Consider the following 113,810-nt stretch of genomic DNA (forward strand, 5'->3'; position numbering starts at 1 on the left):
AATCTGGCCAATTCGCTGGCGCAGCATGCCAGCGACACCCTGTCCATTGCCGACGCAGTGCTGTCCGGGTTGGTGTCGCGGGTCGAACACGACCAGGGCTCCAGCGCGGCGCGTTCTGCGATGCATGAGTTTCTGGTGCGCGAAGCGCGCCGCTCCGATCGCCTGCATGGCATCTTCATCTATGCCGCGGACGGCAGTTGGGTGAGCTCGTCGCTGGACAGCACCCCCAGGACCCACAACAACGCCGACCGCGCTTATTTCAAATACCACCGCGACCATCGCGACGCCTTGTCGATGGTCGGCCCGCCCGTGCAAAGCCGCTCGGACGGCTCCTGGGTGCTGACGTTGAGCCGCCGTCTCAACGCCCCCGGCGGCGAGTTCGCCGGCGTGGTGCTGGTCACCCTGCAGCTGAAGTATTTCCAGAACTACTACAGCACCTTCGAAGTTGGCCCGCACGGCACCATCGGCATGACCAACGACGATGGCATCGTGATGGTGCGACGGCCAGACAAACAGGGCGTGATCGGCACCTCGATCGCGGGGACGTCGATCTACGTGACCATGCGCGCGCGCAAGCACGGCACCGCCACCTATCGCTCGCCGATCGACGGCGTGGAGCGCATCTCCAGCTTTGCACCGGCGCGCCCCTATCCGCTGACCGTGCTGACCGGCGTTTCGGTCGACGATGCGTTGGCGAACTGGCGGGAAGCCGCGCGCCAGCGCATCGTGGTGGCCGCGCTGGGCTGCACCCTGCTGCTGGGCGTGGGGATCTGGCTGGATTTGCAACTGCGCCGCATGCATCGCAACGAAGCCAAGCTGAGCACCGAAGCCTGGGTAGACGCATTGACCGGCATCGCCAACCGGCGCGCCTTCGACCACCGATTATCGCGTGCGTTGCAGGACGCGGTTCGCCTGGAGGCGCCATTGTCGGTGCTGATGATCGACGTCGACCACTTCAAGCTCTACAACGACACCTATGGCCACGTGAACGGCGATGCCTGCCTGCGTTTGATCGCAGGCGCCATTGCCGGCTGCTCGCGCCGCAGCGAAGACCTCGCCGCGCGCTACGGCGGCGAAGAGTTCGGCATGATCCTGCCGCATACCGATGCCGCCGGCGCGCTGCGCCTGGCCGACGCCGTGCGCAATGCGGTCGCCGAGCTCGGCCTGATGCACCTGTCCAGCCCCACCAGCGCGCACGTCACCGTCAGCATCGGCGCAGCCACCTTCGAGCCGGGGGAAGCGCCGCTGAGCCCCAACGCCATCGTGCACGATGCCGATTCGGCGCTGTATCGCGCCAAGCAGAAGGGACGCAATCGCACATCGGCCTAGGGCTGCCGGGGTGCCGACAACCTGCAGTAGAGGTCACGCAGCTGTCGTAAGGTGGATGTCGCGAGCCTGGAGCAACGCATGGACGGCGCACCCACTCCATGCGTTACGCACAAGCCTGCGATGGAGGGGCGCTGCACGTACGACCCGCGCCTCCGAGCACGCGTGACACCCGCGTGGCCCTTGCCGCCGTTCTGCCGAAACCGGCCAATGCCTGCGCGGACTTCCCATAACGCGGAAGGCCCGCGCAATGCGGGCCTTCCTGGATGACGCAACGACGAGCTGTCCTCAGAAGGGGATATCGTCGTCTGCGAAATCGTCCATCGGCGGTGCCGACTGCTGCTGGGCCGGCTGCTGACGGCGCGGCGCATAGTCCTGACCACCGCCACCGCCACCGCCGCCGTATCCACCACCCTGCCCACCGCCGCCGCCCTGCTGACGCGGCGCCGAGCGCTGCGGGCGATCGCCGCCCATCCCGCCACCGCCGCCTTCACCCCGGCCGCCGAGCATCTGCATCTCGTTGGCGACGATGTCGGTGCTGTACTTTTCCACGCCGTCCTGGCCGGTGTACTTGTCGTAGCGCAGTTCGCCTTCGACGTAGACCTGCGAACCCTTGCGCAGGTACTCGCCGGCGATTTCGCCCAGCTTTCCGAAGAACACCACGCGGTGCCACTCGGTGCGTTCCTGGTTATTGCCGTCGCGGTCCTTGCGCATGCTGGTGGTGGCCAGGCTCACGCGCGTGATTGCCATGCCGGCCTGGGTGTACTTGGTGTCGGGATCGTTGCCGAGGTTGCCGACGAGGATGACTTTGTTGATGCCGCGGGCCATAGGTGCTTCCGAGATGATGCGCTGGCGCCGGGAGCGCGCAACGATGAATGTCTGTGCGGCAATGTTACCGCACCTGCCGCTCGGCGGTCCTGGCAGGTTGCCGCGCGGCGCTGCCGGGCAAGTGCCTTGCCAAGGGTCGGAAATCCAGCCCGTACAGACCTTTGCGGGTAACGGCCCAGCTGCGCAGGGCGGCAAATGTGAAGACGCCGGATGTGCCCGGCGGGACGGATCCGGCCGGGGCACCTATAATCGACCCACATCACGAATGCCTGCGCATGACCATCGCCGAAGACCTCCCCACCGTGCTGGGCCTGCCCCAGATCCAGTCCCTCGCCGCGCCCGACATGGCCGCGGTCGACGCACTGATCCGCCGCCGTCTGGCCTCGGACGTCGTGCTGATCAACCAGATTGCCGATCACATCATCTCTGCCGGCGGCAAACGCCTGCGCCCGATGCTGGTGATGCTGGCCGGCCACGCCGCTGGCGGCTCCGGCCCGGAGCACCACCAACTGGCGGCAATCATCGAATTCATCCACACCTCGACCCTGCTGCACGACGACGTGGTGGACGAATCGGACCTGCGCCGCGGACGCAGCACTGCCAACGCGCTATGGGGCAACGCTCCCAGCGTGCTGGTGGGCGACTTCCTGTATTCGCGCAGCTTCCAGCTGATGGTCGAACTGGACCGCATGGAAGTCATGCAGATCCTGGCCGACACCACCAACCGCATCGCCGAGGGCGAAGTGCTGCAGCTGCTGCACGTGCATAACCCCGACACCGACGAAGCGGCCTACCTGCGCGTGATCGAGCGCAAGACCGCGGTGCTGTTCGCCGCCGGCACGCGTCTGGGTGCGCTTGCCTCCGGCGCCAGCGCGCAGGTGCAGCAGCAGTTGTACGACTACGGCATGCAGCTGGGCTTTGCCTTCCAGATCGCCGACGACGTGCTCGACTACGCCGCCGAGGCCGCGGACCTGGGCAAGAACCTGGGCGACGACCTGGCCGAAGGCAAGGCCACCCTGCCGCTGATCCACGCGATGGCGCACTCCGATGCCAACACCCGTGAGCGCCTGCGACAGATCGTCGAGCAAGGCGATGCGGCGGCGATGCCGGAAGTGCTGGCCGCCATCCATGCCACCGGCGGGTTGGACTACAGCCGTCAACGCGCGGCCGAATACGCCGCTGCCGCCGAACAGGCGCTGGAAACCCTGCCGCACAGCCCTGCCGTGGCGGCGTTGCGCGGCCTGGCGCGCTACGCGGTCGAGCGCACGCACTGATCCGGCGCGCAGCGCGCGCCGGCCGGGATTTGAGATTGGAGATCAGGGATTCGCAAAGGCGGCGTGATCGCGGTTTTGCGCGTCCCGACATCGGTTAGCCGAATGATTGATCAGCGCAACGCCCGAGCAAAAACCCGGGGGTTTGATTCGCTGAAGGACGGGACTTCGCTCTTGCGAATCCCCAATCCCAAATCACCAATCCCGGTTACTGCCCAAAGCGCTCGTCGAAGAAATCGCCGAGCATGCGATACGCCCGCTTGGCCGCACGCGGGTTGTACAGGCAGCCCGGCGGGCTGTTGGCGTCGGCCTCGGCAAAGCAATGCACCGCGCCGCTGAAATTGACGAATTGCCAATCCGCGCCGGCTGCATTCATTTCGGTTTCGAACGCGGCGATATCCGCCTTGCTCACGCTCTTGTCGTCGGCACCGTTGAGCACCAGCAGCGGCGTCTTGGCCGAGCCGGCGGCGGCCGGGCTGGGAGTCGCGATGCCACCATGCAGGCTCACCACGCCGGCCAGCTGCGCGCCTGAGCGCACCAGCTCCAGCACCGTGGTGCCGCCGAAGCAGAAGCCCACCGCACCGATGCGCGCTGCGTCCAGCGGCGCCTTGCCGGCCTGCGCCTTGAGCACCTCTACCGCTTTCAGCGCGCGTGCGCGCAACTCCGGCGGATCCTTCTTCAGGGCGCCGGCGAACTGCCCAGCCTCGCTGTCGTTGGCCGGGCGCTTGCCCTTGCCATACACGTCGGCCACCAGCACCACGTAATCGTCGCCGGCCAGCTGCTTGGCCTTGGTCACCGCCGATTCGTTGACACCGCGCCAGTTGGGCACCATGACCAGCCCCGGGCGCTTGGCATCGCCGGCATCGTCGTACACCAGCACGCCGCTATAGGTGTCCTTGCCGATCTTCCATTCCAGCGGCTTGGCCTGCATCGCCGCTGCTGCGGGGAAGGCCAGCGAAGCCAGAACACCGATCAACCCAATGCCACGCCATGTCCGTTGCTTGTACATGTGCTTGCTCCCAGGATGGTGCGGCGAGTGTAGGCGCTGCTGCCGTGCAGGAGAGGTCATCGTCGCCGCTGCCGGCCACGGTGGCGGCAGGCAGTCAGTCCGATCGCACCTGCGCGTTCGCATGCGCTGCGCATGCGTGCTTTCGAGGCGATCGCGCCATCGCGGCGGCGCTGGCGTTGGCGCGGCGACCAACAGGCAACGAACATCCATCTGGTGGCGGAGAACAGCTCGCAGGCACAGCGGTGTGCGAGCGGCACATACCATTGCCGAGCATCGGCCATGCCCACCAGCCGATGAGTGCAGCCGGTGCGTTAGCCGCCTTCAGTGCACACCCAGTCCGTCAATCGCGCTGATTGCCGCCGGGTCGAACCCTGCCAGCTGCGCGAAGTGGCGGCCGCGCGCAACATAGTCGCTGTAGGCGCCGAAGCTGGGCGCCCCGGGCGAGAGCAGCACCACACCGCCCTGCTGGCCCAGCGCAGCGCGCGCCAGTCCCATGGCGTGTTCGAGATCGTTGGCCGCATGCAGGCCGAAGTGCCCCGCCTCGGCCAGCGGCGCCAGCAATGCATGGATGCGTGGGCCGTTGGCGCCCATGGTCACGATTTCCAGCGGCGCCTGCCGCGCCATCTGCTGGGCGAAATCGTGCCAATCCAGCCCGCGATCATGGCCACCGACCAGTAGTGCCACGCGTCGCTGCGCAAAGCACGCCAGGGCAGCCAGCGATGCATGCGGCGTGGTGCTGATGGAATCGTTGACGTAGCTGATGCCGTCCACGCTGCCGAGCAACTGCAGGCGGTTGGGCAATGGACGAAAGCTCGCTGCCGCCGGCGCAAGTGCCGCCGCATCCAGGCCCAAGGCCTCTACCGCCGCCAGCACCGCGCACAGGTTGCGGCGGTTGTGCTCGCCCGGCAGCGGCACATCGGCGGTATCGAAAATGGCCTGTTCGCCGCGATAGACCACGTCGCCACGCAGATGCCAACCGGCGGAATGATTGAACCAACGCACCTGGCTATCCGGCAACTGCAGGCCGGCAAGCAGCGGGTCGGCAGCGTTGAGCAAGGCGATCCGCGGCCGGCCTTCGGTCACCAGCGACAGCTTGTCGCGCACATAGCGTGCCTCATCGCCGTGCCAGTCCAGATGCTCGGGAAACAGATTCAACACCAGTGCCAGTTCCGGGCGCGCGCCGCTGCGCCCGACATCACCGGTCTGGTAGCTGGACAACTCGATCGCCCAATACGCCGGCGGCGGCTGCGGTGCCAGCACTTCCAGCAAGGGCTGGCCGATATTGCCGACCAACGCGGTGCGATGCCCGGCCGTGCGCAGCAGGTGCGCCAGCAGCGCCGTGGTGGTGCTCTTGCCCTTGGTGCCGGTGACGCAGATGACACCGGGCACGCTGCCGTCCGCCTGCGCGTGTTCGGCAAACCACAGCGCGGTGCCGCCGATGAAGCACGTGCCCTGCGCGGCGGCGACCAATGCCTCGGCGCGATACGGGCTGATGCCGGGCGACTTCACGACGATCTCGAATCGCCCCAGCGCCTGCGCGCTGGCAGCGGTTTCCACCTGCAAGGCCGCATCTTCCAGCGCATCGATCTCGCGCGCCTCTTCGGCGTTGCAGAACACCGTCAGCGCTTGCGTCGGCAGGCGCGTCCGCAGCGCACGGTACGCCGCGCGTCCTTCACGCCCCCAGCCCCACAACGCAACGGTCTTGCCTTCAAGCTGCGAAATTCGCACGCACGCGCTCCCACAGCGCCGGCGGAATCCGGTGCTCGCCATCGATGGCCATGAGTGGCTCGACCTGCAGATCATTTGGGTCGAGCTGCGGCTGGATGTCGCGGATGAAGCGCTTCACCAACGCGTCCTCCTTCCACTCCGCGCGGCTGGCCAGCACCGCCATCGCCGCGCGCGATTCACGGCCTTCGCCCACGCATTCGAACGGCTTGTGGTCCTGGAATTCCAGCAACGCGTCGTAGCCGCCGGCCTGGCTCGCATCGTCGAGCAGATTGCGCCCGAAGATGTTGACCAGCCGTGTCTTGGGCATGAACGGCGCCAGCGCCAGGAACACGAAATGGCACTTCGGGCACACGCCGCACCAGCGATGCACGGGGCGCTCGCCCATGATGTGGAAGTTGCGGTTGCAGCTGGAAAAATGCGCGTCGTAGTGATCGGTCTTGGCGAACTGCCGCGCCACCGCCAACTCCGAGAGCGGCCGCAGCAACGAGTAATAGCGCAGATCGGCTGCCACGTGCCGCTGCACGTACTCGCCGAACGCCTGTTCGAAGGCCCAGCCCTTGGACCACTGGTGATTGACCTCGCCGGTGCCGGGAATCTGGCTGCCGTAACTGGCCGAGCGTTCGTTGGAGAACACCACCTGGTCAACACCAGTGAGCAGCGCTGCCAGCACCAGAATGGCCGAGTTCACCGCGGTCACCGGGATATGCCCGTTCCACGCGCCCTGGCGGTTGAGTTCGAACAATTCCGGTGCCAGCACGCGGCCGATGTTGAGTACCGGCAACCCGGTGCGCTCTGCGCAGGCGCGGATGAGTTGCGAACCGCCGATCCAGCTCACGGTCTGCGCCAGGCCGGCCTGGCGCAGCGCCTCGATGCTGACCAGCGAATCCTTACCGCCGCCGATCGCCACCAGCGCATGCTCGCGCAACCCCACTGCCGGCGCGGCGGCAGTGGCCTGCGCCGCCACCGGAAAGTGGATCTTGCCGTGCAGATCCAAGCCATTGCGGTAGGCAAATTCGCCCAGGCCGTGCAGATACACGCTTTCCACCAGCGCGGCCGTCTCGGCATCGATGCCGTAGCTGTCGATGGCGATGTTCGGCGGCACCGCGGCCTTGAAATAACTGACCCCTGCAATGAGATGCAGCAGCCGCAGCGCCTGTTGCACGGCAGTCGCCTGCGCGCCCTCCAGCACGAACGGAGCGCCCGGCACCGCAACGGTCTCGACCAGCTCCGGGCCTTGATCGAAGGCATACACCAGCGTCGCCACGCCGGTCTGCGCGTCGAGTGCGCAACGCACGAAACGGAAGGTGGACATCTGATGTTTGTCGAAAGCGCTCATGGACTACCTGCAGAAACACGTACACGACGCAGATAACGTCGGCACAGGACATATTCAATCATGGAAAACGGCACCGCCGCCCAAAGCAACGGCAGGCAACCGATCACGAACAACAGCAGCATCACATCCGAGCGAATCACCGTTGCGTCGCCGGTGATGGCCAACGCGACCAGCAGGTACAGCAGCAACGCCGGCAGATAGCCAAGCGCACTCAACACCACGGTGCGCAATGCCATGCCGCCGGCGCGCTGCGCGCGTGCCTGCCGGGCACGCCGACGTTGCCATAACGCTGCGCTCCACGCGCCGAGGCCGGCAGCGACCAACGCGGGGATTGCCCACTTCAAGCTGTCGGTCCACGGGGTCGGTTGCCCGGCGATATCGATGGCGGTGGAAAACACCATCGCCACGCCACCGGCCAACGTGCTGAGTACGACGAACTCAGCCAGTGGACGCATCGATCACCTCTTCGCGCGGCAATTCGCGCTGATTGTAGGTGCTGGCCATCGTGTAGCCGTAGGCACCGGCATCGGCGACCAGCACCACATCGCCCGGTGCAGTGGCCGCTGGCAGCCGGCGACGCTTGCCGAACACGTCCGACGATTCGCAGATCGGCCCGACGATATCGAACATGCCATCGGCCGGCGCGTCGAGTTGGCTGAGGTTTTCGATGTCGTGCCAGGCGTCGTACAACGCCGGGCGAATCAAGGTATTCATGCCCGCATCCAGGCCCACGCGGTGCACGCCGTCCTTCTCGATCACCTGGGTGACGCTGGCCAGCAAGACGCCGGCTTCGGCCACCAGATAGCGGCCCGGCTCGATCGCCAGGCGGTAGCCAGGATGCACCGCCTTGACCTCGGCCAGGCCCTTGGCCCACACCTCCAGATCGAACGGCTCGTCTTCGGCGCTGTACGGAATCGGCAGGCCGCCGCCGATGTCGATGGTCTCTACCGTGCCGATGCGACGCGCGAAGCCGGCCAACTCGTCGTACATCATCCGCCAGTGCTCGCCGGTCTCCACGCCACTGCCCAGATGCGCATGCACGCCGGTGATGGTGACCTCGAGCGTGCGCGCCACATCGACGAATTCATCAACGCGCGTGGACGACAGGCCGAACTTGGACGCCTTGCCGCCGGTGTTGACCTTCTCGTGATGGCCGTCGCCGTGCCCCAGGTCGATGCGCAGCCAGATCGTGCGGCCACGGAACACCTCGGGCCAGTTGCGCAGCGCTTCGACGTTGTCCACGGTCACCGTCACGCCCAGCGCGAAGGCCGCCTCGTATTCGGCCTTGGGCGCAAAGCTCGGCGTGAACAGCACGCGCCGCGGCGACAACTCCGGCAGCGCCTGGAAGACGCGGCGCAATTCGCCGTGCGAAACGCACTCCAGCCCGAAGCCAGCCTGTTCCAGCGCCATCAAGATGGCCGGATGCGCGTTGGCCTTGATCGCGTAATAGCGCTGATCCACCGCGGCAATCTGCGCCAGCGCATGCGCACGCGCACGCACCGTGGGCAGGTGGTACGCGTAACGCGGCGTCCCGGCCTTGGACAGCGACAGCAGATGCGCGCGCTCGGCATGCCACCACGGCGTGGGACGCGGACGTACCGAGCCGATGATCTGCCGCCAGCGCGGGCCGAACACCTCGCCCTCGCTGACCGGCATTGCACCGCTGTCGATCAGTTCGGCATGCAGGATCGGCAGCAAACCGTCGGCATCGGCTTCGTCGATGACGAAGGTCAGGTTCAAGTCGTTGGACGACTGCGAAATCATGTGCACGCGCTCCTGCCCGAACGTGGCCCACACGTCGGAGAGCTTGTGCAGCAGCGAACGCATGCCGCGCCCGACCAGGGTGATGGCCGCGCAAGGAACGATGATCTTGACCTTGCAGATCTGCGACAGATCGGCCGACAACGCCGCCAGCACGTCGGTGTTGACCAGGTTTTCCGAAGGATCCAGCGACACGGTGACGTTGGTCTCGGCCGAACCAATCAAGTCCACCGACAGGCCATGCTTCTTGAACAGCGTGAACACGTCGGCCAGGAAGCCGACCTGCTGCCACATGCCGATACCTTCCATCGACACCAGCACGATGCCGTTGCGGCGGCTGATCGCCTTGACGCCCAACACCGGCTCGGCATTGCCGTCGATGCTGGTGCCCGGCAGATCGGGGCGCTCGGTGTCCAGGATCGCCATCGGCACGCCGGAATCGCGGCACGGCTTGATCGAGCGCGGGTGCAGCACCTTGGCGCCGGTGGTGGCGATTTCCTGTGCTTCGTAATAGTCCAGCCGGGTCAGCAGCCGCGCATCCGGCACTTCCTTCGGGTTGGCGCTGAACATGCCGGGCACATCGGTCCAGATTTCCACACGGCTGGCGCCGAGCAGCGCACCGAAGTACGCCGCCGAGGTATCCGAACCGCCACGGCCCAGAATCGCGGTGCCGCCATCGGCATGACGCGAAATGAAGCCTTGCGTGATCAGCAAGCGTGTCGGTTGCGCGGCGAAACGCGTGCGCCAATCGGCATCGGACTGCCACTGGCACGACACCGACAGCCGCTTGGACCACTCGCTCTGATTCGGCTGCGGTGGCAGCGCCGACAGCCATTGGCGCGCATCCAGCCAGCCCATGTCCAGGCCGCTGGCATGCAGGTACGCCGCACCGATGGTGGACGACAGCAACTCGCCCTGCCCCAGCACCTCGGCCTGCCAGTCCAGCGTGCGCGTTGCAGCGCGCGCGTCGCCCAACAACGCATGCAGTGCGGCCAGTCGCTCGCCCAGCACCGCATCGGCGTCCAGTTCGAGCTCGGCCAGAAACTCACGATGGCGTTGGTCCAGTGCCGCCATGCGCTGTGCGCTATCGGCGGCGCCGTCGGCAATGGCGGTGAGCTCGTTGGTCACGCCCGACAATGCAGACACCACCACCAGCACGCGACCGCCGGTCTGGTTCGCCCGTTTGCCCGCCAGTTTTCCAATCGTGTCCCAGCGATGACGACGCGACACCGAAGTGCCGCCGAACTTGAGGACGATCCAACGATCGGTAGAGTGGGGAGCTGACATTGAGATAGGCGTTTAGGATGGGGGGGGGAAGATGCCCGGGATGCCGAGCGGAACCTCTGATTCTACTGCCAATGCCGCTGACATGACCCCGCGTGCGATCACAGCGTTCCGGTCGCCACGTCCACTGCCGTATCGGTTTGCACTGCAACCATCGCCGCGCCCCTCCTTCGATCGAGATGTCCCCACCATGAGCAAGCACCGCTATCTGCAACTGGATGTTTTCGCCGCCCGGGCCGGCAGCGGCAACCCGCTGGGCGTGGTCTTCAATGCAGAGACGTTGTCGTCTGCGCAGATGCAGCAGATCGCCGCGTGGCTGAATCTGTCCGAGACGGTCTTCTTCCTGCCGGTCAGCGTGCCCGATGCCGATTACCACATCCGCATCTTCACCCCACGTGCCGAGCTACCGTTTGCCGGCCACCCCAGCGTCGGTGCCGCGTGGGCGGCGGTGACCCACGGCGTGACCGCGTACAAGCCCGACGGCCGGCTGCGCCAGCAATGCGCGGCCGGCGTGCTGCCGGTGGACGTGTTCGACCGGCACGGCGCCTTGCTGGTGCGGCTGCGCGCCCCGCGCGCACGCGCCATCGACACGGGCGACACGTACGCCGAGGCGCTGCGTGGCGCCTGCACTGGCCTGCGCGTCAGCGCGCAGCCGGCCGCACTCTGGAACAACGGCCCGAACTGGTGGTTGCTGGAATTGGCCGACGCGCAGGCGATACGGCAGGCAGTCCCGGAGCTTGCCGCCATTGCGCGCCTGACCCAGGCCAGCGCCGCCGTTGGCCTGGCCATCTACGCGCCCGTGCACGATGGCGATGCCGACTTGGTCGTCCGCGCGTTCTGCCCGGGCGATGGCATTGCGGAAGACCCGGTCACCGGCAGCGCCAATGCCTGTATTGCCGCCCGCCTGCATGGCGAGGGCCGCCTGCCCGGAGCGCAGTCGCGCTACGTCGCCAGTCAGGGCCGCGAGGTTGGCCGCGACGGCCGCGTCCAGGTGGAGGTGGACGCGGAAGGCGAAGTCTGGATTGGCGGAGCGACGCTGCAGGTGATCGACGGCCGCATCGATTGGTAAGCTGCCGCGCCCTTACTGCGGATCGACGCCCATGACCACTCGCCTTTTCCTGCAACTGGATGTGTTCTCCGCCCGCCCCGGCAGCGGCAATCCGCTGGCGGTAGTGCTGGATGCGCAGGGTCTGGACGATGCGGCGATGCAGGCCATCGCACGCTGGACCAAACTGCCGGAGACCACCTTCGTCTTTCCCGCCGAAAGCGCGCACAGCAGCTACCGGCTGCGCATGTTTTCGCCGCAAAAGGAGGTGCCGTTTGCCGGCCATCCCAGTGTGGGCACTGCGCATGCCGTGCTCGAGGCCGGCCTGGCCGCACCACAGGATGGCGTCCTGGTACAGGACGGCATCGCCGGCCGGTTGCCGCTGCGTGTGGAGCAGCGCGGCGGCCACCGCAGCATCGCGATCCGCACGCCACGCGCACGCGTGGCCGAGCAGGTGGATGCCAACGATCCGCGCCTGCGCGATGCCTTGCAGGGCTGGCCGCTGGGGAGGCTGCCGCCTGCGCTGATGGACGGCGGCCGCACCTGGTGGGTGGTGGAACTGGCAAGCGAAGCCGCGCTGCGCGGCCTGCAGCCGGACTGGGACGCGATTGCCGGGTTGGCAGAATCCACCGGCAGCATGGGCGTGTTTGCGTATGCACGCGCCGGCGCACCGGGCACCTACGATCTGGCAGTACGAGCCTTCGTCGGCAATGGCCGGCGCTTCGAAGACGCGGCGTCCGGCGCGGCCAATGCGGTGCTGGCCGCATGGCTGGACAGCCGTGACGCATTGCCCGGTACCGACCGTCGCTACACCGTCAGCCAGGGCCGCGAAATCGGCTTCGATGCCCTGTTGGAACTGCATATCGATGCCGACGGCGACGTGTGGTCGGGTGGCCAGGTGCAGACGGTGATTCGCGGCACGCTGGACTGGGCTTAGGGCGGCAGCAGCGCTGCTGCGCTGGATTCAACGCAGCGGGTGGCCTGCAGGTGCTGCCAATTTCTGATCACCGCCGGTGCACCGCGCATCGGCGCTTGTGTGAAACAGCAAGGCGCCTCGCATCGATCAGCGCCCACGCCTGGTTGACGTGCCACTGCTGCCGGCAATCGCTCCGCCAAACGCAAGAACGCTGCGGTTGCCCGCAGCGTTCTGTTTAGCCCGATGCCGGAGCCACCAGCGGCACCGCATGCATCCGGCACTGATCAGTCGGGGCGCACGTCGACGCGCACACGGATTCGGTCGCCCGGGTTGTAATCGCTACGCGTGTGGTACATGCGGCCGGCGTATTCGTAGGTGACGTCGTAGCCATCCACGCGGTCGCGTTCACGGCGGTAGGACACCGGCTCGCAGACCCTCACGTTGCCCTGGTAGGTGCGGTGATTGGCCTCATAGATCGAACGGCCCGCCGCGACGCCCGCCATGGTGCCCACGGCGGTACCGACCAGACGACCATTGCCGCCGCCGACCTGGCTGCCGAGCACGGCACCCGCAATACCACCGATCACACTGGCCACGCCACGATTGGACACACCGGCTTGGGCATAGCCGCCGTCGCGGTAATACCCGTCGTTGCTCGTGTAATAACCGTCGGCGGGACGATCGTAGCAACGTTCGCTGGTGCGTTCGTTGTACGAGTCGGCAACGATGATCGGATCCACGCGCACGACGCGCGCATATTCGTAACGGCCATCCTCGTAGCCGCTGCGGCCGTAATCGCGGTAGCCGCTGTCATAGCGCTGCGCCGTGGCATTGCCCGCCACGGCCAGACCCATCACCAGAGCACCAAGCACGAGAGTTTTCATTGCGGCAGCTTCATAGGGAGGACACGCTGCCGATGCTCGTCCTGCGCCAGTGAAACCGCACTGAACCAAACCGGCCGTAAAAAGCCCTATTCAGGTTGCCGCCAGCTGCACGCGCCGGGCGCTTGCGCCGACGCGTCGTAGCGGTATTGGCGTTAGCTGGAAAACTCGGTTTCCAGACTGATCGGCACCGCGCTCAGTGCCTTGGAGACCGGGCAATTCTTCTTGGCGGTGTCGGCCAGCTCGCGGAACTTGGCCTCGTCGATGCCGGGCACCACGGCCTTGAGCTTGAGGCGAATCTGCGACAACTGCGGGCCGCCTTCCATCGACAGATCCACATCGGCGCGCGTGTCCAGCGAGGCCGGCGGAAAACCGGCTTCGGTCAACTGCGCAGACAATGCCATGGTGAAACAGCCGGCATGCGCGGCGGCGATGAGTTCTTCCGGATTGGTGCCCTTCTCGTCGCCGAAGCGGCTGCTGAAGGCATAACGGGTGTTGTCCATCAAGCCGCTCTGCGGCGTGCTGAGCTGGCCCTTGCCGGTCTTGAGGTCGCCTTCCCAGTGGGCGGTGGCGTGACGTGAAATACCCATTGCGATCTCCTGCGCTGAAAGGAGCGCTCACGATATGTGAGAGGGTGTTAGCTGGTGGTGCGGGGATTCGGGATTCGGGATTCGGGATTCGGGATTCGCAAGAGCAGACCGCCAGGCACCTCAGGCAGCAAGCGACTGTTTGTCTGCACGCATGATGTTGCGCATCGAACGCCACCGCGCGACCGACCACGGTGCACGTTCGGCGAGAAGCGGCTGCCTCTTCGCAATCGACGCCTCATGGATCAAAGGCCACCGCGCATTGGTTGCGCGGTGGGGGCGCCGCTCCTGGAGCGACTCACGATCCGGCGGCGCAGCCGCGCTTAGCCGAGCAGGGTTTCCAGCACGGCCATGCGTACGGCAACGCCATTGGCAACCTGCCGCAGCACGCAGGATTGCGCGCCGTCGGCCACTTCATCGGTGATTTCCACGCCGCGGTTGATCGGGCCCGGGTGCAGCACCGCGGCGTCGCGGCCAGCACGCGCCAGACGCTCGCGGGTCAGACCATATTCGGTGTGGTACTGCTCCAGCGAGGGCACCAGGCCTTCTTCCATGCGCTCGCGCTGCAGGCGCAGCATCATCAGCGCGTCGGCACCTTCGAGCATGGCATCGAAATCCTGGCCGACCACGCAGCCCTCCAGTATGCCGTCGTCCGGCAGCAGGCTGGCCGGGCCGCAGACGCGGATCTCACCAGCGCCTAGCGTGCGCAGGGCATGCAGGTCCGAGCGCGCAACACGCGAATGCTTGACGTCGCCGACGATGACGACCTTGAGCTTGGAAAAATCGGTGCCCTTGGCCTGGCGCAGGGTGAGCATGTCGAGCAGGCCTTGGGTGGGATGCGCACTACGCCCGTCGCCGGCATTGATCAACGCGGTGCCCTCGCCCGCGGCGGCCGCCAGCGCTTCCACCGCGCCGTCCTCGGGGTGACGCACCACGAAGCCGCGCACGCCCATCGCTTCGAGATTCTTCAAGGTGTCGCGCGCGGTTTCGCCCTTGCGGGTGGATGAGGTGGATGCATCGAAATTGAGCACGTCCGCGCCCAGCCGCTGCGCCGCCAGATGGAAGGAGCTGCGCGTGCGCGTGGAGGGTTCGAAGAACAGCGTGCACACCGCCGTGCCCGCCAGCACGCTGCGCTTGCCCACGCGCCCCACCGCCGCATCGCGGATCTGGCCGGCGCGGTCGAGCAATTGCAGCAGCGTGGTGCGCGGCAGTCCTTCCAGGGTGAGCAGGTGGCGCAGGCGTCCGTCCGAATCGAGTTGCATGGTGGTCATCGCAGGTCGGGAGTCAAGGAAGAGAGGTGGCTTGGTCGGGCGCGGCCAACCAGCGTTCGACGATCACTGCGGCGGCCATCGCATCGAGCGCTTCGGCGTCGCGGCGCCGCTTGCGCCCATCGGCGCGCTCGCGCGCGAAACGCTGCGCAGCCTCAACCGAACTGGAGCGCTCGTCGATCAGGACAACCGGCAGCGCATAGCGCTCGCGCAGCTGGCGGCCGAACGCGTGTGCGCGTTTTCGGGCGGGTTGGTCTTTGTCGTCCAGCGTGAGCGGGTCGCCAACCACCAGGCCGTCCGGTCGCCACTGCTTGTACACGCGGTCCAACGCGACCCAGTCCGGGCCGTTGGCATGCACATTGATGACGGCCACCGCGCGCGCGCCGGCACCGAGCGCGGTTCCGACCGCCACGCCGATCCGGCGCGACCCCACGTCGAAGCCCAGCACCGTGCCATCGGGGCGAATCGCGCCCGCCTCAGGCATGCCCGGAATAATCCGTGAGCCGGAACAGGTCTACGCCGATACGCCCGGCAGCGGTCTGCCAGCGATCTTCCAGCGCGGTCGCAAACAGCACGTTGGCATCCGAGGGCGCGGTGAGCCAGCTGTTTTCGCCCAGCTCGAATTCCAGCTGGCCGGCACCCCAACCCGCGCAGCCCAGCGCGACCAGCGCATTGCGCGGGCCGTTGCCGGCCGCCATCGCCTCAAGGATGTCGCGCGAGGTGGTCAGGAACACGCCCTGCCCCACTTCCAGGCTGGAATCCCATTCGCGCGCATCGTCATGGATCACAAAACCGCGCTCAGGGTGCACCGGCCCGCCGCTGAGCACGACCTGCTCGCGCAGCGGCTCATCGTCGGTGTCGATGCCCATCTGCGACAACACTTCGCCCAGGGTGTATTCGGAAGGCCGGTTGACCAGCACGCCCATGGCGCCGTTCTCGTCGTGCTGACAGATCAGCGCGACGCTGCGCGAGAAGGTGGGGTCGGACAGCGCCGGAAGCGCAATCAGCAATTGGTTGGCCAGAGGCGTGGGCAAAACAGACATGGCCGCATTCTAGCCGTTCGCTTCGCCGCGCGCAGAGCCGCTGCCATACTGGGCCTTGCCGGCGCCGGAAACGTGCGATGCCGCCGATGCGGCAGCCTTCGCGGCAGACCGCATGCGGCGCCTGACCGACACGTTCAGCTTGACCGCGATGCGTGCGAGTTGCAGCGCTGCAGCGGCGCAAACGGCCTCCCGGCCTCTGCGCTACTGCCGCTCGCCCGCCACGGCAGCGACCGGCGCGCGACTGGCAAGCCTCGCCCCACAACCACAGGCATCCACATGAGCGGTTACTGCAGCATCGCCCCAGGCCATCCGGTCCATGGCCACTACCACGATCACGAGTATGGCTTTCCGCAGCGCGACGAACGCGAGTTGTTCGAACGGCTGGTGCTGGAGATCAACCAGGCCGGACTGAGCTGGGAAACCATCCTGCGCAAGCGCGTCAATTTCCAGCGGGCTTACGACGGCTTCGACGTGGACGCTGTTGCGGCATATGGCGACCAGGACATCAGCAGGTTGATGGGCGATGCCGGCATCATCCGCAATCGCCTCAAGGTGCTGGCGGCCATCCACAATGCACAGGTCATCCAGGCGCTACGCGCCACGCACGGCAGCTTCGCGCAGTGGCTGGACGCCCACCACCCGCTCGACAAACCGGCCTGGGTCAAGCTGTTCAAGAAGACCTTCCGCTTCACCGGCGGCGAAATCACCGGCGAGTTCCTGATGAGCCTGGGCTACCTGCCCGGCGCACACCATGCCCGGTGCCCGGTGTTTGCGCAGATCCGGGCACTGGCGCCGCCCTGGCTGCAGGCGCAGACGCCGGCGAAAACGCGCACGGTCCAGCGCGGCTAGACACCTCTTGCACGGCGCACGCGAAATGCTCGGGGTCATGGCTATTCGCATCGGCATTTCCGGTTGGCGTTACGCACGCTGGCGCGGCACGTTCTATCCGGCTGGCCTGGCCCAGCGGCGTGAGCTCGAATACGCCGCGGGATGCTTTCCCAGCGTGGAAATCAATGGCTCCTTTTATTCGCTGCAGCGCCCGGACAGCTTCCAGCGCTGGCATGACGAAACGCCCGAGGACTTCGTCTTTTCGGTCAAGGGCCCGCGCTTCATCACCCACATGAAGCGCCTGCGCGATTGCGAGCAGGCGCTGGCCAACTTCTTCGCTTCGGGAATCTTGCGGCTGGGCGCCAAACTGGGCCCGGTCCTGTGGCAGCTACCGCCGACACTCCGGTTCGATGCCGAGCTGCTGGACGCATTTCTAGGCAGCCTGCCGCGCGACAGCGAGGCCGCGTTGGCGCGGGCGCGCAAGCGCGACACCGCGCTGATGCAGGGCCGCAGCGCCCTGGCAATCGATCGCAATCGGCCGATCCGTCACGCATTGGAAGTGCGTCACGACAGCTTCTGCGATCCAGCCTGCATGCGCCTGCTGCGGCGTCACAATGTCGCGGTGGTGGTCGCCGACACCGCAGGCAAATTCCCGTACCTGGAGGACGTCAGCGCCGATTTTGTCTATGTGCGTCTGCATGGCGATGCGCAGTTGTACGCCAGCGGCTACAGCGATACCGCACTGGATCGCTGGGCAGCACGCATCGCCGCGTGGGCCAGCGGAGCCGAACCGGACGATGCAGCCCGGGTCGGCGCACGCGCCCGCAAGCGCGCAATGCGCGATGTGTACTGTTATTTCGACAACGACATGAAGGTGCATGCACCGTTCGATGCGCGCGGGTTGATGCAACGGCTGCAGTTGCCTACCGATTGCCCGGCACGCGAAACCACCTAGAACTGCTGACAAACGACGGCGCTTGTCGCCAGGCGGGCCTGGCCGTTACACGTAAAGCGGCATGCATCGCTGGCACGCTGCGGTTCTGGCCGCGCCAGCCGCGCCCGCTGACCGTCTGCCCGCGACATCGTGCTAGCCGCTCCCGGACGCATGCGAGCGATCTTCGGCACGTATCACACGCCCATATAGCGGTGCGGGCGGTGATTGAACATCAGCACCAGACTCAGCATCAAGGCGCCGATGGCCGAATACAGCACCTTGTCCGGGGTCAGCACGAAGAAGGCGACCAGCATGAGCATCGCGTCGAAGCTCATTTGCACCTTGCCCGCGCTCCAGCCACGCTCGCGCTGCAGGTACACCGCCAGGATGCCGATGCCGCCCAGGCTGCCGCGGTGGCGAATGAAGAACAAGATTCCCAGGCCAGACAGCGCGCCGCCGGCGATTGCCGAAAATGCCGTGCTCATGTGCGCGTAGTCGGCCCAGCGCGGCAGCAGGTTGGTCAGCACGCCGCACGCGCCGACTGCCGCGAAGGTCTTCAGGGTGAATTCCCACCCCATCCGGCGCACGCTCAGCCAATAGAACGGCAGATTGACCAGCACGAACACCAGGCCGAAATTCCAGTGCAGCGCGTAGTGCAACAGGAAGGCCACGCCGGCCATGCCGCCGATCATCAGTCCGCCCTTGGCAAAGATGGCCAGACCGAGGGATGCAACCAGGGTCGCCAGCACCATGCCTTGCGCATCCTCAGCCACCGAATGATGGAAGGCGTGGTCGTCGGCGGCAGTCCCGGCCGAATCCGGCGGAGGAGTGAGCGGGCCGGCGGTGACCACGGCACCATCGTCGGGCAAGGGTTCTTGCTCCGGTCGCAGATCGGAATCGGGAAGGCTCACGGGCTTGGGCACTGCAGTGGGGTGCGATATTAGACACTATCGACCTACCCGGTTACATCTGAAACCGGGACGACGCCTCGCCAGCTCGCTGCGTGACAGGGGCGCCTCGGCCGGCCGTCGACCGCCGCCTCCTCCGCAGCACCCGGGCATGCCGGGACGGCGCGGCAACGGTATGGCCGGGCTTCTCGATCGTCGGCAGATGCGCGGACGATTCGAGCCGGGCCGTCTTCTTCTTTGGCGCGCTCAGGCGATTCCTCCACGCGGCGGCCCGGGCCGCGTCGTCGGTACGATCCTGGCGCAACGCTGGTCGCCACGCCCGGCACGAAATGGCAGCGGCACGCAGACGGGCTGGCGTCGCCGCGGCGCCAGCAGGTCAGTTCCGTGCACGCCCGGGCAGGTATCCGCGTTTGTTATCCGTCGACACTGGCACCCGTGCACGCGGGCACCGAAGCGTGCTGCACTCAGCGCACTTCGGAAATTTCCACACCGTCCAGGCCCTGCGACAAGGTCTTGGCATCGCCACCCTGCGAGAGCTTGATGCGCAGGCGTACTTCGTTCTGCGAGTCGGCGTAGCGCAGCGCATCTTCGTAACTGATTTCGCCGGCCTGGTAGAGCTCGAACAGGCTCTGGTCGAAGGTGCGCATGCCCAGGTTGGTGGACTCCTTCATGATCTCCTTGAGCTTGTGGATCTCGCCATCGCGGATGTAGTCCTGCACCAGCGGCGTGCCCAGCATGATTTCCATCGCCACGCGTCGGCCGCGGCCGTCCGGGGTCGGAATCAGCTGCTGCGCGACCACGCCCTTGAGGTTGAGCGACAGGTCCATCAATAGCTGGTTGCGCCGATCCTCTGGGAAGAAGTTGATGATGCGGTCCATCGCCTGGTTGGCGTTGTTGGCGTGCAGCGTGCACAGCACCAGGTGGCCGGTTTCGGCGAAGGCGATCGCATGGTCCATGCCTTCGCGGGTGCGCACCTCGCCGATCATGATCACGTCCGGCGCCTGGCGCAGGGTGTTCTTCAGCGCATTTTCCCAGCTGTCGGTGTCGATGCCGACCTCGCGCTGGGTGATGATGCAGCCCTCGTGCTTGTGCACGAATTCGATCGGGTCTTCGATGGTGATGATGTGCCCGGTGGAATTCTGGTTGCGGTAGCCGATCATCGCCGCCAGCGAAGTCGATTTACCGGTTCCGGTGGCGCCGACAAAGATGATGATGCCGCGCTTGGTCATCGACAGCGTCTTGATCACCGGCGGCAAGCTCAGCTCGTCCACGGTGGGGATGCGCGTTTCGATCCGGCGCAGCACCATGCCCACCTGATTACGCTGATAGAAGCAGCTCACACGGAAACGCCCGACCCCGGATACGCCGATGGCGAAATTGCACTCGTGGGTCTTTTCGAATTCCTCGCGCTGCGACGGCGTCATCACGTTCAACACCAGGTCGCGGCTCTGCTGCGCAGTCAGCGGGGTCTGGGTAATCGGGCTGATCTTGCCGTGCACCTTGATCGCCGGCGGCATGCCCGAGGTGATGAACAGGTCTGAGGCCTTCTGATGCGCCATCAGCTTGAGGAAGGAGGTGAAGTCGATGGTGCTCATGGCGTGCTCCTCTGGAGCAGGGATTCGGGAGTGGAGATTCGGGATTGGCAAGAGCGGGTCCGGCACGGGAAATCGCAGCTGCGAATCCCCAATCCCGAATCCCGAATCCCGGCTACTCGAATATCCGCTTGTCCTTGGCGTACTCGCGGGCCTGGTTGCGCGTGATCAGGCTGCGCTTGACCAGATCCTGCAGATGCTGATCCAGCGTCTGCATGCCGTATTGCTGGCCGGTCTGGATCGAGGAATACATCTGCGCCACCTTGTCCTCGCGGATCAGGTTGCGGATGGCCGGGGTGCCGACCATGATTTCCCACGCCGCCGTGCGGCCGCCGCCGACCTTCTTCAGCAGTGCCTGCGAAATCACTGCGCGCAGCGATTCGGACAGCATCGAGCGCACCATCGGCTTTTCGCCGGCCGGGAACACGTCGATGATGCGGTCGATGGTCTTGGCCGCCGAGCTGGTGTGCAAGGTGCCGAACACCAGGTGGCCGGTTTCCGCGGCGGTGAGCGCCAGGCGAATGGTTTCCAGGTCGCGCAATTCGCCGACCAGGATGATGTCCGGGTCTTCGCGCAGTGCCGAGCGCAGCGCCTCGTTGAAACCGTGGGTGTCGCGATGCACCTCGCGCTGGTTGATCAAGCACTTCTGCGAGGTGTGCACGAATTCGATCGGGTCCTCGACGGTGAGGATGTGCCCGTACTCATTCTTGTTGATGTAGTCGATCATGCCTGCCAGCGTGGTCGACTTGCCCGAGCCGGTCGGGCCGGTGACCAGGATCAGGCCCTGCGGCTGGTCGATCAGCTGGCGGAAGATCGGCGGGCAGCCCAGGTCTTCCAGCGTCAGCACTTCGGACGGAATGGTACGGAACACCGCGCCGGCGCCGCGGTTCTGGTTGAACGCATTGACGCGGAAACGCGCCAGCGATGGAATTTCGAACGAAAAGTCGACCTCGAGAAATTCCTCGTAATCGCGCCGCTGCTTGTCCGACATGATGTCGTACACCAGCGCGTGCACCTGCTTGTGGTCCAACGCCGGAATATTGATGCGACGGACATCGCCATCGACACGGATCATCGGCGGCAGCCCTGCAGACAGGTGCAGGTCCGATGCCTTGTTCTTGACAGAAAACGCCAATAGTTCAGCGATATCCATGCGCTGCTTTTCCCCTAGGCTGCGATTGGAAGGTACTCCCCGGCCGGCAGTATAGCGTTCTGGCTGCCGGCGGGAAGCAGCCCTGTCGCCGGTTCAGGTCGGCCGCAACGCGCCTGGCTGAAACCGTTGCCTTGCGCCCGGGTGCGGAACCGCCCAAGGCCGAACGGCTGCTGCTCGGTGGCTTCAAGGAATGCTGGCGAGCGCAGCGCTGGCCCGAGCGTAGCCGGTCGCGCTGCCGTCAGTGCGTATCGCGCCGGGCCTTGATCGGATCTGGGGAAGGTCTCCCACCTTGCTTCCAGACACTCCTCTAAATACACGCAGCGCCGGCGCGCCGATACAGGCGCCCGGCAGCCCCCAACTGGATGGAAGCGTCTGCGGCCGGCACTATAGCGTTCCCGCCCTTCTTCGGAATGCCACGTGCCGGCTTCGTCGCTGCAGCAGATTCTCGATGCCATCCACGCCGCGGCGGCCGCACACGCGCGTGCCGACGTGCGGCTGCTGGCGGTCTCCAAGACCAAGCCGGCCGACGCCGTCGCCGCCCTGGCCGCGCAGGGCCAGCGCGCCTTCGGCGAAAATTACGTGCAGGAAGCCGATGCCAAGATTGCCCAGTTGCGTGCGTTGGGTTTGGAATGGCATCTGATCGGCCACCTGCAATCCAACAAGGCCGAACTGGCGAGCCAGTGCTTCGATTGGGTGCAGACGGTGGACCGCGCCAAATTGATTCCGCTGCTGGCACGCCATCGCCCTGCCGACCGCGCGCCGTTGAATGTGTTGATCCAGGTCAACATCGACGACGAGGACAGCAAGCATGGATGCGCACCCGAAGCGATCGACAGCCTGGCCGAAGCGATCGCCCTGCAACCGCGTTTGCAGCTACGCGGACTGATGGCCATCCCTGCCCCGTTTCCGGATCAGGCACGACGCCAGGCCGCGTTCATGCGCATGCAGGCGCTGTTCGAGCAGCTGCAAGCCCGCCATCGGCAGGTGGACACCTTGTCGATGGGCATGAGCTCGGATTTCGCCGAAGCGATCGCGGCCGGCGCCACCATGGTGCGGGTGGGCACGGCGTTGTTCGGTGCGCGCGATCACGCGCCGGCCGCCTCTGCCTGATCGCCTCGCCTCCCACATCGATTCGTCTTATGAAGGTGCCGCAATGAACACACCTGCCTCGTCATCGCCCTCGTCTTCCGCTGCCACGTCCATCGCTTTCGTCGGCGGCGGCAACATGGCGCGCAGCCTGATTGCCGGGCTGATCCGGCAGGGCACGCCGGCTGCCAGCATCCGCGTGGCCGAGCCGGTGGCCGAGCTGCGCGACGCCTTGGCGCGCGACTTCGGCGTGCAGGTGGTCGAGGATGCGCGCGCCGCTGTCGATGCGGCCACGACCTGGGTCTTGGCGGTCAAGCCGCAGGTCTTGCCAATGGTGTGCGCGCAACTGGCAGATCTGGCGCAGGCACAACAACCGCTGCTGGTTTCCATCGCTGCCGGCATCACCGCCACGCAGCTGCAGCGCTGGTCGGGCGGCGATATCGCGGTGGTTCGTGCGATGCCCAACACACCCGCCCTGCTCGGCGCCGGTGTCACCGGGCTGTACGCCAACGCGCGCGTGTCGGCGGCGCAACGCCAACAGGCGACCCAACTGCTGGACAGCGCCGGCGTCACCGTCTGGATCGACAACGAAGTGCAGATGGATGCGGTGACCGCGGTCTCCGGCAGCGGACCGGCCTATGTGTTTCTCTTGGCAGAAGCGATGGAAGCTGCCGCGCAAGCGCAGGGCCTGCCCGCCGCAACCGCGCGTACCTTGGTGTTGCAAACGCTGCTCGGCGCCGCACGCATGCTCACCGAATCGGGCGAACCACCGGAGGTCCTGCGTCGCCGCGTGACCTCGCCCAACGGCACGACCCACGCCGCCATCGAGACGTTCCAGGCCGGCGGCTTTGAAGCCCTCACCGCCCAGGCCATTGCCGCAGCGACCGAACGCGGCCGCAGCTTGTCCGCGGCCAATGACTGATTGAAACGCGGCGGGTCTGCATGTCGCGTATCGCGCGGTGCCTTCGCGTGGCGCGCATGGCACGCCGAAAACGATTCGAACATCTGCGCAAACCGCCGCGCCAGCGCCTGATCACCGGAAGGTGGATGCAGGGCAATACAAGGCCGAAGGCTGCATAGCGCCCAATAACCGCTCCATTTGCCGCACATGGAACGTGCGTCCACGTTTGCAATCGATGGCAGCCATCTTGTCGGCGCGTGGCCCCGTTACATGCATCCCCCAAAAGGCTGGCCTTATCGGCTCGTTGCATCGTCGCCCCGGATGCGTGTTGCGGCGTTCGCTCGCGCAAACGATCTGCTGCTGTGCGTCAGACATGCAGCCAACGCGCGCATGGCACGGGCAAGCCGATGCGTTTTGTGCGCTTTTTCTGCCGCTGGTGAACGAATCCCCGTCGAAAGATGCTTTTTTCGTGCTGTTTCATCGTTTGCCTATTGGCGGCGCGCAGCAGTTGCCCTACATTTCGCGTTGCCGACTGGGTCGGCAGACCCAACACCACCAACGAATACGGAACACATCACTCATGGCAAAAACCGCCGCTAAGAAGGCTGCCCCCAAGAAGGCAGTGAAAAAGGTCGCCGCGACCAAGACCGCAAAGCCGGCCAAGGCCGCTGCTGCCAAGTCCGCTGCGCCCAAGCCGATCAAGGAAGCACTGAGCAAGACCGGCCTGGTCGCGCACATTGCCGAAAGCACCCAGTTGGCCCCGAAGGACGTCCGCGCCGTGCTGGCTTCGCTGGAAGCCACCGCACACGCCTCGCTGAGCAAGAAGGGCGTCGGCAGCTTCACCATCCCGGGCATGCTCAAGCTGACCACCGTGCACGTGCCGGCCAAGCCGAAGCGCAAGGGCATCAACCCGTTCACCAAGGAAGAGCAGATGTTCGCCGCCAAGCCTGCGACCACCAAGCTCAAGTCACGTCCACTGAAGAAGTTGAAGGACGCGGCGCTCTAATCGAGCACGCATCCTGTATCACGAAGACGGCCTGCGGGCCGTCTTTTTTTTGCGCTCGCTCCGCAGAGAGCAGCACATACCGCTCATCGGCACTGCCCTACCCTGCATGCTGGTTCGCCATCTGCAGGTGCCTGTGACCGGTCCGTCGAACACCCCGCCATCGTCGCCACGCCGAGTTGCCACCCGTAGCCCGGCACGTCGCCTGCGCAGCATTGTTGTCTCCATTGCGCTGTTGTGCGTGCTGGCGGTGGCCGCGCGCTGGGCCTGGCAGCTGCCGATCGCCCATCAGCTCCGTACCAGCTGGGAGCTGTCGCAAATGCCGCCGCCTGCGCAGTTGCATGTGCCGGTGGAAGGCGTGCGTGCGCGACAGATTGCCGACACCTTTGGTGCACCGCGTGGCCGCGACCGTACGCATGCGGGCGTGGATATCTTCGCGCCACGCGGTACACCGGTGGTGGCGGCAACGCGCGGCGTGGTCAGCGCCATCCGCGACCAGGGCCTGGGCGGAAAACAGGTCTGGCTGCTGGGTCCAGCGATGGAACGGCATTACTACGCGCATCTTGACGATTGGGCTGCCGGCCTCGCAGTAGGCGATGTGGTCGAGCCCGGCACCCTGCTCGGCAAGGTCGGCAGCACCGGCAATGCGCGCGGCACGCCGCCACACCTGCACTATGGTGTCTATGGACGCAACGGTGCGTACGATCCGCTGCCACTCCTGCGCAAACCTGCCGCTCGGCCAGCAAACTGAGCACGTTGGAACACTGCGTCATGGGCCACCCTATCGAGACGGTTGCGTCCTACGCCTATGGTGAGCACAGCCCAGAACGACGCGACCCATATGTCCCGCAAACGCTATCGCATCACGGTCACGCCGATCGAAAACGACGGCCGCCCTTGTGACGACCGCTGCACCATCGAATTCGAACAACGCTCGCGCGCCGACTGGATGCGGCTGCTCGAAGAACTGCACCTGCGCCGCGACCTGAGCAGCGACGAATGCGCGGCACTGACCGTAGGCTCGCAGTTGCTGGAAGACCTGGCGGCCCGCCCACGCGCCCAGCCCAGCGATGCGCTGGACGCATTGCGTCCCAAACTGCAGCTGCTGCTGGAACGCCTGCAGCGCGTACACCCCGCCACCGGCGCCTGAAGACGCATCGCCACACGTACCCGCTACACTGCGCACCTCGGGGATGGGACGCGCCATGCGCTGGATGGGAATGCTCGTTATCGCAGCCGCACTTTCCGGTTGCAGCTGTCATCGCACTGGCGATCCGCAGGCAAACGTCGCCTCGGCGACGCACGCTGCGAGCGCATCGCGCCCGCTCAATAACGCCGCTACCGGCACCGCGACCGCATCACCCGCCCCTGCGGCTGATCCCACCGATGCCATTGCGTTGGCCAACTACGCCCAAGCAAGCGCCACCGTTCAACGCTACCTCGGCGCGTTGCCGGGAGCGGCGCGCGCGCAGGCCGATGCCTTATGGGCCGGCGGTCGCCCTCCCCCGGTACCGGACGATGCGGCCTTGCGTGCCATCCCCAATATCCAGTCGATGCGCATCAACAACGATCCGCCCTTTGCACTGGATCAGGCGCAGCCGCCACAGCGTATCGAAGTACCGGTGCAATTGACGGTACGCACCACCACCGGCACGCAACGCCTGGTCGGGGCATACCGGCTGCAACCCCGGGCCGGCAGCGATGGCTGGGAAATCTATTCGGCCACGCTGCAGCCGGTGTTGCGCTAACCCGTGGTTCACCGGCGCCGACTAAGGTGATGTCACCTGTTGCCGGAGTCACCCGATGAAACTGCGTTCGCTTGCCGGTTCCATACTCGCCCTCGCCTTGGCAATGCCCATCACCAGCGCCTGGGCTGCGCCGCAGATCCAGGGAAAACAAATCAGCGTGCAGGCCAGCGACCTGCAGCACTATCTGGGTGGTCGCTTCCCGCAGACACATGACACGCTGGGCGGGCTGATCGCGATGACGGTCAGCAACCCGGCGCTATCGTTGCCGCCAGGCGATCGGCTCAAGATGGCCTTCGATCTTGCCGTGGCGACCGCAGGCGGCGCTCCTGCACCGGTCGGCAATGTGACCTTGACCAGCGCACTGCGCTACGACGTGGCCAAACAGGGCTTTTATCTGGATCAACCCAGCATCGACGACTTCCGCCCCGCCCATGCAGGCGCAAAGCTCGACCACAGCACGCGGCAGCTGCTCAATACCTGGCTGGCCGACTATGCGCGCAAGGAGCCGATCTATCGGATCGACCCGGCCATTGCATCCGTGATGGGTGCGGTGCAGGTGGAATCGGTCGGCATCCAGAACGGGCGGGTTGCGGTCAACTTCAACCAGAACATCGAGCAACTGGTGCCCGCGGCAGCGCTGTCCGGGAAGTAGGTCCGCGTGGTATTGGCGTGGATGGCGACAATCCACGCAAGGCTACACATCAAGGCCCGACGCATCTGCGCCGGGCCTTGGTGTTTCGAGCTGACACTGGCCAGTGAAGAACCTATGCAGCCAAGGCCTTGGCCACGGCTGCGGCGAATGCAGGAATGTCGTCCGGCTTGCGGCTGGTAATCAGTTGGCCGTCGACCACCACTTCGGCATCCTGCCAGCGCGCACCGGCATTGATCAGGTCCGTCTTGACCGATGGCCATGAAGTGACCTTGCGGTCGCGGACCAAGTCGCTTTCGAGCAGCAACCACGGCCCGTGACAGATCGCCGCCACCGGTTTTTGTGCGTTCGAAAACGCGCGAATGAACGCGATTGCCTGCTCATCGGTGCGCAGTGTGTCGGGATTGAGCACACCGCCAGGCAACACCAGTGCGTCGTAGGATTCCGCCGCTGCATGATCTAGCCGCCGATCGACCGTTACCGAATCGCCCCACTCTGTGTGATTCCAGCCGCGAATTTGCGTGCCATCGCCGGGCGCGATCACCTCGACCTTGGCACCCCAGCTCTCCAGCAGGCGCTTGGGTTCGGTCAGTTCGGATTGCTCGAAGCCATCGGTGGCCAGCACGGCGACGGTTTTGCCAGAGAGCGAATAAGACATGGGAGGCTCCTTGAAAAGAAGCCCAGACCCTAGGAATCACGCCGTTGCGCATCCGTGAACCGATGTGTGCGCGGCGTCAGTATGCGCCATATCGCTGCGTGCTCAGCGCTTGGGTTGCAGCATCGTTCCGGTGCAATTCTTCGAGCCGCACCGGCATTCCCAAATTTTCTTCAGGCGTGGCGTATGACGCTCGGCAAGGGTGATGCCGTAGTTATAGGTGAGCTCTTCGCCGGGTTTGATGTCGCGCTTGGCCTCGATGAAGATCTTGTCCTTGCGGCGGTCGTCGCCCTCGGCTTCTTCGATCACCGCCTCGCAATTGGGATCGCAGCTGTGGTTGATCCAGCGCGCGACATTGCCTTCGTAGTTGGCATCCAGCACGTAGTCGTCGCTGAGCGTGAACAAAAAGGTATGCCCGCTTTCCACGTCGCCGGTGTCGTCGGCATCCACTTCGGCATGCGTGCGCAGCCGCCCCTTGTATTGAATGATGCGCTCGCCCTTGCGGAGCGGGGCGAGGGCGAACATGCCATTGCCGTGGATACGAGACTTGCGGGCGGCAACTTTGCGCGACATGTAAGGGTCCAGTGATGGGGCCGCTCATTGTGACTGCAGCGCGCCACTGCGCCAAGCACAAGCGCAGCGTGCGCCGCAACGGGCCACACTTGCCGGCGGCTGAACCGCGCCGTTGGCCCTGCCCTGCCGGAAAGAGTACAATTTCGGTCCGCTTTCGGATTCTGCCTTCCCCATGTTGCGCGTCACCAAACTCACCGATTACGCCACCGTGGTGCTGACCGTCCTGGCGGCACGCTGCGATCAGGTGCTCAGCGCAAGCGAATTGGCCGAACAGGCCGGTCTGGAAGCACCGACTGTCAGCAAGATTCTCAAGCCGTTGTCGCAGGCAGGCCTGGTCGAAGGCTTGCGCGGCGTGCACGGCGGCTACCGGCTTGCGCGCGCCGCCAGCGACATCACCCTGGTGGAGATCGTCGAAGCGATGGAAGGTCCGTTGGCGATCACCGAATGCAGCCAGGACCACAGCCAGTGCGGTATCGCGCAGCGCTGCGGCGTGCGGTCGAACTGGCGCCTGATCAACGACGTGGTCGGCGATGCCTTGCGTCGCGTCACGCTCGCGCAGATGTTGCAGCCCCTCTCTCTCCCTGGCGACAGCCGTCGGCGTTCGATCGCCGCACGCGTCGCGACCACCTGACCTGTAGGCAGCCCAATGGCCACCGAACTTGCTCCTCCGCAGAATGCGCAGATCCTCGAACGGCTGGGTCGACGTTACGACGCCGGCTTCATCACCGAAATCGAATCGGACTCATTGCCGCCCGGCCTGGACGAAGACGTCATCCGTGCGTTGTCGGCCAAGAAAGACGAGCCGCAATGGATGACCGACTGGCGTCTTGAGGCCTATCGCCATTGGCTGAAGATGCCGATGCCGGAGTGGGCGAAACTGCAGATCTCGCCGATCGATTTCCAGGCATTGAGCTATTACTCCGCACCCAAGGGCCCGAAGTACGCCTCGCTGGACGAGGTGCCCAAGGAATTGCTGGACACCTACGACAAGCTGGGCGTGCCGCTGCACGAGCGCGCCAAGCTGGCCGGCGTCGCAGTCGATGCGGTGTTCGATTCGGTCTCGGTCGGCACCACCTTCCGCAAGGAGCTGGCCGAAAAAGGCGTGATCTTCTGTTCGATGTCCGAGGCCATCAAGGAACACCCGGAGATCGTCAGGCAGTATCTGGGCAGCGTGGTGCCGGTGGGCGATAACTACTTCGCCGCGCTCAACTCGGCCGTGTTCTCCGACGGCAGTTTCGTGTTCATCCCTGCGGGTGTGCGTTGCCCGATGGAATTGAGCACCTACTTCCGCATCAATGCCGGCCATACCGGCCAGTTCGAGCGCACCTTGATCGTGTGCGAAGACAAGGCCTACGTCTCGTATCTGGAAGGCTGCACGGCGCCCATGCGCGACGAGAACCAGCTGCATGCGGCGGTCGTCGAGCTGGTGACGCTGGAAGATGCAGAAATCAAGTATTCCACCGTGCAGAACTGGTACCCGGGCGACGAGGAGGGCCGCGGCGGCATCTACAACTTCGTCACCAAGCGCGCCGAATGCCGTGGCGCGCGCAGCAAGGTGACCTGGACCCAGGTCGAAACGGGCTCGGCGATCACCTGGAAGTATCCGTCGTGCGTGCTGATCGGCGACGATTCGGTGGGCGAATTCCACTCGGTCGCGCTGACCCACCACCGTCAGCAGGCCGACACCGGCACCAAGATGATCCACATCGGCAAGCGCACCAAAAGCAAGATCGTCAGCAAGGGCATCAGTGCCGGGCGCGGCCAAAATACCTATCGCGGCCAGGTCAAGGTGGACCGCAATGCCGATGGCGCACGCAACTACACGCAGTGCGATTCGCTGTTGATCGGCAAGCAGTGCGGCGCCCACACCTTTCCCTATATCGAGGTGAAGAACCCGGGTGCCACCGTCGAACACGAGGCCACCACCTCCAAGATCAGCGACGACCAACTCTTCTATTGCCGCGCGCGTGGCATCAGCCAGGAAGATGCGGTGTCGTTGATCGTCGACGGCTTCTGCAAGCAGGTCTTCCGCGAGCTGCCGATGGAGTTCGCAGTGGAAGCCAAGAAGCTGCTGGAAGTCTCGTTGGAAGGCAGCGTCGGCTGACACATCTTCCTTCTCCCCTCGGGAGAAGATGGCGCGCAGCGCCGGATGAGGGTACGAGCGAAGCCAGGTGCACTCAAACAGCACGATGCTTCGCACCAACCCTCACCCCAACCCCTCTCCCGGCGGGAGAGGGGCTCAATCACTGGATACGACTATGCTCAACATTCAAAACCTCCACGCCAGCATCGCCGGCAAAGACATCCTCAAAGGCCTGTCGCTGGACATCCAGCCCGGCCAGGTGCACGCCATCATGGGTCCCAATGGCGCGGGTAAATCCACGCTGGGCAATGTGCTGGCCGGTCGCGATGGCTATGAGGTCGGCGCAGGCAGCGTGCAGTTCGACGGCAAGGATCTTCTCGACCTTCCACCGGAAGAACGCGCCGCCGCCGGCCTGTTCCTGGCCTTCCAGTACCCGGTGGAAATTCCCGGCGTCAACAACACCTATTTCCTGCGCGCCGCGCTCAATGCGCAGCGCAAGGCGCGCGGCGAAGACGAGCTGGATTCGATGCAGTTCCTCAAGCTGGTGCGGCAGAAGCTGGCCGTGCTGCATCTGAAGGACGAGCTGCTGCATCGCGGTGTCAATGAAGGGTTCTCCGGCGGCGAAAAGAAGCGCAACGAGATCTTCCAGCTGGCAGTGCTCGAGCCCAAGCTCGCCATCCTGGACGAGACCGATTCGGGCCTGGATATCGATGCGCTCAAGAGCGTGGCCGACGGCGTCAACGCGCTGCGTTCGCCCGAGCGTTCGTTCCTGGTCATCACCCACTATCAGCGCCTGCTCGACTACATCAAGCCGGACGTGGTGCATGTGCTGGCCGAGGGCCGCATCGTGCAGAGCGGTGGCCCGGAACTGGCGCTGGAGCTGGAAAAGCACGGCTACCACTTCCTGAAGGACCGCGTCGTGCCTGAGGTTGCCGCCTGATGAGCGCCCTGCTCGATTCCCTGGCGCGCGGTTTCTGCGGCAGTGGCGCACGCCGCGCCGAGCTCGATGCCGCCCTGCAGACCGGCCTGCCCGGCCCGCGTGCCGAGGCCTGGAAATACACCTCGTTGCGGCAGCTGGAACGGCGCAGCTTTCAGCCTGCCCCGCTGGTGCCCACGCTGGTGGATGCCGCCGCGCTGGACGACATTCCGTCGCCACGCCTGGTCTTCGTCAATGGCCGCCCATCCGAGGCGCTCAGCGATCTGTCCACGTTGCCGGAAGGCGTGCAGTTGGACACCCTGTCTGCATCGTTGGCTGCAAGCGACGAGGCGCAGCAGTTGCTGGGCCGCCGCTTCGACGGCAGCGATGAGGTCTTTGCGCGCCTGAATGCCGCGCTTGCCGACGAAGGCTTGCTGGTGCGCGTGCAGGCCGGCGCGCAGATCGCGCTGCCGCTGCATCTGGTGTTCGTCGGCGTGGCCGGCGAGCAGGATCTGTCGTGGCATCACCGCCATCTGATCGCATTGCGTGCCGGCGCCGCATTGCAGGTGGTCGAGCATCATCTGCACGTGGGCGATGCCGCGCATCTGGCCAACAGCGTGATGCATGTGCATCTGGCCCAGGGTGCAGCACTGTCGCACGCGCGCGTGCAAGCCGGCAGCGCACATGCGACGTCGCTGCTGCGCACCGAGGCGGTGCTGGCACGCGACGCCCGCTACCAGCGTGTGGACCTGGAGTTGGGTGCCGGGCTGTCGCGGCACGAGCTCAACGTGCGGCTGGAAGGCAACAACGCCCAGCTCACCGCCAATGGCGTGCTGCTCGGCAACGGCCGCCGGCATGTGGACACGCGCCTGGGCATTGAGCACATCGCGCGCGACACCGCCTGCGAGCTGGTGTGGCGCGGTGTGGGCGCGGACCGCAGCCGCGTGGTATTCCATGGGGGCATCCGCATCCGCGCAGGTGCCGACGGCACCGATGCACGGTTGTCCAACAAGAATCTGCTGCTGTCGTCCAACGCCGAAATCGACACCCAGCCGGTGCTGGTGATCGATGCCGACGAGGTACAGGCCGCGCATGGTGCCACGGTGGGCCAGCTCGACGACAACGCCTTGTTCTACTTGCGCTCGCGCGGCTTGCCGCAGGAAGAGGCGCAGCGCCTGCTGAGCGCCGCGTTCTGTCATGAGCCCTTGCGCGTGCTGCCAGCCGCCCTGAGTGCCGTGCTGGCACTGCAATTGGACCGTGCATTGAATTCGGCAGGCGTGGCATGAACATGCCGGCCATTCCGCCCAGCGCAGCGCCCGATTGGGACCGTGTGCGCCTGGATTTCCCGCTGCTGATGCGGCAGGTGCATGGCAAGCCGCTGATCTATTTCGACAACGCCAACACCGGCCAGAAGCCGCTGCAGGTGATTGCCGCCACCGACGAGTTCTACCGGCGCCAGAATGCCAACGTGAGCCGTGCCGTGCATGCGCTCGGCAGCGAGGCGACGGACGCGTTCGAGGGCGCGCGCAGCAAGCTGGCGCGCTTTCTCAACGTCCGCGCCGATGAGCTGGTGCTGTGCAGCGGCACCACCTTTGCAATCAATCTGGTGGCGTATTCGTGGGCATTGCCGCGGCTGGGCGCCGGCGATGTGATCCTGATTTCGCGCATGGAACACCATGCCAACATCGTGCCGTGGCAGTTGGTGGCCCAGCGCACCGGCGCCACCATTCGCGTGGCCGAAATCACGCCCGATGGCGCGCTGGATCTGGATGCCTTGCGCAAGGCGATGACCCCGGACGTCAAGCTGCTGGCAATCACCCACGTGTCCAACGTGCTCGGCACGGTCAACCCGGTACGCGAGATCTGCCGCGAAGCGCGCAAGCGCGGCATCGTCACCATGGTGGACGGCTCGCAGGCGGCACCGCATCGACGCATCGACGTGGCCAGCATCGGCTGCGATTTCTACGCCATCACCGGGCACAAGATGTGCGGCCCTACCGGCACCGGCGCACTGTGGGCACGTCGCGAGCATCTGCAGGCGATGCCGCCGTTTCTGGGCGGCGGCGAGATGATCAAGGAAGTCAGCTTCGAGAACACGGTCTTCAACGATGCGCCGCACAAGTTCGAAGCCGGCACGCCCAATATCGCCGGTTTCGTCGGCCTGGGTGCGGCGGTGGATTACCTGGAGTCGCTCGGGCTGGCGCACGTGGAAGCACGCGAAGCCGAACTGCTCGCCCATTTCACTGAAGAGCTGCAACGCATCGATGGCCTGCGCATCTTCGGCACCACGCCCGACAAGGCCGCGGTGGTGTCGTTCCTGATCGAAGGTGCGCACTCGCACGACCTGGCCACCCTGCTCGACCTGGAAGGCGTCGCGGTGCGCTCGGGCCAACACTGCGCGCATCCGCTGCTGCAGTACTACGGTGTCGCCGCCACCTGCCGCGCGTCGCTGGCGTTCTACAACACGCACGACGAAATCGAGCGCTTTGTCGCCGCGTTGGTGAAGGTGCGTCGACTGTTGGGCTGATGGGAATCGGGAATCGGGAATCGGGAATGGAGAATCGGAAGAGCGGTTCTCCCGAACGCTGGTAACGCCGGTAACGCTCGATGCATGGAACATGGCTCATCGAGCAGCACGTGCTTTTCCCCATTCCCCATTCCTCATTCCCGATTCCTCATTCCCGATTCCTCATTCCCGATTCCCGATTCCCGATTAAACTGCCTCCATGCAGACCACCACTTTCCGCACCGCCACCGTCGCTGACATCGACGCCCTTGTCCTGCTGGTGACCTCGGCCTATCGCGGCGATAGCAGCCGCGTGGGCTGGACCACCGAGGCCGATATTCTCGAGGGTGCGCGTATCGATCCGGCCGTGCTGCGCGACGATCTCCTGCGCGAACGCAGCCTGGTGCTGGTGGTCGAACAGGATGAGCGGCTGGTGGCCTGTGCGCATATCGCCGATGACCATGGCGCCGGGTACTTCGGGATGTTCGCGGTGGATCCTTCGTTGCAGGGCAGCGGGCTCGGCAAGACGCTGTTGGCCGAAGCCGAGCGCCTGGCACATAGCCAGTGGCAGCTGCCGGTCATGCGCATGACCGTCATCGATGTGCGCGATGAACTCATCGCGTTCTACGAACGCCGCGGGTATCGCCGCACCGGCATCGTCAAACCCTTCCCGTACGGCGACGAGCGCTTCGGCATTCCGCTGCGCCAGGATCTGCGTTTTGAAGTGCTGGAAAAGCAGTTGGGCGGGCCGACCCCGTGAGCGACACCTGGACCTTCGTCTGTGCCAGCGATGCGCTGCTGCCCGGTGAAATGCAGACCGTCTGGGACGAGGTCACCGACACGCCAATCGTGGTGTTCAACCTCGATGGCGCCTTGTACGCGCTGGAAGACCGCTGCAGCCACGAAGACTACGAATTGTCGCCCGGCAGCTTCGATCCGGTTGCCGGCACCATCGAATGCCAGTTGCATAGCGCGCGCTTCGATATCCGCGACGGCCGCCCCTTGTGCGCGCCTGCCTACACGGCCGTGCCCAAGTTCCCGGTCAAGCGCGAACACGACGGCATCTGGACCCGCGACGATCGCTGACGCAGTGCATTGCGGCGGCCAGCGCTCCAGGGCGCCACGCGTGGCAGCGTCTGCCATCGATCATAAATATTGCAAAGAAGAATGATTTGCATTTAAGATCGCATCCTTAAGGCCTTCTTAACAACTGGCCTGTCTGCGACCCCATGCAACCAGTCCTGCTCGACACCCGCCCCGCTCGTTCGCTCCGCCTGCGCGCCCTCGCGCAGCGCTTCAGCTTGCCTGGCTTCTGCGACTGTCGGCGCAGCGCTTCGGGTTAGCCGGCGCAGCGTCCACGCACTCCATCCCGCATCCGCCGAGCCATCGCCAGGTGGGAGCCTCGCCTCCTCTTTGAGACCTTCCATGACGCCTAGCATTTCCCCGCTCGCTTCGGCCGTGTTGCTGACGCTGTCCGCCCCCGCTTTCGCCCAGCCCGACGATGTGTCGGCGCCTCCAGGGGCGGTGGATCTGGATGCGATCCGGGTGCAGCAGGAACGTGCACAGAAGCCCTCTTCGCCCAAGTACACAGAAGCGCTGCGCGACACGCCGCAGACCATTACCGTGGTCACCAAGCAGACCATGGACCAGCAGAATCTGCTGTCGCTGCGCGATGTGCTCAGCACCCTGCCCGGCATCACCTTCGGCGCGGGCGAAGGCGGCGGCGGCTATGGCGACAGCATCAACCTGCGCGGCTTCACCGCCAGCAGCGACATCACCACCGACGGCGTGCGCGACAGCGCGCAGTACAGCCGCAGCGACACCTTCAACCTCGAATCCGTCGAGCTCATCAACGGTGCCAACTCGGCCATGTCCGGCGCCGGCTCGGTCGGTGGCAACATCAATCTGGTCACCAAGACTGCCGGCCAGGGCAACTTCACCAACGTCATGATCGGCGGCGGCAGCGACCGTTACGGCCGCCTCACTGCCGACAGCAATTACGATTTCGAAAACGGCACTGCCGTGCGCTTGAATGCGATGGGCCACACCCAGGACGTGCCGGGCCGCGATGAAGAATTCCGTCACCGCTGGGGGTTTGCGCCGTCGGTGGCGTTCGGCCTGGGCTCGGACACGCGTTTCACGTTGAGCTATCTGCACCAGCACGACAACAACCTGCCGCAGTACGGCGTGCCCTTCGCGCTCAGCCCGTTCAACGATGGCCCGCTGCCGGGCGTGGACCGCGAAACCTACTACGGTTATCGCAATGTCTCGCGTCAGGAGATCGACGTGGACATGCTCACCGGCGTGCTGGAAATGGACTTCGACGACAACGTCAAACTGCGCAGCCTGGCGCGCTTGCAGCGCGTGGATCAGCGCACCACCGCCACTGCTCCGGAGGGCACCTGGTGCCTGCCCAACAACACCAACGCCTACACCGGCCGCGCGTGCGTGGGCCAGCCGCCGTCCACCTGGAACCCCAACAGCGGGCCGCGCGGACTGGTGCGCGATACCGAAAACTTCATCGCGCACAGCCAGACCGACCTGACCGCCACGCTGCACACCGGTGCAATCGAACATCGCGTCGTCGCCGGCGTCGCCTTCAGCAAGGAAGACTTCGAGCTGGATAGCGGTTCGCTGTTCCGCAATGCCGACGGCTCCACCACCGGCATCACCTACCCGCTGCAGTCGTTCGACAACCCGTACAACATCTGGACCGGCCCGCAGAACTATTTCCGCACCGGCCGCAGCAAGGGCAGCCTGACCAACCAGGCGGTGTACCTGTTCGACACGCTGCAATTCAACGAGCAATGGATGCTCAACCTGGGCGGCCGCTACGAGCACAACGAAGGCGACACCACCACCTATACCGTCAACGCCACCGGCGGCATCACCGGCGTGACTGCGGGCTTCCCCGCCGGCAGCAAGGACGATCTGTTTTCGTATCGCGCCGGCCTGGTATTCAAACCGGTCGACAACGCCAGCCTGTACCTGTCCTATGCAAATGCGAAGACGCCTTCCAAGGCCTCGGTCAACGGCTCGTGCACGCCGATTGCCACCTCCACCGTGGGTGCCAACTGCAATGTCGAACCGGAAACCGCGGTCAATATCGAACTGGGCGGCAAGTGGGATGCGCTGGACGAGCGCCTGGCGCTGACCGCCGCGGTGTTCCGCAACGAACGCGAGAACTACAAGGTCAACAGCGGCGACCCGCTGGTCCCGGAACAGGTGCTGGACGGCAAGGCGCGCGTGGACGGCATCGCACTCGGTGCGGCCGGCTACCTGACCGACCGCTGGTCCATCTTCGCCAACTACACCTTCCTCGACAGCGAAGTGCTGCAAAGCGTGTCCAACCGCACTGCCGGCCTCACCGGCGACCCCATCGCCGGGCGCGAATTGGTGCAGACCCCACGCAACGCCGGCAACCTCTGGACCACCTACCAGCTCAACCAGTGGACCTTCGGTTACGGCGTCAACTATCAGGGCAGCTTCTACCCGAACAACACCTCGACCGCGGTCTACCGCAAGACCGACGCCTATTGGGTGCATCGCGCCATGGTCGGCCTGCGCGTCAACACCTGGCTCAGCCTGCAGTTGAACGTCAACAACCTGTTCGACAAGGTCTATTACACCAGCATCCGCAACAACCTCACCGTCAATGCCGCAGGAACCGTCACGGCGGGCAGCGGTTGGGCATTGCCGGGGGACGGCCGCTCGGCAGTGTTGAACGCCACCTTCAGCTTCTAACCCTCAGGCACGCCGTGCGCGCTGCGCGGGCGACGTGGAGACCACCGCATGTTGCTGCCCATTCCCGATGTGCTCAGCCCCGCGCAGCTCAGCCAGCTGCGCGCGCAGCTGGACGTGGCCGACTGGGCAGACGGCCGCATCACCGCAGGCCACCAGTCGGCACAGGCCAAGGACAACGCACAGTTGCCCGAAGACAGCGCCATCGCGCGGGAGGCCAGCGCGCTGGTGCTGGAGGCACTGGCGCGCAGCAGCACGTTCTTTTCCGCGGTGCTGCCGCGCAGGATCTATCCGCCGCTGTTCAATCGCTACAGCGGCGGGCAGTCGTTCGGCTATCACGTCGATAACGCAGTGCGCTACGACCGCAGTCGCGGCGGCGCAGATCCCGTGCGCACCGATGTCTCCGCTACCTTGTTTCTCAGCGACCCGGACAGCTACGACGGCGGCGAGTTGGTCATCGAAGACACCTACGGCACGCAGTCGGTCAAGCTGCCGGCCGGGCATCTGGTGATCTATCCGGGCACGAGTCTGCACAGGGTCATGCCGGTCACGCGTGGGGCGCGCGTGGCGTGCTTTTTCTGGACACAAAGCATGCTGCGTGACGCTGCGCAGCGCCGCCTGTTGTTCGAACTGGATGTCTCGATCCGCCGCCTCACCCAGGACACGCCCGGGCATCCCTCATTGATCCAGCTCACCGGCGTGTATCACAACCTGTTGCGGCAATGGGCCGATGTCTGAGCCGGCGCTGGACATCACGCAGCTGAGCGCATTGCTGCGCACGCAGCCGGAACAGGCACGTGCGCTCTTGCACAAAGCCGCTGCGAACCATGACGTAAGTGCACAAGTACTGCTCGCGCAGATGTACGCCGAAGGACGCGGCATTGCCGCAGATCCGGCTGCAGCGATGCTGTGGTACGAAGTGGCCGCCAACGCAGGGTGTGCGGAGGCGATGAACCAGCTGGGCCGCTGCCATGAGCTCGGGTTCGGCACGGCCAGCAACGATGTGCTGGCCGTGCTGTGGTATCGCCACGCCGCCGAACAGGGCCTGGTCTGGGGCATGTACAACCTGGCGCACATGTACGCCTCCGGGCGCGGCGTGGCGCAGGACCACACGCAGGCATTGGCGCTGTACCGCCGCGCGGCCGAAGCCGGTCATGCCAAGTCGATGAACTTCCTGGCGCGCTATCTCGACCAGGGCCTGGCCTGCGCTGCAGATCCCCTGGCCGCATGCGTGTGGTACCGGCGCTCTGCCGAAGCGGGCGATTTCCGCGGTCAGGCCAGCTACGCCACCCTGCTTGCCGACAGCGGCGAGTTCGATGACGCAGAACAGTGGATGCGCCGCGCCATCGCAGGTGGCCACGCCGGTTTTCTGCAACAGCTCGCCCCGCTGCTGGCCGGCGCGCGCCATCCGCGCCTGCGCGCCTTGCTGCACGAGGTGGCTGCACGGCAGCGGCAGTTGCAGCCTCGCGTTTCTGACGCTATGGCCTGAGCGCAGCATGTCCAGCTCAGACCACGCTCACCTCGCCAGCGCGCAGCAACGTCGCGGTTTCTGGCTGCGCATGCTGCATCAGTGGCACTGGATCAGCTCGGCGCTGTGCCTGATCGGCATGCTGCTGTTTACGGTCACCGGGCTGACCTTGAATCACGCCGCGCGCATCGAAGCCAGCCCATCGACCGAGCAACGCACGCTGACGCTGCCGCCTGCCCTGCTGCACACGCTGGGCAAGCGGCAGGACGGCAATGCACCGCTGCCGCCCCGTGTGGCGCAATGGTTAGGGCGCCAGCTCGACATCAGCATCGGCGCGCGCAATGGAGAATGGTCGGCCGACGAGGTGTATGTCGCACTGCCCCGCCCAGGCGGCGACGCGTGGCTGAGCCTGGACCGTACGACGGGTGCAATCGAATACGAGCGCACATCGCGGGGCTGGGTGGCCTATCTCAACGATCTGCATAAAGGCCGCAACGCCGGGCCGGCCTGGGGCTGGTTTATCGATGTCTTTGCGATCGCCTGCCTGGTGTTCTGCATCACCGGCCTGTTTCTTCTTCACCTGCATGCACGGCAGCGGCACATGACCTGGCCGCTGGTCGGCCTGGGCCTGCTGATTCCGCTGTTGCTTGCCCTGCTGTTGGTCCACTGAATCCTTCTACCGGAGACGATCATGCGCGCCACATTGACCATCGCCCTGAGCGGCCTGCTCGCCGTGCCGGCATATGCGGCCACGCTCGACATCAACGTCGAAATCCCCAAGCTCAACGTCGCCGAATACCACCGCCCGTATGTCGCGATCTGGCTGGAAGGCGCAGATCAGAAGGTCGCCGCCAATCTGGCGGTCTGGTATCAATACAGGGACACCGCCGAAGGCCACGGCACCAAATGGCTGCCGGATCTGCGCCAGTGGTGGCGCAAGAGCGGACGCACCCTGAGCGTGCCGGTCGACGGCGTCACCGGCCCCACCCGGCCGGCCGGCGCGCATGCGCTGTCGTTCTCCGACACCAAGGGTGCATTGAAGTCGCTGCCGGCTGGGCAATACACGCTGGTGGTGGAAGCCGCACGCGAAGTTGGCGGCCGCGAGCTGGTCAAGGTGCCTTTCACCTGGCCGGCGACCTCCGCGCAGACAGCCAAAGCCAGCGGCAGCAGCGAGCTCGGTGCGATCAGCCTGGTTGCAAAGCCCTGAACGCTGCGCTGGCGTTGGCGGTGCTCTCCAGCACGTCGCTGTTTCCGCAGGTCACACCTGCCGCATGGCGGCAAGGCGTGTTGCTTCACACCCGGCGCTTTCCACGCATGCAGACAGCGCTGCAGTCTCGCGCTGATTCCACGTGCGTCCCATCGTTGTCATCGTCTTTCAAGGAGTCGTCATGAAACGCTCGCTCGTCCTGATTAGCCTGCTTGCCAGCCTGCCACTCAGCGCACTTGCTCATAAGGCCTGGTTGCTGCCGTCGCAGACCGTCATCGCTGGCGATGCGCCGTGGATCACCGTGGATGCTGCAGTGTCCAACGATCTGTTCTACTTCAACCACGTGCCGCTGCGACTGGATAACCTGAGCATCACCGCCCCCGATGGCAGTGCGCTCACGCCGGAGAACCCGGCGATCGGCAAGTACCGCAGCGTGTTCGACCTGCAGCTCACCCAGCCCGGCACCTACAAGCTGGCCATCGTCAATGCAGGCCTGTTCGCCAGCTGGAAGGAAGACGGCAAGCCCAAGCGCTGGCGTGGCGACGAAACCCGCTTCGCCACCGAGGTGCCGAAGAACGCGCAGGATTTACAGGTCTCGCAGTCCTTCAATCGGGTGGAGACCTTCGTCACCCGCGGTGCGCCGACCACCACGGTCTTCAAGCCCGCCGGCAAGGGCATCGAGTTGATTCCGGTGACCCATCCCAACGATCTGGTTGCCGGCGAACCCGCGCAGTTCACCCTGCAGCTGGACGGCAAACCGGCCGCCGGGCTGGAGATCGACATCGTGCGCGGCGGCACCCGTTACCGGAATGCGCAAAACGAGATCAAGCTCAAGACCGATGCCAAGGGTGGCTTCAGCGTGACCTGGCCGGAAGCCGGCATGTATTGGCTGGAAACCACCAGCGAAGACACAACGACCTCGCTGCCGCAGGCCAAGCAACGTCGCCTGGGCTATGTCGCCACGCTGGAAGTGCTGCCGCAGTAATCTGCCGGCACGCGGCAGGAGCGCACGCAACGTGCATCCTGCCGCCCCATCTTCATAAGACCCGTCCATGCCCGCATCGTCTTCCGCCGACCACGCCATTGCCACGCTCGGCGGCCGCAGCATGGGCACCACCTGGAGCGTGAAGCTGGTGGCACCGCGCGGACGCGATCTGCACCCCTTGCATGCGTGCATCCAGGCCGCGCTGGATCGCGTGGTCGCGCAGATGAGTACCTGGGAGGTCGATTCGGATATCAGCCGTTACAACCGCGCACCGGCGGGCAGCTGGCATCACCTACCCGACGAATTCCACGCAGTGCTGAGCGCAGCATTGGAGATCGCACAGGCCAGCGAGGGTGCCTTCGACCCCACCGTCGGTCCGATGGTCGAGCTGTGGGGCTTCGGCGCCGCCGGCGCGCGCCGGCGTGTGCCGGAAGCGCAGGCGATCGCATTGGCGAGCCTGCGTTGCGGCTGGCAACGCCTGCAGCTGGATGGCAAGCGTGTGCTGCAGCCAGGCGCAGTGGCACTGGATCTGTCCGGCATCGCCAAGGGCTTCGGTGTGGACTGTGTGCATCGCGCATTGCTGCAGTCGGGTATCGACAGTGCATTGATCGAGGTCGGCGGCGAATTGTTCGGCTACGGACGCAAGCCCGATACCAGCGTGTGGCGCGTGCTGGTCGAATCCGCCCCCGACGAAGACGCCGGCAGCGCACTACCACCACGCGTGCTGGCGCTGGACGGCCTGGCGGTCGCCACCTCCGGCGATCGCTGGCACCGCTTCGATGCCGACGGCACACGCTATACGCACACCTTCGACCCACGCACCGGCGCGCCCGTTCCGCATGCCCCTGCGGCGGTCACCGTACTCGCGCCCGATGCGATGCAGGCCGATGCCTGGGCCACCGCGATGACCGTGCTTGGCGTCGATGCCGGTCTTGCCCATGCACGCAAGGCGGAACTGGCCGTGCGATTCCTGGCACGCAAAGACGGCATCCTGCTCGAATCCATGAGCCCGGCATTCGAACGCCACCTGTCCGCGTCATGAGCAGCGCCACCTCACGCGTGTGGCTGGGCAACGGGCTGGTTCTGCTGGCGCTTGCGGTCATCGTCGGCTGGCTGGCCGGCCTGCATGAGGGCGCATGGTGGAGCCCACCCACGCCGCATCGTTGGCAACTGGCCACACTCGGCCTGGCGCTGTATCTGGGCCTGTGTGCGGTCGTACTGCTGCGTGCCCGCAAGCGCGTCGGCGCACAACGCGCAGACGCCAGCGGCGTGTTGATCGTCTGGGCAAGCCAGACCGGTTTCGCGCGTGAGCTGGCGCAACGCAGCGTTGCCGCGCTGCAATCGGCTGGCGTCGGCGCGCATGCGCTGCCGATCGAAGCCGTCGATAGCGATCAACTCGCACGCGTGCCGCGGCTGCTGTGCATCGTCAGCACCACCGGCGAAGGCGATGCGCCCGACCATGCGCAGGCCGCCGAGCGCGCCTGGCGTGCCGACCACGCGCAGGATCTGACGGCGGTGCAGTACGCAGTGCTGGCGCTTGGCGACCGTGGTTACGCGCACTACTGCGCGTTCGGCCGACGCCTCGACGGTCGCCTGCAGGCGCGCGGCGCCACTCGCCTGTTCGAACGCATCGAGGTCGATAACGCTGACCCGAACGCCCTGCAGCACTGGCAACGCCGTCTGGCGGAACTGGCGCCCGCAATGGCGACGCAACCCGACTGGAGCCTGCCCACCTACACCACCTGGCAGCTACGCGAACGTGTCCACGTCAATCCCGGCAGTGTGGGTGCGCCGATTTACCGACTGCGCCTGACGCCATGCGATGGCGCGTTGCCGCAGTGGAGCGCAGGCGATATCGCGGAGATCGCACCGCGTCACACCCCGGATGCGGTCGAGTCCTGGCTGCGGCGTAACCACTACGATGGCGCGCAGCAGATCGACGGCCGCCCCCTGCGCGACTGGCTCGGCGGCGCGCAACTTCCCGTCGATACCGATGCCGCTCTCGGTATCGATGTGGATGCCGGTGCCAGCCTCAGAGCTAGTGCTAGTACTAGGGCTGGCGCCGATGCCGATGCCGATGCCGATGCCGATGCCGATGCCGATGCCGATGCCGAAGTCAGAATCGACCCAACTACGGGCACAGGTAAAGGCACTGATACAGCTACGGGAACAGCCACAGGTACAACTTCACCACTGGACGCAGATGTGTTGGTGCGCAGTTTGGCCGCCCTGCCCCATCGCGACTATTCGCTTGCCTCCATCCCCGAGGAAGGCCATGCAGAACTGCTGGTACGCGAGCATCGACACGCCGACGGCAGCCTGGGGCTGGGTAGCGGCTGGCTCTGCGTCCATGCACAGATAGGCGCAGCCATCGCGCTGCGCTTGCGCAGCAACCCCGGCTTCCACCCGCCCGCACCCGACCAGCCGATGCTGCTGATCGGCAACGGCACCGGCATCGCCGGGCTGCGCGCGCATCTACGTGCACGCATCGCAGCCGGCGCGCGGCGCAACTGGCTGCTGTTCGGCGAACGCAATGCCGCGCACGACGCGCTGTATGCCGACGAGTTGCAGCAGTGGCACCAGGACGGCTGGATCGAACGCCTGGAGCTTGTCTACTCGCGCGATCAACCGCAGCCACCGCATTACGTCCAACACGCACTGGCCGCAGCCGCCGACCGCCTGCGTCATTGGATCGATCAAGATGCCTGTATCTACGTCTGCGGCAGCCTGCGCGGCATGGCACCCGAACTCGACCGCACGTTGGATTGCATCCTCGGAGCCGATGTCAGCCAGGAACTGCTGGGCAGCGGGCGCTATCGCCGCGACGTGTACTGAACCACCGCACGCGGCACCGCCAAAAGCGCTCAACAAAGCGATTACGCAGATACCCGCAGCGCGTCTGCTGCTGAAATCCGCAACATCCCTGCTTGCGGTGGCTGCGCGCTAGACGCACCGGCTGATCCAGGACCGCGCTCCGGCTTCCCCATTCTCTCTCGATCACCGCATTACGCTGCCAGATCGACCAGATTGCTCGTTGTCGCGCTGCCGCCAATGCTGCGGTACTGCCCCACGGCCATCTGCATCAACGCTGCATAGGCCTGCTGTGTGCCGTCGCTGCTGGATGCATCGGCCGATGACGGCGGTCGCGGCGGCGGATCGCGTGGCTGCATCGCTTCCTGCAGTTCCTGCAGACTCAGCGCCCCGCTCTTGTCGCTGTCGAGCAGGTCCAGCAGCTGCGTGCTCGACGCACTGTCGCCATTGACCAGCGTGCTCAATTCACCGCTGCTGACACTGTCGTCGCCATCGCTGTCCAGGCCGGCAAACAACGACTGCACATCCTGTCCTTGCTCACCCGGCGGTGGCGGAGGCGGCGGCAAGGCCTGCGCCAGTTCGCTCTCGCTGACGGTGCCGCCACCATCCTGATCGAGCATGCTCAGCAGCCCGTCGATGTCGATCTTGCTGTCGTCATTGCTATTGGACGACAGCGCGGTCGACAGCTCGGACGCGGTCAGGCTGCCATCGCTGTCACTATCGATGGATTTGAACAACTGCGTCAGCGGATTGGTTTTTTCCGCCTGTGCGGCGGATGCGGCGTTGCCGGTGGTCGCACTGCGGCTTGCATAGGACGTGTAGGCGGCGTAGCCGGCTCCGACCGAGCTGATGGTACTCATTGGTTTCCCCCTGGAATTGCCGGAACCACTCGCGGCGCCTGCACTGTTCCCTAGCCAGGTGGCACAGCGATGCCGTCGCTTGTCTGCGTTGACACGAATGCATCCGGGCGCGTGCCAAGAGCGCGCCCTGCTCGCAGATACGTGAAGAAGGCCCTAGACCGGACTCACCCGAATCGCCAGCAATTCGCCGCCACCGTCGAGTACGTAACGGGTGCGCGTCGCTGCACTCAACCACGCGGTATCGCCAGCCGCCAACGGCGGCAAACCGCTGTCGCGCCCGAAACTGGCCTGGCCGGCAAGCAGATGAATCGCCCAGGCGCTACCTGGGTCGGCAAAGAACAACATGGTGCCGACCAGAGGACGATGCAGCAGCTCGGTCTGCAGCACATCGCGCCGCCACATCAGGTTGAAATCCTGGGTAGGTCCGTCCAGCAGCACTGCCTCAACCGCCTCTTCGCCGGCAAATCGCACGCGTTGATAGGGCGGTACTAAGTCCACCCATCGCCTGCTGCCCGAAGCGTTTGCAGCAAGGCGCTCACCAGCGCTCAACGATCCATCGACAGCAGCATGCTCGCCAACACTCTCTGCGCCACTCGCGTCTAAACCAACACCCTTCCAGGCACCCGCAGCGGTTTCGGTTTCGGTTTCGGTTTCGGTTTCGGTTTCGGCTCCGGCATTCTCGGCGCTGACGGTCACACGAGCGCTGGCAATCTCACTAGCACCGGTATGGATATGGCTTTCGGCTTTGGGTTTGGCTTTGGTTGCGGCTTGGACATCAGCATCGCCGCTGCCGAACGTCAAACGCATGCCATGACCCCGAAGCAGCACCAACTCACGATCGATGCCCGGGAATGCCGAGAACGCGGCATCCTGCTCGATTTCGGCAATCGACAGCCGCAATGCCCATTGCGCTGTATCGCCCACACGCAGGATCTCCCGCGTCCAACCCAACTGATTGCGCCACCGCTCACGGCGATACTCATTGGCCGGAATCACCCGGCTGCTCAGGTCTGTCAGCTGCATCGGCGCATTGTGCCTCAAGCTCACGCCCCGAGATCAGGCTGTATCTTGCCGCTTCGTCTGTCTTTATCGGCAAGACGCATAGCCAGTGACCTGAACATCAAGCGGCGGGCTGACGCCACGACCCATCGCAAGGCGGGCTCTACCAATACTTGGTACGCATGAGTCACTCGAACACTTGGAGGCTTTGAAGCAGTCCACTCTGCCTGAAGACTGCCCACCAAGTTTTGCTGTCCACTTCAAAACACCTTGGCGATGCGCGATCCCAAGATCTTCACAGGCCAAAACGAAAAACGCCCGGCTGCACATCCAAGTGCAACACCGGGCGATTCCACGTCCTTGTCGGCTTCCAGCCATCCCCCAGACATCCTGTCCAGTTAGGTTGCGGCCACGCATCCTCGCGTCGAACCGTATCTCGGATCCCTTCCCCTTAACGCCGTCCCACCGGTTTCACCGCCGCCCCCTTGGCAGCCTTCTTGGCTGGAGCCATCGTGGCTCCAACTTCGATCAGGTCGCGATTCCGTTCGACCGTCTTGAGTCCGATGCCCTTGACCAGTGCCAGTTCCTCGGCACTTTTGAAGGGACCGTTTGCCTGACGGTGCTCGACGATTGCCTCGGCTTTTGATCGCCCGACATTCATCAGCACCTTGTCCAATTCCTCAGCAGACGCGGTGTTGATATCGACCTTGTCGAGCGCATACGCATTCGAGGACAACAACAACGCCAGTAGCAGGGACTTCAGGACTACGGTAAATGACTTCATTGCAACGCTCCTTGTGGCTTGGGTGATGGTCCTAGCCAGCATTCCTGCCGGCGGAGCCAGTGTCCCGCGCCACATGCAGCAATCCTATCGCCAACGAACTTTTCACACAGCCGGTGAACTGCGCGCCGCCTTGTAGGGAAATACCTACCCCCCCGAGGCGGGCGTAGAATGTGCGGCTACGTCACGCATTCGGAGCCTCCATGGACAGCGCCAAGATCGACCAATTCATCAGCGACACCTGGGACCGCGAGATCGTCCCGCAACTAGTCGATTACATCCGTATTCCCAACAAGTCGCCGATGTTCGATGCCGATTGGGTGGCCCACGGCTACATGGAGCAGGCGGTCGTGTTGATGGAGACCTGGGCGCGTGCGCAGGCCATCGACGGCATGCAAATCGAGGTGGTGCGCCTGGAAGGCCGCACACCATTGATCTTCATCGAGATTCCGGCCACCGGCCCCGAATCGGGCGAGGACACCGTGCTGCTGTACGGTCATCTGGATAAGCAGCCGGAGATGACCGGCTGGGACCCGGACCTGGGCCCCTGGGAGCCGGTGTTGCGCGACGACAAGTTGTACGGGCGTGGTGGCGCCGACGACGGCTATGCCATCTTCGGGTCCCTGGCCGCGATTCTGGCACTGCGCAACCAGGGCCTGCCGCATGCGCGCTGTGTGGTGTTGATCGAGGCCTGCGAGGAATCGGGCAGCTACGATCTGCCGGCCTATGTGGACCACCTGGCCGAGCGCATCGGCAAGCCGTCGCTGGTGGTGTGCCTGGACTCGGGCTGCGGCAATTACGAACAGCTGTGGTGCACGACTTCGTTGCGCGGGCTGACCGGCGGCAACCTGACGGTCAAGGTGCTGGAAGAAGGCGTGCACTCGGGCGATGCGTCGGGCGTAGTGCCGTCCAGCTTCCGCCTGCTGCGCCAGCTTCTGTCCCGCATCGAAGACGAAACCACCGGCCGCATCCTGCTCGATGGCCTGCATGTGGAGGTGCCCGCCGAGCGGCTGACCCAAGCGAAGGCCGCCGCTGCCACATTGGATACCGCGATTTTCGACAAGTTCCCGATGGTCAATGGCCTGGTGCCGATGCACGAGGACCTCACCGAATTGGTGTTGAACCGCACCTGGCGCCCGGCGCTGTCGATTACCGGTGTGGATGGCATGCCGCCGCTGGCGTCGGCCGGCAACGTGCTGCGTCCGCAGACCGCGGTGAAACTGTCGCTGCGACTGCCGCCGACGGCTGACGGCAAGGCCTGCGGCGAGTTGCTCAAGACCGCGCTACTGCGCGACCCGCCCAATGGCGCGCAGGTGACGCTCGAGCTGGAAAAGGCCTCGTCCGGCTGGAATGCACCGGCGATGGCACCATGGCTGGAGAAGGCGATCGACGACGCCAGCCAGGCTTTTTTCGACAAGCCGGCGATGTACATGGGCGAAGGCGGCTCGATCCCGTTCATGGGCATGCTTGGCGAGAAGTTTCCCGGCGCGCAGTTCATGATCACCGGCGTGCTTGGCCCGCATTCCAATGCGCATGGCCCCAACGAGTTCCTGCACATCCCGATGGGCAAGCGCGTGACTGCCTGCGTCTCGCAGGTGATTGCCGACCATCACGCCGCCTGCCTGCGCGGCGAAACCAGCGGCTCGCCGGTGGTGGCCGATAGCGGCACCCGTCATGGTGGGCATGGTTGCTGTTGAGTTGTGGCTTCATCGATGCGTGCGGTTGGCGCGCATCGATTTCATGAAAGGTGGGGCTGCGCTTTAAGTGGGGATGAGCGGGTGCGCCGTGGTCGTCGGGCTGACCCGCTTTGGCGCTCAGGCTTGCTGGCGCAACCTGGCCGCCGGGCTCCACGTACTGCCTGGACCGCATCCTTACCCGATCCCCTCTGCCGCTGGCAGAGGGGAGATCGGTTGCTCTTCTTCGGAACGTGCCTGGCGCGCATTGCCCAGCGCAGAACTGGCGTTCTTTGCACACCCAAGTCGGCAAGGATTCCCGCAGGGGTTTGTTTATCGAAAGACGACTTCTTTGCGCGGGAAGACAACTTCCCGGGAGTCACTGCCCGAAACCATGAGCGCTTGGTAGCAGGAGCCGATGACCATGTCATGCTGAAGGCAGTGCATCGGCCCGCGCGCTCCAATGCTCGCTGCGTGAGGCAGCGACATCCGAAATGCTAGTCTGCCGATCCCGTCCACCTTCGGTGCTGCGATGAATCATCTGTTTGGTAGCGACAGCTGGCTCTACATTCTGCTGGTCGGTTTTGTGGTTGGGCTGCTGGCGCGTTTCATTACGCCGGGTACCCAACGTCTGGGCTGCCTGCTGACGATCGTGCTGGGCATTGCCGGTGCCGTGGTCGCCAGCTGGTTTGGCCGCTACATGGGGTGGTACCGCGCGGGCGAGCCGGCCGGTTTTCTTGGCGCGCTGCTCGGCGCGATTGCCATCCTGGCGTTGTTGCGGTTGTTCAGTGGCAGCAAGCGCTGAGCGTTTCACCGCGTTTCTGCCGCGTCTATCCATCACTCCACTACGCCTTCTCTCTTCATGACGTCACTTCATCCGGATCCTGCGCGCGATGCGCTTCGCCTGCATTGGGCACAACAAGCGCTCGACGATCCACATGCCTCGCTGCAGCGCGCATCGGTCGATGCGGGGTTTCGCAGCTACTGGCGCACGCGCGGGCGTGGCGTGGATCGCATCTTGATGGATGCACCGCCAAAGCTGGAAAATGTGGCGCCCTGGCTGCGCATGCATGCACTTCTGGGCGCCCATGGGGTACGCGTGCCTCAGGTGCTTGCACAGGATCTGGAAACGGGCTTTTTACTGCTAGAGGATCTGGGCGTTCCGACGCTGGCACAGGTGCTCACCGATGCCAACGCCGACGACTTGCTGGATGGCGCGATTGCCCAGCTGCTGCTGCTGCAAAGAATTCCCCCACCTGCCGATAGTGGCGTGTTTGGCGAGGCGCTGCTCCAACGCGATGCCGGCTTGTTCGAAGAGTGGTTTTTAGGCCGCCACCTGGGCGTGCAGCTGGACTGCGCCCATGCCGAGCAGTTGCAATTGGTGCAGCGCCGTCTGATGGACAACGCGCTGGCCCAGCCGCGCGTGTTCACCCACCGCGATTTCATGCCGCGCAATCTGATGCCGGTGCCCGATGGCCCGGCGGTGCTGGACTTCCAGGATTGCGTGATCGGCCCGATTGCCTACGACCCGATCAGCCTGTTCAAGGACACTTCGGTGAGCTGGCCGATCGCTCGCGTAGACAGCTGGCTGCAGCACTATCACGCACGTGCCGCAACGGCTGGATTACCGGTACCGCCGTTGGCGCAGTTCCTGCGCGATGCGGACTGGATGGGCGTGCAGCGCCACCTGAAAAACCTGGGGATTTTCTCGCGCCTGAGTCATCGCGATGGCAAGCATTGGTATCTGGACAATGTGCCGCGTTTCATGGCGTATCTGGACGAAGTGCTGCCGCGCTACGCCGAGCTTGCGCCGTTAATCGGCCTGCTTGACGAGGTGATCAAGCCCGCGCTGGCTGCGCGTGCCCAGCAGGCCACGGCATGAAGGCGCTGATCTTTGCGGCAGGATTCGGCGAGCGCATGCGCCCGCTGACAGAGCACACGCCCAAGCCACTGCTGTCCGTCGGTGGTGCGCCGTTGATCGTGTGGCATCTGCGCAAGTTGGCGGCGCTGGGCGTGGACGAGGCGGTGATCAATACCTCGTGGCTGGCCGAGCAGTTTCCGCAGCTGTTGGGAGACGGCAGCGCGTACGGTCTACGGCTGACCTATTCCTACGAAGGGACCACGCCACTGGAAACCGGCGGCGGCATGTTGCATGCGCTGCCGCTGTTAGGCGATGCGCCCTTTTTGCTGATCAACGGCGACATCTGGACGGATTTCGATTTTTCCCGTTTGTCGCAGGCACCCGCAGGACTTGCACAGCTGGTACTGGTCGACCGCCCCAGCTACGCAGCGCGCGCCGACTTCGCGCTGGATGCGGATGGCAAGGTGCGCGCAGATCTGCCCGCGACGCTCACCTATTCCGGCATTGGCATGTATCGACCAGCGCTGCTGCGCGATTGGCAATCGGTCATTGGCCAGTTGCCGGAACAGACTGGTACTGCGCCGCGCTTTGCGCTGGCGCCGATCCTGCGCGCAAAGATGGCGGAGGGCCTGATCGATGGCATCCACCACCTCGGACGCTGGACCGATGTCGGCACGCCGCAGCGGCTGGCCGCGCTGCAGGGGGAACTGGCGGGACCGGAGAAAAGCTGACGCGCCAGGGCGTGGGCATTACCTGCCGCCGATCCACCGCAGCGTATCCAACACACGGCACAACTGCACCGCGATCCGCTTCGCTTCTGCGTTATCCGGGTCCCGGCATCCCCGCTACCACACGCCGCAGAAATGGCACGGTGATGCGGCGTTTTGCGGCCAACGATTCGCGATCCAGACGATCCAGCAAGGCCACCAGCCCCGCCAGTTCGCGCTCGCTGTGGGTCAGCAGCCAGTCGATCGCCGCTTCGTCCAGCGCCAGGCCGCGACGCTGCGCGCGGTCGCGCAGTACTGCCGCGCGTGCCGCATCGTCGAGCACGGGCAACCCGATCCGAATGCATTGCGACAGCCGCGAACGCAGGTCCGGCAACACCAACGCCAGCCCATCGGGCATCTGTCGCGCGGTGTACAACAGCGTGATGCCGGCCGCGCGCGCGCGATTGTGGAAATCGAACAACGCCACTTCGTCGTCGCGTCGGCCGGCGATGCTTTCCACGCCATCCAGGGCGACCACGCCGCGGCCTTCCAGCGCTTCGAGCGCATCGCGCAAGCGGCCGGCGGCCGCCTGCAGCGGCAGATACGCGGGAGTGCGCCCGGCCTGCTCGGCGGCGGCGCACAGCGACAGCGCCAGATGCGTCTTGCCGGTGCCGGCGGGGCCGGAGAGATACAACCAATCGCTCACATGCCCCGCAGCCAGCGCCTGCAACTGCGCAAGCAGGCCGTCGGGCGCGGCGATGTAACTGTCGAAACGCTGATCGGGTGGCGCGCGCAACGCCAGCGGCAACTGCGGAACACTCACGACCGGTCCGGGTCCTTGCTGGGGTCGATGATCACGCTGCGCTCGGGCGTGGACTGCAGCACGATGCCGGCGCGCTCGCCCGCATACAGATCGCTGCGCGTGTACTGCTCATGCGCATAGCGCAACAGCACGTTGGCCACTGCCGCGACCGGCAATGCCAGCAACATGCCGAGAAAGCCGAACAACTGGCCGCCGGCCATCACCGCGAAGATCACCGCCACCGGGTGCAGGCCGATCTTGTCGCCGACGATACGCGGCGTGAGCACATAGCTTTCCAGCAACTGGCCGACGGTGAACACCACGCCCACGCCGATCAGCAATTTCAGATCCAGCCCTTGCGCCTGCACGATGGCTGCCAGTAGCGCCAGCACGATGCCTGTGGTCGCGCCCAGGTACGGGATGAAGCTGATCAAGCCTGCGATGATGCCGATCAACAGGCCCAGGTTGAGTCCGATGATGGACATACCGGTGGCGTAGATCGCACCCAGCGCCAGCATCACCAGGAACTGGCCACGGATGAAGCCACCGAGCACGTCGTTGGATTCCTGTGCCAGGCGACTCACGGTACCAATGTAGGCGCGCGGGATGACGGCAGCCACGCGTTCGACCAGGCGATCCCAGTCGCGCAGGAAGTAGAACGCCAGGATCGGCAGCAGCGCCAGGTTGATCACCCAGGTCACCATCGCAAAGCCCGAGCGCGACACGTAGCCGAAGAGCGTCTTGGCGGCGCCACCGGCCTGTTCCCAGTGGCTGCGGATCCAGTCGATCAAGCGCTCCGGATCCAGCCAGGCCATCAACTGCATGCCGGTCTTGGCTTCCAGCCACGGAATGGCGGTACCAATCGCCCAGTTGCGCATCTGCGGCAGCGCATCGATCAAGGTCATGATCTGGCGCTCGATCATCGGCACCAGAATCATCAGCGCCAGCACGAACAGCAGCGTCGCCAGCACGAAGACCAGCATCACCGCGACATTCCGCGAGCGTCCGGCACGTTTGATGCGATCCACCAGCGGGTCGCCCAGCCATGCCAGCAACAGCGCCAGCACGAACGGGGTCAGGATCGGCGCCAGCAGCGAGACCACCCACAACACACCGACAATCACCGCCGCCCATTTGAGGCGACGCAGGAACAGGGCAATTTCGGCTTCGGGAGTCAAAGTCATTTCAGACGGTACTCGGCGTGCTCGTTTTCGAGAATGATCGGGCCTTCGGTCGGTACCGAGACCGAGACCAGCGGGCTGTTGTCGCCGAGCATACGGTTGAGGCCGGAAATACCCGTGAGCAATTCCAGGTCCAGTTCCATCCGGTCGCCATTGGCGCTGACCGGGCGGATGCTGCGTACCACCGAGACGCCCTGCAGCGCGGCCGACACGCGCAGGTAGTCGTCGGCGCTGCTAATGCCGGTGATCACCACGCGGTAGACACCGGGCACGCCCGAATCCACCCGCTTGGCGTAGCGCTTGACCAGCGCATCGGCGGCGCCATCGGCACCGGCCGCCATGGCGCGGCGAGCGTCGCCGTCGCTGCTGGTCCAGCTGGACAGCACATTGCCGTTGTCTACAAAGACCCAATCGGCAGTCCAGCCGGCGGCGTTGCGGTAGAGCTTGCCGATCAACTGCATCGGTGGGCTGTACTTGGCCGAGGCGCGCGACACCGCGGCGGTGTCCTTGCGCCAGATCGCGCCAGCCAGCGCCTGCTCGGCGGCGGCGCCGCTCGGCAGCCCGAGGCGGTAGCCACGTTCGATCGCACGGTCCAGCACGCTGCGCGCGGCATTGGCCTGGGCCACGCCAACCAGGCGTGGGCCGCTGCCATCGTCGATGGCCAACCACAGCACCGGCTTGGGCCGCGGCAAGGGCCACACCGGCAGGCCCAGCGCGGCGATCAGGCCATCCACATCCGATTGCCGGAAACGTGCCACCAGGGTCGTACGGAAGGTCGGCGCGCCGGTGCGCGAGGTGCCCTGATCCTGGCGGTAGTCGTAGTGTTCGACGTAGTTCGGCGCGTTGCGCAGCGCCTGCGGAACGCCGGGGCGGCTCACCACGGCGCGGTCGCCGGAGACCTTGCCCAGCACGGCGCCGAGCGCACGTGCCAGTGCGCCGGGGCGATCGGATTCGCTCTGGCTATTGACCGGCACTTCGGCGTCGTAGGCACTTTGCGCCTTGGCAACGTCGCCTTCGGTGCGCAGATCTGCTTGCGCAAAGGCCGGAGCAACGGGCATGGCGACCACGAGGGCGAGAAAGAAAGCGAGACTGCGGCGCATCGACGGTTCCATGACATAAGCGTATCCGGGTGAATTGTTGCCCGAATGGGGCGCTAGCGCCAACGTGGCTGCTAAAATCGCCGCCTTTACCGCCGAGCCACCCCCGCCCGTGACCAGCCAGACGCCTTCCAGCCCCTCGCCCATGACCTACCGCGACGCAGGGGTCGACATCGACGCCGGCAATGCATTGGTCGAACGCATCAAGCCGCTGGTCAAGCGCAGCTTCCGGCCCGAGGTCATGGGCGGCCTGGGTGGCTTCGGCGCGCTGTTCGACCTGTCCGGCAAGTACAAGGAGCCGGTGCTGGTCTCTGGCACCGACGGCGTGGGCACCAAGCTCAAGCTGGCTCAGCAATTGGGACGGCACGACACCATCGGCATCGACCTGGTCGGCATGTGCGTCAACGACGTGCTGGTGCAGGGCGCCGAGCCGCTGTTCTTCCTGGATTACTTCGCCACCGGCAAGCTGGATGTGGACACCGCCGCGGCGGTGGTGGGCGGCATCGCGCGTGGCTGCGAGCTCTCCGGTTGCGCGCTGATCGGCGGCGAAACTGCCGAAATGCCCGACATGTACCCGCCGGGCGAATACGACCTGGCCGGTTTCACCGTGGGCGCGGTGGAAAAATCGCAGCTGCTGGATGGCGCGCAGGTGCGCGACGGCGACGTGCTGATCGGCATCGCCTCCTCCGGCCCGCATTCCAACGGCTATTCGCTGATCCGCAAGATCTACGAGCGCGCCGGCGCCCCGGCCGAGCATGTGCTGGACGATGGCACCAAGCTGATCGACGCACTGATGGCGCCGACCGCGCTGTACGTCAAGCCGGTGCTGTCGCTGCTGAAGTCGCACGGTGAAGCGATCCACGCGATGGCGCATATCACCGGTGGTGGCCTGACCGAAAACATCATCCGCGTGATACCCCAAGGCCTGGGTCTGGACATCGACGCCACCGCCTGGACGCTGCCGCCGGTCTTTGCCTGGCTGCAGCGCGAAGGTGCGGTGGCCGATGCCGAAATGTGGCGCACCTTCAACTGCGGCATCGGCTTCGTGCTGATCGCCTCGCCCGAGCAGGCCGCCACGCTGGAGCAGGCGCTGGATGCGCAGTCGCTGGCGCATTGGCGCATCGGCCAGGTGGTGACGGCGCATGGCGACGAGCGCGTGCGGATCGGCTGAGAGAAGACCTGCATGGACGCGTCCCCGATCGCCAGCCCTGCCCCTGCCACTGCCACTGCCAGCGCTGAAGATCTGCAGCAGCTCAAGCTGCTGTCGATCTTCCACTACGTGCTGGCCGGCATCACCGGGTTGTTTTCGTTGTTTCCGTTGATCCATCTGTTCATGGGCCTTGCCATCGTGACTGGCCATCTGCCCATGGAGAGCGCCAGCCCAGACGCGCCGCCAATGGACCCACGCTGGTTCGGCTGGTTTTTCGTGGTGTTCGCGGCAGCATTTATCTGCTGCGGCCTGACGCTGGCGGGGTTCATCGCCTATGCCGGCCGTTGCATCGCCCAGCGCAGGCGGCATCTGTTGTGCCTGATCGTGGCCGGCATCTCCTGCTCGTTCATGCCGTTCGGCACCGTCGTCGGTGTGTTTACGCTGGTGGTGCTGCTGCGTCCGCAGGTGAAGGCTCTGTTCGGTGCCGGCAACGCTGCGGTTTGAGACGTTTGTGAGCCTACTCTCCAATGCCCGCACCTGAGGCCCCATTGCGCCTGGCCGTGCTGGCCTCCGGCCGCGGCAGCAATCTGCAGGCCATTGTCGATGCGATCGCCAGCGGACGCCTGCATGCCGAGGTGGTCGGCGTATTTTCCGATCGCCCGCAGGCGCCGGCCTTGCAGAAAGTCGAGCCGGCGCGTCGCTGGTGCGCCAGCCCGCGCGATTTCGCCGACCGCGCCGCCTTCGATGCCGCGCTGGGCGATGCCATCGCCGCCACGCAGCCGGACTGGGTGATCTGCGCCGGCTATATGCGCATCCTGGGTGAGCCGTTGGTGCGCCGTTTCGCCGGGCGCATGCTCAACATCCACCCCTCGCTGCTACCCAAATACCGCGGCCTGCACACGCACGCGCGCGCGCTGGAAGCCGGCGATGCAGAGCATGGCGCCAGCGTGCATCTGGTGGTGCCGGAGCTAGATGCCGGCGCGGTGATCGCGCAGGCACGCGTGCCGGTCCTGCCCGGAGACAGTGCCGAACAACTGGCCACGCGGGTGCTGGCGCGCGAGCACCCGCTGCTCCTGGCCACGCTGGAGCTGCTTGCCAGTGGCCGCGTCGCGGTGCACGGCGACACCGTACTTATCGACGGTCAGTGCCTGTTTACGCCACTGCGACTAGAGTCCGCAAACACCGCACTCGCCTGAATGCGGAAGACATCCCCCTCATCCCGTCTCGGACATCCTTGCGGCCTCCGTGCCCGCCACCAGCGCATGAACGTCATCCCGATCGCCGCCGCGCTGTTAACTGTCGCCTTGCTGACCGAGGCCGGCCCCGGCCGTGCGCAGCAGGCGCCCGCCGCGCCTGTGCCAGCGGCGCCCGTTCCGGTCACAACTCCAGGCGCCGCGCCGACACCGCCCGCAGCCCTGCCCTCCAGCACCTGGACACCGCCGCCACTGGAACCGTTCGTGGCGACCTACCAGGCGTTCTACCGTGGCAAGGAAGCAGGCGATGCCACCATGCAGGTCAGCCACGGCGAGGGTAGCCAGTGGCGCATCGACATGTCGGTGCGTGGCCGCAAGGGCTTCGCCAGCATCCTGGGCCTGAACCTGGAGCAGAGCACGGTGTTCCGCGTGGACGGCGACACATATGTGCCGCTAAGCCAGAGCACGGTGCGCAAGGCAGTGTTCTTCGGCAAGAAGGTCACCGGCGTCTACAACTGGCAGGCCGGCACAGCGCAGTGGAACGGTGATCTGAAGGAAGATCGCCAGCAGCCGATCCCCTTGCAGCACGGCGACCAAAGCGCGTTGTCGCTGAACCTGTCGCTGATGCGCGACGCGCAACCCGGGCGCAACCTCAGCTATCGCTATGTCGACGTAGGCAAGGTGCGCAAATACGACTACCGCGCAGCCGACGCCACCGAGGTGGTGCAGGTGGGCGATCTGAGCTACGACGCGTTGCGCGTGTACCGCGTCAACGGTGGCGACAACGAAACCATCCTCTGGATCGCCAACGGGGTCCCCACCCCGGTGCGCATCCTCCAACGTGACAAAGGTGAGGATCAGGTCGATCTACGCCTGGTCGAATACCAAGGAGCCTGATCGATGAAAACCCTCCCCCGTCCCAGCGCCATCGTTGCCGCCGCCGCATTGGCCCTGGCCAGTCTGCCTGCCTTGGCCATGCAGCCATTCCAGGCCGACTACTCGGCCAACTACATGGGCATGCAAGCCAATGGCACCATGACCTTGGCCGCTGCCGGCGCCAACCAGTGGCGCTATACGCTGACCATCCAGAACCAGCTGGCCAACCTGACCCAGAGCACGGTGTTCGAAGAAGCAAATGGCCAACTGCGCCCGGTCAGCAGCAACGACACCTCATCGATGATGGTCAAGCGCCGTAATGTCACCGCCAACTACGACTGGAAGACCAGTCAGGCGACCTGGGGCGGCGACATCAAGCCGGACCGCCGCGGGCCGGTGAAACTGCAGCCCGGCGACATGGACGCGCTGTTGATCAACCTGGCCATCACCCGCGATCTGGCCGCCGGCAAACCACTGAACTACCGCATGGTGGACGAAGGCCGCATCAAGCCGATGAGCTATAAGGTGGTCGGCAAGGAAACCATCACCGTCAACGGCAAGCAGGAGCAGGCCACCAAGGTCTCGCGCGTGGACGGCGACAAGGAATTGATCGCGTGGGTGGTCAAAGATCTGCCGGTACCGGCGCGCCTGCTGCAGAAGGAAAAAGGCCAGGACGCGCTGGACCTGACCATCAAGTCGCTGCGCTGAGCGTTTGTGCCTGATCGAGCGTGCCCAGGAATGCGCTGCGGTGCGCTGCTGGGAGGCACTATTGAGCGGGCAACCCGCCAATAGCCATTCTGAAGCGTGGTGAACCGAGTGCGCGATGCCCTCACCGCTCGCGGGACACGCCGTGAATCCGTCCGTGGAGGCTCGGTGGCGGCATCCATGCCGCCACACGTCCCGCAAGCGGCGAGGACACCGCACCAGGCAGTTCGCGGGCTGCTCTGTTGAAAGCGAGAGCAGCAACGGCCGGTTGAAGGCACGGTGAGGACACCTCCTCAAACCTCTTGCGTGCGCCTCGATTGAAGAACCAAGACGCCACGCCAGCGCGCTGAGTGTTGTTTGGTTGAGACTGCGCACCCCGACCATCGTGACTGGTCCTTGCCCGCCTACCGTCGCGGGACCTTATGCGGCATGGATGCCGCATAAGAGCCTACACGGACGTACTTGCGGCGTGTCCCGCGATGGTGGGCGGGCGAGGACCCTGCAGCCAAGCCGCAGCTCAGCCGCTCTTCATGCACCGGTCGGAGCCAGGCCGAGCTGCGACCTCTCAGGGCTTACCCGCGGCCTTGCCATCGCCGGTGCTGAACACCGTGCGGCAGTCCACGCGGATCTGCTCGCCGGTGCTGCGCCAATAGAACAGGTCGCAATGGCGCTTGCCTTCGACAGTCTTCTTTACCGCCACCGCGTAGAACGACTGCGCGATCTCTTCGCGGCTGGCAGTGCCGTCGTTGTTCCAGTCCATGTCCTTGAACTCCACGCCCTGGGTGATGGCCATGCCCACGCTCCAGGCATAGGCCAGCCACGCCAGGATCAGCACGATCACGCCGAGCAGGATCTTGCGCCGGGTGGTGAAACGGCCGCGCAGGATCATGCGGTGCGCTGGATGGTCGCGCCCAGCGCCCCCAGCTTCTCCTCGATGTTTTCGTAGCCACGGTCCAGGTGGTAGATGCGATCGATGGTGGTGTCGCCATCGGCGACCAGGCCTGCCAGGATCAGCGACGCCGATGCGCGCAGGTCGGTCGCCATCACTGGCGCGCCGCTCAGGCGTTCGGAACCGCGCACGATGGCAGTGTGGCCTTCGACCTGGATATCCGCGCCCAGGCGCAGCAGCTCGTTGACGTGCATGAAGCGGTTTTCGAAGATGGTTTCGTTGATCACGCCCACCCCATCGGCCACGCAGTTGAGCGCCATGAATTGCGCCTGCATGTCGGTGGGAAACGCCGGGTACGGCGCAGTGGTCAGGCTGACTGCGCGCGGACGCTTGCCCTGCATGTCCAGCGTGATGCTGTCGGCGGTGGTGGTGATGGTGGCGCCGGCCTCGGTCAGCTTGTCCAGCACTGCATCCAGCGTTTCCGGGCGCGCGCGGCGCACGGTGACGCTGCCGCCGGTCATCGCCGCGGCGACCAGGAAGGTGCCGGTTTCGATGCGGTCCGGCAGCACCGCATGGTGCCCGCCGCCCAGCCGCTCGACGCCCTGCACCACGATGCGTGGAGTGCCGGCGCCTTCGATCTGCGCACCGAGTGCGATCAGACAGTCGGCCAGGTCGGTGACTTCCGGCTCCATCGCCGCGTTTTCCAGCACCGTGGTGCCTTCGGCGAGCACCGCAGCCATCAGCACGTTCTCGGTGCCGGTGACGCTGACCATGTCGAACACATAGCGCGCGCCCTTCAGGCGCCCGTGGCTGGTGGCCTTGATGTAGCCATTTTCCACGCTGATGTCGGCACCCAGTGCCTGCAGGCCCTTGATGTGCTGGTCCACCGGGCGCGAACCGATCGCGCAACCGCCGGGCAGCGACACTTCGGCAGTGCCGTAGCGCGCCAGCAGCGGGCCCAACACCAGGATCGAGGCACGCATGGTCTTGACCAGCTCGTACGGCGCAACCTGATGAGTGACCGAGCGCGGGTCGACCAGGATCGAACGGCCCTTGGCGAGCGTGCCTTCGTCGATGGTGACCTCCGCGCCCAGCTCGCTGAGCAGCTTCACCGTGGTGATCACGTCGTGCAGGTGCGGCACATTGCTGATTTCCACCGGCGCGTCGGCCAGCAGGGTCGCGCACAGGATCGGCAGCACTGCGTTCTTGGCGCCGGAAATATTGACTTCGCCATGCAGCGCTTGGCCGCCGGTCACTACGATTTTTGCCATGGGAATCTGAGAAATCCGAAAGTAGAAGGGATGTCGGGAATGAAATAAGGCGCGTATCGATCGTGGTGCACGCGGCGCGCGGTGGAACCGGGGGATCGAGCCGCGCCGGATATGGCCCGGGACGCGCTGGACGCAATCACTGCGTGGGCGAGGACGACGCCGGCCGAGGCGATGCAGGGGCATCCTGCTTCCGACCCCGTGCTGCGCACCGCTCCGGCCCAGCCCGCTCGGCGGCTGCGTTCAGCCTTCTTCGGGCGTCAGCGTCTTCAGCTGCAGCGCGTGGATCGCCCCGCCCATCAGCTCGCCCAGGGTCGCATAGACCATGCGGTGCCGCGCCAGTGGTGGCTTGCCGACAAATGCAGGGCTGACCACGGTGGCCTCGAAGTGCACGCCGTCGTCGCCGTGCACGTCGACGCGGGCTTCGGGCAAGCCGGATTCGATGAGTTTACGGATGGTTTCGGCGTCCAAAGGGCGTTTCCTCATAAAATGAGCGCACATTCTACTCTTCACCCGAGTCCTGCATGGCTGTCTCGCCCCTGCCCTCCGCCACCGTCAGCGACGCCAGCCTGGTCGCCAGCGGCCAGCGCGTGCTGCAGATCGAGCGCGAGGCGCTGGCCAGCGTGGGCGCACGCATCGGCAGCGAGTTCGCCGCGGCCTGCCGGCTGGTGCTGGCCTCGCGCGGACGGGTGGTCGCCACCGGAATGGGCAAGTCCGGCCATGTGGCGCGCAAGATCGCCGCCACCCTCGCCTCGACCGGCACGCCGGCATTCTTCGTGCACCCGGGCGAAGCCGGACACGGCGACCTGGGCATGATCACCGAGGCCGACATCGTGCTGGCGCTGTCGTACTCCGGGGAATCGGACGAGGTGCGCATGCTGCTGCCGGTGCTCAAGCGCCAGGGCAACCCGATCATCGCCATGACCGGCCGCACCGGTTCCACCCTGGCCCAGGCCGCCGACGTGCACCTGGACGTCAGCGTGTCGGCCGAAGCCTGCCCGCTGCATCTGGCCCCCACCTCCAGCACCACCGCCTCGTTGGCGATGGGCGATGCGCTCGCAGTCGCGCTGCTGGATGCGCGCGGCTTCACCGCCGACGACTTCGCGCGCTCGCATCCTGCCGGCAGCCTGGGACGGCGCCTGCTGCTGCACATCACCGATGTGATGCACGCTGGCGAGGACCTGCCGCGTGTGCGCGAAGACGCCAGCCTGAGCGAGGCGTTGATGGAAATGAGCCGCAAGCGGCTGGGCATGACTGCCGTGGTGGACGCCGACGACCGTCTGATCGGCCTGTTCACCGACGGCGACCTGCGCCGCGCGCTGGACAGCGACATCGACGTGCGCAGCGCCGGCATCGCGCAGGTGATGACGCGCAACCCGCGCACCATCGGCGCCGACCAGCTGGCCGCCGAGGCCGCGCGGCTGATGGAGGACTACAAGATCAACGGCCTGATCGTGGTCGATGCGCAGCACCGCGCGGTGGGCGCATTGAACATTCACGACCTGTTGCGCGCCAAGGTGGTTTAACAGGTTCAGTTTTCAACCGCCGGACCCCGTTCTCACCGATTCGTGCCGATGCCCTATTCCCCTTTGCAGCACCTTCCCGCCGAGCTGATCGAGCGCGCCGCGCGCGTCCGCCTGGCCTGTTTCGACGTCGACGGCACCCTGACCGACGGTCGCCTGTACTACGACCATGCCGGCAACGAGAGCAAGGCCTTCAACGTGCTCGACGGCCAGGGTCTCAAGCAGCTCGACCACGCCGGCATCCAGGTTGCACTGATCACCGCGCGCGCCAGCCTGTCGGCGGAAAAGCGCGGCCAGGATCTGGGCCTGCATGTGCAGATCGGGGTGAAGAACAAGCGCCTGGCAGTGCTGGCGCTGTGCCAGGAGCACGGCCTCTCGCTGGACCAGGTGCTGTTCATGGGCGATGACCTCCCCGACCTGCCCGCCCTGCTCGCGGTCGGCCTGCCGGTGGCGCCGGCCAACGCGCATCCATGGATTGCCGAGCGCGTGCAGTGGCAGACCCGCGCCCGTGGCGGCGAAGGCGCCGCGCGCGAAGTCTGCGATGTGGTGCTGGCCGCACAAGGCCAGGTCGAACGCATCATCGAAGGGTTCTCGGCATGAATTGGAACTGGCGCACCACCCTGGGCGTGGTGCTGTTCGTCGCCGCCGTGATTTCCGGCTGGTCGGCCTGGAAGCAGCGCGCGCGTCCAGCCGCCGCGGCCGTGCAGGAGTCCGGCGCCGACTACATCCTGCGCGACTTCGAGCTGATTGCCCTGGACAAGCAGAGCGGCAAGGAGTCGATGACGCTGCGCGCGCCGGAGATGCATCGCAACCGGGCCGACCAGACCGCTGACATCACCACGCCGGTGTTCCTGATGCCCGACAACGCCAATCTGCCGTGGACCCTGCGCGCCAAGACCGGCTGGGTCAATCCGGACGGCACCCAGCTGCGCCTGCGCGGCGATGTCGAGGGCGACAGCCCGACCGGCGGCGCCACGCCGCCCACCACGTTCCGCACCCAAAGCCTGGACGTGTTCCCGCAACAGAATATTGCCAAGACCGACGCGCCAGTGACCATGACCCGCCCGGGTATCATGCAGAGCGGCGTCGGCTTCGAAGCCGACCTCAAATCACGCCAGTACAAGCTCCTCTCTCAGGTCAAGACCCGCTATGAACCGAATGCTGCCCGCTAAACTGGCGTTTGCCGCACTGCTGCTGCCTGCGTTGGCAATGGCCAAGACCAGCGATCGCAACCAGCCGATGGCGATCGACTCCAATGCCAACGATTGCAACATGCTCGACGACAGCGGCAAGTGCCGTTTCAGCGGCAATGTGGTGATCACGCAGGGCACGCTGGAAATCCACGCCGACACCGCCGATATCTTCCAGAAGAACGGCCAGACCGATCGCGTGGTGCTCAACGGCAAGCAGGCCACGCTCAAGCAGGAGATGGACGACGGCGCCATGATGCACGGCCAGGCCGATAACATCGAATACAAGGTCGCCGATGAGATCATCATCCTGACCGGCAATTACAAGGTGGATTCGCCCAAGGGCACCAACGCCGGCCAGCGCATGGTCTACAACACCAAGACCGGCAACATGCAGAGCGGCGGCGATGGCAGCCGCGTGCGCACCATCATCCAGCCGAAGACCCCGGCGCCTGCCGCGGCAACGCCCGCTCAGACACCGGCCGCCAAGCCCGCTGCCAAGCCGCAGGGGAAGAAGTAATGCTGGTCGCCACCGGTCTGCGCAAGAAGTACAAGCAACGCGAAGTGGTCAAGGAGTTCGGCCTCACGCTGGAGGCCGGCGAGGTGGTGGGCCTGCTCGGCCCCAACGGCGCCGGCAAGACCACCTGCTTCTACATGATCGTGGGCCTGGTCGAAGCCGATGCCGGCCGTATCGAATTGGATGGCCGCGACCTCACTGCCGAACCGATGTACGCACGCGCCAAGCTGGGCGTCGGCTACCTGCCGCAGGAGCCCTCGATCTTCCGCAAGCTCACCGTGGCCGACAACATCCGCCTGGTGCTGGAGCTGCGCGAGGAACTGGACAACGCCGGCCGAGAGAAGGAACTGGTCTCGCTGCTGGAAGAACTGCAGATCACCCATGTGGCCGATCAGCTCGGCGCCAGCCTCTCCGGCGGCGAGCGGCGCCGTTGCGAGATCGCACGCGCGCTGGCGGCCAAGCCGCGCATGATGCTGCTGGACGAACCCTTCGCCGGCGTGGACCCGATTTCGGTCGGCGAGATCCAGCGCATCATCATCCACCTCAAGGAGCGCGGCATCGGTGTGCTGATCACCGACCACAACGTGCGCGAAACCTTGGGAATCTGCGACCGCGCGTATATCCTCGCCGAGGGAGGCGTGCTGGCGCAGGGGGCACCAGACACGTTGCTAGCCAATCCCGACGTCCGTCGCGTGTATCTGGGGGAAACTTTCCGCCTTTGAGCGCGTCGCCGCGCCAACGCTTTTTCCAGTCAGTGCCCGCATGAAAGCCCGGCTCCAGACATCGCTAGGACAGCAGTTGGTCATGACGCCGCAATTGCGTCAGGCGATCAAGCTATTGCAGATGTCCACCACCGAGCTGGAAGTGGAAATCGCCGAGGCAGTGGAAACCAATCCGCTGCTGGAATGGGCCGACGAAGCTGCGCATGCGGCCAACGACATCGCGGTGGAATCCTCGCCGTCCGCGTCCACCGAACAGCCCCAGCGCGAAGAAGTCGCGCCTGCCGAGCGCGACGAGGATTGGTCGCAGGACGAACTGCAGTGGACCGGCTCGGGCAGCGGCGGCAGCTTTGACGACGACGAGTCCGGCGACGCGGCAGAGCGCGTGGCCGAATCCGAAACACTGGCCGACCACCTCTTGTGGCAGCTGCATCTGTCGCCGCTGTCGCAGCGCGACCGCCAGATCGGCGCGATGCTGATCGACGCGCTCGACGAAGACGGCTACCTGCGCGAACCGCTGTCGGCCATTCTCGAGACCCTGGCGCTGGGCGCCGCGGTCGACGAGGCCGACGTGCTCACCGTCCTGCATCAGATCCAGCGCTTCGACCCGGTGGGCGTGGGCGCGCGCACGCTGGGCGAATGCCTGGCGCTGCAGCTGGGGGTGCTCGATGCGGACACCCCCGGCCGCGAGCTGGCGCTGCAGATCGTTGCCGGCCCGCTGGAACGGCTGCCGCGCAGCGGTGTGGCCGGGCTGGCGCACGAGCTCAAGCGTTCCACTGCCGACGTGGAACAGGCGGTGCAGCTGGTGCGTTCGCTGGACCCGCGCCCGGGCAAACAGATCGGCGACCTGTCGCAGGACACCTATGTCGTGCCGGACTGCGTGATCTGGCGCCAGCGCGGGGTCTGGCGGGCCGCACTGGCCGGCCGCGCGCAGCCCAAGGTCACCATCCACCGCGGCTACGAAAACCTGATCCGCAGCTGCGGCGAATCCGATGCCGGCTATCTGCGCGGCCAGTTGCAGGAGGCGCGCTGGCTGCTCAAGAGCCTGGAGGCGCGCGGCGAGACCCTGTTGCGGGTGGTGCGCTGCCTGCTGGAACACCAGGCCGGGTTCCTGGAGTTCGGTCCGCAGGCCTTGCGCCCGTTGACGCTGCGCGAGATCGCAGGCGAGCTCGGCCTGCACGAATCCACCATTTCCCGTGCGATCGCCCGCAAGTACGTGCGCACCCCGCGCGGCACCATCGCGCTGCGCGCGTTCTTCGCCTCCGGCATCGACACCGACAGCGGCGGCGAGGCCTCCAGCACCGCCATCCAGGCCATGATCCGGCGCCTGATCGATGCGGAAAACCCTCGCAAACCGCTCTCCGACGCCAAGCTGGCCGATCTGCTGAAAACATCCGGCGTACCAGTGGCGCGGCGCACCGTTGCGAAGTATCGTGAGGCCATGAACATTTCCGCCTCCCACGAACGCGTGCGCATCGCCTGACGTTGCAACCACCGCAACGCCGGCATGCGCCGGGCTTGTCGGATCACCGGAACGGTTCATTGGCCCACCGACCAATGGAGGTATCCGATGCGTATCGAGACGTATGGCCACCAGCTTGAAGTGACCCCCGCCCTGAGGGAGTACGTGGCAAGCAAGCTGCAGCGACTGCAGCGCCATTTCGACCAGCACTGCGAAGTCCGAACGCAGCTGGCCGTCCGCAAGCCGGACCACCACGTGGTCGCCACCGTCAACCTTCCCGGTCGCACCCTGCACGCAGATGCCAGCGGCTCCACCATGTATGCGGCCATCGACCTGCTGGTCGACAAGCTCGACCGCCTGGTGCTCAAGCACAAAGAGAAGAAATGTAACCACCACGCCCGCGAGGTGCGCGACAATCCCGCATGACGCTTCCCGCTTGATGCCCTCATGCCCTTAACCGATCTGATGGCGGCCGTGCGCACCGTGGTGTCGCCGGCCGCCGATCGCGACACCGTCCTGCATGCCGCCGCCGACCTGCTCTCCTGTCGTCAGGCCGGCGCCGACGAGCTCTACGCCAACCTGTGCGAGCGCGAGGCCCTGGGCAGTACCGCCATCGGCCATGGCATCGCCATTCCGCATGGGCGCTGCCCCAACCTCACCGAGCCACGCGGGGCCTTGCTGCGGCTGGACACGCCGGTGTCCTTCGGTGGGGACGAGCCGGTGGACCTGGTCTTCGCCATGGCCGTGCCGGCGCACTACACCCACCAGCACCTGATGCTGCTGTCCGAGCTGGCCGAACGGTTTTCCGATGCCGACTTCCGTCGGAACTTGCGCGCCGCACCCAACGCCGATGCCCTGATGGCGCTGCTCGCCGACGTGCCGCCCGCGCAGGCGAGCGCGGCATGAATACCAGCATCACCGCACGCGAACTGTTCGACCAGCAGCGCGACAAGCTGGCCCTGCGCTGGGTCGCCGGCCCCAAGGGCGAGCACCGCGAGATCCAGGCCGGCAGCAACAACGCACGGCGCCCGTCGCTGGCTGGCTACCTCAATGTGATCTATCCCAACAAGGTGCAGATCCTGGGCACCGAGGAACTGGCCTGGCTGGACTCGCTGGATGCGCGGCAGCGCTGGGAAACCATCGAAAAGATCATCCAGGTGCAACCGCTGGCGCTGGCGATCAGTAAGAACCAGTCATGCCCGGAAGATCTGCGTGCGGCGGCGGACGAATCCAATACGCCGCTGTGGATCTCGTCCAAGCGCGGCCACGAGCTGCTCAACCATCTCTCCTACCATCTGGCACGCACGTTGGCGCCGCTGGTCACGCTGCATGGCGTGTTCATGGAGATCTACTCGATCGGCGTGCTGATCACCGGCGAAGCCGGCTCGGGCAAGAGCGAACTGGCGCTGGAACTGCTCAGCCGCGGCCACCGATTGGTGGCCGACGATGCGCCCGAGTTCACCCAGATCGCGCCCGATGTGCTCGACGGCACCTGCCCCGAACTGCTCCAGGATTTGCTGGAAGTACGCGGCCTGGGCGTCTTGAACGTGCGCGACATGTTCGGCGACACCGCGGTGAAGAAAAACAAGTACCTGCGCCTGATCGTGCACCTGACCCGGCCGATGACCGAGCCCACGCCGTCCGGCTACGAGCGTCTGACCGGCGATTCGGGCAGCCGCCATGTGCTGGACCTGGACGTGCCGCTGATCACCCTGCCGGTGATGCCCGGCCGCAATCTGGCCGTGCTGACCGAAGCGGCGACCCGGCTGCACATCCTGCGCACCAAAGGCATCGACCCGGCAGCGATGTTCATCGCTCGCCACAGCAACCTGCTGGAGCGACGTACGCCATGAGTGTTGCGCCCTCCACGCTGATGATCGTGAGCGGGCTGTCCGGCTCGGGCAAATCGGTCGCGTTGAAGACCTTCGAAGACCTGGATTACTACTGCTCGGACAATCTGCCGGTCGAGCTGCTGCCGGACTTCGTCAAAAGCCGTCTGCGTGGTAACCCGATCGGCGACCAGCGCCTGGCGGTGGGCATCGATGTGCGCAGCCGCAGCGACCTGACCCAGCTGGCGCAGTGGCGCCAGGCCGCGCAGGAATACGGCATCGAGGCGCGATTGCTGTTTTTCGAGGCCAGCGACGAGGCGTTGATCAAGCGGTATGCCGATACCCGCCGCCGCCACCCGCTCAGCCATCTCGGCCTGGCATTGCCGGAAGCGATCACCCGCGAGCGCCAGTTGACCGAACCGTTGCGTACGCAGGCCGATGCCGTCATCGACACCAGCACGCTCAACGTGCATCAATTGCGCCGCCGCGTGGTCACCGAGTTCGCGCTTGGTTCCCATGACCGGCTGTCGCTGCTGTTCGAATCGTTTGCCTACAAGCGCGGCGTGCCGGCCGAAGCCGACTTCGTGTTCGACGCGCGCGTGCTGCCCAATCCGCATTGGGATCCGGAACTGCGCCCACTCACCGGCCGCGATGCCGGCGTGCGCGACTACCTGGACAACGAGGCGGACGTGCAGCGCTACAGCGCGCAGATCGTGGACCTGCTCGATACCTGGCTGCCGCGACTGCGCAACGACACCCGCAGCTACGTGACCATCGCCTTCGGTTGCACGGGCGGCAAACACCGCTCGGTCTACATGGCCGAGCGCATGGCCCGCCATGCGCGCGAACAAGGCTGGCCGGAAGTGGCGACGTTTCATCGCGAGCAGGACTGAGGGGCTGGGATTCGGGATTCGGGATTCGTTGCAGCGGCATCCGCTAGGTGAGCGTGCTGTACCTACGTCGAGGGCGACACGCTCGCTGGCCTTATTCTTAGGTTGGAGTGCTTGCGCGGTGGCTGGCGTGGGCGGACGCTACACAGGCCGACGACGCTGTCGCTGATGCGACTGGCTCGCCGACGTCCCGAAAATCGCGTGGCGTTCTCGTTCGATGCGCCATGCAACGCTGCACCACCAACACGTTGGCGCCGTCACCACCAATGCGTCGGTGGTATTCCGCCACGCATGGCGACATGCCCCTGCGCGCTGCAGGGAAACGGCAGCGCCCGCTTGCCATGCAGGCCGCACTGCTGACGCTGCGCAAGCCACGGATCGCGCCACGTCGGCAGCGCACGATGGCGACCCATGCTGCCGCCACGTCGCCGCAGCGGTCCTAAACGGCTATTCAGTTCGCAACGCATCTGTGCAGGCAGACGCTATCGCGCAGTCATGCCGACCTGTTAACGTTTCGGCATGGCCTGTGGCATTCTCCTCATTACTCATCCCGGCATCGGCGCAGCGTTGTTGAACGTGGCGACGGGGCTGTTGCGGCAATTGCCGTTGAAGACCGAAGCATTCGACGTGCCGTTCGATGCAGACCTGGACGCATTGCTGCCCCAGGCGTCGTCGGCGATGCGCCGGGTCGACAGCGGCGACGGCGTGCTGGTCATGACCGACCTGTACGGCGCCAGCCCCAGCAATCTGGCCAACCGTCTGGCCAAGCTGGGCACCCCGGTTCGCCGGGTGTCCGCACTGAGCCTGCCGATGCTGCTGCGCGTGATGAACTACCCCGAACAAGGATTGCAGGAACTGCCCGCCACTGCGGCGGCCGGTACCCGCAACGGAGCGATCATCGACGATGCTTGAACGCGAACTCATAGTTTCCAACCGACTCGGACTGCATGCGCGGGCCACCGCCAAGCTGGTGCAGACGCTGTCGTCGTATCGCAGCAACGCCACCCTGGCGGCCAAGGGGCGCGAGGTGAATGCCAAGAGCATCATGGGCGTGATGCTGCTGGCCGCAGGCCAGGGCACCAGCGTGGTGGTGCGGCTGGATGGCGAAGACGAAGCCGAGGCCTTGCAGGCGCTGGTGGACCTGTTCGAGCGTCGTTTCGACGAGGACAGCTGAGCATGCGCGGCGTCGGTGCCGTTGCGACCGACACGGCGCCGCTGCGCCAGGGCCGCGCATGAGCCTGCGCCTGCGCGGACATGGCGCTGCACGCGGCAACGCGCTTGGCCGCGCACGCGTGCGCCAGAGCCATACCCTCGAAGTGGCCGAACAACGCGTGCCCGCCAATCAGGTGGAAACGCAGCTGCAGCGCCTGCATGCCGCCATCGCGTCGGCACGGGTCGAGATGCAGCAGCTGCGCGACCGCCTGCACGGCGCACTGGCGCGCGAAGTCGGCGAATTTCTCGAGCTGCATGCATTGCTGCTCGATGACCCCGAGCTGCTGCAAGGCCTGGATGAACTGATCCGCACCCACCGTTACAGCGCCGACTATGCCTTGCGCGTACAGCGCGACCGCCTGGCGGCGGTGTTCGACGGGATGGAGGATGCGTATCTCAAGAGCCGCATGGACGATCTGGATCACGTGATCGGCCGCATCCATGCGTTCTTGCACAAGCGCGCTCCCGACCTCAAGGGTGTGGCCGGCGAAATCCTGGTGTGCGACAACGTGGCACCTTCCGAGCTGGCGCAGCTGCAGGCGCAAGGCGTGGTCGGCATCGTCACCACCGCCGGCAGCACGCTGTCGCACAGCGCGATCCTGGCGCGCAGCCTGCACCTGCCGTTGGTGGTGGGCGTCAGCGACGCGCTGCAGCGCATCGAAGATGGCGATGTGCTGATTGTCGATGCCGGCTCGGGCCAGGTCATCGTCGACCCCAAGCCCGAACATCTGCGCGACTATCGCGAGCGCCTGCGTGCGCTTGCCAAGGAACAGCGCGAGCTGGGCCGGCTACGCTCCAAGCCCACGCGTACGCGCGACAACGTCGATATCACTCTGCTGGCCAACGCCGAATCGCTGGAAGACGTGGCCAACGCGCATGCGCTCGGGGCCAGCGGCCTGGGCTTGTACCGCACCGAATTCCTGTTCCTGCAGCGCAACGAACTGCCGGACGAAGACGAACAGTTCCACACCTACCGCGACACCGTGCTGGGCATGAGCGGCCGCCCGGTCACCATCCGCACCCTGGATCTTGGCGCCGACAAGGCCGACCGCACCGGCCTGACACTCAGCGATGAGGACAACCCGGCGCTGGGTCTGCGCGGCGTGCGCCTGTCGCTGGCGCGGCCGGCGGTGGCGCAGGCGCAATTGCGCGCGATCCTGCGTGCGTCCGGCTACGGGCCGGTGCGCATCCTGGTGCCGATGGTCAGCGGCCGCGAAGAAATCCTGCAGCTGCGCAAGCAGTTGAAGAAGCTCACCGCACAGCTGCGCGCCGAAGGCCACGAGATCGCCGAGCACATCCCGCTGGGTGCGATGATCGAAGTGCCGGCTGCGGCATTGGCGCTGGACTGCTTCATCGACGATATCGATTTCCTGTCCATCGGCACCAACGACCTGGTGCAATACCTGCTGGCGGTGGATCGCAACAACGAGGCGTTGGGCGAGCTGTACTCGCCCCTGCATCCGGCCGTCCTCAGGCTGATCGCGCAGGTCATCGCCACCGGGCGCACCTACGGCAAGCCGGTCGCGGTGTGCGGTGAAATCGCCGGCGATCCGCGTTTCGTACCGATGCTGCTGGCGCTGGGGCTCACCGAGTTCAGCCTGCATCCGGCCACATTGCTGGAAGTGCGCCGCGCGGTGCGCGACACCCATCTGGGCGAGTTGCGCGTGCACGGCGAAAAATTGCTGCGCGCCCGCGATCGCAAGGGCATCGAAAAATGGCTGGCTGGCCATGCGCAGGGGCTGCTGCGGTAATTGCGGCACGCAGCGCCCGGCCGCGCGGCCGATGCTTGAAGACCTGGGTTTCCTTCAGCACGGCGTTCGACACGCTCGCAGTCCTGAGGCAGGCCCAGACGGTGGCGCGAATCGGCATGCACCGCTTGGGCAGTGCGATTGCTGCGCGCACCAGTCACGCCCGCTCGCACCGCGTTGATCGCCTCCTTGTCGAAAAGCGCCGAAGATGCCGCCTGCATCGTCAATCGCGTCCCGCTCCATGCACCTTGAGCAGCTCTCTCGGCTTGGCTGCGTCCACGGCGCACGTCCTGCGCAAACGCGCCGCAGCGGCCCTGTATGTTTCGTCACCATGCGCAAGCGATAATGCCTTGCTGGCCCAGCACCGCGTCCTTTACTGATGGCGCGTCCACTCTTCCGGGAAGCCGCGCATGGCCGAAGCCGTTCGCCACGACAAAACCGCGCGCCAGCTACGCCTGCTGTCCGACGCGCTGGATAGCGGACGCCTGGGGCCGGTACGCCGGTTGGTCAATACGCTGGCGCCGGCGGAAATCGGCAACCTGCTCGAATCGCTGCCACCGGGCAAGCGCGAAGTGGTGTGGGGGCTGGTCGATCCGGAAGACGATGGCGAGGTGCTGCTGCATGTCGGCGACGAAGTGCGCGAAAGCCTGCTGGCCGACATGGACCCGGACGAGATCGTGGCGGCGGTCGAAGACCTGGACATCGACGATCTGGCCAACCTGGTCGAAGACCTGCCCGACACCGTCATCGATGAAGTGCTCAAGTCGATGGACCGCGAAAACCGCGAGCGGCTCGAGCAGGTGCTGTCGTATCCGGAAGACACCGCCGGGCGTCTGATGAACCCGGACGTGGTCACCGTGCGCGCCGACGTCAATGTGGACGTGGTGCTGCGCTATCTGCGCCTGCGCGGCGAACTGCCCGACCACACCGATCATCTGTACGTGGTGAGCCGGCGCCACCAATACCTGGGCCGCGTGCCGCTGGCGGCGCTGGTCACCCACGAAGACAGCACGCCGGTCAACCGGCTGATCGACGACGAGCAACCGGCCATCGATGTCGGCGACGGTTCGGACGAAGTGGCGCGGCGCTTCTCCGACCACGACTGGATCTCCGCGCCGGTGGTGGACGACAACAACATCCTGCTGGGCCGCATCACCATCGACGACGTGGTCGACATCATCCGCGAGCAGGCCGAGCACCAGGCCATGAGCGCGGCCGGTCTGGACGAAGACGAAGACATGTTCAGCCCGGCACGGCGCGCATTCCGGCGCCGCCTGATCTGGCTGAGCATCAATCTGTGCACCGCGTTTCTGGCGTCCAGCGTAGTCAGCAGGTTCGAGGGCACCATCGAGAAACTGGTGGCGCTTGCGGCGCTGATGCCGATCGTTGCCGGCATGGGCGGCAATGCCGGCACCCAGGTGCTGGCCCTGATGGTGCGCGGCCTGGCGCTGGGCCAGATCGGCTCGTCCAACGTGATGACCTTGCTCAAGAAAGAGCTCACCGTCGCGCTGATCAACGGGCTGTGCCTGGGCATCGGGCTTGGCTTGATCGTGCTGGCCTGGTTCCGGCAACCGATGCTATCGCTGGTGATCGGCACCGCATTGACGGTGAACATGCTCACTGCCGCCTTCGGCGGAGTGCTGGTGCCGGTGACGCTGAAACGGTTGGGCTTCGATCCGGCGTTGGCCGGTGGCGTGATCCTGACCACCTTGACCGACGTGATGGGCTTTTTGAGCTTCCTGGGCCTGGCCACGTTGATCCTGCTGCCCTGACCTGCGGTGCCTGGCCTGGAGCGTGTCATGCATGCGATGACGACAAGCAGATGAATATTCGACAGGAATCGCCTCGCCTCGACACGCCAGCGCACCGGCATGCGGTAATACTGCACCCATGTGATCGGTCGGGAGAGCTGCGTGATTCGTCGTTGTCTTGTTGTCATTGCCTTTGCGCTACTGCTGGCCGGCTGCACCAGCATGGCTGAGCGCCACCACGACGAACGCCGCGGCCACTTCGTCACCCGTACGCTGAAACTGGAAGGGCGCCTGTACCGCTATCAAGTGTTCGTGCCCGCGTCCAAGGTGCCGCAGCCGCGGCCCATCGTGCTGTTCCTGCATGGCTCGGGCGAGCGCGGCGATAACGGGCGCGATCAGGCCGAAGTCGGCCTGGGCCCTTACTTGAGCGAACACACTGCCGATTTCCCCGCGCTTGTCGTATTGCCGCAAGTGCCCAATGACGAAGAGTGGATGGGCGTCAATGCGCGCATGGCAATCGCGGCGCTGGATGCGGCCAGCGCCGAGTTCGCTGCCGACCCGCAGCGCACCTACCTCACCGGCATTTCGATGGGCGGCTATGGCGCCTGGGAAATCGGGCTGATGCAGCCGCAACGGTTTGCGGCGATCGTGCCGATCTGCGGTGCACTCAAGGCACCGCGCGATGAGCGCCGCACCTTGTACGTGAGCCTGGTGGCGAAGGAAGCGGACCCGTACACCGCGGCAGTGACGCAACTCAAGCACGTGCCGATCTGGATGTTCCATGGCGCCAAGGACGATTCGGTGCCGCCGCACGACGACCGCGCGCTGTACCGCGCCGCCAAGGGCGTCGGGGCCAATGTGCGCTACAGCGAATATCCGCAAGGCAACCACAACGCCTGGGACGCAACCTATGCGGACCCGGCGATGTGGGAATGGATGTTCAAGCAGCGCCTGCGCTGATGTTGTGCAGCGCCACGCCGGCCCTGCGCCGGCATGGCGGCATGACATGGCCGGTGCGCCTCAGTGGTGATACCCGGTGTCAGCGGTGATCTTGCCGCGGAATACGCGGTACGACCATACCGTATAGCCCAGGATCAGCGGCAGCAGCATGACCAGTCCCACCATCGCGAACAGTTGCGAAGACGGCGGCGCGGCAGCCTGCCAGATGGTGTAGACCGGCGGCACCAGATACGGCCACATGCCCAGCACCAGACCCAAGAAGCCCAGCACGAACAGGCCCATCGCCAGCAGGAATGGCAGCGCATCCGAGCGCGCGGCCTCGCTCGCACGCCATAGCGCCCCTCCCACGATGGCGACCAGCAGCGGCACCGGCATCAGCCACAGATAGTGCGTGCCACTGAACCAGCGCTCCATCACATGCGACTGCAGCGACGGCAACCAGGCGCTGACCAGGCCGATGAAGATCAACACGCTGATGGTCAACGGTCGGCTCAACTGCCGCGCCAACTGCTGCACGTGGCCTTCTGTCTTGAGAATCAGCCAGGTACTGCCGAGCAGCGCATAGCCGAACACCAAGGCGGCGCCCGTCAGCATCGCGAACGGGCTGAACCAGCCCCAGATGCCGCCGACATAGCGGTCGTTCTCGATCGGCAGGCCCTGCACCAGCGCGCCAAGGATCACGCCCTGCGCGAAGGTGGCCAGGATCGAACCGGCAGCAAACGCATTACTCCACAAGCGCCGCGAGCGATGCGCCTTGAAACGGAATTCGAATGCAACGCCGCGGAACACCAAGGCCATCACCATCAACAGCACCGGCAGATACAGCGCCGACAAGATCACCGCATACGCCTTGGGAAATGCGGCCAGCAGCCCTGCCCCGCCGAGCACCAGCCAGGTTTCGTTGCCGTCCCAGATCGGCGCGGCGGTGTTCATCATCAGATCCAGCTGCGCTTCGTCCTTGCGGAACGGCGCCAGGATGCCGATGCCGAGCACGAAGCCGTCCAGCACCACGTACATCAGCACCCCGAAGCCGATCACCGCAAACCACGCCACCGGCAATACGCTGTTCATCTCCATCATGCAGCTCCGTCGATCGGTGCATCCGCTGCCGACAGCGGGCGTGCGGGCGTGTGTTCGCCATGGTCCAGATGCGGCGCGTCGGCATGTGGGGTGGGGCCTTGCTTGCCGATCTTGACCAGGTACCAGATGCCCCAGCCGAACACGAACGCGTAGCCGGCCACATACACCGCCAGCGAGATGGCGGTCATCAGCGCAGACTGCGGGCCCACCGCATCGGCGGTGCGCAACAAGCCGTAGACCACATAGGGCTGCCGGCCGATTTCGGTGACGAACCAGCCGGAAATCAGCGCGATGAAGCCGCTCGGCAACATCCAGCGCCAGACCGCCAGCAACCAGCGCCATTGCACCAGCTTGCCGCGCCATAACGCGAACGCAGACACCCAGGCCACCAGCAGCATCAATGAGCCGATCCCCACCATGATGCGGAAGGCGAAGAACACCGGCGTCACCGGCGGGCGCTCGCTTGCCGGCACCGACGTCAGTGGCGCGATGCTGCCATCCGGGCGGTGGGTCAGAATCAGGCTGCCCAGGCGCGGAATCGCCACCTCATAGTCGTTACGCTCAGCCTGTGCGTTGGGTAACGCAAACACCACCAGCGGGAATCCCTCGCCCGGCTGTTCGGCATGCCAGTGCGCTTCCATCGCGGCGATCTTCATCGGCTGATGCTTGAGCGTGTTCAAGCCATGCATGTCGCCGACGACGATCTGCAGCGGTACGGCGATCGCGGCAAACACCACGGCCAGCTTCAGCATGCGCAGCCCTGCCTGGCGATGTACGCCACGATGCAGATACCACGCGCCCACTGCACCCACCACGAAGCAGGTGGTGATGAACGAGCCAAGCGCCATGTGCGCAAGCCGGTACGGGAACGAGGGATTGAAGATGATCTGCAACCAGTCCACCGGATGCACGATGCCGCCGATGACCTCGTAGCCGGCCGGGGTCTGCAACCAGCTATTGGACGAAAGAATCCAGAACGTGGAAAACAGCGTGCCCAGCGCCACCATGCAGGTGGCCAGGAAATGCAGGCGCTCGGAAATTCGACCCCAGCCGAACATCATCACGCCCAGGAAACTGGCTTCCAGAAAGAACGCGGTGAGCACCTCATAGCTCAGCAGTGGCCCGATCACGCCACCGGCCACGCGGCTCAATTCCGGCCAGTTGGCCCCGAACTGGAAGGCCATCACGATGCCGCTGACCACGCCCATGCCGAAGGACACGGCAAAGATCTTCTGCCAGAAAAAATACAGCTCGCGCCAGACCGGCAGACGCGTGCGCAACCAGCGCCATTCCAGAAACGCCAGCAGGCTGGAAAGCCCGATGGTGAATGCCGGAAACAACACGTGGAACGCAATGACGAATCCGAACTGGATCCGCGATAACAGCAGTGCGTCCATGGAGAACCCTCCAGGAAAAAAGTGATCGTCGGCGTGCAGGTCGCAGCGCGATCGCCGGAATGCATTGCATCGGGCGATCGCGCGCGCGCTGCTGCGCTACGCGATCATGATAGGGACGGTCGCGCCCGTTCCCGATGCGACACGGCGTCGCATCTGCGACAAATTGCCGCCCTTGTACTGCGGTACGCCACACCGCCCGCCTCTGCTGGGCAGTGCGCGTCGACAGGCGGTGCAAGACCGGCCATGCCGAGCGTCCCAGAGCCAGGCCGTGGCAACGCTATGGCCGCACCCGCTCCCAGATCCGCAGAAAATTGCCGCTATACACATCCACGATGCGTTGCGTGGGCCAGCCGGCATCCAGCATCGCCTGCGTGAGCTTGGGCAGATCCGCCCCGCTGCGCATCCCGGTCGGCAGGCTGGAAATGCCGCCATCGAAATCGCTGCCGAAACTCAGGTGTTTCCATGGATCTTCGACGATCCCCATGGCGGCAATCTGCCGGGCAAACGCTTCGTAATACCCAACGACAAAGGCAAGATCGGCATCCATGTCCGGCGTGCCATCGGCCAGATAGGCGTGTTGCAAGAAGTACGGCGCCAGGATGACGCTGATGCAGCCACCGGTCTGCACGATGGCACGGATCGCCGCATCGTCGAGCGCCCGGTCCAGGTGACGTGAGGGCCGCGTTTCCACACCACGCGTGACGCTGCGCGATGCGCCATGCGAGACGAAGGCCGGCACGTCGCGACGGATGCAGATGCCGCAAGCGTCAAGGATCCCCTGGCTCGAGGTATGCGAAAGATCCACCAGAAGCCCGGCATCGATGCAGCGCTCCACCACCTGCCGGCCAAACGCCGTCAGCCCCGCGCCCTTCTTCTCGCCCCACGGATTGAGCGATGCATAGCCAGCCTGGGAGATGTCGGTATGGCTGAAATGATTGAGCGTCAGATAGGCGGCGCCGTCCTTGGCAGCACTGTCCAGACGCGCCAGCCGCAGCGCCTGGGTGCGGCGCCCGCGTGGCCCAAGCATGTGCGCCCCCTCCAACGACAGGATGGCGCTGCACAGACCCGCTGCGCGAATCGCGCGGAGCTCGGCGGCGCTGCGTGCCAGCCGCATTCGCCCGCCGCTGGCCGCCACCATCTCCTGGACATAGCGCCGATGCTCCACCCAGTGTTTCCAGGGGTCGAGAAAAGGCACGCCGATGAGGTTTTCCCAGAGTGCATGGGCGCTGAAACAGGCACCGCCATAGCCGCCCGCGAGAAAGTCCGGGCCGCTCACGTGGTACATCAGCGGTTGGTTGCGACCTCGCGGCGAGGTCTTGGACATCAACCAGAGGATCGGAGAACGCCGATGTGCTTTCCAATCGCCCTTCCAGAAATCGAAGCCGCCTAGCCGCGACAGATACAGCGAATCCAGATGCGTATCGACCGGACACGCTAACGCATGCACTGCTTCCAGCGTGAGCGGCGGAACCAAGTCGGCCAGATTGTCGGAGGAAACTGCATGCATGGGCGAACCCCGGCAATGACGTCTGACGACGTCGCCAATAAAAGCGCGTGTTCCGCGTTGAAGATCCGGTCGCTATTCTTCGAGCGCCCTGATGGGTGGAGCATGTGCGTCCAAAGGAGAATAACCGAACTGGACCGTCAGATCCCCGGGGCGAGTGCCCGGCCCGAGAGGAAAGCGCAGGACTGCTGACGCGTTTCTCGTTTCGCAGCGCACCGCGTCGGTGCGGGGGTTTTTTCGTTATTGGACCGGCCGTCGTCTCACCAGGAATCGACGGGTCCTGGAGGCTTTTGGCGACGATGCCGCATGCCGGGATGGGGAGCCCGCCGATATCGGCTAAGAGCAGCAAACAGAACTGCTGCGCAGCCGCGGCGGCTCCTGGACAGTTGGGTTAGTGTGCGTGCGAGATTGCGGACGCACTGCCCTGATGCCGTGGTCCGTGGCCAGGCCGACGCCTGAACACATCAACGTCGCCAGCAACGACGGGGGCAATTGCCGGTTGCACTCGCGTCATGAGCGCTGGCCGCCGGTGACAGCTGACACGCCCGCCAGCGCACACAACGCACCAACACACTGCCACGCTTCCAATTCCTCACATCCGCGCACGCAGGCGCCGCGCAACTTCGCTGACCGCTGCGATGACTGCGGTCAGCGCGACCATCGAGAGGAATTGCGCGCGCGTATCGGCCGAAGAGGCCAACAACACGAAGATCACGCCCAGGATGACCAGCGCCAGCACGGTCAGAAACGGATAGCCGCGCATGCGGAACGGCAATGCAAGGCCGGCACGGTCCGCGCGGGCGCGCAAGATCAGTTGCGATACCAGCGAGATCGTCCACACCAGCAGGCAAGTGGCGCCGACGATGTTGAGCAGCATTGGCAACACCTTGTTCGGATACAGCAACTCCAGCGCTGCGGCGGCGAAGCCGAACAACACGCTGGCGATCACCGCCAACAGCGGCACTTGCTCGCCGCTGGTCCTGGCCAGCAGCCGCGGCGCTTCGCCGCGCTGGGCCAGCGAGAAGATCATCCGCGAGGCGCCGTACAGATTGGCGTTGAGCGCCGACAGCAGCGCGACCACCGCCACCAGGGTGATCGCCGTGGCGGCACCGGGAATGCGTGCCACGTCCAGCACGGCCGCGAACGGCGAGCTGAGCGCGGCGCTGGTCCACGGCACCACCGCCACGATCACGCTGATCGACCCGATATAGAACACCAGGATGCGCCAGGCGACAGTGCGAATGGTGCGCGCCAGGCTACGTCCGGGGTCGGCGGTTTCCGCGGCGGCCACCGCCACGATTTCGGTGCCGCCGAAGGCAAACACCACCACCAGCAACGCCGAGCCGATACCGGCCAGGCCCTTGGGCGCAAAGCCGCCGTTCTGGGTGAAGTTGGACAGCCCGGGCGATGCCACTCCGGGCAACCAGCCCGCCAGCAACGCCACGCCGATCAGCAGGAACACCACGATCGCCAGCACTTTCAGAATGGCGAACCAGAATTCGAACTCGCCAAAGTTGCGCACGCCGAGCAGATTGATCGCAGTGAACGTGGCCATGAACAGCAACGCCAGCAACGGCACCGGCAACGCCGGCCAGACCGTGGCCAGCAGCCCGGCGGCACCTACCGCTTCGGCCGCAATCACCACCACCACCTGAAACCACCACAGCCAGCCCACGGTGGCGCCGGCCGTCGGGCCCATCGCATCGGCGGCGTACACCGAGAATGCCCCGCTGGCCGGCTTGGCGGCGGCCATTTCGCCCAGCGCGTTCATCACGATGATGACCAACGCCCCGGCAATCAGATACGAGATCAGTACCGCCGGACCGGCCGCGTGGATGCCCACACCAGAACCTAGAAACAGCCCGGCGCCGATCGCCGTGCCCAGGCCCATCATCATCAATTGCCGCGGCTTCAGCGCATGGCGCAATGCAGGCGCGGCGGGCGCAGCGGTCTCAGCAACGGAATCGGTCGGAAGCGGCATGGACAGGCTTGCATGGATGGAATCGCGACACGATACCGCGTCGCAGCGCCTGCCGCGCCTCTTGACGCCAGCCCGGGGAAGGAGTGGCGATGTCTCGCGATCGCGCCTTGCGCGCGGGTGTGCAGCAGCCACGCCCGGCAACCTGCCGGTGCGCGCCGTCACCTGACGGCCGATGCAGCGCGCGCCTGTCACCTGTCGTCTCCAAGAACCGGGCAAAGCACATCCCCGAACAAGCCGGGGACGTGCCTCGATGCCGCCAAGAGCCAAGAGCCATCATGTGCGCAGCTTCCGGATGGACGGCCGCTACTCGTCATCGGCTTGTCCCCCGGAAACGCTGCGCTTGCTGTGCGCCGCCCAGGCCCTCCTGACCAGCGCTTGCTACAGCTCATTCGCGACTCCGGGCGCTACCGGTCACTCCGCCAGGTTCTTGCCCGCGCCCGCGGTGGCGATCACCTTGGCCTTGACCTGTGCTGCCGGCGTCACGGTGTAGATGTAGCCCAGCGACTCCGGGAACACCTTGGAGCTCACCCAGTTGGTGGCATTGGCGTAGGGCTTGCTGCCGTCCGGCGTGCTCCAGGTGATGCCGCTGCCAACGTAGTTGTTGATCAGGTCCCAGTAGCCGATCTCGCTGCTATCGCGCGAAGTCACCGGGTTCTTGATGTTCTCGAAGTAGTTGGACTCGATCTTGGCCACCCCACCCATGCGCACGTTGATGCCCGAGGTAAACACATTGTTGAAGTAGTTGTTGTAGATGTGGCTCAAGCCGCGGCGCTGCAATGGCAAGCGCGATTCCACGTTCTCGAAGCGGTTGTGGTGATACGTGGTGCGCGCAGCCGAGTTCTTGGTGTCGCTGTCGCTGTAGCCATTGAGCGCGACCTTTTGATAGTTGTAGACATAGTTGTAGGACACGGTGACGTGGTGCACGCCCTTCTTCATGTCGATGCCGCCATCGAAGGAGGCATCGCCTGCACCGGAGCACTTGGTGAGCGAGGCGAAGATGGTGTTGTGGTCGATCCAGATCTTGGACGGCTCGCCGCTGGAGTTGCCTTCCAGCGAAATCGAATCGGCATCTTCGCCACCTTGCAGCAAGCCGATGGTCATGTTCTGGATGATCACGTTGTGCGCATTGCCTACCACACGCACGCCGAAGTTCGCCGACGAGCCGTTGGCGCCCTTGATGGTGACATCGCTCTTGTTCTTGATCTGCACGGTCTTGGCCGGCAGCTTCCATTGCGCGCACACGTCCTTGATGGTGCCGAAGTCGAACTGGCCGGTGTAGTTAAGCACCAGCCCGCCGCTACCGGAATAGTTGTCGATGGCGGCCTGCACTGCTTCGAACGTCGCCACGTTGACTGGTGTCTTGTTGCCGCCGCCGGTAGTGGCCGCACCGTAACCGACCGGGCCGGCAATCGCGCCCGCGGCGCAAGCGGACAGTGCAAGCGCGAGTGCGCCGTGTAGCGTCTTGATGATCATGGAGCCTCTCCCAATGAAGTCGACAAGCAATGCCGGCCGCCTGCGCAGTGGCGACGACAACGGCAAGGCGATGCGTGGGGGGCTGCATTCTTCGCGCGATTTAAAACATAAAACAATTATTCATCTTCGAAACTTAGACGCACCGCGGTGTTCTCTTTCCGGGACATGCAAAAGGGACAGCGAAGGACAGCCGGGACAGGACACGCCAATGCCATGCGATAGCCCTGTGTTGATCGACGCATGTGTGCATGTGCTGCAGACGCCGGCGATGCGCAGGCGTTCGGGCGTGCAGAGCGATTGCGCCTGCAACCGTGACGATCCACGTGCCGACGCAGCGACAGGCATGGGCGCACTCAGTGCATGCCTGGCGATGGCAGCTGGCCAACTGCAATGCAGTCATGCATTGCAGCACTGCATCTACATCGGCACGAAGATGCAAACGCAAGCTGTCGCGCGCCAGCGCCGTCGCGGCGCATCAGAGCGTTGACGTGCCTGCCCACGCTGCGGCGTGTGCCCTGCGACGCTCGCGCATCATCGTGCGCCGGCAGCCCGAAACGGGCTTGCGTCAAAGTGCGAACCTCCATCGACACAGCTGCCCGGAACAACGCGCGCAGCGCCACGCGTGCAGCGATGCAAGCACGCAAGCGCTGCAGGGCCGCTATCGCAGGCACGAATTGATGGTGTGCACCACAGCGACATCATCGCGGCAGGCAGGCAGCTAAACGCAGTGCAGTTGATCGGCCCGCTGGCTATCGCCACACCACACTGCACGCTCAGACAGCGCGATTGGCCAGTGCTGAGGAGCGCAGCATTTGTCCACCGGGCCACGGTGTCTGATCGTCCAGGAAATTGCCGACCAGGCGCATGCACGCCGCGCGTTCTTCCACGTGCGGCATGTGGCTGGAGTTGGCGAACACGTGCCAGCGCGCATCCGGGATCAACCGCGCATAGGGCTCGACGGTTTCCGGCGTGGCTTCGTCGTACTTGCCAGAGAGCACCAGCGTAGGCGCGGTGATGCGATGCAGGCGCTCGATGATGCTCCAGTTGCGCAAGCTGCCCACCACGTGGAATTCGGTCGGTCCGTTCATGGCGTGATACACGGTGGGGTCGGCGTCGATGGCGGCAAACGTCCGCGCGACCTCGGCAGGCCACGGCAGCACGCGACATACGTGCTGCGCATAGAACACCTGACTGGCTGCGCGGTAGGCCGGATGGTCCAGCGTACCGGCGGCTTCGTGCTCGTCCAATGCGGCCTGGATATCGTCAGGCAGGCGCGCGCGCAGACGCAGCGCAGCCGCGCGCCACAACCCCATCGAGGCGGGCGAATTGGCGATGACCAGCGCTCGCAGGCCGGCCGGCCGGCGCACGGCGTGCTCGGCGGCCAGCATTCCGCCCCAGGACTGGCCCAGCAATGCGTACTGCGACAGCCCCAGATGCGCGATCAGCGTCTGCAGCTCGTCCAGAAACAGCCCCACTGTCCAGAAGCTTGGCTCGGCATTGCGCAGATGGGTGGAGTTGCCGTTGCCCAGCTGGTCGTAGTGGATCACCGCGCGGCCGTTGGCCGCCAGGTCCTTGAAGCTGTCCACGTAGTCGTGCGTGCATCCGGGGCCGCCGTGCAGCACCAACAGCGGGCAGGCATCTGCGCACAGGTCGCCGGTAATGCGGTACCAGGTACGGTAGCCGCGGAATTCGACGTAACCCTCGGTGCACTGCATGACCTGCGCCTGCCTACGGCAATGATGAGCCCCGAGCCTAGCGAGCACGCCGAGCGGCGTTAACTGGCAAATTTCACAGGTTTGAACGCGCCCGGATGCGCGGTTGGCGCTGGCCGATAGCCGGTTCGATCGAACGCCTCGCATCGCCGAATGCGCTGGGTATCGCGCGACTCGACATCGCTCCTGGATCGAAATAGCTAGTTCGAATCAGCACATCTATCGCATCTGTCAGCGCCACTGGACTCCATTCGGACCGACAACAGATCAGCGTTCAGAACACAGGTGGGTCGCGCCAAGGAAACGACATGGCATGTGCGCTCTGCCGCTCCGAAACCCGCGAAGCCGCGCGTACCGCAGCGCGCAGGCACGCTCGAAAAAAAATTATGGCTCCAGCAACCGATAGTGCATACCACGCACCACCGCTTCCACGCGGTTGCGGGCGCCCAGCTTGCGCGCGGCTGAATTCAGATGCAGGTTCACCGTGGCGGTTGAACGGTTGAGTGCCGCGGCAATCCGTTTGGACGTCAGGCCTTTTGCCGAATACTGCAGGCATTCGCGCTCGCGACGGGTCAGCGCGATGTGGTGGCAGCGGCGTTCCTGCGGTTCCAGCAACTCCTGCGCGCGCGCCTGGAAGGCGTGCGCCAGCAACAGGAACGGCAGCACCTGCGCTTCGGCCAACCGCGGCGCTTGTGCAGCGGCGGCATCGATCGCGCCGCTGAAGGTGGCAAATGCGCCACCAGGCAAATGCAGCGGCACGGTGACACCGGTGCCCATGCCGCTATCGCAGAGATAGCGCGTCACTTGCCGGTGCTGGCCCCCCACATATTCCACGCCCGCGCAGTGGCCGTCGGTGCGGTACGACCATACGAATGGCGTGGTACGCCGCGTTGCACGCTGCTGAACAGGGTCATGTTGGTAGTAGCCGTGCTCGCACCACACATGCTGCATATCGCCCGGCGCATTGCGCTGCATGAAGACCGTTGGCGTGATCAGCGCTCCCTCCAGACTCAGGGGCACCGGCGCATAGTCGTACACCAGCGACTGGAAACCGAGCGCGCAGACATCGCGAAATACCCGGTCCAGGCAGCTATCGAGCGTCTGCAACGCCTGCAGATCGCAGCCCAGGCTGGCCAGAATGTCGAACATGGTGCTCCTTCGGTACCGGTGGTTGCCAGCAGATGACATCCAGCATGGAAAACCTAGCACTTTCACCAATGGATGGGCTTGTCGGCCACATTATCGTCACAATGCCGGTCACATGGCGGCAGCACGCGACGGGCGTTCAGGTCGTCCGGGCGCTTGCGCTGCGTGCCGGCATTCCTTGCAACGGACACCTGCATGACCGACACGCCCCGCCGCGACGATGCGGCCACGCTGCAACGCTTCGGCTACGCACAGGAGCTCAAGCGGCAGCTCACGCTGAAGGATCTGTTGATCTACGGGCTGGTGTGCATGGTGCCCACGGCGCCGTTCTCGATCTTCGGCGGCGTCTTCGACATCAGTGCCGGAATGGTGCCGCTGACCTACCTGGTCGGCTTCGTGGCAATGCTGTTCACCGCACTGAGCTACCAGCAGATGTCGCAGGCATTTCCGGTGGCCGGTTCGGTATATGCCTATGTCGGGCGCGGGCTGAGCAGCGGCATGGGATTTCTGGCTGGCTGGGCGATTTTGCTCGACTACCTGCTGGTGCCGACGCTGTTGTACGTGGTCGGCGCAAATGCGATGCAGACCGTATTGCCGGCAATACCGCAGCCGGCGTGGATTGGGTTCTTCGTGGTGCTCAACACGGTGGTGAACCTGCGTGGCATCGAAACCACCGCACGCGCCAATCGCTTTTTCCTGCTTGCGCAGTTGCTGGTCCTGGCGGTGTTCGTGGTGCTGGCGACGCTGGCGATCCAGCGCGGCGTCAATGGCGCGCACTGGAGCTGGCGCCCCCTGTATAACCCGCAGGCGTTTTCTCCGCAGCTGATCTTCAGCGCGTTGTCGGTGGCGGTGGTGTCGTTCCTCGGCTTCGATGCGATCTCCACCATGTCCGAGGAAGCGCGCGGCGGCAACCGCGTGGTGGGGCGCGCAACCTTGCTGGCCTTGCTGATCGTGGCAGGGCTGTTCATCCTGCAAACCTGGCTGGCGGCATTGCTGCAGCCTACCCTGCAGCGCTACCCAAGCGCGCAGGCATCCAACGATGCGTTCTTCGAGATCGGGCGGTTGATCGCCGGGCCATGGCTGCAAATTGTCATTGCGCTCACGGTGGCGATCAGCGCGGCAATCGCCAATTCATTGGTTGCACAGGCGGCCACGTCGCGACTGTTGTTCGCCATGGCGCGCGACCGGCAACTACCGGGCTTTCTGCGCTACATCCACCCGCGCACCGGCGTACCGCAGCGTGCGATCCTGCTGGTGGCGGGCCTGAGCCTGGTACTGGGCGAAGTCTTCGTCGGGCAGATCGCGCTGCTGTCGTCGCTGTGCAACGTCGGCGCACTGACCGCCTTCGTGTTGTTGCATATCGCAGTGCTGTGGCACTTCCGCACCCACGGCCGGCGTGTGCTGCATGGCGTGGTGCCCCTGATCGGGATCGTCATCCTGGCCTACGTCCTGCTCAATGCCGACCTGCATGCACAACTGGGCGGCGCTGCATGGATGGCAGTGGGGCTGACGGTCCTGGCGTTTCTGAAACTCAGCGGACGCTCCACCGAATTGCGCGCCAGCGACGCGCTGGAATAGCCTCAACAGCAGCACCGTCTGTTGTGCCGGCGTGCTCCTGGCCCACCCGTGCTGCGGTGTGCGATGGATCAATCTCGTACTGGGCAACCTCAAACACGTCATCAAGGTGGTGCATCACGCCATCAGCGCAAATACGCAGGGCTTGACTTGCGGAGATGGACGATCGCTCACCGTCGATCCGCTTCACGATGCGCTGCCACGACTTGCCACGGGCATGTTGCAGTCCAAGCAGTGCCTGGAGCCGGTTTGACGTGCAGCGAGCGATCTTCGTGGCCAGGAGTCAGGATCAATCAAAAATTTAGAAACTCTCTCTTGGCCTGGAAAACTCATTTGCAATTTATTGCCGGCTATCTAATCCGGCCGGCGAGTGGCCAGCGGCTGGCGGTACGGCAGCCACGAGGTGAACAATTGCCTGCGGGGAAGACGCCGGTCTTCGGATGTTCCCTGCGACACTTCCATGGGAGAAAAGATGCGCTGCAGATCGCCCGGCTCGATCTTGGACAGGAAATAAGAGCGCCACAACGTCAATTCGTGATTGTCCGCCAGGTTGACAGTGCTGGCCGGGCCGTCCGTCACGGTGATGAACTGAGCGAAGCGATCACCGCTGGTGCTGCCGGCGCGCTCGTCAGCAGCCCCGGGGTGATCCCAGTGCGGGTGATGCATGAAAAAGGGCACCGACTGGATCGGATCCAGGGCGCGCGCAAACTGGCGCAGCGTGAATCGCAGTTCGCTGTCGTTCGATCTTAAGCTTTGCATATAGTGTCTGTCGGCGCCCGCTGGCCCGAGGCGCGGTGGATTGAATGAATAAATGCTGATCTTGCCCGGGGCTCCGGCCGCGCGCAGAAAGTGCGTGATGTCGAAGCCGGCGAGCGTGGCCGCTGCTGCGCCCAGACTGTGTCCCGTCAACGACATCGACAACGCCTTGCCGCTCTCCCGCGCGCGATTCGTGTAGCGTTTCAACACGTCCTTCATGACGGTTCCGTCGGCGCGCGGCAACTGAGCTTCGGACTGCCACCATTCCTGCCAGCCTGCTCCAACCCTGCCCAAGGTCGGAAGGCGCTCGTCAAATACGTTGACGTGTACCTGTGCGATCTGGCTTTTCATATCGCATAACAGATCGTCGGTCGCATTCAGGCATGTGCCGGAAAAACCCAGCACCGCCACAATCACATCGTCGGTCTCTCGCTCCCAGAGTTTCAACCGCCGCGTGGACATCGGCACATTCAGATGCAACCCACCGATCTCAGCCACCGTCGCCGGATCGCCCTTGTACGATTCGCCTGCGCATGCGCGCATGCTTTCGAGCACAGTGCGGCAGCGTATTTCCCATTGCGGATCCTGTCCGTGCGGCTGCGCCGATGCACGATCCACTTGGGCAATCGCGCTGACGAGATCGCATGCCTGGGTATCTACCTGCGGCAGACGCATGCCAGATGACCGCCAGGCACCTGCCGTGATCGATCGTGTCGCGTTACGTCCGCGTTTGACCGGCGCAGCACTGAGACCTGGAAACGCACTGGCGCTGTCGCGCGCGTGCCAGGGGAAAGCGGTCGCGGAGGCAGGCATGTCGCTATCGCCGTCGCGCGATTGCGCGTGCGGCAGACTTGGAAAAGAAGTTGAAGTGGGTCGCATGCGACATGCTCCAGGTGAGTGCGCAGAGATTCTGTTTATATCCCCACCTGGCACGCAGCCAGAGATGTCGTCCACCGCCGTGAAAACGAACGAAGGATTCACTGGCTCCACCATCGCTGTGCATCCCTCAAGGCCGGGGTGAGGTCGCCCGAGGCCCTAGGAGCGCTGATCGCTACCACGACCATGACGTGGATTGAACACACCAAGCTGCCACTGCGCAGCTGGATGGTGGACTTGCACCTGCTGACTAGAACCAACATGGCCGCCCTGGGAGCCTACGCACCGCCCGGGGCCGACGGCATGACGGCCCAGTGGATGACAGACGCGTGCGGGTACTGTATCGATCACGACCTTTCATTCCCGAACGAGATTTTCAGCACATATTCAGCTTTGAAGTTTCGCTAGGCTCGTTCGGCGCCAACGATGGCGCCCGCTTGTTGCAGCCCCCGCTGCAGCCTGACGATCCCTGACGAGAAGGACTACCCATGAATCGCAAGAACGCGATGTATCTGGCGTTGTTTTCCGCTGTTTCCGGCACCGCAGCGGCCGCCCCGCCGACCGAGATGGATGCAGCGCCGGTCACCACCGCGCCGCAGGCGGCCAAGCTTGGTGCGGCCACGTTGCAGTCGGCAAGTTTACGCGGCGGCGTTCTGCCCACGCGCGTGGTGCAGCTCACCGCACCTACCAGCGCCGAAATGGGTCGTGTGCGCGAACGTCGTATTGCACAGGTCAAGCATGGGCAGCCGTTGCAGATCGGTTTTTCGCGTGCGGTTGCACAGCCGACGGTGAACCTGTCCAAGCTGGATTGGCAAATGGCTCCCGATGGCTCGCGCGTGGCCAGTCTCAAAGTCAGCTCCGCACAGGCGGCGTCGCTGCGTGCATCGCTGGTACTGCGTGGCGCCGGTGCAAGGCCTGGCGACCCATCCAAGGTGACGCTGCGCTTTGCCGGCAACGATGGTCGCGTGTTCGAGCAATCCGGCGCCAGCTTTGCTGCCAGCGGCAACGACATCGGTTGGTCGCCGACGGTGAGTGGCGAGGATCTGCTGGTCGAGCTGTCGCTGCCGGCCGGGTTGTATCCGGAAAACTTTAGCCTCAGCATTCCGCAGCTGTCGCATCTGGATATCAGCCCCACTGCCAGCCCGCGCGACATGATGACCATTGCCATCGGCGAAAGCGATTCCTGTCAGAACGACATCGTCTGCCGTGCCAACCCCACGACCGGCTTCACCAGCGCCGCAAAGGCGGTGGCACGCATGGTGTTCACCACCAGCCAGGGCTCGTTCCTGTGCACCGGCACGCTGCTCAACAATACCAATTCGCCCAAGCGCAACCTGTTCTGGACCGCGGCGCATTGCATCAGCACGCAGACGGTGGCCAACACGCTGCAGACCTACTGGTTCTACGATGCGGCCAGCTGCAATGGCAGTACGGTCAGCTCGCAGGCAACCACATTGACGGGCGGCGCGTTCCTGCGGCATGCCAACACCACGCGCGACACCGCATTGCTGGAGCTGAAGACCGCACCGCCAAGCGGCGCGTTCTATGCAGCGTGGAATAGCGCGGCGATCGGTTCCACCGGCACCTCGATTGTCGGCATCCATCACCCATCGGGCGACGTCAAGAAGTATTCGCTGGGCACGGTGAATGCACTGAGCAGCTCCATCGATGGCAAGAGCCCGCTCTATCGCGTGGTGTGGAGCGACGGTGTGACCGAAGGCGGCTCGTCCGGCTCGGGCCTGTTCACCGTTGCCAGCGGTGGCGCCTACCAGCTGCGTGGCGGCTTGTATGGCGGCTATTCGTTCTGTAGCGCGCAGACCGATCCGGATTACTACTCGCGTTTCTCGGACGTGTATTCCACCATTTCCACCTACTTCGGCCAGTAAGCGGTAAGCCGCGTGGCAGGCGACCTTGTGCCTGCCACGCTTGATCGCGCATCGCCGGGCAATCCGTTTGCCGGGCGATGCGTCTTCGGCTCAGCGACCGTGCATGCGTTGATCCGTGCACTGAAGTGTCCGCAGGCTGTCCAATGCCACCACCATCTTCTTGCCACGCACTCAAGGCAACGGCGTGACGTGCTAGCGCGAGACATCGCTCCAGGGCTGTTTTTTGCAGCCTCGCTCAACACATTGATCGGTGTGCGGTTGCCGGCGCGATGGGTGTACCAGATCCACTTCGGCCAATCGGGAAATGCCTGATTGACGTCGACTGCACCAACGGCGCACTAGCGGCGGCGAGCGGCGCAATGATGCAGACTGATGGGGCCTGTTCCTTCACAACGGTCGCCCATGGTTCGCGCACGTGCCCCACTGCTGGTCATCACCCTTGTTGCCTTGGCGCTGCAAGCCCCCGCCCTGGCGGCCGGCAAGCCGGCCGATCGCGAGGACATCAAGGCCTATGCGCTGCAGCGGTGCCTGGATAACAACTACACGCGTAGCGGCAAGTACGCACCCGATCAGCTACGCGACCGCTCGTATCTGCTGACCACCTATGCGATGGACAACGCCAAGGTCGGCGCGACCGACCGCCTGCATCGCTTTGTCGACGCCAACACGGCGGGTTTTGACAAGCGCGAAATCCCGATGAAGGACGAAGCGCGCCGCGGCCCGTTCAATCGCATCTTCGCCCAATGCATGGCGTTCTATCGTTCGCCGGCCTTGGATGAATTCATTGCACACGAATTTTGAGCGTGGCAGCAGGCGCAGCGAAAAAATAGCGCCCCAACCGCTGTTGCGGATTGCTGCCAGCGACGCCTGCCGTATGGTGTGTACAGCACGCAAACTTGCATCGACACCCAACCCACGCACATCGGCACGAGCCGCAATGACCGCATCCCATCCCTTCCGCTCCCGCCGCACGCTGCTACGCACTGCATTAGCTGCGAGTTCGCTGACTGCGGTGGGGCAGCTCGGTGCTGCTGTGCGTCCGCCGGCACGACGAACATCCGCCAAGCCCGACTCCGCGCCGCCTGCACCCTTTCCGGCCAAGGGCAGCGTGCTGGTGCTGCTGGGCACCAAGGGTGGCCCGACACCTTCGCCATTGCGGGCCGCGGCCGCAAATGCCCTGGTCATCGACGGGCAACCGTATCTCATCGATTGCGGCAACGGCGTGGCGCAGCAACTGGTCAAGGCCGGCATGCGACTGCCCATGCTGCGCGATATCTTTCTGACCCACCACCATTCCGACCACAACGCCGATCTGCTCAACGTGGTGTGGCTGGCCTGGGCCAGCGGCCTGCAGACGCCGGTGCATCTGTATGGCCCACCCGGCATCGCCAGGATGGTGGACGCGTTTGTCGCCATGAATGCCATCGACATCCAGGCACGCATCCGTGAGGAAGGCCGCCCGCCGTTCGAAGCACTCATCCATGTGCATGAGTTCGACCAGCCCGGCACCGTTCTGAAGAACGATCAGGTCACCGTCACCGCCACCTTGGTGGACCATTACACGCTCAAGCCGGCCTTCGCCTATCGGTTCGAGGCGCCCGACCGCAGCGTGGTGTTTTCCGGCGATACGCGCTACCTGCCCGCGCTGGCCGAGTTCGCCAAGAACACCGACGTCCTGGTGCACGAGGTGATGTATCTGCCGGCGTTGCAGACGATGCTGAAGGCCAACGACAACGCACCCACATTGCTCGACCATCTGCTCAAGAGCCACTCCACCAGCGAAGAGGTCGGCATGATTGCGGCTGCGGCCAACGCGAAGATGCTCGTGCTCAATCACTTCGTCCCCGGCGGCGATGCGTCCATCACCGATGCGATGTGGAGCGAGGGCGCGCGCAAGCATTACGCCGGGCCGATCGTGGTGGGCAAGGATCTGATGCGGCTGTAGCGCGGCGCGCACTGCGCCCGCCCCGCCGCGATCCAATGCCGGCCCCAGAGCGTGTTATGTACGTTGAGGTGAGTGCGAGGCGTCGTGTAGCGCGTCGAGTTAGGCGTGCGCCTTGTCCAGGCTGGCCGCTTGGGCAAGGCGTGCAACGCGGTCTCTGCGCGCCACAGGGCGCTTCCCGGAGGATTGGCCGCCAGCAGCACGGAGTGCGCGCCGCGCGGCTTGCCTTGACGCCACAGCCAAGCCGCCAAGCACCGCGACGCCGCACGCCTCCGCTAGCGGGCAATGCACCTCATCTCAAGGTGCATGACCCGCTCTAGGCAGGCACCGGGCTACGCATCCCCCACACCTGTTCGCCTGCCTTGCAGTAGCGCTCGATGAAGTCCTGCTGCGAGGGCATCTGCTGCACGGCGTGCTGGATCGGCTGGGCGATACCGTCGAGCAGGCGGCGCAGGTCGTGGTCGGAAAATGCGCGCGTCAACGGGTGATGCTGCTCGGGCGCAATGCCCTGCCCCATCAGCACGTGCGTCCAGGAATCGACACGAAACAGTTCATCGGCACCCTGCCAGGCGTGCGCGCGTTCGCGCCAGGCACGCAGGCGCAGCGCAAGCGACTCGGGCAGCTCCATCTGCCGGCATTGCTGCCATAGCGGTTCGTCGCGCTGGGTGGCGTGGTAGTGCAAGGTGACGAAGTCGCGCACGTGCTCCATTTCGGCGCGGCTGACGTCGTTGAACAGTTGCACCTGCGAGGGCGCAATGCCGTCGGCCGGAAACAGCGCCAGCAGCCGCACCACTGCAGAGATGGTGAGATGGATGCTGGTGGATTCCAGCGGCTCGATAAAGCCGCTGGCCAGACCGAGCGAGACCACATTCTTGTTCCAGGCCTTGAGCCGGCGGCCGGTGCGAAACGGCACCATCCACGGCTCCTTGACGGCAGGCGCAGCCACATCGCGCAGCAGCTTGGCGTGCGCTTCGTCATCGGACAGGTGCTTGCTCGAAAACACCAGGCCGTTGCCGACGCGATGCTGCAACGGAATATGCCAGCGCCAGCCGGCTTCGTGCGCGATGGCGCGGGTGTAGGGCACCGGTGGGCCGAGGGCTTCGGTCTGCACCGCCACCGCACGGTCGCACGGCAACCAATGGCTCCAGTCTTCGTAGCCGGTGTGCAGGGTCTGCTCGATCAGCAGACCGCGGAAGCCACTGCAATCGATGAACAAATCGCCTTCGATCACGTGCCCGTCTTCCAGCACCAGGCTGGCGACATCGCCGCTGTGCGGCTGCACGGTCACCTGCTGAATCCTGCCTTCGACACGCTTGACGCCGCAGCCCTCGCTGCGCGCGCGCAGGAACTTGGCATACAGCGCCGCATCCAGGTGATAGGCGTAATTGACCGCCGGCTCGCCATGCAGCGCAAAGCGGTCCACGCGCGAGGCCACCGTTTCCAGGCAGTAATCGCCGAAGCTGCCCGGCATGCCGCGGCGCTGGCTTTCCAGCCACAGGTGATGAAACGCGCACACCAGGGTGCTCTGCCCGGTGATGCCGAATGGATGGATGTAGCGCTCGCCCTGGCGGCGCCAATGCTCGAACGAGATCGACAGCTTGAAGGTACCTGCCACCGCACGCAGGAATTCCTGCTCGTCGATCTGCAGGAACCGGTGGAAGGTGCGGATGGGCGGCACCGTGGATTCGCCCACACCGACGGTACCGATCTGCTCGGACTCGACCAGGGTGATGTCCAGCAAATTGCGGAATTGATGCGAAAGCGCACAGGCAGCGATCCAGCCGGCCGTTCCACCACCGGCGATCACCACCTTGCGAATCTGAGCCTGAGTCACTGCGCACTCCTGTAGCATGGGTTGAGAGCGGTGCTGCACATCAGCGGTTCAACTTGCCGATCAGCATGGCGCGCAGCTGCCGCGACAGCATGGGGTCGATGGGGCCGAGCGCATGGCGCGCCGGTTCGGGCAGATGCTCGCCGGCCTGCTCGGCAGGGCCGAACACGTAGTGATCGAACAACGCGCGCCATGCCTGTTTTTCCGCTGCCGGACGGTCGCGAATCGCCCACAGCGCGTGATACAGCGCCGGCATCGCGGCAGGCAAGTGCGCTGGCGCACTGCTCCACCAGTAATTGATCAGCACGTTGAACGGCTGCAGCGATTGGACGTGGTGCCACCACATGCTGGGAATGAACAACGCATCGCCCGGCTCCAGCACCACGCTGCGCGCATGCGGCAAGGCATCGGCAAAACGCGGAAAGCGTTGCAGGTCCGGATCGGCTAAATCGACCATGCTCACCACCTGCCCGCCCGGCGTGGGATCGAGCGGACCCGGATACAGATTGGCGACCTGCTCCGGCGGAAACAGCGTAAAGCGCCGTTGCCCGACCGCGCAGCACGCCAGGTTGTCCAGCGCATCGTAGTGGCACGAAGCGATCACCCGGTTACCGATCCAGATGCTGGGCTGCACGGGGCTGCCGTTGGCAGCCACATCCAGATCGTTGTGGGCGCGCAACCCTGGCAGATTGGCGTCCACCGGCAACGAGGCCAGGTAATAGGTGGGCGGCTGCGGGTCGTCACGATGTGCCGCAATGGCATCCAGCAAGGTACTCACGCTGCCGCGCTGCACCTGGAAGTTGAGCGCGCTGCAATCGTCGCGATAGAACGGGCGGCTGCCGATCTCCGGGCCGCCATAGGAATACTGCAGGGGGCGGCCGGTATCGTGCGCGCGCAACAGCGCCATGGCCTCATCGGCGCCGCGCAGCCCGGCCTGCACCAGCGACCAGTGCCGCGCAACGCCACGCAGCACCACCGGCTCGGCGGCCTGGCAAAGTGCGGGCAGCGGCAATACCTCAGGATCGCAGTCGCTGCGCTCGGTGATGGCGGCGCCTGCAGCGACGGACAGATCGGCGGCACGTGCGGCCATACGCTCAGGCGTACGCGGCAACGGGGGCGCTGTGCGACTGCTGCAGGCGGCGCTGCTTCTCGGCCATCAGCCGGCGCACGTTGTGCAGCGATGCCAGCATCAGGAAGGCACCTTCCAGATAGCCGGCCTGATGCAACTGCTGCAGCGCTTGCGCATCCAGGGCGGCCAGCCGCTCGCGGTCGATCGCGAACAAGCCCTGCAACTGCGTGGCATGGCTGGCATCCAGCGCAACGTCCAGCCGCACCGGCTGGATCAGGCCGAGCGCGTCGAAGGCGGCCGCCATCGCCTGTCCCGCGTCCACGCCATCGCGGATGCCGCGCAACACGCCGATGATGTGTTCCAGATACGGGCTGTGGCCGCCTTGCGGCAGGAACACCGCCTCGCCCTCGCTGCGGCTGATACGCGGATGCTCCAGGTCGACATGGATCACCGGCTCCTGCACCAGCGCCCCATCGACGTGTTGCTCCTGGAAGCCGATCAGGAACGGCCCCTTGGCAACGATGCCCGGCAGATAGCTGGCATTCCAGCGCCCGTCCTGCAGGAACAGGTTTTCATCCTGTGCGAAGCCCAGCAGCGCCACCGGCTGGTAACCACCCCCGGCCGGATCCTTGCGGAAGAACAGCGGGTACTCGCGCTGCAGCTCGGCATATTCGGTGACGAAGGCCGGCACCACGCCGACCGCGTCGCCGAATTGCGCACCAAAGCGCAGGATCACGCGCAGGTCGTGATGCGCCACGTTGTTGAGCACTGCGTATCGCGTCATCTGAAACTCCAGCAGCCGTCCATCGCGGAGCGCTGCAGTCATGAGGGAATTCGGGCGCACGCATTCCCCGCGTGCTTATCGATGCTGAGCATTGCCAAAAATGCGTGCGCCGGCAAGCCGCAGGGCAGCAACGCGCTGCATGGCGCCGAAGACCGGCGCGTGGCGCATGCGTGCGCATTGCACGGCCGTTCGCCCACACACCGACCGCGCGAGCACCGCGGCAATACGCGGCTGCAGACCGCACGCGCGCAACGGCGCAATAACCGGTTGCGGCCGCCATCACACGATGGCGGCCGCAGGATTGACGGCTAACAACGCGTGATGGATCAGAACGCGTACCGCACGCCCAGCGTGTAACGCGGTTGCTGGTCGATCAGGCGGATGATCTGCTTCTCCGAGCGGCCGTGCCAACGGACGTCTTCACCGGTCAGGTTGATCGCCTCGAAGCCCACCGACAGCTGCTTGTTGAAGGCGTAGCTGACGCTGAGGTCGAACTGCTGATACGGCTCGACGTAGTACGGGTTGCGGTTGGCATTGTCCTGGTTGGCAGCGATCAGGTATTCGTCACGCCAGTTCCAGGCCAGGCGTGCGCTCCAGCCATACTTTTCGTACATCAGCATGACGTTGGCGGTGTCGCTCAGACCGAGCAAGGCAAACTGATCGCGATCGATCACGGTGTTATCGAACGCCACATCCCCTTCCACGATGGTGTAGTTGGCGTAGATGCCGAAACCGGTGCTGCCGAAGAAGTACTGGCCGCCGAGTTCCCAGCCGTGGATGTTGGCCTTGTTCTGGTTGATCGGCCGCGACACATCGAACTGATACAGCGGGTCGGAGGCATTGCCGGCGATATCGTAGGCATTCTCCAACGCAAGACTTTGCGCCGAACTGCCGTTGTAGGCGCTCAGCCCGCCGGTGGCAGCAGCATTGCGCAGCAGTGCCATGGCCGCAAACAGCGAGGTGTCGTTGGCCGAACACGCGCCCGCGACATCGTTGCCGGCCGCGCCCACCTGTGCGGCGCAGGCACCGCTTTGCAGGAACGCCAGCGCGGCCTGGGCATCCGGGCCAGAAGTGGGGTCGGTCAGTCCGTACAGCGATTCACGCGTGACGGTATTGCCGATGAAATTGCTCACGCGCTTGTTCCAGAACGTCGCCGACACATAGCTGGCGTCGGCGAAATACCACTCCAATGCCAGATCGAGGTTGTCCGATTCCAACGGATCGAGCGTGGGCGTCTGCGAGTCGCCGCCGGCGCGGTTGGACGGGTTGATCAGGATCGAGCCGTTGGGCGTGTTGGGCGTGGGTCCGGCGATGAGATTGTTGTACGGTGCGCGCGCGATGGTCTGGCCGAACGAGGCACGGCCTTTCAGCGAATCGGTGAAATCGATGCTGAAGTCCATGTTGGGGAGGACGTAGTTGTAGCTGGTCTTCTCGCTGAAAGGCTGCTGGTCGGTAGACCGGATCAACTGGAAGTCGTTGTTGGACAGCCACAGCAGCGCGGTGGGCGTGGCCACCTGCGAGGTGGACTCCACGTCGGTGCGCTCGTAGCGCAGACCCAGCCGCGTATTGGTGGTCATCCCGGCGATGGCACCGGCAATTTCCAACTGCACGTAGGCCGCACGGGTCTTTTCTTCCACCCGGTTGTCTGCGGTGTATTGCGGGTTGTAGCGCGTGGTTGCGCCGTACTGGCTTCCGCCCCACAGCGCCAGCTGATCGGCATCGCCACGCCATGCACTGGACGCCGCGCCGCTGGGATTGAAGTCCTTGAACATGCCGGTGATGCTCACCGGTTGCAGCAATGCGACCATGCCCGGCTCGTTGCCTGCATTGGCCACGCCCCAATCGCCCAGCGGCGAGTTGGTCTCGCTGACCCGGCGTTGCATGGTGGTGTTGGTCGAACTCACGCCAAACTGGAAGCGCCCGTCGTCGAAGTCGAACTTGCCGTCCAGGCGTCCTTCCTTGGTTTCGGTCACCTGCTTCTGATAGAAAATGCGCAGCACCTGCGAGCCGAGCTCGGCGGGCGTGAATGCGGGATTGACCACGCCATTGGTGTTTGCCAGCGAATCGGCCGCAGTGGGATACCAGGTGCGTGCGCCGATCGGCAAGGAATTGTTGAACCACAATTCCTGCCCCCATTGGCCGCCGCAGTACGGCGCATTGGTGCAGTTGTTGGTGCCGGCGAAACTGAAGTAGGTCGCGCTGCCGCCGGTGGTCGGGTCGTTGGGCAAGCTTTGCGTCTTGGAGTTATGCGCATCGAAGCTCAACTGGAAGCGGTCGCTCACTTGCCAGTCGGCATTGAAGCCCAGCGAGCCGAGCGTGTACTTCTGCTCGTTGCGCTGTTGTTCCATGCCGAAGTCCTTCGCGCCATTGGGCACATCGCGCAGATAGACCGGCGTGGCCACGGCCTGGCCGGTATCGAAGGTCAGATCGGTAAAGCTGTTGGCGCGCTGCAGCCAGATGCCCTGCTCGCCGCGCTCTTCGCGAATTTCGTTGGCCGAGTAGGTGTAATCCAGGGTCAGGGTCAGGCTGTCGGTCGGTGCGAACTGCATCACCGCCTGGCCGTTCATGCGTTCGCGCTGGAAATCGGCGAATGCGTAGCGCAGATCGTTGGGCATGCCATACAACTGGCCGATCGCCGGGGCATTGGTCACCACCGCGTCCGGGCGCAGTGCCGGGTCGGTACCGGTCCAACGCTGGATGTTCCAGGTGTTTTCGGTGGCTTGGACCGAACCGCCATGGCGCTTCTGGTAGCTGGCGCTCAAGCCGATACCGAAGGTCTTGTCCGGGTTGGTATAGCTGAAGATGCCCGACACTTCCGGGGTGAGCGAATCGCCGAAGGGCTCGGAGCGGTCGGACACCATCTTGGCACCGGCGTTGGCCACCACGCCATCGTGATTGAACGGCTTGTCGGTCTGAATATTGATCGTCGCACCGATACCGCCGCTGGGCGCCGTTGCGCGGCTGGTCTTGAACACCTCGATGCCGGTAATGGCTTCGGAGGCGAGCTGGGCGAAGTTGAACGCGCGCGTGCCGACATCCACGCCGCCGATCGGCGTCTGGCCGGGCGCACCGAACGCATCGGCACCGGGGATCAGGCGGCCGTTGAGGGTGACGGTGTTGAACTGCGGGCCGAAGCCGCGTGCGGTGACCTGCGCGCCCTCGCCATCACGGCGCTCGATGGAAATGCCAGTGATGCGCTGGAGCGATTCGGCCAGGTTGGTGTCCGGAAACTTGCCGATGTCTTCGGCGCTGATCGCATCCACCACGCCGGCGGCATCGCGCTTGATGCCCATCGATTGGTTGAGACTGTTGCGGATACCGGTCACGTTGACGGCATCCAGGGTGGTGGCGGAATCACTGCTGGATTGCGGCGCCGGTGCAGGCGGCGGAGCGACATCCTGCGCAAAAGCGGGATTGATGACCAACAGGCCACCAACGAAGGTGAACATGGCCTTCGACTTGAAGCTGTTCAACGTACGACGCATCGATGTGTCCTCGGGAGTGGAGTCCAACCGCCAACGGCCGGTATCGCGGCATGCGATACGGCGGAATCGTGGCCACTGCCCGACAGGCCGTGGCCAACGCTGCTGCAACTGCTGGAGCCACCAATCCAACGCCATGCATTTGTCGTGCGGGCGCAGCCGGCGCCTGGATCGGACATGTCCTGATGGCATCTCCATCCTTGCACCGCGCCACACGCACCACGCAACAACCGCTTGACGTTGTCTCAGTTGCCCTCGATCTGTCCCCTAGCACGCAGGCTGCCGATCGCCCCTTCGACCGTCGACCTGCGATGTGCGTGCACGTCTACCCGCCGCAGCAAAGGCGTTGCCACGCCATTGTTGCGTTTGTTGCAGGTTCTTTGCACGACGTGTCAGCCAGTGATAGCGCTAACATGCCGCGCAGCCTAGTCAGGGCATAAAGGGCTTGTCACCGTGCGTTGCAGCATAGTGATGGCTGTGCACTGTTACAGCCGATACCGCAGTCGCTTGAGCCCGCATGCGGTTTTCAATACTGGCGGGGCTGTAAGCGTTATCACGGCATTACGCAAAAACCGTCGGGTCGAACGGTGAAATTTGCACAATGAACGTGTCGCAATGGAGTCGAATACGGCGATTGCGCAAATCTGGGTTTACGAGCAGTGCCGCGCGTCTGGATTGCGCATGTCGAAGTCGGCGCTGCACAGGACGCGGCAACGCACTGCATGCGCCTGCCGATTGCACGTCGCCTGTGTGTCAGTGCAGCGACATGCATTGCGCGCGAAGGAGACGGTGCACGCTTCGCAATCGATTGCGCCGCGTCCGGGCAGACAACGAGCGCACTAATTTGTCGTCGGGCGAACCCATCCTCATCGCACAGGAGCCACGTCGTCTGCTGCCGATCGATGCCGGGCAACTGCTGCGCTCGCCCGGTGATCAACGCAGGCGCTTGTTTCCGTTTTCGTCGGCGGTTGCCGCACGCAGCCACCGACGCGACCGCGCTGCGGCCACGTCTGCACCCACGCCTCGCGCAATGCTCAGCCGCTCACGTCCGCGCGCGCGTCGCTGCGGTCGGCATCTGGCAGCACATGGTCCGGGTCCAAGGTGACGTGCAGCACTCTCTGGGTGGTCGGCACGGTGACTGTGGGGGTAGTGGTCTGCAGCCATGATTCCACCGGAATGCGTCGGTCCAGGTGGCTGCCATCGGCCAGGTCCGCACGCAGGGTCGCCGGCATCACCAACTTCTGCCGGCTGCGCAATGTGACTTGCATTCCCTTGGCCGGGTCGTGGTCGACGTAATGCGCGTCGGCGATGCCCATGTCCAGCTGCCAATTGTTGAGATACCAGCCGCGCCACCACCAGGACAGGTCCTCACCGCTTTCGCTTTCCATCAGCCGGAAGAAGTCCGAGGGCGTGGGATGCTTGTAAGCCCAGGTGTCGATGTATTTGCGAAATGCAGGATCGAAACGCGCCGGTCCCAGGATCTGCTCGCGCAACAGCACCAGGCCGAGAGCACCCTTGAAGTAGGTCAGCGGATGGCGATAGGTCTCGCTGGTGGAATCTGCGTTATCCATCAACGTCGGCGCGTGGGTGTCGGCCAGTAACGGCAGGATTTCGTCGACCGGGTTGCCACCTTTGGGCGCATATTCCGAATCGCGCTTGGGCGCGTATTCGCCCTTGTTGAACGCATCCGATGCATACACGTCGATGAAGGTATTGAAACCTTCATCCATGAACGCATGCCGGCGCTCGTTGGAGCCGACGATCATCGGGAACCAGGTGTGGCCGATTTCGTGTGCGGTGATCCAGAACAGGTCCTTGCCGCCGTCTTCGAAACCATCGAAGACGATGCCCGGATATTCCATGCCGGCCCCATAGCCGCCCAGGTTGATCGCTGCCGGCCACGGATACGGATACCACTGCGAAAAATGCTCGATGGCGCCTTTGACGTATTCGGTAGAGCGGTTCCACTTGTCTGCGCCCACGCCTTCCAGCGGGTACACCGACATCGCAAGCGCGTGCTTGCCGCCCGGCAAATTGATGCGCGCCGCATCCCAGACGAACGCCGGCGATGCGGCAAATGCGACGTCGCGGGTGTGATCCATGTGGAAGCGCCAGGTTTGCGTGCCCTTGCCCGCCGGCTTGGCCGTACCTGCGGTTACCTCGGCAGGCGTGCGGATCAGCACGGTGCGGTCGCTGCTGCGGGCGTGTTCCAGGCGTTGCTGTTCGGTGCGGCTGAGTACGTCCTGCGGATTGGTCAGCGCGCCGGAGCCGGCGACCAGAAAGCCCTCCGGCACGGTCACGGCATAGTCGAAATTGCCGTACTCCAGGTAGAACTCCGATCCCAGATACGGTTGCGTGTCCCAGCCACGCAGATCGTCGTACACCGCCATGCGCGGATACCACTGCGCAATCTCGTAGATCTCGCCTTGCTTGCTGGCACTGACGGCCGTGCGCCCGCCCCAGGTGCCGGGAATCGTGTAGCGGTAACGGATGTGCACGGTGAGCGCCTTGCCCTGCCCGGCCAGCGGTTGCGGCAGATCCACCCGCATGCGGGTGTCGTCGACGATGAAGCGCGCCGGCTGGCGGCGCCCGCCTTGATCGATCTCGACGCTGGCGATCTGCATGCCATCGGTGAACTGCTTGCGCTTGAGCGGCCGGCTGGCGGCAGCGCGCGCGTCGGCGCGGTAGATGTTCTGGTCCAGTTGCAGCCACAGCACGTCCAGCGTGTCGGGGCTGTGGTTGGTGTAGGTGATGGCGGCCTCGCCGCTGAGGGAATGCGTTGCCGGGTCGATGCTCGCGTTGAGGTCGTAATCGGCGCGGTTCTGCCAGAACGCCGGGCCAGGTACGCCGCTGCCGCTGCGGTAGCTATTCGGAGCGTCGGGCAATTGCAGGGGCGCGAACAGGGCCAGCGGATCGAACACGCTTGCCGGCGCAGGCGTGGCAGCGGGAGCGGCGCTGGCTGGCGCGGCAGCGGCAAGCGCCGGCGCAGCGACGCAGGCCAGCGACAATGCAACGGTGAGTGATCGGCGCACGGTGGGGGTCATGCGAAATCCTGCGGCGGAGGGAATTCCCATCCTACGGCGCAGTTTGCCGCGCGCGGGAATGCCATTGGTCCCGGTTGCGGCTGCCTGCGGTTTGGGAGGTGGCCGCCGATGGCTGCTCTGGTGGAGGCCCAGTCACGCACCGCACGCGCAGAGCGCCCGCGCGACGCCGGCCCTCCCCGCTCGGCCCGGTGCGCCGCGCCGGCTGGCCAGGCCGACTTACTCCGCCATCAGGCCACCCAATCGCAACGCCCCCTCACCACTGCGGCCCATGGCATCGTCCGGATTGCTCAGGCGGCAGCGGCGCAGCGACAGGCAGCCGCAGCCGATGCAGTCGGTGAGCTGGTCGCGCAAGGCCTGCAGTTCATTGATGCGCGCGTCCAGCTGGCTCCGCCAACGCGCCGACATGCGCGCCCACTCCGCACGCGTCGGTGTGCGTTGATCCGGCAACACCGAGAAGGCATCGAGCACCTGCTGCAACGGCACGCCCAGTCGCTGGGCCACGCGAATCACCGCGATACGCCGCAGCACATCGCGCGCATAACGACGCTGATTGCCGGCGGTGCGCAGGCTGCTGATCAAGCCTTTGCGCTCGTAGAAGTGCAGCGCCGACACCGCAACACCACTGCGCTTGGCGACCTCGCCCACGGACAACTCACGTTGCATTGCCTTGACCTCAACTTAGGTTGAGGCAGGATGCTGCGCGGCCTTCACCGGTGCAAGTAGCGGTGAAGGCTCGATACACGTTTCCTTCCTGGATCTTCGATGCCTACCGAAAGACCGATCCCTGCCGCAGTGCTGTCCATCCAAACGCAGCCCACCTCCGTCCTGGCCGCGCCTTACCGCGCGGCGACGCTGGGCATGGTCGCGCTGGTGTCGCTCAACGCGTTCGAGTCGCTGGCGGTTGCCGCCGCCATGCCAACGGTGGCGCGCGAGTTGAACGGGCTGCCGCTGTATGCGTTGGCGTTCGGCGGCGCGCTGGCCACCAGCGTGATCGGGATGACGGCGGCCGGACGCTGGAGCGACCGTGCCGGTCCTGGCGGTGCATTGGCTGCCGGCCTGTTGTGCTTTGTGGTCGGCCTGCTGGTCGCCGGCCTGGCACCGAGCATGCCGATGTTGATCGCCGGGCGCTTGCTGCAGGGGCTGGGGGCCGGCGCCTATTCGGTGGCCCTATACGTCATCGTGGGGCGGCTGTACCCGGAGGTCTTGCGCCCACGCGTGTTTGCCGCGTTTTCGGCGGGGTGGGTGGTGCCCTCGTTGATCGGGCCGGGCATCAGCGGATTGATCGTGCAGCACCTGGGCTGGCGCTGGGTATTTTTGTCGGTGCCGCTGTTGGCGATTCCGGCTGGATTACTGCTGTGGCCGGCGCTGCGCGGACAGGCCTGGACACGCGACGGGTCCGAGGCGCCAACCGCCTCGATGGGGTGGGCTATCGGAGCGGCGATGGGCGTGCTTGGCGTGTATCTGGGCGGACAACTGCACGGCATGCTGGCGCCGGGCGCAATGCTGCCGGCCGTGTTGCTCACCGCGTATTGCGCCTGGCGCCTGCTGCCGGCTGGTACGTTGCGGCTTGCGCGCGGCTTGCCGAGCGTGATCGCGCTGCGTGGCATTGCGGCGGCCGCCTTCTTCGGCTTTGAAGCCTTTTTGCCGCTGCTGCTGTCGCGCGAACGCGGGCTTTCGCCGCTGCTGGCCGGCGTGGCACTGAGCGTGGGTGCGTTGGGCTGGTTTGGCGGATCGTGGTACCAGGGCCACAGCCGCGCCGGTTGGTCGCGCCCTCGCCTGCTCAAGAGCGGCGCGCTGTTGATGACGCTGGGCATTGCGATCAGCGCGGGTGCGGTGTGGCCGCCGATTCCTGTGCCGTTGGCAATTGCCGGCTGGGCGCTGACCGGCCTGGGCATGGGCCTGCTGTATCCCAGCCTGTCGGTGGTGATGCTGTCGCTGTCGCCACCGGCCCAGCAAGGCGCCAACAGCTCTGCCTTGCAACTGAGCGAAGCCATCGCGGTGGCGGCCATGCTGGCGCTGGCGGGCGCAGTGTTCGCCGCGCTGCTGACATCGGCCACGCGCGCCGCCTACCTGAGCGTGTTCGCGTTGGCGTGGTTGCTGGCGGTGGCGAGCTTTTTTGTGGCGCGGCGGGTGTGATGGCGTCCGCGGCGACTACGCGGCATCGACGTAACGCCATACCACATTGCCAAGGCAACGTGGCCGGTCGATGGCAGCACGCGAATGAGCCCCAAGGCTTGGCGGGTCGCAACGACCGAGGTGATCTCCAGGTTCACCACATGGAGAGGGTCGCTCGATGCCGGCCCGAGACCACAGCGTTAGCAGCGCCGACCACTTTGCCGATCCTGCCGGGATCGCATGGACCCGCACACGAAAAAAGCCCCCCTCGAACCGCTGGTCATTTTTTCGCCACCCATCTTGACAGCGTTGCAGGCCGGGGCCTGCACGCACTTGTCCACAGCCTTGTGCAACTTCCATCCACAGGGGATGTGGAAAAGATGCGTCGCCTTGCATGCGCCTGAGGCCTTGCGCGGCGCTGGCGCATCTGTCATGCGCGACCGGCGGAGCCAACGCGGTGGCGTTGTCGCCGCCGCCCCCCCCTGGGCATGCCTCCCCACACCCGTCTGCAGGTGTGCCGCAAAGGACGGCCTGCTCCAATTAGCGACACCGCCACTTCGCACTGGCGATGCACCCGCCGATACACATCAATCGGTGATGACGTGCGGCACGAAGCGCGAGGTGTCGCGGGTGATCGGGCCAGCGTCGTCGCGCATGCCCAATCCGGCAGGACGATCCGCCACAACCCAGCTGCCCACCAACGCATGGCGCCCGTCGAACACCGGCAGCGGGTGATGCGCCTGCAGAATCGCCGGGCCGTCCACGTACGGGCCATCGGTGTGCGCGGCCTCGCCTTGCGCCGTCACCAGCGCGATGTTGGCGCCCTCGCGCGACAGCAGCGGCTTGCGCACCCAGCCTGCGGTTGGTGCCTCACCGGCCTGCGCAAAGCGGGCAGGCAGCAGATTCGGATGACCCTGATGGCGGTCCCACAGCAGCGGCAGGATGCCCTTGTTGCTCAACACCGATTTCCATGCCGGCTCGATCAGGCGCACCCGGTCGGCGATCAATGCCGGCCCGAAGCGTTCTTCCATCATGAATTCCAGCGGATACAGCTTGAACAGCGTGTGGATCACCCGGTCCTGTTCGTCGGTGAACCAGCCCTCGGCGCTCAGGCCGATGTCCTCGATGGCCACTTCCTCGGTGCTGATGCCCACCTGGTGCGCACAGTCGCGCAGGTAACGCACGGTGGCGCGATCCTCCAGCGAATCGCGCACCGCCGCAAAATGCATCTGCGCACCGATCGCGCCATCCACGGCCAGCGCGCCTAGGGTTTCGCACAGCAGGTCCTGGATCAGGTTGTACTGATCGGTTCCCTTGGGCAGCGCACCGCTGGCGATCTGCTGTTCCAGCCACAGCCACTGGAAGTAGGCCGATTCGTAAAGCGATGTTGGCGTGTCGTAATTGAGTTCGTACAGCTTGGCCGGGCCATCGCCCGAATACGCCAGGTCCATGCGGCCATACAGATGCGGGTCGCGCCCTTTCCAGGAGTTGGCGATCCAGTCCCAGTAGAACGGCGGGATGGCCAGCTGGGTCATCAGCGCTTCCGAGCCCACCACCTCGTCCACCAGCTGCATCGCCATGTCGTGCAACTCTTGCGTGGGCGCTTCGATGTCATCTTCGATCTGACGCAGCGAAAACGCGTAGTAGGCGCTTTCGTCCCAATACGGTTCGCCGTCGATGGTGTGGAAGTGAAAGCCCAGCGATTCGGCCTGCGTGCGCCAGTCCGCGCGTTCGGGGATCAGGATGCGTTGCATGTCAGCCGCCGAAGCCCGAGCTGCGCCCGCCGCTGCCGAACGAACTGCGCGCCGCCGCGCTGGAACCGAAGCCCGAACGCGACACGGTGATGGCGCGCGTGGGCATGTCGATGGCGCCGCTGCGCCCACGCACCGTGCCAATGCGGTTGCTGGCCAGATCGCCGTTGGGCTTGTAGTAACCGCCGCTACGGTAATCGCGGTACAGCGGAATCGAGCCGCCATAGCGGTAACCGCCGCCGCTCATGTTGCCCAGCGCATAACCCAGCAAAAAACCGCCCATCGGCGGGATCCAGCTCTGCTGCCCCTGCGGATTGGTGATCGCCGTGCAGCTGCCGAACTGTTCATCGCACTCGTAGCGCGTGGTGAAGCGCGGCGCGGCCTGCTGATGCTTGGCCACCGCCTCGTCGTAGGCCTTGAGGCATTGCTGGATATCGGACTGTTCCTGCTTGATCTGGTAACAGTCCGACGCCGATTGCAGCACCACACCGGTCTCCGGCTCCGAGCCGCAGCCGGTGACGAAGGCGGCCGGCAGCGCAGCCATCAGGGTGAGTTTGAGATTGCGTGATCGCTTCATGCCCGCGCTCCGTTACGGCGTGATCGCGGCGGCATTGATCAGCCCCACCGCGATCGACACGCCGGCCGAAAAGATACCGGCGGCGGTGATGTTGTCGGTGATCTGCCGCGAGATGCGCCCAGCCACCAGATTGGCCAGCAGGTAGGCCACCACCTGGATGCCGCAGGCCACCAGGCCCCAGATCAGGGCGTCGATCAGGCTCACCGAGTGGGTGATGGCCGAATGCAGCGGCAGCGCCACGCCGATCAGGTTGCCGGCCAGCGCGGTGGCCGCTGCCACATTGCCCTGCCGCAGCAAGGTGAAATCCTTATGCGGGGTGACCAGGGTCACCAGCACCACCGAGACGATCAGCACACCCAGGCCGGTACCGAAATAGGAAAGAAACGCGAGAAAACTCTGCAGATTGATCGGATTCATGACAGGACCAAGGTGGGTGGAAGACGCGCGGGCGCGCTCAGGTGATATCCAGATCGGCAACGGTGACATCGATACCGACCGCATAGGTGACGCAGAATTCGTTGGGGCCGGAATCTTCGCCGGTCACCAGCAGGAATTCTTCGCGCTGCAGCTCCGGCACATCGCGGCTGTAGAGCATGGCGTAATGGGTCAGATCGCCATCGCGGCGCGGCGGCTGGTAGCGGTACAGCACTTCGTCGTAGGCGATCGGCGGAATCCGTGACGCGTCATCGGTGGATTGCGTTGCGCGCTGCCACTGTCTGCCGGCGTACTCGATCTGCGCCGCGCCCAGGTGCGGGTGCTGCATCACGAACTCCTGAAACGCCTGCTTGCTGGGCGGGTTCACCGTTTCGCAATACACGAAGGCCTTCATCGCTTCCAGATCGCCCCCCACGGTGGTGACCTGCAGGAACGCATCGTCGTCCAGGTAGAAGCGATGCAGCGCATAGCCATCGCCCAGATTGACGTGACCGTAGCAGGGAATGCCCTGGTGCCCGCCCGGCAACTCGGCGGTCATGGCCTCCGGCGCCATGCGGTACAGGGTGGTGTCGATCTCCACCTGACCACCGACACGCAGCCCCAGGGGCAGCGCGTGACCGATCGCGCCACTTCCGGAAGTGGGCAGCGGCGGCGGTTGCGGTTGACCGAACAACTTGCTGAAAAAACTCATCGTCAGACACCTTGTGGCGATGGGGGAAGGGAAGCTGCCTCGCTGCGCATGGCCTGCCAGGCGATGGCGTGCGCCGGCACGCGCTGCTCGGACAGGTAATACAGCATGGCACCGGCGGCGACGGCGGTGCGTGCTGGCGGGTTCAAGCGCAACGCGCCGTCGGGCGCGCGCAGGCCCAGCAGCAATGCGCCACGCTGGCCAAAATCGGCCGCAAGCCGGCTGTAATCCAGCGGTTGCACATTCGCAGGCACAACAAGACTGAACTGGGTGGGACCATCTTCCACCGACAGCAGCTCGGCGGTGAGCGCCGCACTGCCCGGATCCTGCGCCGCACGTGCCAGGATCTCGGCGGTCATCGGCCGCGTGCACTCGATGGCCGGGTAATGGCAGTTGACCAATCGGGCCGCGCTGGCCGAATCGAAGTGCGCCACGACATGCGCGGCCGGCGCATGCGCCATCAACGCGAACACCGCCGCCAGGGTCTGGTCGTCGGAGGGCGGGTTGACGATCACCCGCGCCGCGCCGGCAATGCCGGCACGCAGGTACACCTCGGTGTGCGTGTACGACTCGGCGGCGATGAAGCGCATGTGGTCGGGCATCGGATTTTCCGCCACGCCCTCGGCGATCAGCACCACGCCTTCGTCATCGGTGGCGGTGTCGGACAGCAGCAATTCCAGCAGGCGCGTGGAGGCGGCGCCCTGCCAGCCGATCAGAATGGTGTGCCCGCGCAGGTCTGCATAGGCCATCTTGCCCATGTGGTGGCGCCTCCAGAAAGTGATGAGCACGCCGCTGGTCTTGGCCAGCACCGTGGCGAACAACGCCACCGCGCCCGGCATCAACACGAACGCGGCGATATAGCGCCCGGCCACCGAACCCGGCGACAGGTCGCCGTAGCCGATGGTGGTGGCAGTGGTCATGTAGTAGTACGGAAATGCGTCCAGGCCGACGAGCTTGTGCTCGCCGGCCCACAGCAGCAGCAACCAGCTCAGCCCCATGTGCGCCAGCAGTGCCAGCGCCACCATGCCCCAGCTGACGCGGCGCACGTGGCGCCGCAGGACCCGCAACAGCCGTCCAACGATGATCATGGCGCATCCTGTGCCGTGCGATGGATCAGCTGTCGCTGCGCGGAACCTGCTGCACGTCGCGCACCTGGCCAATCAGCGGCGCGGTGCCGCCGGCGTTCTCGTGACCCAGCTGCGCGGCCGGCTTCTTGAAGCGTGCCAGCACCGCAGCGGCGTTGGATTCGCCTTCCATCAGGCCGGCCGCCGCCAGGCGCCGATTGAGATCGCCATCGCCGGTGGACGCTTCGAGTTCTTCGGCCGATTCGATGCGCGCCGAGGTTTCGGCCTGGCGCGCCTTGATGCGCTCCAGCGATTCCAGCGCCGAGCCCATCTTGCTGCTGGCGCCGGAGTGGCGCGCGGCAATGGCGGCCTGCGCCTTCTGCACCGCGTCGGTGGCCTTGACCGTATCGATCTGCTGGCGCATGCCGCGCAGCTGGTTCTCGGTCTTCTGGATGGTGGCCTTGAGCGTCACCACCGACTGGTCCAGCGCGGTCTTGGAGGCCTTGTCGCCGGCATCCTCGCTTTCCAGGGCGGCCAGCTTGACCGCCACATCGTGTGCCAGCGCTTCATCGTTCTTGGCCAGCGCGCCTTCGATGTAGCGCGTGTATTCGGCCATCTTGCCGGCGCGTGCGTCGATCTTCTGCTGGGCCAGCTTGCTCTGCGCCATCAGCTTGGTGAGCTCTTCGCGCGAGCGCGTGAGCTGGGCGCCGGCATCGCGCATTTCCTGATCCAGGATGCGCAGCGCATTGGCGTCGACGGCCTTCTGGCCGGTTTCGTGTGCGGTACCACGCAGCAGCGTGATCAGCTTGGAAAAGATACTCATGACAACACGCCTTTAGGAAAAGAACGGCTTGAGAGATTCGGCGGCATCCAACGTATTGGCCGCCAGGGTCTGGATTTCTTCGTCGATCTGGTCGAGCGTCGAGGAGGCCGACAGTTCGCCAAACACCACGTAACGGTCCTTGCCGTCGACCTGGACCAGGCCCAGGTTGGACAAGGGGTTGAGCGGATTCAGGCGCAGGCAGGCGTCGTTGAAGGCGGCGCGGTCGTTGACGTGCTCGGCATGGGCCAGCAGCGTGGACACAAAAACCTGCGAGCCGGAAGCGGCAACCTGGATCTGCATGTCGCCGTGGTCGGCCAGGGTGAGATTGATGGCCGGCTCCAGGCCGTCGATCAGTTCGACCTGGATTGGCTGGCCACGGTAGCGCTCGGCCAGCAGGCCGTGCAATTCGACGGTGGTGTACTGCGTCATACGATGTCCTGTCCTTTGGTCATGCCGTGGTGGTGATGCAGCGAATGTCTTGCAGCGACCGGACATACTACAGACTGCCCGTGACCGGCAGAAAGGGCCGGAAGTCAGCTGGTCAGGCGCGCGGCAGGCGAGCAAACCGCCCGTTCAGCTGGCTTGTCGCCCCCTGCCGGGCGGCTGCCTCACGGATACAGCATCCGCTTGCTCCAATGGCTGGCCGCGTCGGCCTCGTAGCGCCAGCGCTCGTGCAGGCGGAACTTGGCGCCGTACCAAAACTCGAACGCCTGCGGCACCACCCGGAACCCGCCCCAACCATCCGGGCGCGGCACCTCGCGCCCTTCGAACGTCGCTTCGACCTTGGCAATGGCCGCATCGAACTCTTCGCGCGAACCCAGCGTCTGCGACTGCCGCGAGGCCCACGCGCCGATCTGGCTCATGCGCGGGCGCGAGGCGAAGTACGCATCGGATTCGTCCGCGCTCACCAGCTGCACGCCGCCTTCGATGCGCACCTGGATGCCGGCTTCGCGCAGGCTGCGCCACAGGAACAGCAGCGCCGCCTGCGGGTGGGTCTGCAGGTCGCGGCCCTTTGCGCTGTCCAGATGGGTGTAGAACACGAACCCGCGCGCGTCGAAGGCCTTGAGCAACACGGTGCGCGCGCTCGGCCGGCCATCCACGTTGGCGGTGGCCACGGTCATCGCGCTGGCTTCGGGTTCGGCGCTGTTCTGCGCCTCGGCATACAGCGCGGCGAAGGTGGCAAGAGCTTCTGCGTACAGATCGGTCATGACGGTGCGTGGCAGCCAGATGGACGCCTATTGTGGGCGCATCGCCCGCGCTTCGCCTATGCACCGCGATCCAATCGCCGAAACGGCGCGGGTTGGCGGGATTGGAGACGGCAATTGCGCCGTGCCATCGGCCCGGCCCGATGGCGTGAATGCTACGATCCCTGCGCATGAACCCCGCACCCAATCTCGTGATGGTCGGCCCGATGGGCGCCGGAAAAAGCTGCATCGGCCGTCGCCTGGCCGAGCGCTTCGGGCTGGAATTCGTCGATGTGGACCAGGCCATCGTCGACCAGGTGGGCAGCAGCATCCCGGCCATCTTCGAGCAGCATGGCGAAGCCAGGTTTCGGCAGTACGAGGCCCAGACCCTGCAGGCGCTGCTGGAACAGGACAACAAACTGATTTCCACCGGCGGCGGCGCCGTGCTGGATCCGCGCAACCGCGAGCGCATCTGCGCGCGTGGGTTCGTGGTGTACCTGCATGTCAGCGTGCCGGCGCAACTGACGCGGCTGGCGCGCGATCGCAATCGCCCGCTGCTGCAACGTGCCGACCGCGAGCAGGTGCTGCATGCGATGGCCGCGCACCGCACGCCGCTCTACCGCCAGGTCGCCGATCTCAGCCTGGAAACCGATCATCTTTCCCCCGCCGAGGCCACCGCGCAGCTGGTGCTGCGCCTGGCTGCGCAATGGCGCATGTCGAGTAACCCCGCATGACACTTCCCCGTTCCTCGCGCAGCGTCGATGTCGACGGTGTGCAGCCTTACACCATCACCATCGCCCCGGGTCTGCTGGCCGACGGCGCGCGCCTGGCCGGCCATGTGCGTGGCCGCCACGCGCTGCTGCTCAGCGACTCGCAGGTGGCTCCGCATTACGCGGCCGGCGTACGCACCGCCTTGTTGAACGCGCGGCCGGACCTGCAGGTCGGCGAGTTGGTCATTGCCGCCGGCGAAGCCTCCAAAACCTTGGAGACCTTTGGCTCTGCAATCACCGCGCTGGCCGAACTCGGCGCCACCCGCGACGCCTGCGTGTTCGCGCTGGGCGGCGGCGTGGTCGGCGACCTGGCCGGCTTTGCGGCAGCGTGCTGGATGCGCGGCGTGGACTGCGTGCAGCTGCCCACCAGCCTGCTGGCGATGGTGGATTCATCGGTCGGCGGCAAGACCGCAGTGGACATCCCGCAGGGCAAGAACCTGGTCGGCGCCTTCCATCCGCCGCGTGCGGTGATCGCCGACACCGACACCTTGCGCACGCTACCGCCGCGCGAACTGCGCGCCGGCCTGGCCGAGGTGATCAAGTACGGCGCCATCCGCGACCCGCTGTTCTTCCAGTGGCTGCACGCCGAGCGCCGCGCCCTGCTCGATGGCGATGCAGCGGCGCTGGCGCAGGCCATCGCCCGCAGCTGCGAGCACAAGGCCGAGATCGTGGCGCGCGACCCGCTGGAAAAAGGCGAGCGCGCCCTGCTCAACCTGGGCCACACCTTCGGTCACGCCATCGAAACCGAGCAAGGCTACGGCGCGCCCGGCAACGACAACCTCAACCATGGCGAGGCCGTCGCAGTGGGCATGGTGCTGGCGGCGCGCCTGTCGGCCGCGCTGGGCATGAGCGATGCCCAGGACACCGAGGCCTTGCGCACGCTGCTGCACGACTTCGATCTGCCCACCGAGATCCCGCCCGGCCTGACCCCTCAGGCCCTGCTCGCACGCATGCGCCTGGACAAGAAAAACATCGCCGGCCGCCTGCGCCTGGTGTTGTGGCGCGGCATCGGCAAGGCCGAGATCGTGCCGGATGTGGAAGAGGCAGCGGTGCTGGAGATACTGGCGGGATAAGGCCAGCCGGCCGAAGGCACGGAACGCTGGACGCCCGCACCCAGCTGCCGTCGATCGCCACGACTCACTCTTGGTAGGAGCGCCCCGGGCGCGATGGGGCCTTCCCGACAATCCCTATCGCGCCCAGGTGCGCTCCTGCGCACTGCCTGCCGCCGTCTGCACGGCGGTCGGAACCTCGCGCGGGAGCGCACCGGCAAGCATGGACGCCCAACGACGCTCCCTGCGCAACCAGCACACCCGGACGCGCCACTGCTCTCAGCCTTCAGCAGCGCCCGGCTACAATCGGTCGCATGCGCATCCTTCTACAACACGATCCCGGCGGTAACGCGCCGCTCCGCTACGTCCAGCTGACCCTGCAACCGGATCTGTTCGGTGGCTGGGAATTGCTACGCGAAACCGGCGAGATCGGCGGACGCACGCAACTGCGACGCGACCAGTACCTGCAACAGGATGAAGCGGACCGCGCCTTCGACAAGGCGCGCGACACCCAACTCAAACGCGGTTTCCAACTCATCACCGGCGGCGCCGACGACGCGCCGCGCTGAGGACATACTTTCCCATGCTCAAGAACGATCGCCTGCTGCGCGCGCTCAACCGTCAGCCCGTGGACCGCACCCCTGTGTGGTTGATGCGCCAGGCCGGCCGCTATTTGCCGGAGTACCGCGCCACCCGCGCGCGTGCCGGCAGTTTCCTGGGCATGGCCAAGAATCCTGACATCGCCTGCGAAGTGACCCTGCAGCCGCTGCAGCGTTTCCCGCTGGATGCAGCGATCCTGTTCTCCGACATCCTCACCATCCCCGATGCGATGGGCCTGGAGCTGTACTTTGTCGAAGGCGAAGGCCCCAAGTTCCGCCACCCGGTGCGCGATGCCGCCGCAATCCACCGCCTGGGCGTGCCGGACATGGAAACCGAGCTGCGCTACGTGATGGATGCGGTGCGGGTGATCCGCCGCGAACTGGATGATTCGGTGCCCTTGATCGGTTTCTCCGGCAGCCCGTGGACGCTGGCCTGCTACATGATCGAAGGCGGTGGCAGCAAGGAATACGCACGCATCAAGGCCATGGCCTTCAACGCGCCGGAGCTGCTGCATCACCTGCTCGGCACCGTCACCGACGCGGTGATCGCCTACCTGGCCGCCCAGCGCGCGGCAGGCGCGCAGGCGCTGCAGGTGTTCGACACCTGGGGCGGCGTGCTTTCGCCGGCGATGTACCGCGAATTCTCGCTGCCCTACCTGACCCGCATCGCGCGTGAACTGGAGCGCGGCACCGGGGCCGAGCGCACCCCGCTGGTGCTGTTCGGCAAGGGCAACGGCGCCTACGTGGCGGATCTGGCCGCCAGCGGCGCCGAAGCCGTGGGCGTGGACTGGACCATCTCGCTGGCTGACGCCGCTCAACGGGCGGGCGGCCGCGTTGCCCTGCAGGGCAATCTCGACCCGGCCACGCTGTACGGCTCGCCCGACGCGATCCGTAGCGAAGTCGCCAAGACCCTGGACAGCTACGCCCAAGGCAATGGCGGCTCACGCGAAGGGCACGTCTTCAACCTCGGCCATGGCATGTCGCCGGATATGAATCCCGAGCACGTGGGTGTGCTGGTGGACGCGGTGCAGAGCCTGAGCAAGCGCTAAGCCGCCGCGGCGAGCGGACCGGGTCGCACGGACCCGGCCCGTGCCAGTGCCAGTTCCCGCGTGCATGTAGGCACTGCCGAGCCAGCTATTTCGCAACTGAACCGACCCACTGGCTCTGCGCGTTCACCCCGCCGCCAGATATATATATGTGCCGGACGCGTTGTGTCATGAAACGCGTCGCGCGATTCACACCGCACCCAAGCCGCCAATGCGATGACGCGATCTGCCTGAGCGTGCAGCGTCGGCCTTGCGCCCGCACGCGGCGCAGGCTGCCAACGCGGGCATTCCCGGGCGT

Annotated in this window: 108 protein-coding genes and 1 pseudogene (1 of these 109 running past the window's edge); 62 read left to right on the forward strand and 47 right to left on the reverse strand. The window is 65.3% G+C overall.

The window, feature by feature from the left end:
• Window positions 1-1,329, forward strand: partial view of a sensor domain-containing diguanylate cyclase gene (locus tag ACCQ16_RS14175; protein ID WP_372379988.1) — the 3' portion only. The gene continues 156 nt to the left of window position 1, outside the view; only the last 1,329 of its 1,485 coding nucleotides appear in the window; its start codon lies beyond the left edge, outside the window; its stop codon occupies window positions 1,327-1,329.
• Window positions 1,330-1,614: 285 nt separating this feature from the next.
• Here ACCQ16_RS14175 and ACCQ16_RS14180 read toward each other — a convergent pair whose 3' ends face one another.
• Window positions 1,615-2,154 carry a single-stranded DNA-binding protein gene (locus tag ACCQ16_RS14180; protein WP_218541117.1) on the reverse strand — a complete coding sequence of 180 codons (540 nt, stop codon included), beginning with the start codon at window positions 2,152-2,154 and terminating at the stop codon, window positions 1,615-1,617.
• Between the two features lie 275 nt (window positions 2,155-2,429).
• Between ACCQ16_RS14180 and ACCQ16_RS14185 the strand changes: the two genes are divergently transcribed.
• Entirely contained in the window at window positions 2,430-3,428 is a 999-nt protein-coding gene (locus ACCQ16_RS14185) for a polyprenyl synthetase family protein (RefSeq protein WP_277572620.1), read from the forward strand.
• Window positions 3,429-3,633: 205 nt separating this feature from the next.
• Here the strand turns inward: ACCQ16_RS14185 and ACCQ16_RS14190 are convergent, their stop codons facing one another.
• The 5 genes from ACCQ16_RS14190 to ACCQ16_RS14210 form a co-directional block, all read right to left on the reverse strand.
• Entirely contained in the window at window positions 3,634-4,434 is an 801-nt protein-coding gene (locus ACCQ16_RS14190; RefSeq protein WP_277572619.1) for a dienelactone hydrolase family protein, read from the reverse strand.
• Between the two features lie 321 nt (window positions 4,435-4,755).
• Window positions 4,756-6,162, reverse strand: a complete 1,407-nt coding sequence (gene murD, locus ACCQ16_RS14195; protein WP_277572618.1) for a UDP-N-acetylmuramoyl-L-alanine--D-glutamate ligase — start codon at window positions 6,160-6,162, stop codon at window positions 4,756-4,758.
• Entirely contained in the window at window positions 6,143-7,498 is a 1,356-nt protein-coding gene (murL, locus tag ACCQ16_RS14200; RefSeq protein ID WP_277572617.1) for a UDP-N-acetyl-alpha-D-muramoyl-L-alanyl-L-glutamate epimerase, read from the reverse strand. Before murL ends, murD begins: the two co-directional genes overlap by 20 nt.
• Window positions 7,495-7,953: a hypothetical protein gene (locus ACCQ16_RS14205; RefSeq protein WP_029819884.1), complete on the reverse strand. Its 459-nt coding sequence runs from the start codon at window positions 7,951-7,953 to the stop codon at window positions 7,495-7,497. The genes murL and ACCQ16_RS14205 overlap by 4 nt, the downstream gene beginning before the upstream one ends.
• Window positions 7,937-10,546 (reverse strand): bifunctional aspartate kinase/diaminopimelate decarboxylase, encoded by a 2,610-nt coding sequence (locus tag ACCQ16_RS14210; protein ID WP_127166718.1) that lies wholly within the window; start codon window positions 10,544-10,546, stop codon window positions 7,937-7,939. The genes ACCQ16_RS14205 and ACCQ16_RS14210 overlap by 17 nt, the downstream gene beginning before the upstream one ends.
• Window positions 10,547-10,733: 187 nt before the next feature.
• Here ACCQ16_RS14210 and ACCQ16_RS14215 point away from each other — a divergent pair, with 187 nt between their 5' ends.
• A complete protein-coding gene (locus tag ACCQ16_RS14215; RefSeq protein WP_277572616.1) occupies window positions 10,734-11,612 on the forward strand; it encodes a PhzF family phenazine biosynthesis protein in 879 nt (292 codons plus the stop codon).
• A 31-nt stretch (window positions 11,613-11,643) separates the two neighbouring features.
• Window positions 11,644-12,525 (forward strand): PhzF family phenazine biosynthesis protein, encoded by an 882-nt coding sequence (locus ACCQ16_RS14220; protein ID WP_218506589.1) that lies wholly within the window; start codon window positions 11,644-11,646, stop codon window positions 12,523-12,525.
• Between the two features lie 263 nt (window positions 12,526-12,788).
• Here ACCQ16_RS14220 and ACCQ16_RS14225 read toward each other — a convergent pair whose 3' ends face one another.
• The 5 genes from ACCQ16_RS14225 to ACCQ16_RS14245 all read right to left on the reverse strand — a co-directional run bounded on the left by ACCQ16_RS14225 (window position 12,789) and on the right by ACCQ16_RS14245 (window position 16,283).
• Window positions 12,789-13,388, reverse strand: a complete 600-nt coding sequence (locus ACCQ16_RS14225) for a glycine zipper 2TM domain-containing protein (RefSeq protein WP_014090663.1) — start codon at window positions 13,386-13,388, stop codon at window positions 12,789-12,791.
• A 152-nt stretch (window positions 13,389-13,540) separates the two neighbouring features.
• Window positions 13,541-13,975 (reverse strand): OsmC family protein, encoded by a 435-nt coding sequence (locus ACCQ16_RS14230; RefSeq protein WP_003489936.1) that lies wholly within the window; start codon window positions 13,973-13,975, stop codon window positions 13,541-13,543.
• A 320-nt stretch (window positions 13,976-14,295) separates the two neighbouring features.
• Window positions 14,296-15,243, reverse strand: a complete 948-nt coding sequence (locus ACCQ16_RS14235; protein ID WP_029819889.1) for an aspartate carbamoyltransferase catalytic subunit — start codon at window positions 15,241-15,243, stop codon at window positions 14,296-14,298.
• Between the two features lie 13 nt (window positions 15,244-15,256).
• Complete coding sequence (gene ruvX / locus ACCQ16_RS14240) at window positions 15,257-15,724, reverse strand: Holliday junction resolvase RuvX (protein ID WP_008571823.1); 468 nt, start codon at window positions 15,722-15,724, stop codon at window positions 15,257-15,259.
• Complete coding sequence (locus ACCQ16_RS14245) at window positions 15,717-16,283, reverse strand: YqgE/AlgH family protein (protein WP_003489930.1); 567 nt, start codon at window positions 16,281-16,283, stop codon at window positions 15,717-15,719. Before ACCQ16_RS14245 ends, ruvX begins: the two co-directional genes overlap by 8 nt.
• Before the next feature lie 276 nt (window positions 16,284-16,559).
• Between ACCQ16_RS14245 and ACCQ16_RS14250 the strand changes: the two genes are divergently transcribed.
• Both ACCQ16_RS14250 and ACCQ16_RS14255 read left to right on the forward strand, forming a co-directional pair.
• Window positions 16,560-17,132 carry a DNA-3-methyladenine glycosylase I gene (locus tag ACCQ16_RS14250; RefSeq protein WP_184419895.1) on the forward strand — a complete coding sequence of 191 codons (573 nt, stop codon included), beginning with the start codon at window positions 16,560-16,562 and terminating at the stop codon, window positions 17,130-17,132.
• Between the two features lie 7 nt (window positions 17,133-17,139).
• Window positions 17,140-18,066, forward strand: coding sequence for a DUF72 domain-containing protein (locus tag ACCQ16_RS14255; protein WP_014090666.1), 927 nt, complete (start codon window positions 17,140-17,142; stop codon window positions 18,064-18,066).
• Window positions 18,067-18,239: 173 nt separating this feature from the next.
• Here the strand turns inward: ACCQ16_RS14255 and ACCQ16_RS14260 are convergent, their stop codons facing one another.
• From ACCQ16_RS14260 to ACCQ16_RS14270, 3 genes are all read right to left on the reverse strand, one after another.
• Window positions 18,240-18,914, reverse strand: coding sequence for a YitT family protein (locus ACCQ16_RS14260; protein ID WP_008571826.1), 675 nt, complete (start codon window positions 18,912-18,914; stop codon window positions 18,240-18,242).
• A gap of 503 nt (window positions 18,915-19,417) precedes the next feature.
• Window positions 19,418-20,548: a PilT/PilU family type 4a pilus ATPase gene (locus tag ACCQ16_RS14265; RefSeq protein ID WP_008571827.1), complete on the reverse strand. Its 1,131-nt coding sequence runs from the start codon at window positions 20,546-20,548 to the stop codon at window positions 19,418-19,420.
• 112 nt (window positions 20,549-20,660) lie between these two features.
• On the reverse strand, window positions 20,661-21,698 hold the full coding sequence (locus ACCQ16_RS14270; protein ID WP_003489919.1) for a type IV pilus twitching motility protein PilT: 1,038 nt from the start codon (window positions 21,696-21,698) through the stop codon (window positions 20,661-20,663).
• Window positions 21,699-22,115: 417 nt separating this feature from the next.
• On the opposite strand from ACCQ16_RS14270, the gene ACCQ16_RS14275 reads away from it, so the two are divergent.
• From ACCQ16_RS14275 to ACCQ16_RS14305, 7 genes are all read left to right on the forward strand, one after another.
• On the forward strand, window positions 22,116-22,808 hold the full coding sequence (locus ACCQ16_RS14275) for a YggS family pyridoxal phosphate-dependent enzyme (RefSeq protein WP_277572615.1): 693 nt from the start codon (window positions 22,116-22,118) through the stop codon (window positions 22,806-22,808).
• 43 nt (window positions 22,809-22,851) lie between these two features.
• On the forward strand, window positions 22,852-23,706 hold the full coding sequence (proC, locus tag ACCQ16_RS14280; RefSeq protein ID WP_277572614.1) for a pyrroline-5-carboxylate reductase: 855 nt from the start codon (window positions 22,852-22,854) through the stop codon (window positions 23,704-23,706).
• 559 nt (window positions 23,707-24,265) lie between these two features.
• Window positions 24,266-24,691: an HU family DNA-binding protein gene (locus ACCQ16_RS14285; protein ID WP_008571830.1), complete on the forward strand. Its 426-nt coding sequence runs from the start codon at window positions 24,266-24,268 to the stop codon at window positions 24,689-24,691.
• 106 nt (window positions 24,692-24,797) lie between these two features.
• Window positions 24,798-25,439 carry a M23 family metallopeptidase gene (locus ACCQ16_RS14290; protein WP_014090668.1) on the forward strand — a complete coding sequence of 214 codons (642 nt, stop codon included), beginning with the start codon at window positions 24,798-24,800 and terminating at the stop codon, window positions 25,437-25,439.
• A gap of 57 nt (window positions 25,440-25,496) precedes the next feature.
• Complete coding sequence (locus ACCQ16_RS14295) at window positions 25,497-25,838, forward strand: DUF3861 family protein (protein ID WP_003489901.1); 342 nt, start codon at window positions 25,497-25,499, stop codon at window positions 25,836-25,838.
• Window positions 25,839-25,893: 55 nt separating this feature from the next.
• Window positions 25,894-26,436: a hypothetical protein gene (locus tag ACCQ16_RS14300; RefSeq protein ID WP_343237581.1), complete on the forward strand. Its 543-nt coding sequence runs from the start codon at window positions 25,894-25,896 to the stop codon at window positions 26,434-26,436.
• Between the two features lie 55 nt (window positions 26,437-26,491).
• Complete coding sequence (locus ACCQ16_RS14305; protein ID WP_277572613.1) at window positions 26,492-27,088, forward strand: DUF1439 domain-containing protein; 597 nt, start codon at window positions 26,492-26,494, stop codon at window positions 27,086-27,088.
• Window positions 27,089-27,200: 112 nt separating this feature from the next.
• Here the strand turns inward: ACCQ16_RS14305 and ACCQ16_RS14310 are convergent, their stop codons facing one another.
• Together ACCQ16_RS14310 and ACCQ16_RS14315 are read right to left on the reverse strand one after the other, a co-directional pair.
• On the reverse strand, window positions 27,201-27,743 hold the full coding sequence (locus ACCQ16_RS14310) for a type 1 glutamine amidotransferase domain-containing protein (protein WP_277572612.1): 543 nt from the start codon (window positions 27,741-27,743) through the stop codon (window positions 27,201-27,203).
• A 102-nt stretch (window positions 27,744-27,845) separates the two neighbouring features.
• Entirely contained in the window at window positions 27,846-28,313 is a 468-nt protein-coding gene (locus tag ACCQ16_RS14315) for an SET domain-containing protein (protein WP_003487757.1), read from the reverse strand.
• A gap of 172 nt (window positions 28,314-28,485) precedes the next feature.
• Between ACCQ16_RS14315 and ACCQ16_RS14320 the strand changes: the two genes are divergently transcribed.
• From ACCQ16_RS14320 to ACCQ16_RS14390, 15 genes are all read left to right on the forward strand, one after another.
• The gene (locus ACCQ16_RS14320) at window positions 28,486-28,944 is read left to right on the forward strand and encodes an SUF system Fe-S cluster assembly regulator (protein WP_011348117.1); all 459 of its coding nucleotides are present in this window, start codon (window positions 28,486-28,488) and stop codon (window positions 28,942-28,944) included.
• A 15-nt stretch (window positions 28,945-28,959) separates the two neighbouring features.
• Window positions 28,960-30,417: a Fe-S cluster assembly protein SufB gene (gene sufB / locus ACCQ16_RS14325; protein ID WP_008571839.1), complete on the forward strand. Its 1,458-nt coding sequence runs from the start codon at window positions 28,960-28,962 to the stop codon at window positions 30,415-30,417.
• A 154-nt stretch (window positions 30,418-30,571) separates the two neighbouring features.
• On the forward strand, window positions 30,572-31,336 hold the full coding sequence (gene sufC, locus ACCQ16_RS14330; RefSeq protein WP_008571840.1) for a Fe-S cluster assembly ATPase SufC: 765 nt from the start codon (window positions 30,572-30,574) through the stop codon (window positions 31,334-31,336).
• A complete protein-coding gene (gene sufD / locus ACCQ16_RS14335) occupies window positions 31,336-32,598 on the forward strand; it encodes a Fe-S cluster assembly protein SufD (RefSeq protein ID WP_109290862.1) in 1,263 nt (420 codons plus the stop codon). Before sufC ends, sufD begins: the two co-directional genes overlap by 1 nt.
• Window positions 32,595-33,839 (forward strand): cysteine desulfurase, encoded by a 1,245-nt coding sequence (locus ACCQ16_RS14340; RefSeq protein ID WP_005913317.1) that lies wholly within the window; start codon window positions 32,595-32,597, stop codon window positions 33,837-33,839. Before sufD ends, ACCQ16_RS14340 begins: the two co-directional genes overlap by 4 nt.
• A gap of 199 nt (window positions 33,840-34,038) precedes the next feature.
• Window positions 34,039-34,578 (forward strand): GNAT family N-acetyltransferase, encoded by a 540-nt coding sequence (locus ACCQ16_RS14345; protein WP_008571841.1) that lies wholly within the window; start codon window positions 34,039-34,041, stop codon window positions 34,576-34,578.
• Window positions 34,575-34,904, forward strand: coding sequence for a non-heme iron oxygenase ferredoxin subunit (locus ACCQ16_RS14350; protein WP_003487771.1), 330 nt, complete (start codon window positions 34,575-34,577; stop codon window positions 34,902-34,904). Before ACCQ16_RS14345 ends, ACCQ16_RS14350 begins: the two co-directional genes overlap by 4 nt.
• Window positions 34,905-35,243: 339 nt before the next feature.
• Complete coding sequence (locus ACCQ16_RS14355; RefSeq protein WP_277572611.1) at window positions 35,244-37,562, forward strand: TonB-dependent receptor; 2,319 nt, start codon at window positions 35,244-35,246, stop codon at window positions 37,560-37,562.
• Window positions 37,563-37,610: 48 nt separating this feature from the next.
• Complete coding sequence (locus tag ACCQ16_RS14360) at window positions 37,611-38,297, forward strand: Fe2+-dependent dioxygenase (RefSeq protein WP_071118572.1); 687 nt, start codon at window positions 37,611-37,613, stop codon at window positions 38,295-38,297.
• Window positions 38,290-39,048: a tetratricopeptide repeat protein gene (locus ACCQ16_RS14365; protein ID WP_209261260.1), complete on the forward strand. Its 759-nt coding sequence runs from the start codon at window positions 38,290-38,292 to the stop codon at window positions 39,046-39,048. The genes ACCQ16_RS14360 and ACCQ16_RS14365 overlap by 8 nt, the downstream gene beginning before the upstream one ends.
• A 7-nt stretch (window positions 39,049-39,055) precedes the next feature.
• Entirely contained in the window at window positions 39,056-39,697 is a 642-nt protein-coding gene (locus ACCQ16_RS14370) for a PepSY-associated TM helix domain-containing protein (RefSeq protein ID WP_136732789.1), read from the forward strand.
• 21 nt (window positions 39,698-39,718) lie between these two features.
• Window positions 39,719-40,234, forward strand: coding sequence for a DUF2271 domain-containing protein (locus ACCQ16_RS14375; protein WP_218502148.1), 516 nt, complete (start codon window positions 39,719-39,721; stop codon window positions 40,232-40,234).
• Window positions 40,235-40,415: 181 nt separating this feature from the next.
• On the forward strand, window positions 40,416-41,219 hold the full coding sequence (locus ACCQ16_RS14380) for a DUF4198 domain-containing protein (protein WP_071118570.1): 804 nt from the start codon (window positions 40,416-40,418) through the stop codon (window positions 41,217-41,219).
• A 67-nt stretch (window positions 41,220-41,286) separates the two neighbouring features.
• A complete protein-coding gene (locus ACCQ16_RS14385) occupies window positions 41,287-42,261 on the forward strand; it encodes an FAD:protein FMN transferase (RefSeq protein WP_005913324.1) in 975 nt (324 codons plus the stop codon).
• Window positions 42,258-44,054, forward strand: coding sequence for a flavodoxin domain-containing protein (locus ACCQ16_RS14390; RefSeq protein WP_372379989.1), 1,797 nt, complete (start codon window positions 42,258-42,260; stop codon window positions 44,052-44,054). The genes ACCQ16_RS14385 and ACCQ16_RS14390 overlap by 4 nt, the downstream gene beginning before the upstream one ends.
• A gap of 170 nt (window positions 44,055-44,224) precedes the next feature.
• On the opposite strand, the gene xopAW is transcribed toward ACCQ16_RS14390, so the two are convergent.
• The 3 genes from xopAW to ACCQ16_RS14405 form a co-directional block, all read right to left on the reverse strand.
• On the reverse strand, window positions 44,225-44,890 hold the full coding sequence (gene xopAW, locus ACCQ16_RS14395; RefSeq protein WP_008572619.1) for an EF-hand domain-containing protein: 666 nt from the start codon (window positions 44,888-44,890) through the stop codon (window positions 44,225-44,227).
• Between the two features lie 153 nt (window positions 44,891-45,043).
• Window positions 45,044-45,913: a HutD/Ves family protein gene (locus ACCQ16_RS14400; protein ID WP_372379990.1), complete on the reverse strand. Its 870-nt coding sequence runs from the start codon at window positions 45,911-45,913 to the stop codon at window positions 45,044-45,046.
• A 427-nt stretch (window positions 45,914-46,340) separates the two neighbouring features.
• Window positions 46,341-46,715 (reverse strand): ComEA family DNA-binding protein, encoded by a 375-nt coding sequence (locus ACCQ16_RS14405; RefSeq protein ID WP_008572623.1) that lies wholly within the window; start codon window positions 46,713-46,715, stop codon window positions 46,341-46,343.
• 158 nt (window positions 46,716-46,873) lie between these two features.
• Here ACCQ16_RS14405 and ACCQ16_RS14410 point away from each other — a divergent pair, with 158 nt between their 5' ends.
• The 4 genes from ACCQ16_RS14410 to murU all read left to right on the forward strand — a co-directional run bounded on the left by ACCQ16_RS14410 (window position 46,874) and on the right by murU (window position 50,935).
• Window positions 46,874-48,367, forward strand: coding sequence for a M20 family metallopeptidase (locus ACCQ16_RS14410; protein WP_277572607.1), 1,494 nt, complete (start codon window positions 46,874-46,876; stop codon window positions 48,365-48,367).
• 508 nt (window positions 48,368-48,875) lie between these two features.
• A complete protein-coding gene (locus tag ACCQ16_RS14415; RefSeq protein ID WP_005913344.1) occupies window positions 48,876-49,148 on the forward strand; it encodes a GlsB/YeaQ/YmgE family stress response membrane protein in 273 nt (90 codons plus the stop codon).
• 57 nt (window positions 49,149-49,205) lie between these two features.
• A complete protein-coding gene (locus ACCQ16_RS14420) occupies window positions 49,206-50,225 on the forward strand; it encodes an aminoglycoside phosphotransferase family protein (protein ID WP_277572606.1) in 1,020 nt (339 codons plus the stop codon).
• Complete coding sequence (gene murU, locus ACCQ16_RS14425) at window positions 50,222-50,935, forward strand: N-acetylmuramate alpha-1-phosphate uridylyltransferase MurU (RefSeq protein ID WP_277572605.1); 714 nt, start codon at window positions 50,222-50,224, stop codon at window positions 50,933-50,935. Before ACCQ16_RS14420 ends, murU begins: the two co-directional genes overlap by 4 nt.
• Before the next feature lie 91 nt (window positions 50,936-51,026).
• On the opposite strand, the gene hda is transcribed toward murU, so the two are convergent.
• From hda to ACCQ16_RS14440, 3 genes are read right to left on the reverse strand one after another with little or no spacing between them, the layout of a single operon-like run.
• Entirely contained in the window at window positions 51,027-51,734 is a 708-nt protein-coding gene (hda, locus tag ACCQ16_RS14430; protein WP_005913349.1) for a DnaA regulatory inactivator Hda, read from the reverse strand.
• Entirely contained in the window at window positions 51,731-52,897 is a 1,167-nt protein-coding gene (locus tag ACCQ16_RS14435; protein ID WP_372379991.1) for an AI-2E family transporter, read from the reverse strand. The genes hda and ACCQ16_RS14435 overlap by 4 nt, the downstream gene beginning before the upstream one ends.
• Window positions 52,894-54,006, reverse strand: a complete 1,113-nt coding sequence (locus ACCQ16_RS14440) for a DUF2066 domain-containing protein (RefSeq protein ID WP_277572604.1) — start codon at window positions 54,004-54,006, stop codon at window positions 52,894-52,896. Before ACCQ16_RS14440 ends, ACCQ16_RS14435 begins: the two co-directional genes overlap by 4 nt.
• A gap of 22 nt (window positions 54,007-54,028) precedes the next feature.
• Between ACCQ16_RS14440 and purM the strand changes: the two genes are divergently transcribed.
• The 5 genes from purM (at window position 54,029) to ACCQ16_RS14465 (ending at window position 57,918) form a co-directional block, all read left to right on the forward strand.
• Entirely contained in the window at window positions 54,029-55,162 is a 1,134-nt protein-coding gene (purM, locus tag ACCQ16_RS14445; protein ID WP_206212850.1) for a phosphoribosylformylglycinamidine cyclo-ligase, read from the forward strand.
• Between the two features lie 12 nt (window positions 55,163-55,174).
• Window positions 55,175-55,645: a hypothetical protein gene (locus tag ACCQ16_RS14450; protein WP_372379992.1), complete on the forward strand. Its 471-nt coding sequence runs from the start codon at window positions 55,175-55,177 to the stop codon at window positions 55,643-55,645.
• Window positions 55,646-55,668: 23 nt separating this feature from the next.
• On the forward strand, window positions 55,669-56,337 hold the full coding sequence (gene purN, locus ACCQ16_RS14455) for a phosphoribosylglycinamide formyltransferase (RefSeq protein WP_011348140.1): 669 nt from the start codon (window positions 55,669-55,671) through the stop codon (window positions 56,335-56,337).
• Between the two features lie 66 nt (window positions 56,338-56,403).
• On the forward strand, window positions 56,404-57,231 hold the full coding sequence (locus tag ACCQ16_RS14460; protein ID WP_277572603.1) for a DUF3108 domain-containing protein: 828 nt from the start codon (window positions 56,404-56,406) through the stop codon (window positions 57,229-57,231).
• Between the two features lie 3 nt (window positions 57,232-57,234).
• Window positions 57,235-57,918, forward strand: coding sequence for a DUF3108 domain-containing protein (locus ACCQ16_RS14465; RefSeq protein WP_008572650.1), 684 nt, complete (start codon window positions 57,235-57,237; stop codon window positions 57,916-57,918).
• Between the two features lie 562 nt (window positions 57,919-58,480).
• On the opposite strand, the gene ACCQ16_RS14470 is transcribed toward ACCQ16_RS14465, so the two are convergent.
• The 3 genes from ACCQ16_RS14470 to ACCQ16_RS14480 form a co-directional block, all read right to left on the reverse strand.
• Window positions 58,481-58,804, reverse strand: a complete 324-nt coding sequence (locus ACCQ16_RS14470; protein ID WP_031423605.1) for a hypothetical protein — start codon at window positions 58,802-58,804, stop codon at window positions 58,481-58,483.
• On the reverse strand, window positions 58,801-60,075 hold the full coding sequence (gene murA, locus ACCQ16_RS14475) for a UDP-N-acetylglucosamine 1-carboxyvinyltransferase (protein WP_127167403.1): 1,275 nt from the start codon (window positions 60,073-60,075) through the stop codon (window positions 58,801-58,803). The genes ACCQ16_RS14470 and murA overlap by 4 nt, the downstream gene beginning before the upstream one ends.
• 240 nt (window positions 60,076-60,315) lie before the next feature.
• Complete coding sequence (locus tag ACCQ16_RS14480; protein ID WP_014090695.1) at window positions 60,316-60,543, reverse strand: BolA family protein; 228 nt, start codon at window positions 60,541-60,543, stop codon at window positions 60,316-60,318.
• Between the two features lie 53 nt (window positions 60,544-60,596).
• Here ACCQ16_RS14480 and ACCQ16_RS14485 point away from each other — a divergent pair, with 53 nt between their 5' ends.
• The 15 genes from ACCQ16_RS14485 to ACCQ16_RS14555 all read left to right on the forward strand — a co-directional run bounded on the left by ACCQ16_RS14485 (window position 60,597) and on the right by ACCQ16_RS14555 (window position 73,873).
• On the forward strand, window positions 60,597-61,598 hold the full coding sequence (locus tag ACCQ16_RS14485; protein WP_008572656.1) for a KpsF/GutQ family sugar-phosphate isomerase: 1,002 nt from the start codon (window positions 60,597-60,599) through the stop codon (window positions 61,596-61,598).
• 48 nt (window positions 61,599-61,646) lie between these two features.
• Entirely contained in the window at window positions 61,647-62,195 is a 549-nt protein-coding gene (locus ACCQ16_RS14490) for a KdsC family phosphatase (protein ID WP_008572659.1), read from the forward strand.
• Window positions 62,192-62,767: an LPS export ABC transporter periplasmic protein LptC gene (lptC, locus tag ACCQ16_RS14495; RefSeq protein ID WP_008572662.1), complete on the forward strand. Its 576-nt coding sequence runs from the start codon at window positions 62,192-62,194 to the stop codon at window positions 62,765-62,767. The genes ACCQ16_RS14490 and lptC overlap by 4 nt, the downstream gene beginning before the upstream one ends.
• Complete coding sequence (gene lptA / locus ACCQ16_RS14500; RefSeq protein ID WP_014090696.1) at window positions 62,745-63,305, forward strand: lipopolysaccharide transport periplasmic protein LptA; 561 nt, start codon at window positions 62,745-62,747, stop codon at window positions 63,303-63,305. Before lptC ends, lptA begins: the two co-directional genes overlap by 23 nt.
• On the forward strand, window positions 63,305-64,024 hold the full coding sequence (gene lptB, locus ACCQ16_RS14505) for an LPS export ABC transporter ATP-binding protein (RefSeq protein WP_008572666.1): 720 nt from the start codon (window positions 63,305-63,307) through the stop codon (window positions 64,022-64,024). The genes lptA and lptB overlap by 1 nt, the downstream gene beginning before the upstream one ends.
• A gap of 40 nt (window positions 64,025-64,064) precedes the next feature.
• On the forward strand, window positions 64,065-65,504 hold the full coding sequence (locus ACCQ16_RS14510; protein WP_301541714.1) for an RNA polymerase factor sigma-54: 1,440 nt from the start codon (window positions 64,065-64,067) through the stop codon (window positions 65,502-65,504).
• Window positions 65,505-65,591: 87 nt separating this feature from the next.
• Complete coding sequence (gene hpf, locus ACCQ16_RS14515) at window positions 65,592-65,909, forward strand: ribosome hibernation-promoting factor, HPF/YfiA family (protein ID WP_005913379.1); 318 nt, start codon at window positions 65,592-65,594, stop codon at window positions 65,907-65,909.
• A 21-nt stretch (window positions 65,910-65,930) separates the two neighbouring features.
• Window positions 65,931-66,389 carry a PTS sugar transporter subunit IIA gene (locus ACCQ16_RS14520; protein ID WP_008572672.1) on the forward strand — a complete coding sequence of 153 codons (459 nt, stop codon included), beginning with the start codon at window positions 65,931-65,933 and terminating at the stop codon, window positions 66,387-66,389.
• Entirely contained in the window at window positions 66,386-67,336 is a 951-nt protein-coding gene (gene hprK, locus ACCQ16_RS14525; RefSeq protein ID WP_372379993.1) for an HPr(Ser) kinase/phosphatase, read from the forward strand. Before ACCQ16_RS14520 ends, hprK begins: the two co-directional genes overlap by 4 nt.
• Window positions 67,333-68,205 (forward strand): RNase adapter RapZ, encoded by an 873-nt coding sequence (gene rapZ, locus ACCQ16_RS14530; protein ID WP_008572674.1) that lies wholly within the window; start codon window positions 67,333-67,335, stop codon window positions 68,203-68,205. The genes hprK and rapZ overlap by 4 nt, the downstream gene beginning before the upstream one ends.
• A gap of 516 nt (window positions 68,206-68,721) precedes the next feature.
• A complete protein-coding gene (locus tag ACCQ16_RS14535; RefSeq protein ID WP_003487850.1) occupies window positions 68,722-69,114 on the forward strand; it encodes a PTS sugar transporter subunit IIA in 393 nt (130 codons plus the stop codon).
• Entirely contained in the window at window positions 69,107-69,376 is a 270-nt protein-coding gene (locus ACCQ16_RS14540; protein ID WP_005913389.1) for an HPr family phosphocarrier protein, read from the forward strand. The genes ACCQ16_RS14535 and ACCQ16_RS14540 overlap by 8 nt, the downstream gene beginning before the upstream one ends.
• A gap of 58 nt (window positions 69,377-69,434) precedes the next feature.
• Window positions 69,435-71,165, forward strand: a complete 1,731-nt coding sequence (gene ptsP / locus ACCQ16_RS14545; RefSeq protein WP_014090700.1) for a phosphoenolpyruvate--protein phosphotransferase — start codon at window positions 69,435-69,437, stop codon at window positions 71,163-71,165.
• A gap of 407 nt (window positions 71,166-71,572) precedes the next feature.
• On the forward strand, window positions 71,573-72,934 hold the full coding sequence (gene mgtE / locus ACCQ16_RS14550) for a magnesium transporter (RefSeq protein ID WP_003487859.1): 1,362 nt from the start codon (window positions 71,573-71,575) through the stop codon (window positions 72,932-72,934).
• 201 nt (window positions 72,935-73,135) lie between these two features.
• Window positions 73,136-73,873, forward strand: coding sequence for a carboxylesterase family protein (locus ACCQ16_RS14555; protein ID WP_008571972.1), 738 nt, complete (start codon window positions 73,136-73,138; stop codon window positions 73,871-73,873).
• Window positions 73,874-73,933: 60 nt separating this feature from the next.
• Here the strand turns inward: ACCQ16_RS14555 and cydB are convergent, their stop codons facing one another.
• From cydB to ACCQ16_RS14580, 5 genes are all read right to left on the reverse strand, one after another.
• Window positions 73,934-74,950, reverse strand: coding sequence for a cytochrome d ubiquinol oxidase subunit II (gene cydB / locus ACCQ16_RS14560; protein WP_031423616.1), 1,017 nt, complete (start codon window positions 74,948-74,950; stop codon window positions 73,934-73,936).
• On the reverse strand, window positions 74,950-76,350 hold the full coding sequence (locus tag ACCQ16_RS14565) for a cytochrome ubiquinol oxidase subunit I (RefSeq protein ID WP_011348156.1): 1,401 nt from the start codon (window positions 76,348-76,350) through the stop codon (window positions 74,950-74,952). Before ACCQ16_RS14565 ends, cydB begins: the two co-directional genes overlap by 1 nt.
• A 277-nt stretch (window positions 76,351-76,627) precedes the next feature.
• Window positions 76,628-77,857 (reverse strand): dipeptidase, encoded by a 1,230-nt coding sequence (locus ACCQ16_RS14570; protein ID WP_218490117.1) that lies wholly within the window; start codon window positions 77,855-77,857, stop codon window positions 76,628-76,630.
• A gap of 589 nt (window positions 77,858-78,446) precedes the next feature.
• Window positions 78,447-79,835 (reverse strand): amino acid permease, encoded by a 1,389-nt coding sequence (locus tag ACCQ16_RS14575; RefSeq protein WP_136732799.1) that lies wholly within the window; start codon window positions 79,833-79,835, stop codon window positions 78,447-78,449.
• A gap of 411 nt (window positions 79,836-80,246) precedes the next feature.
• Window positions 80,247-81,308, reverse strand: coding sequence for a pectate lyase family protein (locus ACCQ16_RS14580; protein ID WP_008573029.1), 1,062 nt, complete (start codon window positions 81,306-81,308; stop codon window positions 80,247-80,249).
• Window positions 81,309-81,548: 240 nt separating this feature from the next.
• Here ACCQ16_RS14580 and ACCQ16_RS14585 point away from each other — a divergent pair.
• Window positions 81,549-81,736, forward strand: a pseudogene (locus ACCQ16_RS14585) (hypothetical protein); the annotation flags it as partial.
• 345 nt (window positions 81,737-82,081) lie between these two features.
• Here ACCQ16_RS14585 and ACCQ16_RS14590 read toward each other — a convergent pair.
• Together ACCQ16_RS14590 and ACCQ16_RS14595 are read right to left on the reverse strand one after the other, a co-directional pair.
• Window positions 82,082-83,023, reverse strand: coding sequence for a proline iminopeptidase-family hydrolase (locus ACCQ16_RS14590; RefSeq protein ID WP_372379994.1), 942 nt, complete (start codon window positions 83,021-83,023; stop codon window positions 82,082-82,084).
• A gap of 381 nt (window positions 83,024-83,404) precedes the next feature.
• Entirely contained in the window at window positions 83,405-84,169 is a 765-nt protein-coding gene (locus ACCQ16_RS14595) for a LuxR family transcriptional regulator (protein ID WP_008573033.1), read from the reverse strand.
• A 192-nt stretch (window positions 84,170-84,361) separates the two neighbouring features.
• Here ACCQ16_RS14595 and ACCQ16_RS14600 point away from each other — a divergent pair, with 192 nt between their 5' ends.
• A complete protein-coding gene (locus tag ACCQ16_RS14600) occupies window positions 84,362-85,744 on the forward strand; it encodes an APC family permease (protein ID WP_011348162.1) in 1,383 nt (460 codons plus the stop codon).
• A 351-nt stretch (window positions 85,745-86,095) separates the two neighbouring features.
• Here the strand turns inward: ACCQ16_RS14600 and xopAP are convergent, their stop codons facing one another.
• Window positions 86,096-87,376 carry a XopAP family type III secretion system effector gene (gene xopAP, locus ACCQ16_RS14605; RefSeq protein ID WP_372379995.1) on the reverse strand — a complete coding sequence of 427 codons (1,281 nt, stop codon included), beginning with the start codon at window positions 87,374-87,376 and terminating at the stop codon, window positions 86,096-86,098.
• A 485-nt stretch (window positions 87,377-87,861) separates the two neighbouring features.
• On the opposite strand from xopAP, the gene ACCQ16_RS14610 reads away from it, so the two are divergent.
• From ACCQ16_RS14610 to ACCQ16_RS14620, 3 genes are all read left to right on the forward strand, one after another.
• A complete protein-coding gene (locus tag ACCQ16_RS14610) occupies window positions 87,862-89,259 on the forward strand; it encodes a trypsin-like serine peptidase (protein ID WP_057680700.1) in 1,398 nt (465 codons plus the stop codon).
• 402 nt (window positions 89,260-89,661) lie between these two features.
• The gene (locus ACCQ16_RS14615) at window positions 89,662-90,060 is read left to right on the forward strand and encodes a hypothetical protein (protein ID WP_209261271.1); all 399 of its coding nucleotides are present in this window, start codon (window positions 89,662-89,664) and stop codon (window positions 90,058-90,060) included.
• Between the two features lie 136 nt (window positions 90,061-90,196).
• Window positions 90,197-91,204, forward strand: coding sequence for an MBL fold metallo-hydrolase (locus ACCQ16_RS14620; RefSeq protein ID WP_218501885.1), 1,008 nt, complete (start codon window positions 90,197-90,199; stop codon window positions 91,202-91,204).
• A gap of 313 nt (window positions 91,205-91,517) precedes the next feature.
• Here the strand turns inward: ACCQ16_RS14620 and ACCQ16_RS14625 are convergent, their stop codons facing one another.
• The 6 genes from ACCQ16_RS14625 to soxR all read right to left on the reverse strand — a co-directional run bounded on the left by ACCQ16_RS14625 (window position 91,518) and on the right by soxR (window position 102,074).
• A complete protein-coding gene (locus ACCQ16_RS14625) occupies window positions 91,518-93,035 on the reverse strand; it encodes a tryptophan halogenase family protein (RefSeq protein ID WP_033478687.1) in 1,518 nt (505 codons plus the stop codon).
• 40 nt (window positions 93,036-93,075) lie between these two features.
• Window positions 93,076-94,122: a cupin-like domain-containing protein gene (locus ACCQ16_RS14630; protein WP_277572600.1), complete on the reverse strand. Its 1,047-nt coding sequence runs from the start codon at window positions 94,120-94,122 to the stop codon at window positions 93,076-93,078.
• Between the two features lie 4 nt (window positions 94,123-94,126).
• A complete protein-coding gene (locus tag ACCQ16_RS14635) occupies window positions 94,127-94,885 on the reverse strand; it encodes a SapC family protein (protein ID WP_014090714.1) in 759 nt (252 codons plus the stop codon).
• Between the two features lie 326 nt (window positions 94,886-95,211).
• Window positions 95,212-98,370, reverse strand: coding sequence for a TonB-dependent receptor (locus ACCQ16_RS14640; RefSeq protein WP_372379996.1), 3,159 nt, complete (start codon window positions 98,368-98,370; stop codon window positions 95,212-95,214).
• Window positions 98,371-99,401: 1,031 nt separating this feature from the next.
• On the reverse strand, window positions 99,402-101,411 hold the full coding sequence (locus ACCQ16_RS14645; RefSeq protein WP_277572599.1) for a M1 family metallopeptidase: 2,010 nt from the start codon (window positions 101,409-101,411) through the stop codon (window positions 99,402-99,404).
• Window positions 101,412-101,627: 216 nt separating this feature from the next.
• Window positions 101,628-102,074, reverse strand: coding sequence for a redox-sensitive transcriptional activator SoxR (gene soxR, locus ACCQ16_RS14650; RefSeq protein ID WP_031423642.1), 447 nt, complete (start codon window positions 102,072-102,074; stop codon window positions 101,628-101,630).
• A 99-nt stretch (window positions 102,075-102,173) separates the two neighbouring features.
• On the opposite strand from soxR, the gene ACCQ16_RS14655 reads away from it, so the two are divergent.
• Window positions 102,174-103,547 carry an MFS transporter gene (locus tag ACCQ16_RS14655; protein ID WP_277572598.1) on the forward strand — a complete coding sequence of 458 codons (1,374 nt, stop codon included), beginning with the start codon at window positions 102,174-102,176 and terminating at the stop codon, window positions 103,545-103,547.
• 566 nt (window positions 103,548-104,113) lie between these two features.
• On the opposite strand, the gene ACCQ16_RS14660 is transcribed toward ACCQ16_RS14655, so the two are convergent.
• The 8 genes from ACCQ16_RS14660 to pdxH all read right to left on the reverse strand — a co-directional run bounded on the left by ACCQ16_RS14660 (window position 104,114) and on the right by pdxH (window position 110,072).
• Window positions 104,114-105,280 (reverse strand): glutathionylspermidine synthase family protein, encoded by a 1,167-nt coding sequence (locus ACCQ16_RS14660; protein ID WP_011348178.1) that lies wholly within the window; start codon window positions 105,278-105,280, stop codon window positions 104,114-104,116.
• 1 nt (window position 105,281) lies between these two features.
• Entirely contained in the window at window positions 105,282-105,854 is a 573-nt protein-coding gene (locus ACCQ16_RS14665; RefSeq protein ID WP_008573065.1) for a DUF1190 domain-containing protein, read from the reverse strand.
• Window positions 105,855-105,866: 12 nt separating this feature from the next.
• Window positions 105,867-106,271, reverse strand: coding sequence for a DUF350 domain-containing protein (locus ACCQ16_RS14670; RefSeq protein WP_003489536.1), 405 nt, complete (start codon window positions 106,269-106,271; stop codon window positions 105,867-105,869).
• A gap of 37 nt (window positions 106,272-106,308) precedes the next feature.
• Entirely contained in the window at window positions 106,309-106,986 is a 678-nt protein-coding gene (locus tag ACCQ16_RS14675; protein ID WP_171309888.1) for a YjfK family protein, read from the reverse strand.
• Complete coding sequence (locus ACCQ16_RS14680; RefSeq protein ID WP_277572597.1) at window positions 106,983-108,065, reverse strand: potassium channel family protein; 1,083 nt, start codon at window positions 108,063-108,065, stop codon at window positions 106,983-106,985. The genes ACCQ16_RS14675 and ACCQ16_RS14680 overlap by 4 nt, the downstream gene beginning before the upstream one ends.
• A 25-nt stretch (window positions 108,066-108,090) precedes the next feature.
• On the reverse strand, window positions 108,091-108,864 hold the full coding sequence (locus ACCQ16_RS14685; RefSeq protein ID WP_011348181.1) for a PspA/IM30 family protein: 774 nt from the start codon (window positions 108,862-108,864) through the stop codon (window positions 108,091-108,093).
• A 12-nt stretch (window positions 108,865-108,876) separates the two neighbouring features.
• Window positions 108,877-109,293, reverse strand: coding sequence for a YjfI family protein (locus tag ACCQ16_RS14690; RefSeq protein ID WP_007965635.1), 417 nt, complete (start codon window positions 109,291-109,293; stop codon window positions 108,877-108,879).
• Between the two features lie 179 nt (window positions 109,294-109,472).
• Window positions 109,473-110,072 (reverse strand): pyridoxamine 5'-phosphate oxidase, encoded by a 600-nt coding sequence (pdxH, locus tag ACCQ16_RS14695; RefSeq protein WP_008571714.1) that lies wholly within the window; start codon window positions 110,070-110,072, stop codon window positions 109,473-109,475.
• 167 nt (window positions 110,073-110,239) lie between these two features.
• Here pdxH and ACCQ16_RS14700 point away from each other — a divergent pair, with 167 nt between their 5' ends.
• From ACCQ16_RS14700 to hemE, 4 genes are all read left to right on the forward strand, one after another.
• Window positions 110,240-110,782, forward strand: coding sequence for a shikimate kinase (locus ACCQ16_RS14700; RefSeq protein WP_014090723.1), 543 nt, complete (start codon window positions 110,240-110,242; stop codon window positions 110,780-110,782).
• Window positions 110,779-111,891: a 3-dehydroquinate synthase gene (gene aroB, locus ACCQ16_RS14705; protein WP_014090724.1), complete on the forward strand. Its 1,113-nt coding sequence runs from the start codon at window positions 110,779-110,781 to the stop codon at window positions 111,889-111,891. The genes ACCQ16_RS14700 and aroB overlap by 4 nt, the downstream gene beginning before the upstream one ends.
• Window positions 111,892-112,181: 290 nt before the next feature.
• Window positions 112,182-112,436, forward strand: a complete 255-nt coding sequence (locus tag ACCQ16_RS14710) for a WGR domain-containing protein (RefSeq protein ID WP_005928169.1) — start codon at window positions 112,182-112,184, stop codon at window positions 112,434-112,436.
• A gap of 14 nt (window positions 112,437-112,450) precedes the next feature.
• Window positions 112,451-113,515: a uroporphyrinogen decarboxylase gene (gene hemE, locus ACCQ16_RS14715; protein WP_218196220.1), complete on the forward strand. Its 1,065-nt coding sequence runs from the start codon at window positions 112,451-112,453 to the stop codon at window positions 113,513-113,515.
• Window positions 113,516-113,810 lie beyond the last annotated feature (295 nt).

The organism is Xanthomonas sp. NCPPB 1062, from assembly GCF_041481705.2.
Lineage (GTDB): Bacteria > Pseudomonadota > Gammaproteobacteria > Xanthomonadales > Xanthomonadaceae > Xanthomonas > Xanthomonas euvesicatoria.

Coding starts and splice junctions, on each gene's coding strand:
- ACCQ16_RS14180 (WP_218541117.1), bottom strand. CDS start 2,154: ATGGCCCGCGGCATCAACAAAGTCATCCTCGTCGGCAACCTCGGCAAC.
- ACCQ16_RS14185 (WP_277572620.1), top strand. CDS start 2,430: ATGACCATCGCCGAAGACCTCCCCACCGTGCTGGGCCTGCCCCAGATC.
- ACCQ16_RS14190 (WP_277572619.1), bottom strand. CDS start 4,434: ATGTACAAGCAACGGACATGGCGTGGCATTGGGTTGATCGGTGTTCTG.
- murL (WP_277572617.1), bottom strand. CDS start 7,498: ATGAGCGCTTTCGACAAACATCAGATGTCCACCTTCCGTTTCGTGCGT.
- ACCQ16_RS14205 (WP_029819884.1), bottom strand. CDS start 7,953: ATGCGTCCACTGGCTGAGTTCGTCGTACTCAGCACGTTGGCCGGTGGC.
- ACCQ16_RS14210 (WP_127166718.1), bottom strand. CDS start 10,546: ATGTCAGCTCCCCACTCTACCGATCGTTGGATCGTCCTCAAGTTCGGC.
- ACCQ16_RS14215 (WP_277572616.1), top strand. CDS start 10,734: ATGAGCAAGCACCGCTATCTGCAACTGGATGTTTTCGCCGCCCGGGCC.
- ACCQ16_RS14220 (WP_218506589.1), top strand. CDS start 11,644: ATGACCACTCGCCTTTTCCTGCAACTGGATGTGTTCTCCGCCCGCCCC.
- ACCQ16_RS14225 (WP_014090663.1), bottom strand. CDS start 13,388: ATGAAAACTCTCGTGCTTGGTGCTCTGGTGATGGGTCTGGCCGTGGCG.
- ACCQ16_RS14230 (WP_003489936.1), bottom strand. CDS start 13,975: ATGGGTATTTCACGTCACGCCACCGCCCACTGGGAAGGCGACCTCAAG.
- ACCQ16_RS14235 (WP_029819889.1), bottom strand. CDS start 15,243: ATGACCACCATGCAACTCGATTCGGACGGACGCCTGCGCCACCTGCTC.
- ruvX (WP_008571823.1), bottom strand. CDS start 15,724: ATGCCTGAGGCGGGCGCGATTCGCCCCGATGGCACGGTGCTGGGCTTC.
- ACCQ16_RS14245 (WP_003489930.1), bottom strand. CDS start 16,283: ATGTCTGTTTTGCCCACGCCTCTGGCCAACCAATTGCTGATTGCGCTT.
- ACCQ16_RS14250 (WP_184419895.1), top strand. CDS start 16,560: ATGAGCGGTTACTGCAGCATCGCCCCAGGCCATCCGGTCCATGGCCAC.
- ACCQ16_RS14265 (WP_008571827.1), bottom strand. CDS start 20,548: ATGAGCACCATCGACTTCACCTCCTTCCTCAAGCTGATGGCGCATCAG.
- ACCQ16_RS14270 (WP_003489919.1), bottom strand. CDS start 21,698: ATGGATATCGCTGAACTATTGGCGTTTTCTGTCAAGAACAAGGCATCG.
- proC (WP_277572614.1), top strand. CDS start 22,852: ATGAACACACCTGCCTCGTCATCGCCCTCGTCTTCCGCTGCCACGTCC.
- ACCQ16_RS14285 (WP_008571830.1), top strand. CDS start 24,266: ATGGCAAAAACCGCCGCTAAGAAGGCTGCCCCCAAGAAGGCAGTGAAA.
- ACCQ16_RS14290 (WP_014090668.1), top strand. CDS start 24,798: ATGCTGGTTCGCCATCTGCAGGTGCCTGTGACCGGTCCGTCGAACACC.
- ACCQ16_RS14295 (WP_003489901.1), top strand. CDS start 25,497: ATGGTGAGCACAGCCCAGAACGACGCGACCCATATGTCCCGCAAACGC.
- ACCQ16_RS14300 (WP_343237581.1), top strand. CDS start 25,894: ATGCGCTGGATGGGAATGCTCGTTATCGCAGCCGCACTTTCCGGTTGC.
- ACCQ16_RS14305 (WP_277572613.1), top strand. CDS start 26,492: ATGAAACTGCGTTCGCTTGCCGGTTCCATACTCGCCCTCGCCTTGGCA.
- ACCQ16_RS14310 (WP_277572612.1), bottom strand. CDS start 27,743: ATGTCTTATTCGCTCTCTGGCAAAACCGTCGCCGTGCTGGCCACCGAT.
- ACCQ16_RS14315 (WP_003487757.1), bottom strand. CDS start 28,313: ATGTCGCGCAAAGTTGCCGCCCGCAAGTCTCGTATCCACGGCAATGGC.
- ACCQ16_RS14320 (WP_011348117.1), top strand. CDS start 28,486: ATGTTGCGCGTCACCAAACTCACCGATTACGCCACCGTGGTGCTGACC.
- sufB (WP_008571839.1), top strand. CDS start 28,960: ATGGCCACCGAACTTGCTCCTCCGCAGAATGCGCAGATCCTCGAACGG.
- sufC (WP_008571840.1), top strand. CDS start 30,572: ATGCTCAACATTCAAAACCTCCACGCCAGCATCGCCGGCAAAGACATC.
- sufD (WP_109290862.1), top strand. CDS start 31,336: ATGAGCGCCCTGCTCGATTCCCTGGCGCGCGGTTTCTGCGGCAGTGGC.
- ACCQ16_RS14340 (WP_005913317.1), top strand. CDS start 32,595: ATGAACATGCCGGCCATTCCGCCCAGCGCAGCGCCCGATTGGGACCGT.
- ACCQ16_RS14345 (WP_008571841.1), top strand. CDS start 34,039: ATGCAGACCACCACTTTCCGCACCGCCACCGTCGCTGACATCGACGCC.
- ACCQ16_RS14355 (WP_277572611.1), top strand. CDS start 35,244: ATGACGCCTAGCATTTCCCCGCTCGCTTCGGCCGTGTTGCTGACGCTG.
- ACCQ16_RS14360 (WP_071118572.1), top strand. CDS start 37,611: ATGTTGCTGCCCATTCCCGATGTGCTCAGCCCCGCGCAGCTCAGCCAG.
- ACCQ16_RS14365 (WP_209261260.1), top strand. CDS start 38,290: ATGTCTGAGCCGGCGCTGGACATCACGCAGCTGAGCGCATTGCTGCGC.
- ACCQ16_RS14370 (WP_136732789.1), top strand. CDS start 39,056: ATGTCCAGCTCAGACCACGCTCACCTCGCCAGCGCGCAGCAACGTCGC.
- ACCQ16_RS14375 (WP_218502148.1), top strand. CDS start 39,719: ATGCGCGCCACATTGACCATCGCCCTGAGCGGCCTGCTCGCCGTGCCG.
- ACCQ16_RS14380 (WP_071118570.1), top strand. CDS start 40,416: ATGAAACGCTCGCTCGTCCTGATTAGCCTGCTTGCCAGCCTGCCACTC.
- ACCQ16_RS14385 (WP_005913324.1), top strand. CDS start 41,287: ATGCCCGCATCGTCTTCCGCCGACCACGCCATTGCCACGCTCGGCGGC.
- ACCQ16_RS14390 (WP_372379989.1), top strand. CDS start 42,258: ATGAGCAGCGCCACCTCACGCGTGTGGCTGGGCAACGGGCTGGTTCTG.
- xopAW (WP_008572619.1), bottom strand. CDS start 44,890: ATGAGTACCATCAGCTCGGTCGGAGCCGGCTACGCCGCCTACACGTCC.
- ACCQ16_RS14400 (WP_372379990.1), bottom strand. CDS start 45,913: ATGCAGCTGACAGACCTGAGCAGCCGGGTGATTCCGGCCAATGAGTAT.
- ACCQ16_RS14405 (WP_008572623.1), bottom strand. CDS start 46,715: ATGCTGGCTAGGACCATCACCCAAGCCACAAGGAGCGTTGCAATGAAG.
- ACCQ16_RS14410 (WP_277572607.1), top strand. CDS start 46,874: ATGGACAGCGCCAAGATCGACCAATTCATCAGCGACACCTGGGACCGC.
- ACCQ16_RS14415 (WP_005913344.1), top strand. CDS start 48,876: ATGAATCATCTGTTTGGTAGCGACAGCTGGCTCTACATTCTGCTGGTC.
- ACCQ16_RS14420 (WP_277572606.1), top strand. CDS start 49,206: ATGACGTCACTTCATCCGGATCCTGCGCGCGATGCGCTTCGCCTGCAT.
- murU (WP_277572605.1), top strand. CDS start 50,222: ATGAAGGCGCTGATCTTTGCGGCAGGATTCGGCGAGCGCATGCGCCCG.
- ACCQ16_RS14435 (WP_372379991.1), bottom strand. CDS start 52,897: ATGACTTTGACTCCCGAAGCCGAAATTGCCCTGTTCCTGCGTCGCCTC.
- ACCQ16_RS14440 (WP_277572604.1), bottom strand. CDS start 54,006: ATGGAACCGTCGATGCGCCGCAGTCTCGCTTTCTTTCTCGCCCTCGTG.
- ACCQ16_RS14450 (WP_372379992.1), top strand. CDS start 55,175: ATGGACGCGTCCCCGATCGCCAGCCCTGCCCCTGCCACTGCCACTGCC.
- purN (WP_011348140.1), top strand. CDS start 55,669: ATGCCCGCACCTGAGGCCCCATTGCGCCTGGCCGTGCTGGCCTCCGGC.
- ACCQ16_RS14460 (WP_277572603.1), top strand. CDS start 56,404: ATGAACGTCATCCCGATCGCCGCCGCGCTGTTAACTGTCGCCTTGCTG.
- ACCQ16_RS14465 (WP_008572650.1), top strand. CDS start 57,235: ATGAAAACCCTCCCCCGTCCCAGCGCCATCGTTGCCGCCGCCGCATTG.
- ACCQ16_RS14470 (WP_031423605.1), bottom strand. CDS start 58,804: ATGATCCTGCGCGGCCGTTTCACCACCCGGCGCAAGATCCTGCTCGGC.
- murA (WP_127167403.1), bottom strand. CDS start 60,075: ATGGCAAAAATCGTAGTGACCGGCGGCCAAGCGCTGCATGGCGAAGTC.
- ACCQ16_RS14485 (WP_008572656.1), top strand. CDS start 60,597: ATGGCTGTCTCGCCCCTGCCCTCCGCCACCGTCAGCGACGCCAGCCTG.
- ACCQ16_RS14490 (WP_008572659.1), top strand. CDS start 61,647: ATGCCCTATTCCCCTTTGCAGCACCTTCCCGCCGAGCTGATCGAGCGC.
- lptC (WP_008572662.1), top strand. CDS start 62,192: ATGAATTGGAACTGGCGCACCACCCTGGGCGTGGTGCTGTTCGTCGCC.
- lptA (WP_014090696.1), top strand. CDS start 62,745: ATGAACCGAATGCTGCCCGCTAAACTGGCGTTTGCCGCACTGCTGCTG.
- lptB (WP_008572666.1), top strand. CDS start 63,305: ATGCTGGTCGCCACCGGTCTGCGCAAGAAGTACAAGCAACGCGAAGTG.
- ACCQ16_RS14510 (WP_301541714.1), top strand. CDS start 64,065: ATGAAAGCCCGGCTCCAGACATCGCTAGGACAGCAGTTGGTCATGACG.
- hpf (WP_005913379.1), top strand. CDS start 65,592: ATGCGTATCGAGACGTATGGCCACCAGCTTGAAGTGACCCCCGCCCTG.
- ACCQ16_RS14520 (WP_008572672.1), top strand. CDS start 65,931: ATGCCCTTAACCGATCTGATGGCGGCCGTGCGCACCGTGGTGTCGCCG.
- hprK (WP_372379993.1), top strand. CDS start 66,386: ATGAATACCAGCATCACCGCACGCGAACTGTTCGACCAGCAGCGCGAC.
- rapZ (WP_008572674.1), top strand. CDS start 67,333: ATGAGTGTTGCGCCCTCCACGCTGATGATCGTGAGCGGGCTGTCCGGC.
- ACCQ16_RS14535 (WP_003487850.1), top strand. CDS start 68,722: ATGGCCTGTGGCATTCTCCTCATTACTCATCCCGGCATCGGCGCAGCG.
- ACCQ16_RS14540 (WP_005913389.1), top strand. CDS start 69,107: ATGCTTGAACGCGAACTCATAGTTTCCAACCGACTCGGACTGCATGCG.
- ptsP (WP_014090700.1), top strand. CDS start 69,435: ATGAGCCTGCGCCTGCGCGGACATGGCGCTGCACGCGGCAACGCGCTT.
- mgtE (WP_003487859.1), top strand. CDS start 71,573: ATGGCCGAAGCCGTTCGCCACGACAAAACCGCGCGCCAGCTACGCCTG.
- ACCQ16_RS14555 (WP_008571972.1), top strand. CDS start 73,136: ATGGCTGAGCGCCACCACGACGAACGCCGCGGCCACTTCGTCACCCGT.
- cydB (WP_031423616.1), bottom strand. CDS start 74,950: ATGGAGATGAACAGCGTATTGCCGGTGGCGTGGTTTGCGGTGATCGGC.
- ACCQ16_RS14565 (WP_011348156.1), bottom strand. CDS start 76,350: ATGGACGCACTGCTGTTATCGCGGATCCAGTTCGGATTCGTCATTGCG.
- ACCQ16_RS14570 (WP_218490117.1), bottom strand. CDS start 77,857: ATGCATGCAGTTTCCTCCGACAATCTGGCCGACTTGGTTCCGCCGCTC.
- ACCQ16_RS14575 (WP_136732799.1), bottom strand. CDS start 79,835: ATGCCGCTTCCGACCGATTCCGTTGCTGAGACCGCTGCGCCCGCCGCG.
- ACCQ16_RS14580 (WP_008573029.1), bottom strand. CDS start 81,308: ATGATCATCAAGACGCTACACGGCGCACTCGCGCTTGCACTGTCCGCT.
- ACCQ16_RS14590 (WP_372379994.1), bottom strand. CDS start 83,023: ATGCAGTGCACCGAGGGTTACGTCGAATTCCGCGGCTACCGTACCTGG.
- ACCQ16_RS14595 (WP_008573033.1), bottom strand. CDS start 84,169: ATGTTCGACATTCTGGCCAGCCTGGGCTGCGATCTGCAGGCGTTGCAG.
- ACCQ16_RS14600 (WP_011348162.1), top strand. CDS start 84,362: ATGACCGACACGCCCCGCCGCGACGATGCGGCCACGCTGCAACGCTTC.
- xopAP (WP_372379995.1), bottom strand. CDS start 87,376: ATGCGACCCACTTCAACTTCTTTTCCAAGTCTGCCGCACGCGCAATCG.
- ACCQ16_RS14610 (WP_057680700.1), top strand. CDS start 87,862: ATGAATCGCAAGAACGCGATGTATCTGGCGTTGTTTTCCGCTGTTTCC.
- ACCQ16_RS14615 (WP_209261271.1), top strand. CDS start 89,662: ATGGTTCGCGCACGTGCCCCACTGCTGGTCATCACCCTTGTTGCCTTG.
- ACCQ16_RS14620 (WP_218501885.1), top strand. CDS start 90,197: ATGACCGCATCCCATCCCTTCCGCTCCCGCCGCACGCTGCTACGCACT.
- ACCQ16_RS14630 (WP_277572600.1), bottom strand. CDS start 94,122: ATGGCCGCACGTGCCGCCGATCTGTCCGTCGCTGCAGGCGCCGCCATC.
- ACCQ16_RS14635 (WP_014090714.1), bottom strand. CDS start 94,885: ATGACGCGATACGCAGTGCTCAACAACGTGGCGCATCACGACCTGCGC.
- ACCQ16_RS14640 (WP_372379996.1), bottom strand. CDS start 98,370: ATGCGTCGTACGTTGAACAGCTTCAAGTCGAAGGCCATGTTCACCTTC.
- ACCQ16_RS14645 (WP_277572599.1), bottom strand. CDS start 101,411: ATGACCCCCACCGTGCGCCGATCACTCACCGTTGCATTGTCGCTGGCC.
- soxR (WP_031423642.1), bottom strand. CDS start 102,074: ATGCAACGTGAGTTGTCCGTGGGCGAGGTCGCCAAGCGCAGTGGTGTT.
- ACCQ16_RS14655 (WP_277572598.1), top strand. CDS start 102,174: ATGCCTACCGAAAGACCGATCCCTGCCGCAGTGCTGTCCATCCAAACG.
- ACCQ16_RS14660 (WP_011348178.1), bottom strand. CDS start 105,280: ATGCAACGCATCCTGATCCCCGAACGCGCGGACTGGCGCACGCAGGCC.
- ACCQ16_RS14665 (WP_008573065.1), bottom strand. CDS start 105,854: ATGAAGCGATCACGCAATCTCAAACTCACCCTGATGGCTGCGCTGCCG.
- ACCQ16_RS14670 (WP_003489536.1), bottom strand. CDS start 106,271: ATGAATCCGATCAATCTGCAGAGTTTTCTCGCGTTTCTTTCCTATTTC.
- ACCQ16_RS14680 (WP_277572597.1), bottom strand. CDS start 108,065: ATGATCATCGTTGGACGGCTGTTGCGGGTCCTGCGGCGCCACGTGCGC.
- ACCQ16_RS14685 (WP_011348181.1), bottom strand. CDS start 108,864: ATGAGTATCTTTTCCAAGCTGATCACGCTGCTGCGTGGTACCGCACAC.
- ACCQ16_RS14690 (WP_007965635.1), bottom strand. CDS start 109,293: ATGACGCAGTACACCACCGTCGAATTGCACGGCCTGCTGGCCGAGCGC.
- pdxH (WP_008571714.1), bottom strand. CDS start 110,072: ATGACCGATCTGTACGCAGAAGCTCTTGCCACCTTCGCCGCGCTGTAT.
- ACCQ16_RS14700 (WP_014090723.1), top strand. CDS start 110,240: ATGAACCCCGCACCCAATCTCGTGATGGTCGGCCCGATGGGCGCCGGA.
- aroB (WP_014090724.1), top strand. CDS start 110,779: ATGACACTTCCCCGTTCCTCGCGCAGCGTCGATGTCGACGGTGTGCAG.
- ACCQ16_RS14710 (WP_005928169.1), top strand. CDS start 112,182: ATGCGCATCCTTCTACAACACGATCCCGGCGGTAACGCGCCGCTCCGC.
- hemE (WP_218196220.1), top strand. CDS start 112,451: ATGCTCAAGAACGATCGCCTGCTGCGCGCGCTCAACCGTCAGCCCGTG.